Below are 113,659 nucleotides of genomic sequence, written 5' to 3'. Positions count from 1 at the left end.
GCACCCGAATCCGAAGCAAACGGCGGCGGAGTTTCGGATGGCACCGACTCCTGGGGTGTCGGCGGTGTGGTCGGAGACGGCCGTTACCGCATGACGTACCGGCTGGGCCGCGGCGGCATGGCCGAGGTCTACGCCGCGGAGGACGTCCGTCTGGGACGTACGGTGGCAGTGAAGCTGCTCCGCTCCGACCTCGCGGAGGACCCGGTCTCCAAGGCCCGGTTCACACGTGAGGCACAGTCGGTCGCGGGGCTCAACCACCACGCGATCGTCGCCGTGTACGACTCCGGTGAGGACGTCGTGGGCGGGGCGACCGTGCCCTACATCGTCATGGAGCTCGTCGAGGGCAACACCATCCGTGACCTGCTGCTCGAAGCCGAGGCCCCGCCTCCCGAGCAGGCCCTGATCATCGTCTCCGGTGTGCTGGAGGCTCTGGCGTACTCCCACCAGCACGGCATCGTGCACCGCGACATCAAGCCGGCGAACGTGATCATCACGCACTCCGGCGCGGTCAAGGTGATGGACTTCGGCATCGCCCGTGCGCTGCACGGCGCCCAGTCGACGATGACCCAGACCGGCATGGTCATGGGCACGCCGCAGTACCTCTCCCCCGAGCAGGCGCTCGGCAAGGCGGTCGACCACCGCTCCGACCTGTACGCCACCGGCTGTCTGCTCTACGAACTGCTCGCCCTGCGGCCGCCGTTCACGGGTGAGACTCCGCTCTCCGTCGTCTACCAGCACGTCCAGGACATGCCGGTCCCGCCCTCCCAGACCTTCGAGGCCGTTCCGCCGGAGCTGGACGGACTCGTCATGCGTTCCCTGGCGAAGGACCCGGACGACCGGTTCCAGAGTGCCGAGGAGATGCGCGGCCTCGTCCAGTACAGCCTGCAGATGCTGCAGGTCCAGGGCGGGCACACGGGCACGTGGAACACCGGTCCGGTGAACGCGCACGACGGCGGTCACACGGCGGCGATGAACATCGGCGGCGGCACGGCCGCCATGGGCCACCCCATGCACGGGGACACCTCGCAGGGCCCGATCCTGCCGCCCATGAACCCCGACGACGGGGCGTACGCGGGCGGTCGTCACAACGGCGGTGGCCGCAGCAAGATGTGGCTCTTCGTGCTGCTCGCGCTGATCGCGATCGGTGCGGGCGTGGCGTTCGCCGTCAACGCGGCGAGTGGCGGCGACGGCAACAAGGAGACGCCGGTCGCGCCCTCCACGTCGACTTCCCCCTCGCCGTCCAAGTCCGAGGCGAAGCCCACGGAGGAGGAGACGGAGGAGGAGAGCGAGCAGCCGTCCGGTTCCACGGGGGGTCAGCAGTGGCCCACCGAGGACCCGCCCTGGACCCCGACGGAGGAGGCGCCGACCGAGCCCTCGGAGGAGCCGACGGACAGCACCCCGACATCGCCGGACCCGGGCACGAGCGAGGGCACCAGCACCTCGCCGGACGGCGGAACCGGTGATGACGGTGGTGCCGGCGGTGATGACGGCGGTGATGACGGCGGCACGGGCGATGACGCGGGAGCGACGACGGAGGGGACCTCGGTCGGGACCTCGACGGGCACCGATGCGGGAGCCGACGCGGGAATCGCAGGGGCCGCCGGCCCGTGAGCGGGCGGGCCCTCACCCCGTGAAGGCCTCGCCGACCGCCTCGTACTCACGCGTCCACCACACCGCCAGGGCCGACACCGCAGGGAACTGCGGGTCGGCCCTGCGGTCGTGCAGGCGGTAGCGCCAGCGCAGTATCCAGAAGTCGTTGAGCCGTTCCCACCACACCCGGTGCACCGCGGCCGCCAGCTCGGCCGCCCCGGCGCCCGCCGCCCGGCGGTAGGCGCTGGCGTACGCCCGCACCTTCTCCAGCTCCAGCTTGCCGTCAGGACGTACGAAGAAGATCGCCGCCGCCCGTACGGCCTCCTCCGCACGCGGCTGGACGCCGAGCCGGTCCCAGTCCACGATCGCGACGGGGTCGGCGCCCCGGTAGAGCAGGTTCAGCGGGTGGAAGTCGCCGTGCACCCAGCCCCTGGCGGAGCCGCCGGGGGTGGGCGGTCGGCGGTGCGCGTGCTGTTCCAGCAGGGCGCGGCGCTCGACCAGGCGGTGCACGGCGAGCTCGTCGAACGCGTCCCGTGGCCCCAGGTGCCGCGCGGCGGTCAGTAACTCGTCGATCAGCGTGAAGGTATCGGCGGGATCGGGGCTCTGCCCCCGTTCCGGAGGCGGCGGATCAGCCTCCATGACCTGTTCCAGACCCATGTGCACGGCTCCGAGGAGGGCTCCGAGACGGCGGGACTGGGCGGTCGTCAGCTGGGCGCCGTTGCGGTGGAGCCCGTCGACCCATCGGTGCAACGCATAGCGCTGCCCGTCGATCACGGTGACGGTGTCACCCTGCGTATCGGCGAGGGGCGGGGCCACCGGCACTCCGAGGGAGTGCAGCTGCTGGGTCGCCCGGTGCTGCCGGACGATCGTGGCGTGATCGCCGCTCGCGTCGTCCAGGTGGTGCTTGTCGAGATGGTGCTTGAGGAAGTAGGAACCACGCGTCGTGGACACGCGGTATCCATGGTTGAGCAGGCCCTTACCGATGGGTTTGCAGGTGAGGGCCTCGCCGGCGCCGGGGTAGCGGTGCAGGACCTCGGCGACCGGAGGGACAGGTGGGAGGGTCACAGATGAGCGCGGCACTCGCCACATGTTAGGTGGCCCTGTGTGGCTGGTTTTACGGACTTGCGTCGAAGATCAAAGTGTGCATGTGGGCAAGCTGTGGGTCGAGCCGGAGATAGACGGGGTCGAAGTCCTCGCCGTTCACCTCGGTCGGACCGGCGCCGAAGAGTCCACGCTGGTGGGGGGCCGGACGCACGATCTCGACGGGACCCGTGAACTGCACCGACCAGAGATCGCCGGACGCGTCCCCGGCCGCGGAGGAGTTGAAGTTGTCCGCCCCGTAGGCGATGACGCTTCCGTCGCAGGACTCGTGGAAACCGAGCCCCCGGTGCATCCGCAGGATCACGCGGCCCTCGATCACCAGGTGCCTGGCCACCGCCAGGAAGGGCAGGGCGCGCATGCTCATGGCCAGCCGGCCGTACCGGACACTGCCGAGCAGCTCGATGGCCCGCAGCTTGTCGGCGAGGGGCGGGGCGGACGCGGCGGACCTGGAGGAGGCGGACGCGGTGGAGACGGGGGGCCCGGCAGGGCCGGAGGAGCAGATACCCGTCGCCGCACCGGTGCCGGAGGGGCGGGAGGAGAGCATGCCTCCACTCTCCGCCACGGGTAGGAGCCGTGTAAGGGTCCGCAGCCCCCGGCGGGAAGGGACCAAAGTCCCCGCGTGCGCTCAGCGCTTCTCGGCCTGCAGCCTCGCCACGTACGCCGCCGCCTGGGCGCGCCGCTCCATGCCCAGCTTGGACAGCAGGCTGGACACGTAGTTCTTGATGGTCTTCTCGGCCAGGTGCAGTCGCTCGCCGATCACCCGGTTCGTCAGCCCCTCGCCGATCAGGTCGAGGATCTTGCGCTCCTGGTCGGTCAGCCCGGCGATCCGGTCGTCCCCCTTGTTGTCCTTCCCCTCCCGCAGCCGTTCCAGCACGCGGGCGGTGGCCGCCGGGTCCAGCAGTGACTTTCCGGCCGCCACGTCGCGTACGGCGCTGAGCAGCTCGTTGCCGCGGATGGCCTTCAGCACGTATCCCGAGGCGCCCGCCATGATCGCGTCGAACAGGGCCTCGTCATCGGCGTACGAGGTGAGCATCAGGCACTTGATGTTCTCGTCCCCCGAGCGGACCTCGCGGCAGACCTCCACGCCGCTGCCGTCCGGGAGTCGTACGTCCAGGACGGCGACGTCGGGACGGGTCGCCGGGATGCGTGCGAGGGCGTCCGCCGCCGTGCCCGCCTCGCCGACGATCTCGATGTCGTCCTCGGCGGTCAGCAGCTCGTGGACCCCGCGTCGCACGACTTCGTGATCATCGAGCAGGAATACCGTGATTTTTCCTTCTTCGCGCACATTCGCAGTCTCACACACTCCCTTCCCCTCCGCCCTTCCCTGGGGCTGTCTGCCGGGATAACGTGCGCTTGTTCCGGCCGCCTGCCAGGCCGTTACCGATGCTGTGACCAGCGGGAGTTCGCGATTTTCGCGATTTACTTGGAAATCCAAGCAAAATCGCAGGTCACAAGGTGTTTCGCAGTTATGCGACGCACTGGGTAACGTGCTTATGACAGGACGCTCGCCGGGGCACCTGTCACGCCTGTTCCGGCCGAGTCGCACCCACCCCGTGCACCGGCCCGGGCACAGGCGAGCCGCACTGGTTCCCGGCCATCCCGGGGGCCGGACCGACGGAGGAGCACGCACGTGACCGTGGAGAGCACTGCCGCGCGCAAACCGCGACGCAGCAGCAAGCGGACCAGCGCCGCGAAGACGCCCGCGAAGAAGCCGGAAAGTTCCGAGCCCCAGCTGGTACAGCTGCTGACGCCCGAGGGCGAGCGCGTCGAGCACCCGGACTTCCAGATCGACCTGAGCGCGGACGAGCTCCGCGGTCTCCACCGCGACATGGTCCTGACCCGTCGCTTCGACGCCGAGGCCACCGCGCTGCAGCGCCAGGGCGAGCTGGGCCTGTGGGCCTCGCTGCTGGGCCAGGAGGCCGCGCAGATCGGCTCCGGCCGTGCGCTGCGCGACGACGACTACGTCTTCCCGACCTACCGGGAGCACGGCGTGGCCTGGTGCCGGGGCGTCGACCCGACCAACCTGCTCGGGATGTTCCGCGGTGTGAACCACGGCGGCTGGGACCCGAACACCAACAACTTCCACCTGTACACGATCGTCATCGGCTCGCAGACCCTGCACGCCACCGGCTACGCCATGGGCGTCGCCAAGGACGGCGCGGACTCGGCCGTGATCGCGTACTTCGGTGACGGTGCCTCCAGCCAGGGTGACGTCGCGGAGTCCTTCACCTTCTCCGCGGTCTACAACGCCCCCGTCGTGTTCTTCTGCCAGAACAACCAGTGGGCGATCTCCGAGCCGACCGAGAAGCAGATGCGAGTGCCGCTCTACCAGCGCGCGCAGGGCTACGGCTTCCCCGGCATCCGGGTCGACGGCAACGACGTACTGGCGTGCCTGGCCGTCACCAAGTCCGCGCTGGAGCGTGCCCGCCGGGGCGAGGGGCCGACCCTCGTCGAGGCGTTCACCTACCGGATGGGTGCCCACACCACCTCCGACGACCCGACCAAGTACCGCGCGGACGAGGAGACGGCGGCCTGGGAGGCCAAGGACCCGATCCTGCGGCTGCGCACGTACCTGGAGAAGCAGGAGCTCGCCGACGCGGCGTACTTCACCGCGCTGGACGAGGAGAGCGAGGCCCTCGGCAAGCGGGTCCGCGAAGCGGTACGGGCCATGCCCGACCCGGACCGGCTGGCGATCTTCGACAACGTCTACGCCGACGGCAGCCCGCTCGTCGACGAGGAGCGCGCCCAGTTCGCCGCCTATCAGGCATCGTTCGCCGAGGAGGGCAACTAGCCATGGCCGCTGAGAAGATGTCCCTCGCGAAGGCGCTCAACGAGTCGCTGCGCAAGGCTCTCGAAACCGACCCCAAGGTCCTCATCATGGGTGAGGACGTCGGCAAGCTCGGCGGGGTCTTCCGCATCACGGACGGCCTTCAGAAGGACTTCGGCGAGGACCGGGTCATCGACACCCCGCTCGCCGAGTCCGGCATCGTCGGTACGGCGATCGGCCTGGCCCTGCGCGGCTACCGCCCGATCGTCGAGATCCAGTTCGACGGCTTCGTCTTCCCCGCGTACGACCAGATCGTCACGCAGCTCGCGAAGATGCACGCCCGCAGCCTCGGCAAGATCAAGCTGCCCGTGGTCATCCGCATCCCGTACGGCGGCGGCATCGGTGCCGTCGAGCACCACAGCGAGTCGCCCGAGGCGCTGTTCGCGCATGTGGCGGGCCTGAAGGTCGTCTCGCCGTCCAACGCGAGCGACGCCTACTGGATGATGCAGCAGGCCGTCCAGAGTGATGACCCGATCATCTTCTTCGAGCCCAAGCGGCGTTACTGGGACAAGGGGGAGCTCGACACCGAGTCCATCCCCGGCCCGCTCCACAAGGCCGCCGTGGCCCGTGAGGGCTCCGACCTCACGCTCGTCGCGTACGGCCCGATGGTGAAGGTCTGCCTGGAGGCCGCAGCCGCGGCACAGGAGGAGGGCAAGTCGATCGAGGTCCTCGACCTGCGGTCGATGTCCCCGATCGACTTCGACGCCGTGCAGACCTCGGTCGAGAAGACCGGCCGGCTGGTGGTGGTCCACGAGGCACCGGTCTTCTACGGGTCCGGGGCCGAGATCGCGGCCCGGATCACCGAGCGCTGCTTCTACCATCTCGAAGCGCCGGTGCTGCGGGTCGGCGGCTACCACGCGCCCTACCCGCCGGCCCGGCTCGAGGACGAGTACCTGCCGGGTCTCGACCGGGTGCTCGACGCCGTCGACCGCTCGCTGGCGTTCTGAGGAGAGGGTTCGTGACGACGATGACCGAAACGTCTGCTCGTTTCCGTGAGTTCAAGATGCCCGACGTGGGCGAGGGACTGACCGAGGCCGAGATCCTCAAGTGGTTCGTCCAGCCCGGTGACACCGTCACCGACGGCCAGGTCGTGTGCGAGGTCGAGACCGCCAAGGCCGCGGTGGAGCTGCCGATCCCGTTCGACGGGGTGGTGCACGAGCTGCGCTTCCCCGAGGGCACCACCGTCGACGTCGGTGAAGTGATCATCGCGGTGGACGTGGCGCCCGGCAGCGGTGACGCCCCGGCGGCTCCCGAAGCCGCGCGCGAGCCCGTCCGGCAGCCCGAGCCGGAAGCCCCCAAGGCCCGGCAGCCGGTGCTCGTCGGTTACGGCGTGTCCGAGGCATCCACCAAGCGCCGCGCCCGCAAGGCTGTCGAGGTCCCCGGCCCGGCCGCTGCCGCGATCCAGGCCGAGATGAACGGACACGGCGCCGTCGTCCCGGAGAGCCGGCCGCTCGCCAAGCCGCCGGTGCGCAAGCTCGCGAAGGACCTGGGCATCGACCTCGCGACGGTCACCCCGACCGGCGACGGCGGCGTCATCACCCGTGAGGACGTCCACGCGGCGGCCGCACCGGTGGCTGCCCCCGCCGAGGCTCCCGCGCGGACCGAGGCGGCCCCCTCCGCACCCGTGGCCGTACCGGTGGCTCAGCCGACGGCGGGCGCCCGGGAGACGCGTGTCCCGGTCAAGGGCGTGCGCAAGGCCATCGCGCAGGCCATGGTCGGCAGCGCCTTCACCGCGCCGCACGTCACCGAGTTCGTGACCCTCGACGTGACCCGCACGATGAAGCTCGTCGCGGAGCTCAAGGAGGACAAAGACATGGCGGGGGTCCGGGTCAACCCGCTCCTGATCATCGCCAAGGCCCTCCTGGTCGCGATCAAGCGCCACCCCGAGATCAACGCCGCCTGGGACGAGGCCAACCAGGAGATCGTCCAGAAGCACTACGTCAACCTGGGTATCGCCGCCGCCACCCCGCGCGGTCTGATCGTGCCGAACATCAAGGACGCGCACGACAAGACCCTGCCCCAGCTCGGCGAGGCACTGGGCGAGCTGGTCTCCACGGCACGGGAGGGCAGGACGTCCCCCGCCGCCATGGCGGGCGGCACGGTGACCATCACGAACGTCGGCGTCTTCGGCGTCGACACCGGTACGCCGATCCTCAACCCGGGCGAGTCCGCGATCCTCGCGGTCGGGGCGATCAAGCTCCAGCCCTGGGTCCACAAGGGCAAGGTGAAGCCCCGCCAGGTGACCACCCTGGCGCTCTCCTTCGACCACCGCCTGGTCGACGGCGAGCTCGGCTCGAAGGTCCTCGCGGATGTCGCGGCGATCCTGGAGCAGCCGAAGCGGCTGATCACCTGGGCGTAGTCGCCCCTGCGGGTACGTGTACGAGATGGGCCCGCGCGGTGCGTGCGCGGGCCCATCGGCATACGCGCCCGCGACGACGGTGCGTGCGACTACGCTGCGAACATGCGGCGTCACCCGGCGCGTTCACCCGAGGAGGCTTCCTGTGTCATCGAGTTGCGACCCCCAGTACGCTCCCGCCGGCGATGTGGGCGCAGCGCTGATGATGATCGACTCGCGGCTCAAGTCCATTCGCGACGGCAGCACCGCGAGCGACCTCGAACAGCGGGCCCTGACGGAACAGGTCGTGGCCTCGCTGGGACCCGGGGGTGCCGAGGAGGTGCTGGACGGCACGTGCACGATCATCTACATGTTCATGACCTGGCTGCGGCAGGCTCATGAAGCGGAGGACAAGGACGTCATCGAGTACGTCGTGCCCACCCTCGTGGCCACGCTGCGCCGGATGCCCAGGAGTATCCGTCCCGAGGCCATCCCCACCATGGCCGGCCTGGTCGTCGCCGCGGGCACGGGCCTGAGTCCCAACCTGTGGCGCAGGCAGTACGGGGACTGGACCGAGGAGGAGATGAACCCCCTGGAAGCCACCGCGTTCCTGCTCGCGGAGCACATCAACCGCATCACGGACGACCCGGACTTCGCCACCCGCACGATCGCCTCGGCGCTGTCCCTCGCGGAGGAGGGTGCCTGAGCCGCCGTTCCGCGGTCATCGCACGGTGAGTTCGGCGAACACGGTCTTGCCGACGGTGCGAGGCTCGACGCCCCAGCGGTCGGCGAGCCGGGCGACGACGATCAGCCCGCGCCCGTAGCAGTCGTCGGCCCCCGGTGCACGCGGTCCGGGCAGCCGCTCCCCGCGCGGATCGCTGACCTCGACGCGGAGCACGGCCGGGGTGAGGGTGAGGCGCACCCGGAAGAGCCGGCCCCGCATGCACCCGTGCAGCAACGCGTTGGTCGCCAACTCGCTGACCAGCAGCGAGGCTTCATCGGCGAGATGAGGATGCCCCCACTCCGCGACGAGGCGCGCCGCTCGTCGGCGGCAGAGGGTGACGCTGCGGGCGGTGGGTGTGTAGTCGAGGCGGTCCTCGTGAAGTACGGGGTCGGGGCCGGTTTCCTCTTGGGCTGCGGTCATGCTCGCGTGCCTCCGGTGAGAGCGGGCGGTGGCAATGCCGTCACCTGCGCAGGGCAGGGCGGTGCGCTTCCGCCGCGGGGGTACCGCTGTGTGAGCGGCTCGGTGCTGAACGTAGTCACTGCCAATGCCCTGACACAATCTCTCAGAGATATTTATCCCCGACCGAGTGATTGTGTGCCGGAGGATCGGCGATTGCACACTGTCCTCGACAACAGGAGGTGTGAACGGTGCCGAAGTCGCGCGTCGACCTGGGGAACCGTGTGTCTACAGTCCTGGCCCGCCAGTTGGGTAACCAATTACTGGAACTCCGGGAAGCGGCCGGCCTGAACCAGACGCAGGCTGCGATGGCCCTCAGCGCCCAGGCGGCCAAAGTGGCCAAGATGGAGCGTGGGTGGGTCCCGTTCCGGGACCCTGATGTCATCGCGCTCTGCCGCGTGTACGGGATCGACGACCCGCGTGTGGTTGAGGGCATGCTCCAGTTGGCCAAGCTGGACCGGGAGCGGCGCAAGGCCAAGGGCTGGTGGGTCACCGAGCTCACACCAGGAAGCTTGCGTGAGTACATCGCGATGGAGGACGTCGCTCTCCGGTTGCGGACATGGCAGCTTGCCCTGATTCCAGGGCTGTTCCAGACGCCCGAGTACATGAGGGCCCTCGCGGTGGCCGCTGTTTCACCCGACCGTATCGAGGAGATCGAGCACCTGGTCGATGTGCGCTTGCGGCGCCAGCGGCGCCTGCATGGTGACAGCCCTCTGCGCGTACACGCGGTGATCTGGGAGGCGGCGCTACGTCAGATGATCGGCGGCTCGGAGGTCATGCGCCAGCAGCTGCGCCACCTGTGCGAGCTGATGGGAGCGCCCAACATCGACGTGCAAGTGCTCCCATTCCGAGCGGGGGTGCACTCCTGCGGTGGTGGGCCCTTCAACATCCTCTCGTTCGCGGAGCAAGGTGCGGTGGACGTGGTGCACATGGACGGCCTGCGCTCGACCAACTGGGTCGAGGGCGCAGAGGAGAGCGCCGCCTACACTGAACTCTTCGCGCGCACTTGTGCGACGAGCCTGTCGCCGTACGACTCGTTGCGATTCATACAGAGCATCGCCAAGGGGATGGACGAGTGAGCGAGTTTCACTTCCGGAAGGCAAGCCGCAGCGAGCCGAATGGCGAGTGTGTGGAGGTCGGTCTCAACGTCCGCGATGCCGTCGCTGTCCGTGACTCCAAGCGGCCCGAGGGGCCTGTGCTGACTGTCGCTCCGGCGGCGTGGGTGGCCTTCACGGCCGACCTCCGCCGGCAGCCGTAGCAACGGCAGAGGGCCCCGCCCGCGCGTCGCGCGGGCAGGGCCCGTGTCCGTACCGCAGGGCTACTTCTTGAAGCCGTAGTCCAGCAGCTTCTTCGCGTCGGTCGTCCGGTTGGCCGCGGACGTCGAGGTGAGGACGGTACCGATGAGGGTCTTGCCGTTGCGGGTCGCGGCGAAGACCAGGCAGTACTTGGCCGACGGGCCCGAGCCGGTCTTCACGCCGATCGCGCCGCTGTAGCCGCCGAGCAGCGGGTTGGTGTTGGACCACGACATGTAGCGGTAGCCGCCGCTCTTCGTCGTGACCTTCTGCTTGGTCGACTTCGTCTTCACGATCGCGCGGAACGTCGAGTTCTTCATCGCGCTGGCGGCGATCTTCGTCAGGTCGCGCGGCGTGGAGTAGTTCGAGCCGCTGCCGATGCCGTCGAAGGAGTCGAAGCGGGTGTTCTTCAGGCCGAGGCTCTTCGCGGAGGCGTTCATCTTGCCGATGAAGGACTTCACCCGGGCCGCGCGTGTGGAGCCGGAGCCGAACTTGTCGGCGAGGGCGTATGCGGCGTCGCAGCCGGACGGCAGCATCAGGCCGTACAGGAGCTGACGGACCGTGACCTTGTCGCCGACGATCAACCGGGCCGACGAGGCGGTGTTCTTGACGATGTAGTCGCTGTACGCCTTCTGGATCGTGACCTTGGAATCAAGGTTCAGGTTCTTCTGGGCCAGCACCACCTTGGCGGTCATGATCTTCGTCGTGGAGCCGGTGGAGCGGCGGGTGTCCGCCGCCTTGCCGTACAGCGCCTTCGACGTACCGCTGTTCATCACGAAACCGCCCTTGGCGGTGATCGAGGGCGTCGGCGGTGCCGCCGCCTGAGCCGTGGAGGCCAGCGCGCTGCCCGCGAGGACGGCACTCGCGGTGAGGGCCACCGTGGCGGAAACGCTCGCCCGATTCATGCCCTTGAGACCAAGTTTCAAGTCGAACACTCCAAATGCACCTGAAATGCGGCTACATGGGGCGCCGCTCGGTGGTGAGACTCGTGAGATGACCGGATGGATGTGCTCACGTACGGGTGAATGTGTCGAAGAGGATAGTCGGTCAGCTGTACGACGTGAGCAGCTCGTCCAGTGTCCGGATCGTGGCCTGGACGTCGGAGGTGCGGGCTGTCCTGCGGAGGTGGAAGTCCAGGGCCTGTACGTACCCGCCCGGCCTGCGGGCGGGGCGGACACCGTCCGTGCCGGAGGCCCGTGGCGTTCCAGGATCCGGACGGGCGCCCGCATGGGTGCATGTTGTATCTATGCTGTGTGCATGCCTGCCGCACCCCCTGCCGCCCGTAAGGCGGATCCCAAGCCTCCGCCCGCCGCCGAGCGCGTCTACACCCACATCAAGGAGGCGGTCCTCGACCGCCGCTACGAGGGTGGGACCTTCCTCACCGAAGGAGACCTGGCCGAGGCCGTCGGCGTATCACGGACCCCGGTGCGGGAGGCGCTGCTGCGCCTCGAGGTCGAAGGGCTGATCAAGCTCTACCCGAAGAAGGGCGCGCTGGTGCTCGCGGTCTCCGCGCAGGAGATCTCCGACGTGGTGGAGACCCGGCTGCTGGTGGAGGAGTTCGCCGCACGCAAGGCCGTGCCCGCGCCGGCGCAGCTGATCGCCCGGCTCGAACAGCTCCTGGAGGAGCAGCGGGAGCTCGCCGAGGCGGGCGATCTGGCAGCGGTGTCCGTCAAGGACCGCTGCTTCCACGCCGAGATCGTGAAGAACGCGGGCAACGAGATCCTGTCCCGGCTCTACGACCAGCTCCGCGACCGGCAGCTGCGGATGGGCGTGGCCGTGATGGAGGCGCACCCCGGCAGGATCGCCGCCAACATCACCGAGCACGGTGAGCTGCTGGACGCGATCAGGTCAGGTGACGCCGAAGGCGCCGCGCAGGTCGTGCGGCGCCACGTCAGCCGGGTCAAGGTGCTGGTCCGGGGTGATGACCGATGAGCTCGGCCGCCCCCACCCTGTCGCTGCCCGGTGACCCGCCCGGCGGCCGGCGTGCCCTGTGGATCTGGGGCATCGGTGTCGCCGTCTACTTCGTCGCGATCATCTTCCGTACGAGCCTGGGTGTCGCCGGACTCGACGCCGCCGACCGGTTCGAGGTCAACGCCTCCGCCCTGTCGACGTTCTCCATCCTCCAGCTGCTCGTCTACGCCGGGATGCAGATACCCGTCGGCCTCATGGTCGACCGCCTGGGCACGAAGAAGGTCCTCACCATCGGGGTGGTGCTCTTCACCCTGGGGCAGCTGGGCTTCGCGCTCTCCCCGTCGTACGGCATGGCGCTCGCGTCCCGCGCGCTGCTCGGCTGCGGTGACGCGATGACGTTCATCAGCGTGCTGCGGCTCGGCGCCAGGTGGTTCCCCGCCCGGCGCGGACCGCTGATCGGACAGGTGACCGGGCTCTTCGGGATGGCGGGCAACCTCGTCTCGACCCTCTTCATCGCCCGCGCGCTGCACGGGTTCGGCTGGACCACGACCTTCGTCGGCAGCTCGCTGGCGGGTGTGGTGGTGCTGGTACCGCTGCTGCTCTTCCTCAAGGACCACCCCGAGGGGCACGAGCCCCCGCCCGCGGAGCGAGCCGGAGCGGCGTACGTGCGGAAGCAGATCGCCGCCTCCTGGCGGGAGCCGGGGACCCGCCTGGGCATGTGGGTGCACTTCACCACACAGTTCCCCGCGATGGTCTTCCTGCTGCTGTGGGGCATGCCGTTCCTGGTCGAGGCGCAGGGGCTGAGCAGGGGCACGGCAGGCGAGCTGCTGACGCTGGTGGTGCTCTCCAACATGGTGGTGGGGCTCGTCTACGGCCAGATCATCGCCCGTCACCACGCGGCACGTGCCCCGCTGGCCCTGGGCACGATCGCGATGACCGCGCTGCTCTGGGCGTCCACGATCTTCTACCCGGGCGACCACGCGCCGATGTGGCTGCTGATCACCCTGTGCGTGGTGCTCGGCTCCTGCGGCCCGGCCTCGATGATCGGCTTCGACTTCGGCCGCCCGGCGAATCCGCCGGAACGCCAGGGCACCGCTTCGGGCATCGTCAACATGGGCGGCTTCGTCGCCTCGATGACGACGCTCTTCGCGGTCGGTGTCCTGCTGGACGCGACGGGGGACGACTACCGCATCGCGTTCGCCTCGGTCTTCGTCCTGGAGGTGCTCGGCGTCGTGCAGATCCTGCGGCTGCACGCCGGTGCCACGCACCGCGAGCGGGACCACCACGTCGTGAGCCGGGTCGAAGCCGTGCACGTGCCCGTCTGACGGCGCCCCCGGCGGCGCGCCCGTCCCGGTCCGTACACGGGCGGGCGCCGCCGGTCGCAGCGCTGTGGGGCCGGGGTCCTACGGGGTCACGGCGAAGTTGCGCAGGATCTCGGCCGCCAGGGCCTGGTCGCCCTCGACCTTGACCAGGTCCTCCACGGCCTGTGCCCGGACCCGGCCGCAGGCCAGCCGGTAGTACGTCTCCCAGTCCATCGCCAGGGTCGCCGCGGGCCCCAACGACGGGGAGCCGTCGACCGAGCCGTGGCCCTCGCCGTCGACCCTGACCGTGCGCAGGAACTCCAGCGGGCCGTGCACATCGAAGACGACGGCCGAATGGGGCGGCGCGCCCGCGTCCTTGGCGACCACCTTCGCCAGCCCGACCAGCAGCGTGTCCCGGACGATCAGTGCACCGGGGGAGTCCAGGTTGCCGGGCTGCCCCAGCGTCGTACGCAGGTCCTGTTCGTGCACCCAGACGTCGAAGGCCCGCATGCGCAGTGCCAGTTCCAGCGTCTGCTCGGCGCCCAGCGGCGCCCGCACCATGGTCTCGGGTGCCCGTGACTCGTTGCGCAGCTGACGCATGCGCCGGATGAGCGTGTACTCCAGCTCCGAGGTCATCTCCGGCGCCGTGTGGTGGCGCCGTACGTCGACCTGCATCTCCATGTAGCGCTGGTGGTCGTTCTGCACGTGGTAGAGGTCGCGCGGCAGGGTGTGGATCGGGCGGGGGTCGCCGAGCTGCTCGCACTCCATGCCGATGACGTGCGAGACGATGTCGCGCACCGACCAGCCCGGGCAGGGCGTCCGGCGGTTCCACTCCCCCTCGGCGAGCGGCTTGACCAGCTCGGATATCGACTCGATGGAGTGGGTCCAGGCATCGGCATAGGTCTGGAGGCTGGGATGGACGGTCACGGGACCCCTCGTGCGGTTCTGCGGTGCATGGGCTGGAGAGCAGGGAGTGCCGGACGGGACGGCCGGCACCGGAGGTGCGGTCTGCGGTCTGCGGTCTGCGATCTGCGTGGGGAGTTCGTTCGCTAAGTTACGCTGCGAGCAGGCACCCCGGCAGTGCTTTCGTGTGACGATCGTAGGCCCGCGTTGACGGCTTCCATGCCAGGACGGTGGTAGTGTGCACGCCTCCCTCATCCAGATCGCAGTAAACCCGGATGAATCGGTCAATTCCCGTAGAGAGCGCGCGGCTTCACTCGTCGCGGCCCAGCGGGGTGCGGACCTGGTCGCACTTCCCGAGCTCTGGCCGGTCGGTGCCTTCGAGTACACCGCGTTCGCCGACGAGGCCGAGCCGCTGCGGGGGCCCACGCACGACGTCATGGCGAAGGCGGCGGCCGACGCCGGGGTCTGGTTGCACGCCGGGTCCTTCGTCGAGCGCGCCGAGGACGGCACCCTCTACAACACCTCGCTGGTGTTCTCGCCCGAGGGCGATCTCGCCGCCGCCTACCGCAAGATCCACCGCTTCGGCTTCGACAAGGGCGAGGCCGTGCTGATGGGGGCCGGTGAGGAGCTCGTCACCGTCGCCCTCCCGGAGACCACGGTCGGCCTTGCCACCTGCTACGACTTGCGCTTCCCCGAGCAGTTCCGAGGGCTCGTCGACGCGGGGGCCGAAACCCTCATCGTCGCGGCCGGCTGGCCCGAGCGGCGCCGCTCGCACTGGACGCTGCTGGCGCAGGCCCGCGCCGTCGAGAACCAGGCGTACGTCCTGGCGGTCGGCTCGGCGGGCACCCACGCGGGGGTCGAGCAGGCGGGTCACAGCATCGTCGTCGACCCCTGGGGCGAGGTGCTGGCCGAGGCCGGGGCGGCCGAGGAAGTGCTGACCGTGGAGTTCGACCCGACGAGGGTCGCCACCATCAGGGAGCAGTTCCCGGCCCTGAAGGACCGCCGTCTGGGCCTGGCCCGGCGCCGCCTGGCCTGACCCGCGCACCGACCGCCGACGGCCCGGTCACGTTTCACGTGAAACCGGGCCGTCGTTCCGTGGCCGTGTCGTCTCACATCGGCTCGCGTCCTTCAGTCCTCGCCGCGCTCCTTGTCCGCGAGGACGATCACGCACACGGCCACCGCGACGAGCAGGGCCACATCCGCGTCCTCCCGCACGATGTCGATGCCGTACGTGTCGCGGACGGTCAGCCAGCGCCGGGAGATCTGGGCGAGCAGCTCCCCGTCGTAGTCGATGGCGAATTCGCGGTCCAGGACCTTGCCGCTGACGTCCAGCTCCGTGCCCTCCACCAGGTCCACCCGGTAGTGGTTGCGCAGGAGGGAGAGCCGCTTCCGCTTGACCTTGGCGAGCTCCTCGCCGTCGCGCTCGATGATCATGGTGTCGCGCAGGCTGACCAGCTTCTGACGGATCTCCACCAGCACCCGGCCGTCCGCGTCCTTCAGCTCGAAGGTGTCCCGGAGGCGCATGGCCTTGCCGTCGACGAGGAAGAGCTTCCGCCCGTCCGCGTCCTCGATCCAGTAGTCCTCACCGACGCCGAACAGCCGCTCACGTACGAGAAGTCTCATGGATCACAGGTTCCCCGACGCCTCACCGGAATGCGCGCAGGCCACGGTGCTGTTGACTGGTGTCATGACAGCACGTGCACGTGTCCGCGCCCCCGAACTGATCGGCAAGGGCGGCTGGCTCAATACAGGCGACCGGCAGTACACCCTTGCTGACCTGCGGGGACGCATCGTCATCCTGGATTTCTGGACCTTCTGCTGTGTGAACTGTCTGCATGTGCTCGACGAGCTGCGTGAGCTGGAGGAGAAGCACCGCGACACGGTGGTGATCATCGGTGTCCACTCCCCGAAGTTTGTGCACGAGGCGGAGCACCAGGCCGTCGTCGACGCCGTCGAGCGGTACGAGGTGCACCACCCCGTCCTCGACGACCCCGAGCTCGCCACCTGGAAGCAGTACGCCGTCCGGGCCTGGCCCACGCTCGTCGTCGTCGACCCCGAGGGCTATGTCGTGGCCCAGCACGCCGGTGAGGGACACGCCCACGCCATCGAGAAGCTGGTCGAGGAGCTGGAGACCGAGCACGCGGCGAAGGGCACGCTGCGCCGAGGTGACGGTCCGTACATCGCTCCCGAGCCGGTCGCCACGCACCTGCGGTTCCCGGGCAAGGCGCTCGCGCTCCCCGACGGCGGCCTCCTGGTCTCCGACACCACCCGCCACCGTCTGGTCGAGCTCGACGCCGACGGGGAGACCGTGCGGGGCCACTACGGCAGTGGCGAGCGTGGGTTCGTGGACGGCGGCAGGGACGGGGCGCGGTTCAGCGAACCGCAGGGCCTCGCCTTCCTGCCGGACGGCCGGATCGCGGTCGCGGACACGGTCAACCACGCGATCAGGGCCCTCGACCTCGCGACGGGCGTGACGACCACGCTCGCCGGCACGGGCCGTCAGTGGTGGCAGGGCTCCGCCACCAGTGGCCCCGCCACGGAGGTGGACCTGTCCTCACCGTGGGACATCGCCTGGTTCGGCGACCGCCTGTGGATCGCCATGGCCGGAGTGCACCAGCTGTGGACCTACGACCCCGAGCAGGGCACGGTGCGGGTCGCCGCCGGCACGACGAACGAGGGTCTCGTCGACGGGCCGGGCGCCGAGGCGTGGTTCGCGCAGCCGTCCGGTCTCGCCGCGGCCGGGGACCGGCTCTGGGTCGCCGACTCCGAGACATCCGCGCTGCGGTACGTGGACGTGGAGGGCGCCGTCCACACGGCCGTCGGCACCGGCCTCTTCGACTTCGGCCACCGGGACGGACCCGCAGGACAGGCGCTGTTCCAGCACCCGCTGGGTGTCACGGCGCTGCCTGACGGTTCGGTCGCCGTCAGCGACACCTACAACCATGCGCTGCGCCGCTTCGACCCGGAGACCGGCGAGGTCACGACGCTCGCCACGGACCTGAGGGAGCCGAGCGACGCGGTGCTCCTGGACGGCGACCTGGTCGTCGTCGAATCCGCGCGGCACCGGCTGACCCGGCTGAGGCTCCCCGAGGAAGCCGTGCGCGTCGCCGACCGCGCCCACCGCACCCAGCGGGCGGCCACCGAGGTCGCCCCCGGCACACTGCGGCTGGACGTGGTCTTCCAGGCACCCGCCGGGCAGAAACTGGACACCCGGTACGGTCCCTCCACCCGGCTGCTGGTCTCCTCGACCCCGCCGGAACTGCTGGCCGAGGGGTCGGGTGCCGGTACGGATCTGAGCCGTGACCTGGTCCTGGCGGACGGGGTCACCGAGGGTGTCCTGCACGTCTCCGCGATGGCGGCGTCCTGCGACGACGACCCGGCGAACGAGTACCCGGCCTGCCATGTGCACCAGCAGGACTGGGGTGTCCCCGTGAAGGTCACCGCCGCAGGAGCCTCCAGGCTCCCGCTGGTGCTGGCCGGGATGGACGAGCAGGGCTGACGGCTTCGGGTGTGCCGTCAGGTCACCGGTAGTGGCGCTCGTCCTCCGAGACGACCGTGGTGGTGGTGGGCGGCACGACCATGCGGCGGCGGCGCGCGATGCTCACATAGACGAAGACCCCGATGAGGCCGACGAGCATCATGATCCAGCCGACCAGGTCGACGTTGACGGTGTCCATCTCCCAGTCCGTGGCGAACGCCAGAATCGCCCCGCCACCTATCAGGAGAATGCATCCTCCGAGTCCCATGACTTCCGCCTCCTCGACGGCCCGGTGATTCCGGGCCGGTGTACCGACCGAGTACCCGGCCCGGCAACCATCATGTCCCGGTGGGGTGTCGAGAAGCGGAGGGCCGGTCAGCCGGCCAGGAACGCCGCGAGGGCGTTCGCCAGCAGATAGGGGTCGTCGGCGCCGCACAGTTCGCGGGCACTGTGCATGGACAGGATCGCGACGCCGATGTCGACGGTCTGGATGCCGTGGCGGGCGGCGGTGATCGGACCGATCGTCGTGCCGCAGGGCATCGCGTTGTTGGAGACGAACGTCTGCCACGGCACGCCCGCCTTCTCGCAGGCGGCCGTGAACACGGCACGGCCGCTGCCGTCCGTCGCGTACCGCATGTTGACGTTGACCTTGAGGATCGGCCCGCCGTTGGCCACCGGGTGGTGCGTCGGGTCGTGGCGCTCGGCGTAGTTGGGGTGGATCGCGTGACCGGTGTCGGAGGAGAGACAGATGGTCCCCGCGAAGGCCCGGGCCCGGTCCTCGTACGAGCCGCCCCGGGCGAACACGGAGCGCTCCAGGACCGTGCCGAGCAGCGGGCCGTCCGCACCGGTGTCGGACTGGGAACCGTTCTCCTCGTGGTCGAAGGCGGCGAGCACGGGGATGTAGGGGATCTCCGCGTCCGGCTGCGCGGCCACGGCGGCGAGCGCGGCGGTCGCGGCGTGCACGGAGAGCAGGTTGTCCATGCGCGGGCCGGCGAGCAGCTCACGGTCCCGGCCGAGATAGGCGGGCGGCTCGACGGGGTGCGGCATCAGGTCCCACCCGGTGACGTCGTCGGCGTCGACGCCCGCCTCCTCGGCGACGAAGCGGATGAGGTCGCCCTCCTCGACCTCGCCGAGCCCCCAGATCGGCTGCATGTGCTTCTGCCGGTCGAGCTTGAGCCCGTCGGTGTTGGCGGACCGGTCCAGGTGCACGGCCAGCTGCGGCACGCGCAGCAGGGGTCGGTCGATGTCGACCAGGCGGTGGGTCCCGTCCCGCAGCGAGATCCGGCCGGCCAGGCCCAGGTCACGGTCGAGCCAGGTGTTGAGGAGTGTTCCGCCGTAGATCTCGACGGCGATCTGGCGCCAGCCGTACGCCCCCGAGTCCGGCAGCGGCTTGACCCGCAGGTTGGGGGAGTCGGTGTGGGCCCCCGCGATCCGGAACGGGGTGTGGGGGGTGGCCCCCTCCGGCACGTACCAGGCCACGATCGCTCCACCGCGCAGGACGTACTTCCCACCCGTGGTGGCGTCCCATGCCGCGGTCTCCTCGACCTCCTGGAAACCGGCCCGAGCCAGCCGGGCCGCGGCGGAGGCCACGGCGTGGTACGGCGAGGGGGAGTCCATCAGGAAGGTCATCAGGTCGTCGGTGTGACCGCGGTCGAAGCGGGCGGGAGATGTGCTCATGCGCCTCACCCTACGACCTGTCCCCGCCGCCCGGACGCGGGACGGCACAAGGGCCCGCGTCTCCCGAAACGCGGAGACGCGGGCCCTCGTGGAACTCCGGCCGATCTGAACGGAAGACCCTAGAACGCGGCCTCGTCCAGCTCCATCAGCGAGTTGTCGACGGCCTCGGCCAGCGCGCGCTCGCCGGAGACGCCCGGCAGGACGTTCGCGGCGAAGAACTTCGCAGCGGCGATCTTGCCCTGGTAGAAGGCGACGTCCTTGGGGGACGCGGTACGCAGCTTCTCGGCGGCCACGACGGCGCCCTTGAGCAGCAGGTAGCCGACGACGACGTCACCGGAGGCCATCAGGAGGCGGGTGGTGTTGAGGCCGACCTTGTAGATGTTCTTGACGTCCTCGCCGGTCGCGGTGAGGTCGGTGATCATCGTGCCGACGATCGCCTCCAGGTCCACCGCGGCCTTGGCGAGGTTGTCCAGCGAGCCGGAGAGCTCCTCGGTGCCGTGGGCGTCCGCGAGGAACTTCTTGATCTCCTCGGAGAGGGCGTTGAGGGAGGCACCCTGGTCGCGGACGATCTTCCGGAAGAAGAAGTCCTGGCCCTGGATCGCCGTCGTGCCCTCGTAGAGGGTGTCGATCTTGGCGTCACGGATGTACTGCTCGACCGGGTACTCCTGGAGGTAACCGGAGCCGCCGAAGGTCTGGAGCGACTGCGCGAGCTGCTCGTAGGACTTCTCGGAGCCGTAGCCCTTCACGATCGGGAGCAGCAGGTCGTTGAGGCCGTTGAGGGCCTTGGCGTCCTCGCCCGCGGCCTCCTGGGCCTGGATCGCGTCCTGGACGGAGGCGGTGTAGAGCACGAGGGAGCGCATGCCCTCGGCGTACGCCTTCTGCGTCATGAGGGAGCGGCGCACGTCGGGGTGGTGCGTGATGGTGACCTTGGGGGCCGTCTTGTCCATGAACTGCGACAGGTCGGTGCCCTGGACGCGCTCCTTGGCGTACTCCAGCGCGTTGAGGTAACCGGCCGACAGGGCGGCGATGGCCTTCGTGCCGACCATCATGCGGGCGAACTCGATGATGCGGAACATCTGGCGGATGCCGTCGTGCTTGTCGCCGATCAGCCAGCCCTTGGCGGGGTGCTGGTCGCCGAAGGTCATCTCGCAGGTGTTGGACGCCTTGAGGCCCATCTTGTGCTCGACGTTCGTCGCGTAGACGCCGTTGCGCTCGCCGAGCTCGCCGGTGGTCCAGTCGAAGTGGTACTTCGGGACCAGGAAGAGGGAGAGCCCCTTGGTGCCCGGGCCCGCGCCCTCGGGGCGTGCCAGCACGTAGTGGAGGATGTTCTCGGACATGTCGTGCTCGCCCGAGGTGATGAAGCGCTTCACACCCTCGATGTGCCAGGAGCCGTCCTCCTGCTCGACCGCCTTCGTGCGGCCGGCGCCGACGTCCGAGCCGGCGTCCGGCTCGGTCAGCACCATCGTCGAGCCCCACTGCTTCTCGACGGCGATCTCGGCGACCTTCTTCTGCGCCTCGTTGCCTTCGTCGAAGAGGATGCCGGCGAAGGCGGGGCCGGAGGAGTACATCCAGACCGCCGGGTTGGAGCCGAGCAGCAGCTCCGCGTAACCCCAGATCAGGGAGCGGGGGGAGGTGGTGCCGCCGATCTCCTCGGGCAGGCCCAGGCGCCAGTACTCGGAGTCCATGAAGGCCTGGTAGGACTTCTTGAAGGAGGCCGGGACGGGCGCGGTGTTCGTCTCGGGATCGAAGACCGGCGGGTTGCGGTCGGCGTCGGCGTACGAGTCGGCGAGCTCGTTCTCGGCGAGGCGGGTGACCTCGTCCAGGATGCTCTTCGCGGTGTCGACGTCCATCTCCGCGAACGGACCGGTGCCGTAGACCTTGTCGCGCCCGAGGACCTCGAAGAGGTTGAACTCGATGTCGCGGAGATTCGACTTGTAGTGCCCCATGGGAAGGCTCCGTAATCAATAGCAGTGGCGCGCAGCGCCCCGTGGAGGAGTGAGGTTCGGGCGACGGACGGCCTGGCGTGGGTGTGACACCTGACCCTTACGATGATGCTACCCGCCAGTAATAAGACGCAACCCCTCAAGGCACAGATGTGTCCGATTACTCTTTGCCGCATGTATGGCTACGACCAGAACCAGGGCGCACAGCAGCAGATGGGCGGCGGCTACGGCGAGCAGCCGTTGTACCCCGAGCCCTCGCCGCCGTCCCTGGCCGACGCGGTACGGGCCTTCACGACCGGTTCGCTCTCCGCGGAGGACTTCCAGCAGATCTTCGCCTCGGCGAAGGTCTACTGCCCGCGTGGCGACAACCCCGGCTTCCTGGCCCTTCACAACACCCAGCAGCCGGTGATCCCCATGTTCACCACGCTCAAGGAGCTCCGGAGGTACGCGGGCAAGGAGTCCAAGTACTTCGTGATCACCGGCGCCGAGGTGATCGACCTGCTGCCGACCGGCTACGGCTTCGTGCTGGACATGGAGGGCGACCACCGCATGGTGTTCGACGCCAAGGCGGTGGAGCAGATGGTGGACTTCGCGATGAGGCGTATGTACGGCTGAGGCCACCCCGGAACCGAGTGACCGGAGGGTCCGCACCCGTGTGGTGCGGGCCCTCGATGCTGTCCGGAGGGGGGTGGGAATGAACGCGGCCTTGCAAGATGTTCACCGTTCAACTAAATTGGGATCAGAAGACTCCCGGAGGTGGCTCCCATGCCCGCAGTGACCGTCGAAAACCCGCTGACCCTGCCGAAGGTCGCGGCCCAGGCCGAGGCCACGGCCCGTCCCGTGCTGACCGTCACCACCGCGCCGAGCGGTTTCGAGGGCGAGGGGTTCCCGGTGCGGCGCGCCTTCGCCGGGATCAACTACCGGCACCTCGACCCGTTCATCATGATGGACCAGATGGGTGAGGTGGAGTACGCCGCCGGTGAGCCCAAGGGCACCCCCTGGCACCCGCACCGCGGCTTCGAGACCGTCACCTACATCATCGACGGCAGCTTCATCCACAAGGACAGCCACGGTGGCGGCGGCGCCATCGAGAACGGTGACACCCAGTGGATGACGGCCGGCAGCGGCCTCCTGCACATCGAGACCCCGCCGGAGGCCCTCGTCATGTCGGGCGGCCTGTTCCACGGCCTCCAGCTCTGGGTGAACCTGCCCAAGGCCGACAAGATGATGGCGCCGCGCTACCAGGACATCCGCGGTGGCCAGGTCCAGCTCCTCGCCTCCCCGGACGGCGGCGCGCTGCTCCGCGTCATCGCCGGTGACCTGGACGGTCACGAGGGCCCGGGCATCACGCACACCCCGATCACCATGGTGCACGCGACGATCAGGCCGGGTGCCGAGGTGACGCTGCCCTGGCGCGAGGAGTTCAACGGCCTCGCGTACGTCCTCGCCGGGCGCGGGAGCGTCGGTGCGGAGCGCCGCCCCGTCCACACCGGCCAGACCGCGGTCTTCGGCAAGGGGTCCTCGCTGACCGTCCGCGCCGACGAGACGCAGGACGGCAACACGCCGGACCTGGAGGTCGTGCTGCTCGGCGGGCGTCCGATCCGTGAGCCCATGGCGCACTACGGGCCGTTCGTGATGAACACCCAGGACGAGCTCCAGCAGGCCTTCGACGACTTCCAGGCCGGCCGCCTGGGCAAGGTCCCCGCCGTCCACGGCATGTGACCGGCCCTGAGGGCGTACGGGTGACGACCCGTCACCCGTACGCCCCGACGGAAGGGACACCGCTCCCGGTCCGTGATCGGGTGGGACGGTGCCTACCCGCAAGCCCCTCCTGCCCGACGCCGCGCGGCGAACGGCCGCCTGGTGCGGTGTCCTGCTCCTCGTCGTCGGCGTCGTGGCGGTGGCCGTCTGGGTGTGTGTCGCGCTCAAGACCGCGGTCACCCCGGTCCTGCTGGCCCTGCTCGGCACCGCGCTCCTCGGCCCCGTCCACCGGTGGCTGACCGCGCACAAGGTGAACCGGTCGGTGGCGGCCGGACTCACCTGCGCCGTGCTCGTGGCAGTGGTCGGCGGCGCCGGATACATCGTCGTCACCGCCCTCGTCGACACCGGCGACCAGATCGTGGCCTCGCTGAAGGACGCCGCCCAGTGGGTCATCGACCATTTCGACATCGCGGGCGTCGCCGACGTGGACGACCTGGCTGACAACGCGAAGAGCCTCGTCGAGAAGTTCGGCGCGAGCGCGGCGGGCGGACTGCTCACCGGCATCAGCCTCATCGGGTCGCTCGTGACCACCGCCGTCCTGGCCCTGCTGCTGACGTTCTTCTTCCTGCGGGACTCCGACCGCGCCGTCCACCTCGCCCACACGGTCGCCCCGCGTGGGACGGGTGACCTCGTAGAGGCCATGGGGCGCAGGGCCTTCGAGGCCGTCGAGGGGTTCATGCGCGGCACCACCTTCATCGCCCTGATCGACGCGCTGTGCATCACGGTCGGCCTGCTGGTCCTGGGTGTGCCGGGCGCGGTGGGGTTGGGCGCGCTGGTCTTCGTCGGTGCCTACATCCCGTACCTCGGGGCCTTCATCTCCGGCGCCGTCGCCGTGCTGGTCGCGCTCGCCGACCGGGGACTCGTGATCGCGCTCTGGGCGCTCGGTGTGGTGCTCGCCGTGCAGGTGCTGGAGGGGCACGTGCTCCAGCCCGTCATCCAGAGCCGGACGGTCCAGATGCACCCCGCCATGATCATGGTCGCGCTGACCGCGGGTGCGAGCGTCGCGGGACTGCTGGGCATGCTCCTGGCGGTGCCGCTGTGCGCCGCGGTGTCCGGGGTGATCGGCGAGCTGCGCAAGGGGTACGGGGCGTCCGACGGCACGGGACGCGCGGTTCCGGAGAGCTCATGAACCGGTGGCCAGTTCCACGGGCTCCGCCGACTCGTACAGCTCGAACCAGATCGATTTCCCCTCGCCCCTCGGATCCACCCCCCAGGCGTCGGCGAGCATCTCCATCAGCACCAGCCCGCGGCCGCTGGACGCCATCTCCCCCGGCCGCCGCTTGTGCGGCAGTTCGTCGCTGGTGTCGGCCACCTCGACCCGCAGCCGCCGAACCCCCTGTTCACCCGTCACCTCCGCGAGGAGCAGCGCGTCCCCGTCGGTGTGGACGAGCACGTTCGTGGACATCTCGGAGACCATCAGCTCCGCGGAGTCGATCTGTTCCGAGTCCGCCCAGTCGTGCAGCAGTTCCCGTAGCTGATGCCGGGCGGCCGCGATGCGCTCGGGCTCCGCCTGGGCGATGGTCATGGCCGAGCGCCGCCCCGGGGTCCTGCGCGTCCGCGTGGCCTCGCGGCGCAGGACCAGGACCGCGATGTCGTCCTCACGACGGTCCGCCAGCGGCCCGGTCGTGTAGTGCGAACCCGGGCCGTGCACGATCCGCACGAGGGCGTCCGCGAGTTCCTCCAGGTCCTCGACGGGCTTCTCCAGGACCGGCCTGAGCCTGGTCCAGCCGGTGGCCATGTCGTGTCCCCCGGTCTCGATGAGTCCGTCCGTGCACAGCATGATCGTCTCGCCGGGCCCCAGGACGACACGGGTCGTCGGGTAGTCGGCGTCCCTCTCGACGCCCAGCGGCAGCCCACCCGCGGTCTGCCGGATCACCGCGGTGCCGTCGACGCTGATCACCACCGGGTCCGGGTGGCCCGCCCTCGCGACGTCGAGGACCCCGGTCTCGGGGTCGACCTCCGCGTACAGGCAGGTCGCGAAGCGCGTCGCCTCGGACGGGCGCTCGCCGTCGTTGAGGCCGTACGTCTCCGCCAGGCCGGCCAGGAAGCGCGAGGCCCGGGAGAGCACCGCGTCGGGGCGGTGGCCCTCGGAGGCGTACGCGTGCAGTGCGATCCGCAACTGGCCCATCAGGCCGGCCGCCCGCACGTCGTGGCCCTGGACGTCACCGATGACGACGGCGATGCGGCCGTTGGGCAGCGGGATCATGTCGTACCAGTCGCCCCCGATCTCCAGGCCGCCTCCCGTCGGGACGTAGCGGGCCGCCACCGCCAGGCCGGGAACGCCGGGGCCCAGGGACGGCCGCATCGCCCTCTGGAGGCCCGTCGACAGCTCGCGCTCGTTGTCGGCGGCCCCCGCCCGGGTCAGCGCCTGTGCCAGCATCCTGGCCACCGTCGCCAGCACGGAGCGCTCGTCCGGCGAGAATTTCACGTTGTGCCGGAATCCGGCCATCCAGGCGCCCATGGTGTGCCCGGACGCGATCAGCGGCAGGAAGGCCCAGGAGCGGCGTCCGAACTCCATGGCGAGCGGCCAGGTGGTCGGGAAGCGCCGCCGGTACTCCTCGGGCGACTCGAGGTAGATCGCCTGGCCGGTCCGTACGACCTCGGCGGCCGGGTAGTCGGTCTCCAGGGACATCTCGGTGAACGGCTTCTCGTCGCCGACGTTGTGCCCGTGGTGCCCGATCACCGTCAGCCGCTCGCCCGAGATGCCGAAGACCGCGAGCCCGTCCGGCGAGAAACCCGGCATGGAGAGCGAGGCGGCGACCCGCATGACCTCCTCGGTGGACCCGGCCTCGGCGAGCGCGCGCCCCGCGTCCAGCAGGAACGCCTCGCGCGACCGCCGCCAGTCGCCGGTGAGCGGGGTCTGCGCCGCATTGGCCTCCGGGGGCTGGGCGACCTCCTGGAGGGTGCCCATCAGTACGTACGTGTGGCGGCCCGGGGTGTCCAGCGGGACCGGCTTGGACCGGGTGCGCACCGTGCGTACGACCGCGCCGTCCTCGTCCATGATCCGCATCCGGGCCTCGGCCACCGTGTCCTCGGCGATCGCGAAGTTCACGACGCCGTCGACCTCGTTCCAGTCGGCGGGGTGGATGCGACGGCGCACCTCGTCGCCGGGGCGGACCGTGGCCTCGGCGGGCAGGCCCACCAGCCGCGCCGCCTCGGCGTCGAACGTGACCATGCCCGATGAGCTGTCCCAGCTCCACAGACCGGTCCCGATCGCAGCCAGGATCTCCTCGGTGCGCATTGCCCTACTTTAGGAAGATTTCCCGCCCTGCCGCCACCGGCGGGCACCGCACGCACGCTGTCCGGCGGAGGCCTTCGGAGACCGTCGCGGGCCGGGCGGGCGGCTCTCGGACAGCCGTACGGCGACAATGCCTATGAAGCGGTACCGCCACGGGCGGTAGCCTGGGGTGTCAATCCACCCCGAACCGCGAAGACTGGATGAACGACGATGCATCGGTACAGGTCCCACACCTGCGGCGAGCTCCGCGCCTCTGACGTCGGCACCGACGTCCGGCTGAGCGGCTGGCTGCACAATCGCCGAGACCTGGGTGGCATCCTCTTCATCGATCTGCGTGACCACTACGGTCTGGTGCAGCTCGTCGCCCGCCCGGGTACGCCCGGCAACGAGGCCCTGGCGAAGCTGACCAAGGAGACCGTCGTCCGGATCGACGGCAAGGTCTCCGCGCGCGGCGCCGACAACGTCAACCCCGAGCTCCCGACCGGTGACATCGAGATCGAGGTCACCGAGGTCGAGGTGCTGGGCGAAGCCGCCCCGCTGCCCTTCACGATCAACACGGAGGACGGGGTCAACGAGGAGCGGCGCCTGGAGTACCGCTTCCTCGACCTGCGCCGCGAGCGCATGCACCGCAACATCATGCTGCGCTCGTCCGTCATCGCCTCCATCCGCTCCAAGATGGTGGCCCTCGGCTTCAACGAGATGGCGACCCCGATCCTCGCCGCGACCTCCCCCGAGGGCGCCCGTGACTTCGTGGTCCCCTCCCGCCTGAACCCGGGCAAGTTCTACGCCCTCCCGCAGGCGCCGCAGCAGTTCAAGCAGCTGCTGATGATCTCCGGCTTCGACCGCTACTTCCAGATCGCGCCCTGTTTCCGCGACGAGGACGCCCGCGCCGACCGTTCGCCCGGCGAGTTCTACCAGCTCGACGTCGAGATGTCGTTCGTCGAGCAGGAGGACGTCTTCCAGCCGATCGAGAAGCTCATGACCGAGCTCTTCGAGGAGTTCGGCAACGGCCGTCACGTGACCTCGCCGTTCCCGCGCATCCCGTTCCGCGAGTCGATGCTGAAGTACGGCAACGACAAGCCGGACCTGCGCGCCCAGCTGGAGCTCGTCGACATCTCCGACATCTTCGCGGACTCGGAGTTCAAGGCCTTCGCCGGCAAGCACGTCCGCGCCCTTCCGGTGCCGGACACCGCGGGCCAGTCCCGGAAGTTCTTCGACGGCCTCGGTGCGTACGCGGTCGAGCACGGCGCCAAGGGCCTCGCCTGGGTCCGCGTCGCCGAGGACGGCACGCTGGCGGGCCCGATCGCCAAGTTCCTCACCGAGTCGGACGTCAAGACCCTCACCGAGCGTCTGTCCCTCGTGCCCGGCCACGCCGTCTTCTTCGGCGCGGGCGAGTTCGACGAGGTCTCCAAGATCATGTCCGTCGTCCGCGTCGAGGCCGCCAAGCGCGCCGGCCACTTCGAGGAGGGCGTCTTCCGCTTCTGCTGGATCGTCGACTTCCCGATGTACGAGAAGGACGAGGACACCGGCAAGATCGACTTCTCGCACAACCCGTTCTCCATGCCCCAGGGCGGCATGAAGGACCTGGAGGAGAAGGACCCGCTCGACATCCTGGCGTGGCAGTACGACATCGTCTGCAACGGCATCGAGCTGTCCTCCGGCGCCATCCGTAACCACGAGCCCGAGGTCATGCTGAAGGCCTTCGCGATCGCCGGTTACGAGGCGGAGACCGTGGAGCGGGAGTTCGCGGGCATGCTGCGCGCGTTCCGCCTCGGCGCCCCGCCGCACGGTGGCATCGCCCCGGGCGTCGACCGCATCGTGATGCTGCTGGCCGACGAGCCGAACATCCGCGAGACGATCGCCTTCCCGCTCAACGGCAACGCCCAGGACCTGATGATGGGCGCCCCGAGCGAGCTGGACGAGACCCGCCTGCGCGAGCTGAACATCCAGCTCCGCAAGCCTGTCGCGGCGGCGAAGGAGAAGGCGGAGGCCAAGGACTCGGTCGCGCGGGACACCGGCGCCAAGTAGGCACCCTCGTTCCGCTTCGGTTCCACGTGAAACAGTCCCCGGCCGCCCGGCCGGGGACTGTTTTCTCTGCGTACGGGTGGACAGAGGGAATTTCCGCACCTTCGTACCCGCCGGGCCGGGTACATCCGGATGGCCCCGGTTCCGGTTCGGCGCAGTCGGGCGCGGAAAAGACTGGCACGGGAAGTGCTCGTCCGCCCCCCACCGAGGAGTTCCGCCCGTGTCCGTCGCGCGTCGCCCGTACGTCCTGCTCGTCCTCCTGCTCCTGCTGGTCATCGGCTGTTCCTCCGGAGCGGTGCAGACCGCCGACCCGGCGGCGCCCCGGGGCGCCGACGGCCCCGGGGCCTCCGCCGTGCAGTCCCGCACGGCGGAACCCCTCCGCCGCCCCTCCGAGATCCCGGGGCTGGGTCCGCAGACCCGGGCGCAGATCCCCGCCACGGCTCGGCAGGCCGTCGTGGTGACCGGGGAGGGCCCCGACTCCAACCGCTCCACGGTCGTGCTCCACAGCTTCGACGACCCCGCTCTCGGCTGGAGACCAGGGGCAGGCCCCTGGCCCGCCCACAACGGCATGCGGGGCTGGACGGACCACCATCTCGCGGACGACCTCAGGTCCCCCGTCGGGGTCTTCGGCCTCACCGACGCGGGCGGCCGGCTGCCCGACCCTGGGGCTCTGCTCCCGTACGACGAAGAGCACCGCTTCTCGGTGACCGGCGAGGGCTTCCTGGGGGAGCCCCTCGAAGGCTCCTTCGACTACGTCGTCGCCATCAACTACAACCGGACCCCGGGCACGAGCCCCCTGGACCGCACCCGGCCGCTCGGCGAGGAGAGGGGCGGCGGCATCTGGATCCACGTGGACCACGGGGGGCCCACCCAGGGCTGCGTCTCGCTCACCGAGGACCGGATGCGGGAGCTGCTGCTCACGCTGGACCCCGCGAAACACCCCGTGATCGTGATGGGGGACGCCGCGTCGCTGGCCCGGTGAAACGCGGACCGGGCGTGGACACATGCCCATAGGCACCCCGGTCCATCTGCTGATCGACCGGGACTCCTGCGAGGTGAAGGCCCACTCACAGCCCCACGGCGTGCGGTACGAGCAGGTGGCCACCGTGCCGTACGGCAAGACCGGACGCTCCCCGACCCGGTGGGGATCGATCTCGACACCGAGCCGCTCAAGATCTGGACGCGCTGACCCGTCACGCGAGGGAGCCCGGGGCCCGATGTGTTCGGGTCCCGGGCTCCTCGACGCGTATGTCGCTTACGCGGGCTTCTCCTCCAGACGCGGGAACAGCACCGCGCCCTTCGTCACCGTCGCGCCCACGGGCAGCTGGCCCCAGCGGCCCGCGTCCTGCACCGGCTGGTCGGCCAGGGCGCCCAGGGACGCCTCGGCCCCCAGGGACTCCCACAGCTTCTGCGAGGTGTCCGGCATCACGGCGTTCAGCAGGACCGCGACACCGCGCAGCGAGTCGGCCGCCGTGTACAGGATGGTCGCGAGGCGGGCCTGGCCCTCCGGCGACGTGTCCTTGGCGACCTTCCAGGGCTCCTGCTCCGTGATGTAGCCGTTGACCTGCTTCACGAAGTCGAAGATCGCCAGGATGCCGCCCTGGAAGTCCAGGTCCTCGCCGATCTTCCGGTCGGCGGCGGCGACAGCCTTGGCCAGGCCCTCCTGGACCGCCTGCTCGGCGTCACCGGGGGCCGTGGCCTCCGGGAGCGCGCCGCCGAAGTACTTGCCGACCATGGCTGCCACGCGCGAGGCGAGGTTGCCGTAGTCGTTGGCGAGCTCCGAGGTGTAGCGGGCGCTGAAGTCCTCCCAGGAGAACGAGCCGTCGCTGCCGTAGGCGATGGCACGCAGGAAGTACCAGCGGTACGCGTCGACACCGAAGTGTGAGGTCAGGTCCTGCGGCTTGATGCCCGTCAGGTTCGACTTGGACATCTTCTCGCCGCCGACCATCAGCCAGCCGTTGGCGACGACCTTGCCGGGCAGCGGCAGGCCCTGCGCCATCAGCATGGCCGGCCAGATGACCGAGTGGAAGCGCAGGATGTCCTTGCCGATCAGGTGCACGTCCGCCGGGAAGGTGCCGTCGAACTTCTCCTGGTTGGCGCCGTAGCCGACCGCCGTCGCGTAGTTGAGCAGCGCGTCGATCCACACGTAGATGACGTGCTTCGGGTCCCACGGGACCGGGACGCCCCAGTCGAAGGTGGAGCGCGAGATCGACAGGTCCTGCAGACCCTGCTTGACGAAGTTCACGATCTCGTTGCGGGCGGACTCGGGCTGGATGAAGCCCGGGTTGGCCGCGTAGAACTCCATGAGCTTCGGGCCGTACTCACTCAGCTTGAAGAAGTAGTTCTCCTCCTTGAGGAGCTCCACCGGCTTCTTGTGGATCGGGCACAGCTTCGTGCCGTCCTCGGCCTCGATGAGGTCACCGGGGAGCTTGTACTCCTCGCAGCCCACGCAGTACGGGCCTTCGTACCCGCCCTTGTAGATCTGGTCCTTGTCGTACAGGTCCTGCACGAACTCCTGCACACGGTCCGTGTGCCGCTTCTCCGTCGTACGGATGAAGTCGTCGTTCGCGATGTTCAGGTGCTCCCAGAGGGGCTTCCAGGCCTCCTCGACGAGCTTGTCGCACCAGGCCTGCGGCGTGACGTCGTTCGCCTCGGCCGTGCGCATGATTTTCTGACCGTGCTCGTCCGTGCCCGTGAGGTACCACACCTTCTCGCCCCGCTGGCGGTGCCAGCGGGTGAGCACGTCGCCTGCGACGGTCGTATAGGCGTGCCCCAGGTGAGGAGCGTCGTTGACGTAGTAAATGGGGGTCGACACGTAGAAACTCTTCACGCCGTCGCCCCCCTGCTTCTCGGATCCGGTGGCCGCCATGGTCGAAATCCTAACGGTCCGTGGGAGATCCACTCACATCGATAACGGGGGCCCCGGCCGCGGAGAGCTTTGCGAAACATCCTTTCCCGTACCAAAGACGCATCCTGGGAGGAGTGGGCACGCGTGCACGAGGCAGGGGACAACACGATGCGGGTACTGGTCGCCGAGGACGAGGAGATCCTGGCGGAGTTGGTGGCGACCGGGCTGCGGAGGGCCGGATTCGCCGTCGACACCGTGTACAGCGGGGACGCGGCGCTCGCCTATCTGGGGCTGCACGACTACGACGTGGTCGTCCTGGACCGTGATCTGCCCCGGGTGCACGGTGACGACGTGGCCCGTCGGCTCGTGTCCGCCGGTTCGCGGACCAGGATCCTGATGCTCACCGCCTCCGGGACCATGGAGGACCGGGTGGAGGGCCTCGACCTCGGCGCCGACGACTACGTGAGCAAGCCCTTCGAATTCCCCGAGCTGGTGTCCCGGGTGCGCGCCCTGCGGCGGCGCAGCGCAAGGCCCGTGCCGCCGCAGCTGGAGCGGCACGGCATCCGGCTGGACAGCGTGCGCCGGGCCGCCACCCGGGACGGGCGGGAGCTGGACCTGTCGCCCAAGGAGTTCACCGTGCTGCAACTGCTGCTGGAGGCCGACGGCGGCACGGTCAGCGCCGAGGAGCTGCTGGAGCGGGCCTGGGACGCCAACGCCGATCCCTTCACCGGCGCCGTCCGCGTCTGCATGAGCAAGCTCCGCGCCAAGCTGGGGGAACCGGCGCTGATCCGCACCGTGCAGGGCGTCGGGTACGCCCTGTGAGCCGGCTGCTGAAGCCGCTGCGGGCGACCGGTGCGGCGCAAGGCCGGCACTCGACGATCCGGATGCGGATCGCCCTCGTGTACGGCGGGGTCTTCCTGATCCTCGGTACGGCGCTGCTCGCCACGGTCAATCTGGCGTCGCGCGCCGGCACGGACTCGCAGGCACGGGCCATCGCCACCTCCGCCGCTGTCGCCCAGCCGGGTTTCGCGGTCAACGGTCCGCTGCACACCCGGGGCCGTCTCGGCCCGCCCACGGTCTACGACGTCACCGACGACGTCAGCGACGCCGCCGGCAGGGAACTCCTGTACTGGTCGGCCACCGCGCTGCTCGTCATGACGGGGTGCGCGGTCGGCGTGGGCTGGTGGACCGCGGGGCGGGTGCTGCGGCCGGTCCACGCGATGACGGCCCAGGCACGACGGCTCTCCGAGCACACCCTGCACGAGCGGATCGCGTCCAGTGGCCCGGACGACGAGCTGAAGGAGCTGGGCGAGACGCTCGACGCGCTGCTGGCGCGGCTGGAGAAGGCCTTCGACAGTCAGCGGCGGTTCATCGCCAACGCCTCGCACGAGCTGCGGACCCCGCTGGCCACCCAGCGGGCCGCGATCCAGGTGGGGCTCGACGATCCCTCGCCGGAGGACCTCGTACGGACCCGTCAGACGTTGCTGGACAACAACCGGCGCAGCGAGCGGCTCATCGAAGGGCTGCTGGTGCTGGCGCGCAGCGAACAGGGGCTGGCGAGGAGCGAGCGCACGGAGGTCGACCTGGAGCGGGTGGTGGCGGAGGAGGCCGCCCGGCCCGTGGCGGCGACGGACCGGGCGCTGGTGTCCCGGCCGGAGGTCACGGTCGAGGCCGAGCCCTGCGTCGTCCGGGGGAACCGTCAGCTGCTCGCGCAACTGGTCGCGAATCTGCTGTCCAACGCGGTGCGGTACAACGTGCCCGGCGGCCTGGTGCGGGTGTCCCTGTCGGCCGACGGGACCCTGGTCGTCCGCAACACGGGCCCGGTGGTGGCCGAGGGGGACATCGCCGGGTTCTTCCAGCCGTTCCGGCGCGGAGAAGGGCGGGACCGGATGGGGCAAGGCTCGGGGCTCGGACTGTCGATCGTGCGGTCCATCGCGGTGGCCCACGGCGGTACGGCCACGGCGGTACCCGGCCCGGAGGGCGGGCTCGCCGTGACCGTACGGCTGCCGGTGGATCAGTCCTCCGCGACGACTCCGTGGGCCTTGGCCCAGGCGGGCAGTCCGGCGAGGATCTCCCGGTAGAACGTCGCGTCGGGCACCTCGCGCGGGGCGGGGCCCGCGTGGAAGAACCCGGCGTTCCCGGCGTCCAGCCTGCGCAGGAAGTCGAAGGCCTTCGCGTCCTCGTCGCCGAACGCGACGAACTGGAAGAAGAGCGGCAGCCGTGCCGCGTCCGCGAGGGCCTGCTTGGCCGCCACCTTGGCGTCCGGGGCGCCGTCGGTCTGGAAGATCACCAGTGCCGGGCCGGTGGCCCCGGACTTCTCGTGATGCGAGACGACCTCCTCGACGGCGCGGTGGTAGTTCGTACGTCCCAGGCGTCCGAGGCCCGCGTGCAGTTCGTCGACCCGGCCCTCGTGGGCCGTGAGGTCGATCGTCCCGGTGCCGTCGATGTCGGTCGAGAAGAAGACGACGGGCACGGTGGCGTCCGCGTCCAGGTGCGCGGCCAGCGCGAGGGCGCGGTCGCCGAGGTGCTGGGCGCTGCCGTCCTTGTAGAACGGCCGCATGGACCCGGACCGGTCGAGCACCAGATACACGGTGGCCCGCAGCCCGGTCAGCCCGTGCGCCTTGAGCCCGGCCTGTGCGGCCTTGTACGGGGCCACGAGGGCGGGCGCGGCGGTCTTGACCCGGGCGAGGGTGACGGCGGGCTTGCCGGTGGGGGCGGCTGCCGGCTCGGGCACTGCGACAGCGACCGGCTCGGCGGCGGGCTCGGGCACGGCGACCGGCTCAACGGCGGGCTCGGCTTCGGCGACCGGCTCGGGCGTGGCTTCGGCGACCGGTTCCGCCTTCGGCGCCTCGGACGCAGCTGCCGGCTCGGGCTCGACGACGGGCTCCGGCTCGGCGGCGGGCTCGGGCTCGACGACGGGCTCGGCCGTCGTCTCGGTGGCGGGCGTCCCGACCGGGGGCTCCTCGGCGGCGACCGGCTCCGGTGCTGCCTCCCCCTTGGCCTCGGTGGCGGGCTCCTCGTCGGCAGGCACCTCCGTGGCGGGCTTCTCAGCAGCCGCGGGCTCCACGGCAGCCGCGGGTTCCTCGGCAGCCGTGGGCTCCGCTTCCGTCTTCGCCACCGTCTCCGGTTCGGGCTCCGGCTCCGGCTCCGGGTCGATGTCGATCGTGATCGGCGCTGCGGAGACCGGCTCGGCCTTCGGCTCGGCCTTCGGCTCGGTCTCCGTGGCCGACTTCGCCTCAGGGTCCGACCCCTGGGCCGGAACCCTCGGTGTCGGCGCGGGTGCGGCGGCCGGCGTGTCCGTCGTCGTCGCGGCCGCCTTGTCGAAGGCCGCCGCCACCAGATCCGACGCCTGTCCACTGTCGTGCTCGTGCTCGGCACCGGCGGACCGGTCCGAGGAGGAGGCCGGGGCCGGTACCGACGCCTTTGCGGGCTCGGCCGCCGAAGTGGTGGTCTCCGGCTCCGGCTCCGTGGGCTGGGTGCGCTCGGCCTGGGGCGGGACGGTGGCCGTGGTCGGCCCGTCCTGCTCCGTGCGGCCGAACACCTTGCGCAGCAAGCTCCGAATGCCCATGGGCGAGGCCTTTCGCATGAGTTGATGAGGTGGGTGCGATGTGGACCGACCCGGTCCATGGAGGGCGGCCCTACATGTACGCCGGTCGGCCTTATGTCCGTACTGCGGGAGTTGGTCCCTGGCCAGGGCGGATACGTAAGGTTAGCGGCCGGATCCGGCCGTTCGGCGGTGCGGCCCGCTCAGGCGCCAACCGATCTCCAACCGAGTCGTCATCGAGTCCCGTCCGGGTCCCCAACGGGCCGGAGACGCAGGGGTGTCCCGGACTTCACCCTCTGTTCACCGGCAGTCCCACGTACGGCGTGGATACGCACCTACCGTCACGCGTGACACACAGACGGAGGGACGAAAACGTGCGCAACCTGCTGCCGCTCATCGGCTCGCACCCGGGCGGGCGCTCTGCGTTGACCTGCCGCTACCGCTGCGGTGACGCCTGCTTCCAGGAAATCCCGAACACCAGCGACAACGAGTACGCCGGTGACATCATCGCCGGTGCCCTGTCCCGCCGGTCGATGATGCGCGCAGCCGCCGTGGTGACCGTGGCCGCCGCCGCGGGAACCGCCGCACTCGCCGGCCCGGCGGCCACGACCGCCGAGGCCGCACCGCTCGCGGGACGTCCGGGAGGCAGGCCGAAGCCCACTCCTTCGGGTGCCCGGGGTCTGCGGTTCGCGGCGGTCGCGCCCAACAAGGACGACAAGGTCTCGGTCCCCGAGGGCTACGGCCAGAACGTTGTGATCCGCTGGGGCGAACCGATCCTGCGCGGAGCGCCCGCCTTCGACCCGGACAAGCAGTCCGCGAAGGCGCAGGCGGGCCAGTTCGGTTACAACAACGACTTTCTCTCCCTTCTCCCGCTCCGCGGCGAACGCGGCCGTCAGGTGATGGTCGCCAACCACGAGTACACGGACGAGATCCTGATGTTCCGTGGATACGATCCGGCCGCCCCGACCCGTGAGCAGGTCGAGATCGCCTGGGCGGCGCACGGACTCTCCGTGGTCGTCGTCCAGGAGGAGAGCCGCACCGGCAAGCTCGCCCCGGTCAACCGCCACCCGCTGAACCGCCGTCTCACCGCGACCAGTGAATTCCGGGTCACCGGACCGGCCGCGGGCAGTCCACTGCTCCGCACCTCCGCCGACCGCACCGGGCGCAAGGTGCTCGGCACGCTCAACAACTGCGCGGGCGGCACCACCCCGTGGGGCACCACCCTGCACGGCGAGGAGAACTTCAACCAGTACTTCGCCAACGGTTCCAGCGCCACCGACAAGCGCTACGGCATCGGCACGGCCGCGACGGAACGCAAGTGGGAGCTGTTCGACAAGCGCTTCGACCTGGCGCAGGAGCCCAACGAGTCGCACCGCTTCGGCTGGGTCGTCGAACTCGACCCGTACGACCCGGATTCCACGCCCCGCAAGCGGACCGCGCTGGGCCGGTTCAAGCACGAGGCGGCAGCGCCCCGGCTGACCTCCGACGGCCGCCCCGTGGTCTACATGGGGGACGACGAACGCTTCGACTACTTCTACAAGTTCGTCTCCAGCAAGCGGATGAAGAAGGGCAACTCGCGGGCCGCCCGGGAGCACAACCTCACGCTGCTCGACGAGGGCACGCTGTACGTCGCCAAGCTGACCGGGGACTCCCCGGCAGCCGAGTTCGACGGCACGGGCAAGCTCCCCTCCGACGGGGAGTTCGACGGCAGCGGCGTCTGGATCCCGCTCGCCACGGGCACCACCTCGCACGTCCCCGGCATGACCGCCGACGAGGTGTACGTCTTCACCCGCCTGGCCGGTGACAAGGTCGGCGCCACCAAGATGGACCGGCCCGAGGACGTCGAGCCCTCGCCGCGCACCGGCCGGGTCTATGTGGCGCTCACCAACAACACCGACCGCGGCAAGGCGGGCAAGGCGGGTGCCGACGAGGCCAACCCGCGCAACGCCAACAAGCACGGTCAGATCCTTGAGCTCGCGGAGCACTGGGACGACCCGGCGGGTGACGGGTTCGCCTGGCGGCTGTTCCTCGTCGCGGGTGACCCGGAGGATCCGGCGACGTACTTCGCCGGGTTCCCGAAGGACAAGGTCAGCCCCATCTCCTGCCCGGACAACGTGGCCTTCGACGACCACGGCAACCTGTGGATCTCCACCGACGGCGCCCAGCTCGGCTCGCACGACGGCCTGTTCGGTGTCGCGACGCAGGGCGAACGGCGGGGTGAGCTGAAGCAGTTCCTGACGGTGCCGACCGGCGCGGAGACCTGCGGTCCGGTGATCCAGGACCGCCGTGTCCTCGTGGCCGTGCAGCACCCGGGCGAGGTCGACGGTGCGTCCGTCGAGAAGCCCGCGAGCGCCTGGCCGGACGGGCCGGGCCGGATCGTCCGCCCGTCGGTCGTAGCCGTCTGGCGCAAGGACGGCAGCGACATCGGCGTCTGACCGCCCACCCGGCTCGGACCAACGGGGTCGTCGGGAAGTCACGGACGGGGAACGCGGGCATATCGCCCGGATTCCTGTCCGTAGCTTCCCGACGACCCATGGACGGGGTTCGCCGGATTAGAGTCGTCGCATGGTTTCCGGTGAGGCGCCGCAGGCGGAGGGGAGCGCTCGGGTCGATGCCTGGATCTGGGCGGTCCGGCTGACGAAGACCCGGTCGCAGGCGGCTGCCGCCTGCCGCGCGGGACACGTGCGGGTCAACGGCGAGCGCGCGAAGCCCGCCCAGGTCCTGCGTACGGGTGACGAGGTGCGGCTGCGGCACGCGGGCCGGGACCGGGTCGTGGTCGTCTCCAGGATCGTGAAGAAGCGGGTGGGCCCGCCGGTGGCGGCCGAGTGCTTCGTCGACAACAGCCCGCCCCCGCCGCCGCGCGAGACCGCGATCCAGGTCCCGGTCCGCGACCGGGGCACGGGCCGCCCGACCAAGCGGGACCGCCGCGAGATGGAACGCCTCCAGGGCCTTCACGGCAGGGGCCCGACGCCCTCCTAGGGCGTGATCGCCGGACGCTGCGGGCGGGTTCCAGGTAGCGCCTTTCCCAGGACTGCCCGGACGTGATCCGGGTCGGCACCGTGGTCGTCGAGGAGGATCGCCGCGCACAGCCCGTCGCACAGTGCCACGACTGCTTCCACGGCATCAGGATCGTCCGTCTGCGTCCGGGCGAGCTCCGCGACGCTGTCGCGCCAGCCCCGCGCCGCGGGGCGCAGGGCCGGGCGGCGGGCCGCCAGCGTCGACAACTCACGTTCGGCGAGTGCGCGCTCACGGCCCGGGCCCGCGGATTCGGCGATGAGCTGCGCGAGCCCGTCGAGGGGGTCGTCCGCGGTGTCGATGAGCCGGCGGATGCGGCGGGTGTACGTGTCGGCGACCTCGGTCAGGGCGGCGACCAGCAGGTCGTCGAGCGTGGCGAAGTAGTAGAGCGTCAGGCTGGTGGTGATACCGGCTTCTTTGGCGACGGTCCGATGGGTCACGCCGACGGCACCGTCGCGGCGGACGATCGCCAGCGTTGCCTCGATGATCTGGGCTCGGCGGCGTTGACCGCGTAGCTTGCGCCCGTCGACCGTGTCCTTCTCGTCCGCCATTGCCCCTACCGATCGTCGCCGCGCACGTGGGTCGAGGCTATCGGCTCGGTCTCGGGGGTGGTCCGGCCGATCGGGCCGATGTGACGGAGCGTCCTGAAGCACACGACCGATGCTCCGGCGATCGCGATACCCGCGGCGATCGCGGCGGTGTTGAGTCCCCCGGCGAAGGCCTCCCGCGCGCTCCGGAGCGCCCCGGCCGGTAACTGGTCCGCCACGGATGCCGCGCCCGACAGGCTGTCGCCGAAGGGCTCGGCCACAGCACGAGGCAGTCCGGGCCGGGCCTCGACCGCCGTCCGGTAGATCGCCGTGGTGAGGCTTCCCAGGAGCGCGACCCCGGCCGCGATCCCGAGCTCCTGCACGGTCTCCGACAGCGCGGAGGCCGACCCGGACCTCTCCGGCGGTGCCGCGCCGACGACGAGGTCGGTCCCCAGTGCGGCGATGACCCCGATGCCGAGGTAGAGGAAGCCGAGCCCGGTGACCACGCTCAGCCTGCTGTCGGTACCGGCGGCGGCGAGGAGGGCGTATCCGATGAGGGACAGTGCGAGGGAAGAGGCCATGACGGCTCCCGGTGGGACGCGAGTGGCGATCAGAGGCGCACCGATGCCCCCGGCCAGCATGGCCAGGGCCGGTGGTCCCATCCACAGGCCGGCCGCGACGGGCGAGAGGCCCTCGACGGAACTGCAGGTGCTGCGTGATCAGGAACATCATCCCGCCGAAGCCGACCAGACCGATGAGCAGGACCGCCAGGGCGGCGGAGAAGGCCCGATCGGTGAAGAGCCTGACGTCCAGCAGCGGCTCCTTCAGGCGAAGTTGACGACGGACGAACGCGACCGCCGAGCCGCCGCCGAGCAGGACGGCGGCTGAGGCCTGGACGTCGAGGCCATGTGCGGCGACGTGCTTGACCGCATAGACGGCCGGAAGCATCGCCGTCAGCGACAGGCCGACGCTCAACAGGTCGAGCCGACCGGCGTCGGTCCGGAACTCCGGCAGCAGCACCGGTGCGGCGGCCAGAACGAACACGCTGACGGGTACGGCGATCAGGAAGGCCGCACCCCACCAGAAGCCCGCGGTCAGGGCCCCACCCACGATCGGCCCGGCCGCCATTCCGAGCGCGAACACCGTGGCCCATGCGCCGAAGGCCATCGCCCTCTGCCGGGCGTCGGTGAACATGTTGCTGATCAGGGACAGGGTGGACGGCATGAGCGTCGCTCCGGCCACTCCCAGCAGTGCTCTCGCCATGATCAGCCAGAGGGCGTCGGGAGCGAACGCGGCCAGGACCGAGGCGGCGCCGAAGGCGGCCATGCCGATCATCAGCAGGCGTCGGCGCCCGATCCTGTCGCCCAGAGTTCCCATGACGATCAGGAGACCCGCGATGAGGAATCCGTAGGTGTCCATGATCCACAACGTCTCCGTCGCGGTGGGACGCAGGTCCGCTGCCAGGCTTGGAACGACGAGGTACAGCGCCGTCACATCGAGCCCCAGCAGCATGGTCGGTAACGCCAGCACCGCGAAGCCGGCCCACTCCCGCCGCCCGGCGCGTAACGATCTCTCCGTTCCCACTGTCACTCCCCAATCCAGTTGAACGAACGTACTAGTTGTACCATCGTTCAACGTCAGGGTGGGGAGCGCTCGTCAGCTCCGGTGGCCCACTCCCCGCCGGGCCGCCACGACCCGTCCCGCCGCGCCGGCGATCACCAGGACCGCCCCCGCGATCAGCACGCCCCACACCGTCGTCAGCAGCGAGGCGGTCACCGCGTCGTACACCGCGGCGGCCCCGCCCCGGTCGGTACCCGGCACCTCGTCGAGCACCCGGTCGCGGCCCACGGCGACGGCGATCCGCAGCAGGACCGCGCCGAGCACCAGCCCGCCGCCGGCTACGGCGGCGGCCGTCAGACCTGCCCGGGGACCGCCGCGTACGAGCGCGAGGCCCAGCACCAGGACGAGCAGCACCACCGTCGCGACGGCCGGCCAGACGCTGCAGTACCGCAGCCACCGGAAGGAGGACCGCAGGTCGTCGGCGCGGTCGGCGGAGAGCACGGTGATCGCGGTCTTCCGGACCGGGATCCGGTCGGCGAACGGCACCCCGCTGCCGGCCAGCTCCCTCTTGACCTCTTCGAGCACCGGCGCCAGATCGACGGTGACCGCCTGCCCGTCCTCCCCGCGCAGCGACGCGGTCACGGCCTGGTGCGCCGCCCGGTTCGCGCCGTCCCAGGCCCGCTGGAACGCCTCGGTCGTGGTGAACGACAGCGCCGTTCCGTGCAGGAACTGCGCGGCTGTCTCCTGGAGCGGCCCGAGGTCGATGTTCTTCATCGTCTCGTCCGTGACCTGGGTGGCCACCGTGTCCTGGACGTCCGGGTCGGAGGCGAGCGGGGAGACCGCGGCGAGATAGCGGTCGGTGTCGTCCAGCTCCAGATCGACCCAGGCGGAGAGCGCGCTCAGCGGGACCAGGACGGCGAGCAGGACGAGCAGTACCGCCGACAGGGCCGCTGAGATGTAGGTCCGCACGGGCACCAGCCAATCGTGCGCGGCGGCGTGGCGCTCCGGGCCGTACGCCATCCGAGTTGCCGGGCGGCCCGGCCGGGTGTGCGCTGGAGGGAGACAGGGACGGGGGCGACGGAAGGAGCTGTGCGCCATGGCCACACACGCGACGATGCCGATGCGCCGCCGTACGCACGCACGCACCCCTGCCCGGCGGGGACACAGCGCGCTCGCCTGGGCGGTGCCCCTGGCACTGGGCGTGATCCTCGGCTTCTGGGCCTTCTTCATCGCGCGGGACGGCGGGGCGACCACCGGGGGGCAGATCTGGCTCGGAGTCGTGTCCGGGGCCGTCTTCGCCGCGCTCTGCTACGCCCTGGTGCGGGTCCGGTGGGCCCTGCCGCGCGAGCTGCGGGCCGCCGCGTTCGGCGTGCTGGCCGGGGGCGCGGTCGGCTTCCTGTCCAGCCTGAACGGCCGGAGCGTGCTGGCGGCGAGCCTCATCGGGCTCGCGGTCGGCGCGGGGATGTTCTGCACGATGTTCTACGCCTACTACACCCGCGAGGAGTGAACCCGGCCGTTCTCCCGGACGTAAGGGCTGGACGAAGGGCTGGACGTGAGGGGGTGCGGTCGCCGGGATGTCGAACGGCGACGGGGCCGGCCGGCCTCGCGCGGGTCCGCACCCGGGCCCAGACTTGGAAGGGGGCACGGGAAACGGACCTGGAGGAGCCATGACGGCGACCACACGGAACGAGACGCCCGTTGCCATCGAGACCGACGGCGCGGAGCTGCGCATGAAGGAGATCGGCGGTGGCCTGACGGTCGCGTTCGCCCGGTTCTCCAAGGGGACGGACATGGGCCCGGCCCTCAAGGGGCTGCCCGACGACCTGTGCCCCTGCCCCCACTGGGGCTACCTCCTCAAGGGACGGCTCAGGATGCGGACCGGGGAGGGCCCGGAGGCGTACGAGGTCTACGAGGCCGGCCAGGCGTTCTACTGGGGTCCCGGTCACGCGCCTGAGGCGCTCGACGACTGCGAGTACGTCGACTTCTCGCCCACGGAGGAGTTCGCCCGGGTCGTCGGACACCTCACGTCCCCGGGCTGACCCTCCCGGGGTCCGTTCGGTCAGTCGTGGACGACGGTGACCGGGCAGGTGGCGTGCTGGGTGACGTGGAGGCTGACCGAGCCGAGCAGGGTCGCCTTGAAGCCGCTGTAGCCACGCGCTCCGACGACCAGCAGGTTCGCTCCCCGGGAGCGCTCCAGCAGGGTCTGGGCGGGGTTGCCGATCACGACGATCTTGTCGACCGCTGCCGCCCCGTCGGCGCCGAGCGCCTCTTCCAGCGCCTCGTTGAGGGCCACGGTCGCCGCCGCCTGCGGGTCGAAGTCCTCCGGCATGCCTGGCATCATGGACGCCCAGCTGGTCGCTGGGTACTCCCAGCTGTTCACCGCCTCGACGGTGTCCCCGGTCAGCTCGGCCTGGCGTACGGCCCAGCGCAGTGCCTTGATCGACGCGTCCGATCCGTCGACGCCGACGACGATCCTGCCCATGTCTGCCTCCGGTGTTGGAACATGTACGGCATACAGGAAGCAACTGTAGTCAAACCGGGCATCGGGGGCCGGGCGGCCCCCGATGGGGTGGTCAGCTGATCCGCAGATCCGCCAGTTGCTGGGCGAACGGGACGACCGCGTCCTCACCGTCGTCGAGGGTGAGGGCCCGGGAGGCGCCGGAGACGGTCCGCCCGGTGACGGCGGAGGCGAGCTCGCCTCCCGCACGCCGGATCCGGGCGGGCAGCCCCTCCGTGTACTCGTCCCCCGGCGAGCCCCAGTCCTCCGACGCCGCGTACACGGAGGTCGGCAGGACGACGGCCCTCAGATAGGCGAAGAGCGGGCGCATGGCGTGCTCCAGGACCAGCGAGTGCCGGGGTGTTCCGCCGGTCGCCGCGATGACGACGGGCTTGCCGGTCAGCGCGGTGTTGTCGATCAGGTCGAAGAACGACTTGAACAGTCCGCTGTAGGAGGCGGTGAACACCGGCGTCACGGCGATCAGCCCGTCCGCCCCGGACACCGCGTCGACGGCCTTCCCGAGGCCGGCCGGCGGGAAGCCGGTGACCAGGTGGTTGGCGATGTCGACGGCCAGGTCGCGCAGCTCGACGACCTCGACCTCGACGCGGCGGTCCTGCTCGGCCGCCAGCCTCTCGCGGGTGGCCTCGGCGAGCCGGTCGGCCAGCAGCCGGGTGGACGAGGGGCTGCTGAGCCCGGCCGCGACGGCGACGATCCTCAGGGGGGTGGTGGCGGACACGGTCGTCAGAGCTCCTTCGTGTCGGCGGTGGCGGCGGCGCGGGCGGCGGTGACCGCGGGGTGGACGGGGGCGTCCGGCACTCCGGCCGGGCGCAGCCGGTCGAACTCCTTGCGCAGGACGGGCACGACCTCCTCGCCCAGGAGGTCGAGCTGCTCCAGGACCGTCTTCAGCGGCAGGCCCGCGTGGTCCATGAGGAAGAGCTGGCGCTGGTAGTGGCCGATGTCCTCACGGAAGGACAGGGTCCGCTCGATGACCTCCTGCGGGGAGCCGACGGTCAGCGGGGTCTGCTGGGTGAAGTCCTCCAGGGAGGGCCCGTGCCCGTAGACCGGCGCGTTGTCGAAGTACGGGCGGAACTCGCGGACCGCGTCCTGCGAGTTCTTCCGCATGAAGACCTGGCCGCCGAGGCCCACGATGGCCTGCTCGGCGGTGCCGTGGCCGTAGTGGGCGTAGCGCTTGCGGTAGAGGTCGACCATCTTCTTGGTGTGCTCGACCGGCCAGAAGATGTGGTTGTGGAAGAAACCGTCGCCGTAGTAGGCGGCCTGCTCGGCGATCTCCGGGGAGCGGATGGAGCCGTGCCAGACGAACGGCGGGACGCCGTCCAGCGGGCGCGGGGTCGCGGTGAAGGACTGCAGTGGGGTGCGGAACTTCCCCTCCCAGTCGACGACGTCCTCACGCCACAGCTTGTGCAGCAGCGCGTAGTTCTCGATCGCGAGCGGGATGCCCTGGCGGATGTCCTTGCCGAACCACGGGTAGACCGGCCCGGTGTTGCCTCGGCCCATCATCAGGTCGACGCGGCCGTCGGCCAGGTGCTGGAGCGTGGCGTAGTCCTCGGCGATCTTCACCGGGTCGTTGGTGGTGATCAGCGTGGTCGACGTGGAGAGGATCAGCTTCTCGGTGCGGGCGGCGATGTAGCCGAGCGTGGTGGTCGGCGAGGACGGGACGAACGGCGGGTTGTGGTGCTCGCCGGTCGCGAAGACGTCCAGGCCCACTTCCTCGGCCTTCTGCGCGATCGCGAGGGTCGCCTTGATCCGCTCGTTCTCGCTCGGTGTCGTACCGGTCGTGGGGTCGGTGGTGACGTCCCCGACGGTGAAGATCCCGAACTGCATGGCGCCCGCCTCCAGAGGTGTTGCGCGTCGTTTTGGTTGAACGTTGAACTATGCGAACACACCCTACAACGGAGCACCCCCCTTCCCTATTCCACCCGCTCCGGAGCGGGCGGGAGCCAGGTCTGCGTACCCTGGAGACGGCGCCGAGCAGGCCGCCGGACGAAGGGGCCCCGATGAGTGAGAGCGAGCGCTGGAAAGAGCGCAACGTCGCCCTGCGCGTCTTCGTCTACGTCTTCGCGACCCACCTCTTCGCCGGGTTCGTCATGCTGCTGTTCTACGTCGGCGGTCACGCCGACCGGTAGCCGGTGCGCGATACACTCGCCGCATGACCTCCGTACCGTGCCTGAACCGGTGGCGCTCCTCCTAGGAGCGGCCACCTTCTCTGCGCGGAACCAGGGCCGTTCGATCTTCGGACGGCCCTCATCTGTGCCCCGGTGCCCACGGCGGGCCGTCCTCCACGCGTACACCACCAGCGAGGAGAACCCCGTGACCACGACCACCGACGAACAGCCCGTCGGCCCCGCCGCACGCCGCAGCGCCGAACTGGAACAGCTGCTCGCCCAGGACCCCGGCCGCTTCCGCGTCCTCACCGGCGACCGGCCCACCGGGGCCCTGCACCTCGGCCACTACTTCGGCACCCTCCACAACCGGGTCCGCCTCCAGGACCTCGGCGTCGACGTATTCGTGCTCATCGCCGACTACCAGGTCCTCACCGACCGGGACGTCGCCGAGCGGCTCACCGAGCATGTGGAGGGGCTGCTCCTGGACTACCTCGCCATCGGGATCGACCCCGAGCGGTCGACGGTCTTCAACCACAGCGCCGTCCCCGCCCTGAACCAGCTGCTCCTGCCGTTCCTGTCGCTCGTCTCCGTCGCCGAGCTGGGCCGCAACCCCACGGTGAAGGACGAGATCGCCCACTCACGGCAGTCCGCCGTCAGCGGCCTCATGTACACCTACCCGGTGCACCAGGCCGCCGACATCCTCTTCTGCAAGGGCAACCTCGTCCCCGTCGGCCAGGACCAGCTGCCCCACCTGGAGATCACCCGCACCGTCGCCCGGCGCTTCAACGAACGCTACGGACCGGTCTTCCCCGAGCCCGACGCGCTGCTCTCCGCCGCGCCCCTGCTGCTCGGCACCGACGCCACCAAGATGAGCAAGAGCCGGGGCAACTCCATCGCGCTGGGCGCCGACGCCGACGAGACCGCCCGGCTGATCAAGGGCGCCACCACGGACGCCGACCGGCACATCACGTACGACCCCGAGCTGCGGCCCGGGGTGTCGAGCCTGGTCCTGCTGGCAGCGCTCTGCCTGGGCCGAGACCCGCACGAGGTCGCCGAGGAGATCGGGAACAGCGGCGCGGCCGGACTCAAGCGCACCGTGACGGAGGCCGTCAACGCGGCGATGGCCCCGATCCGCGCCCGGCGGGCGGAGTACGCCCAGGACATGGGGTACGTGCGCGACGTGCTGCGCGCCGGGAACGAGCGGGCGAACGCCGTGGCCGAAGCGACCCTGACGGAGGTGCGGGACGCGATGGGGATGTTCCGTTAGCCCCTCTCGTCTCAGCGGCGGCTCGCCGAGCGCTGCCCGCGCAGCAGCTCGGCCAGTCCGCGCCGGGTCGCGGCGATCACCACCCGGTCCTCCGCCTGCAGCACATAGCCAGGGTGCAGATCCCAGACCAGGCCGGACGGCCGGTCCTGGGTCCCCGGCCCCGACGGATCGAGGGGGTCGAACGGGGGCACGGCGGCCAGGTCCGGCAGACGGTCGGCCGGTGGGGTCGCGTCGAGGGCCAGGACACGCCAGGCGCCCGCCCGGAACGCCTGGTCGACGGTCCGGCCCTCCAGATGCGGGTGGCCGGCCACCTCCAGCGCCGCGAAGAGCATCACCTTGCGCTCCACCGGGACCGCGCCCAGGATCTGCCGGCCCATCATGGCGACCGCGAACGACGGCGCGGCCAGATGGGACACGGAGCGGGAGCGGGTCAGCGCCCCCGGGTGGGCCGTGCGCAGGGTCCGGTAGACGGCGGTGGCGAACTCGTCGTCGTACAGACGCAGTGCCACCCGCAGGTCGGGCTTCACGGAGCGGGCGTACAGCGCGGCTTCGAGGTTCGTCACGTCGACGCTGGTCAGGGCGAGCAGCGCGCGGGCCCGGCGGATCTTGGCCGCCTCCAGGACGCCCTCCTGCGTCACGTCGCCCAGGACCGTCGGGACGTGCAGGCTGCGCGCCAGCGGGATGCCCCGCGCCTCAGGGTCCTCCTCCACGACCACCACGGGGATGTCCAGCTCGCGGAGGCGCACCAGGACCCTCGTGCCGATCTTGCCGAGCCCCAGCAGGACCACGTGGCCGGACAGGCCGCGCGGTGGGCGGCGCAGCGAGGAGCCGGTGCGCAGCGTGCCGAACGCCTCCAGGACGGCGGCGATCAGCAGTGGCAGCAGCAGGAGTCCGGCCATGCCGGAGAGCAGCTGTATGACCTGGCGGGACGCCGAGTCGTCCGTCTCCAGCGCGGGGTCGCCCATCGCCAGCAGGTCGAGCATGGTCAGGTAGGCGGCGTGCAGCGGGCTGTCGCCCGTGGTGATCACCGAGGCGACGGCCAGGGCGACGACGGCCGCCGCGACACCCAGCGCCGACCAGCGCAGCCGACGCGAGAAGACCTGACCGAGCGGCGCCCCCCTGCCCCCCATGCGGCTGGGCGCCCGGTCGGGCCCCACCTGGCTGATGGCCTCCAGGACGATCGTGCCCCGCCCGGTGGCGGCGTTCACCGTCGCCAGGTCGGGCAGGAGCTGGGGGCCCTCGGCGCCGCTGCTGTCGGAACCCTCCGTACCGGCCGGGTCCTGGCTGGTCGAGGAGAGCAGCGCCAGCGTGCACAGCCCGGGGTCGGCGAGCTCCCCCGGCCGGGGCGGGGTGCGTTCGACGGCGCGCAGGAGCAGGCCCTCGGCCTGGACGACCTTGCTGCTGCCGGTCAGCGCGGTGGCGGCCAGGGCCGGTGCGGCGGTGTCGGCGTCGGACAGGACGGTGGTGGAGGCGTCCAGCGCGGCCGGGTCGAGCCCGGGCATGGAGACGGCGGCAGCCTGGTCGAGCAGCGTCTCCAGGTGCTGGCCCAGCTTGCGGTTGTAGAGCCGGATGACCAGGCGCAGGCGTGGATTGAGCCGACGGGCCGTCAGGGCGGCGCGGATGTTGAGCTCGTCGTCGTCGTAGACGAGCGCGAGGGCGGCGGCCCGGTCGACGCCCGCCTCCTCCAGCACGTCGTCGGAGGGTTCGTGGGCCTCCATGATGCGGACGGCCTCGACCCCGGCGTTCGTGTCGCCGTCCCCGCCGCCCGCCATGTTGCGGTTCATCGCCGCCGACATCCGCCCGAACAGGGCCCCGGCGCGGGCCCGCTGGGTCAGCGGCTGCTCCGGCCTGCTGGGTTCGCGGCCCGGCGGGACCAGGAGCGTGACCCGCTCCCCGTACACGTAGCGCAGTTCCACGGCGAGCCGGCGGGCGAGCGTGTCGTCGCCGCAGACCACCATGTGTCCGCTGATCGTGGGGCGTTGGGGCTGTTGCGGAAGTGTGGCCACGTGACCCAGCATGCCTCAGGACCCTCCCGTCCGGTCGGGCGAGTCGGTGATCATCGCGTGACGGGGGCGTGCACCCGAGGACCGGCCGGCGGCCCGCTCGATGGCCGCCTCGACCGCCGCGAGCCGGTCCGCGAGCAGCCCCAGCGCCCCCACCGCGCGGGAGGCCGGATCGCCGTCCGGGCCGCCGAGCGCCTGCGCGCGTACGTAGGAGGAGGTGACCGCCGCCCACCGCTCCGCCTGCGCGGGGGTGATCGTGCCCCGCAGCGCGGCCAGCTTCAGCAGGTTCGACTCGGCGCCCGTGGTGAGCGTCTGGGCCTCGCCCGCGTAGTGGTCGTCGATCACGGCGGCGAGCTCGGCGTCGTTCATGACGGGCACGATCCGCTCCGCGATCTTGTTCATGTCCCGGTACGACCCCTGCAGCCGGAACGGCGGTTCCGTGCGCGAGGCGTCCGCCTGCGCCGCCGAGGCGATGTACGCAGCGTTCACCGCGAGGACCGTGTCCCGCGCCGTGAGCAGATGGCGCAGGACGGAGAGGATCCGGTCCAGTTCGGCCGGGCCGTACGGGTGCTCCAGGCGGTCGGCGGACCCCGGGAGGTCCGCGCCGGAGGCGAGGCGCACGAGCAGGGTCAGGTCGCTCCGGGAGCGGGCGGCGAGCGGCGCCAGCACCGGGTTGGCGGTCAGCGCATTCTCCACGAAGCTCAAGGCGAAGACCTCGTCCCGGCCGCTCAGGACCTCTCCGAGATTCCATACGTCGGCCCGGTTCGCGAGCATGTCCGGAATCCGGAACCGGGCCCCTGACTCGGTGTACGGATTGCCCGCCATCACGACGGCGAACCGCTTGCCCCGCAGGTCGTAGCTGCGCGACCGCCCCTCGTGCACCCCCTCGACGCGGCGGGTGGCGTCGCAGAGCGGAATGAACTTCTGGAGCAGCTCGGGCGAGGTGTGCTGGATGTCGTCCAGGTACAGCAGCGTGTTGCTGCCCGCCGCCAGCGCGAAGTTGATCTTCTCGACCTCCTGGCGGGCGGTCGCCCCGGGCGCCTGCGCCGGGTCGAGGGAGGTCACCTCGTGGCCGAGATTCGGTCCGCTGATCTTGACGAGGACCATCCCGAGCCGCTCCGCGACGTACTCCACGAGCGTCGTCTTGCCGTAGCCCGGCGGGGACACCAGCAGCAGCAGGCCCTGCGAGTCGGTGCGCCGCTCCCCGTCGGCGGTGCCGATCTGCTTGGCCAGGCTGTCGCCGACGAGCGGGAGGTACACCTCGTCCAGCAGTCCGCTGCGGACGAACGACGGCATGGCACGCGGCCGGTGGTCCTCCAGCCGAAGCCGCGAGCGTTCGGCCGCGACCAGGGTGGTGCGCAGCCGCTGGTACGCGCGGAAACCCGGCACGGTGCGGGCGCGGAACTCCGCCGTACGGGCCAGGAGTTCGTCCAGCCGGACCGTCAGCCGGCCCCGCACGACGCGCGGGTGGTCGCCGAGGAGCCCGTCGACCGTCGCGTCGAGCGGCGCGCCGGAGTCGTAGCGCTCCAGCCCCGGGCAGAGCTCCACGGCGACGGCCTCGGCGAGGTCCCCCTCGGCCGGGTCACCGCCGTCCTCGCCGCTCGCGGCGGCGTAGGAGGTGAGCCAGCCCTCCACCAGCCGGCGCCGGGCCGGGAGGTCGCCGGCCAGGGCGGCCAGGTCCTCGTCGTACGCGGAGGTCCCCAGGGCGCGGCGGAACTTGTCCAGGAGCGTGCGGACCGGCGCACTCGTGACGAAGCCGGCAGGGCCGCGGGCCAGCTCCTCGAAGAGGTACTCGGCCACGGCCGGTTCCGCCCCCATCGCCGCCGCCCACTCCTCCTGGAGCGTCGCGACGGCGGGCGCGAGCCCGAAGGTGTCACGGGCCCGCGCCAGCGAACGGGCCTGCCGCGTCCAGGACGTGCGCAGGGCCTCGTCGGTCTCGTGCGCCCAGAAGAGCTGCGCCGCCGCGCGCACCGCGGGGGTGAAGCGCAGCAGGCCGGCCCCCGCGCGCAGCCGGAGCAGCACCGTCAGGACGGCGAGGGCGTCCTCGTCGTGGACACCGCGGCGGTACCCCTCGTCGTACGCCGCCGCTGCCGTCTCCCGCACGAGTGACGGGAGGTCCGCGCCTGCCAGGGCCTCCGCGCCGTGCTCGTCCAGCAGCCGGGCGGCCAGGTGCTCGGCGCGGTAGACGTCCGGCGTCTCGGAGGGCAGGAGCTGGTCCCGGTAGGCGCGGGCCTCCGCGAACTCCGGGTCGGTGACCGGCGCCCGGTAGTCCGTGCCGGTGAGTGCGAAGGCGGCCCCGTCCTCCGAGGGGACCAGGGTCAGATCGAAGGGCCGGGTGTTCACCGCGAAGCGGTGGCGGCCCAGCCTGATCACCGAGCCGCCGTCCGCGTACAGCTCGCCCCGGTCGCGCAGTGCACGCCCCGCCTCCTGCCGGGCCGCCTTCAGCCGGCCGTCCAGCTCCTCGGCGCGGACCGGGTCGCCGAGTGCGCGGAGCTCGTCGGCGGTGCGGCGGACCTTGGCGACCATCGGGTCGGAGGCGAAGTACGTGTGGACGGCGTCCAGGTCCTCCAGCGAGGCCAACCTCCGCGAGACCGTCTCCAGGACCCGGGACGCGGACTCCGAGAGGCGTTCCGCGCGGCGGGCACGGGTGTCCTGCAGCGTCTGCTTCCGGCCCGAGAACGCCTCGTACACCTCCGTACGACGCTCGCCGATCCTGTCCAGGAAGTCGTCGGACCCGGCGAAGCGGGACTCCAGGTTCTCCAGCTGGAGCAGCATCCGGGCCAGCTGTTCGTCGCAGGCCTCGGGGGAGTCCGCAGTGGCGAGCGCCCCCGTGACGGCCTGCCCGAGCAGGGCGAACTCGGCGGCGAACTCGGCCTGCCCCTCCCGGGACACCAGCTCCCCGCGCCGGGCGTCGAGCGTCGCGCGGGCCCGGTTGGCGCCGCCCAGCACCTCGGCGATCCGCTCCAGGACCGACGTACGGACGGTGGCGTCGCCCATGTCCAGGCCGGCGACCACGTCCGTGACCGTGGCCAGGCCGTCCGTGATCTCCGTCAGCCGGTCCCCGGCCGAGGAGGCGTCGGCGACGCTGTCGAGCCCCTCGGCGCTCGCGGTGATCTCCGCGAGGTCCTCGTGGTACCCGGTGAACGCGTCCTCGCGGGCGAGGAAGGCGACGGCCCGCCGGGCGGCCGATTCCAGATCCCGTCCCGTCTCCTCGCGGAGCGCGGCGATGCGCTCCGTGTCGGCGTACCGCATCTCGGCGAGGGTGGCCAGGCGGCCGTGCGCACGGCGCAGTTCGGTGAGCCCTTCGACCCAGGCGGCGGCCGAGCGCGGCGCCTCGCCCCGGATGCGGCGGACCAGGGCGGTGAGCGCGGTGGACGCCTCGTCGAGCGCGGCGGTGGCCTGCCCCGTCAGCTCCTGGACCGTGTCGAACTCGGCCAGGACCTGACGGGCGGTGGCCCGCAGCTCCTCCAGCGGCTCGGCGAGCGAGCCCAGCGCGGGGTCGGCGAGCCAGTGGTAGCGGTCGCCCGCCCGGCCGCAGTCGTCGACGAGCCTGCTGTACACGGCTGCGGTCGGCGTCATGTCCCGTACGCCGTGCGCCAGGGCCAGGCAGTCGGAGATCCCGCGCACCAGATCGGCGTTGCCGGTCCGGGCGAGCGGGCCCGTGCCGGAGGGACGGGAGGCGGCGTAGGTGTCGGAGACGTACGGGGTCTCCCAGCGCTGCAGCGGGTGGACCCGGCCCGGTCCGTCCGCACCGTCCTTCAGGAGGACCAGGGTGCCGTCGTCGAGGAGGGCGTGCCCACGGCCGAGCAGCGGGATGGCGACCTCCTGACGGATCAGGTTGTAGGGCAGGAGCAGGGTGCGGCTGCCGTCCCTGGACCGGAAGACGTACAGCACGTCCTCGCCGTTGGGCGAGGGGACCGCGCCCTCGAAGACGGGGTCGTGGAGCTCCCCGGCGGTGTCGAAGGTCCTGGCCTTGCCGGTGGTGAGGTAGTAACCGCCGGGGAAGATGATCCCCTGGTCCTCGGGGAGCAGCCGGCACGACGGGCCGATCGCGTCGAGGCGCGTCACGGTGGACAGCAGCGTGTTGAAGACCAGATGGCGCCAGGTCTCCTCCTTGTACGGGCGCACCCGCAGCAGGATCAGCGGCCCGGCCACGGCGTGTTCGACGGCCGCGTCCGCCAGCGACTGCAGCGGCTCGTCGACCGGCTCCTCGTAGATCCCGTCGGGGCTCTCGGTGTCGTCGACCGTCCTGACGGTGAGCGTGCCGCCCAGCGTGTCCACGAAGACCTTGCCCAGCACGGAGATGTGCGGATGCCGCCCCGGCACGTGGGAGTCCCGTCCCGCAGGGGTCCAGGCGACGTCGTGCGACGGCGGGAAGACGTGGTCGCGGTCGCCCCGGGCGTCCAGGAACGCCCCGGGAGCACCGTCGGGGCCGAGCGCCCAGCGCAGGACGCGGATGTCCTCGGCCGTCTCGCCGGTACGGAACACCGCGAGCAGCCGGCCGTTGACGCGCCGCAGCCGGAGCAGCCGGGCGTCACGGTAGTAACGGTGCAGGCCCGCGAACTCCCGTACGAAGGCCTCGTCGTCCAGCAGCCCCGCGCCCGCCTCCTCCAGATCCGGCTCGCGCAGGACCAGTACGTCACCGACCCCGGCGTCCCCGCGCGCGCCCGGGCCCCGCTCGAAGCCGAACAGCAGGCGCCCGCCCACCGCGACGAGGTCGCGTGCCACCGAGGGGAGCTCCGTGCGCACCTGCTCGGTGGCGAGCAGACGCAGCCCGGCGGAGCCGAACTCCTCGGTCCGCCGCGCGTTGAGCGACTCGGCCCGCCGGACCAGCTCGTCGGCCTGCGCCCCGAGCCGCCGCCGGAGCACCTCGTAGGCGTCGGCGTCGGTGGGTGTGGCGTCACGGTCCATGCGTACGGCTCCCTACGGAATATCACTCACGACAACGCCCCGGAGGGCCTGCGCTTGCGGTGCTGGGTGTCGAAATCGGGCTCGACCGGCGGTTGTCCCTGTCGGAAGACCGGGCTTTTCTGGTGCCGGGCGCCGGGCGCCGGGTGCCGGGTGCCGAAATCAAGCCCGTCCGGCGATCGAGGACGGAACCCTCACGCCGCCGGGGCGGAACGGAACCCTTGGCCCGCCGAGGACCAGCCGCCCCGGGGCCGGGGCAGCACCCGGCCCCGAGGGCGGCACGGCTACGCCACCCCCGCCCCGTTCCGCGACGGCTCCGCAGGAGCCCCCGCACCGCCACCGGCCCCGGCCACGCTCCCCGCCGCGAGCGACGACACCGTCACCCCCGCCAGACCCAGCTCCTCCGCCGCGGCGAGCAGCTGCCGCACCTGCCCCGAGGCCGCCCCCGGCGCCCGCATCAGCTGCGTCAGCAGGGCCGACACCGTCAGATTCCGTACGTCCCCGGTGGACACCGACCCCAGGACCTTGGTCAGGTCGTCCGTGAACGACCCCCGGCCGTCGAGCCACGGCCCGGCCAGCGCCTGCGCGGTCTTCGAGTTCTCCACGAACCCGTCGACACTCCGGCCCATCGAGATCGACGACACCAGCCGGTCGAAGAAGACGGAGTCGCCGCCGACGATGTCGATGTCCGCGTTCTCCAGCCCCGTCGCCAGCACCGTCGCCTGCGCCTCGGCGACCTGCCGCTGCACGTCGAACTCCGCGAGCCTGATCTCCTTCTCGGCGTCCAGCCGCAGCCGGTACTCCTCGTGACCCCGCGACGCGTCGTCGAGCGCCGCCATCGCCGCGGCCTTCTGGGTGAGCCCCTCCGCCTCGGCCTTCAGCTTCTCGCCGATCACCGCCGCGTCCGCGGTGGCCTGCGCCTGCGTACCCTCCGCGACCGCCAGGGCCTTGAGGCGCGCCCCCTCCGCCTCGGCCCTGAGCCGGGCCTCCGTGGCCTGCGCCTCCGCGCGGCCGGCCTTCTCCGTGACCTCGGCCTCCGCCTCCCGGACCTGGACGTCCGCGAGCCCCGCCGCGGCACTCTCCGCCTGGACGCCCTCGGCGAGCCGCAGCTTCGCCTGCGCGTCGAGGTCGGCGGTCTTCAGCCGCGCGTCCGCGAGCGTCAGCTGCTCGGCCGCGCGGTGGACGGCCGCGGCCTCCGCGGCCTCCGCCGCCTTGATGTCCTTGACCAGCTTCTCCTGCGCCTCCGCCTCCGCCGCGATGATCACGGACCTGCGGGTGCGCTCGGACTCCTCGACGGACCGGAGGGTCAGGATCGACTCCTCCTGCTCGGCGACCGTGCGGTCCACCGCGATCCGCTCCCGGATCACGTCCGCGACCTCACGGCGCTCGGCCTCGACCTCCTTCGTCGCGGCGATCCGGTTCAGCTCGGTCTCGCGCTCGCGCCCGATGACCTCCAGCAGCCGGTCCTTCTCGATGCGCTCGTTCTCCACCGCGATGACCCGCTCACGGTTCTTCTGCGCCACGGCGACCTCACGCGCCTGGTTCTCCCGCTGGATGCCGAGCTGCTCCTCGGTGCGGATGAACGCGCTCTGCGCACCGAGCCGCTCCTCCTCCTGCACCCGGGCGGTGACGGCCTCCTCACGGGCCCGCAGCGTGTCGACCTCACGACGCTGCTTGATCTCCGCCTCGGCCTGCCGGCGCTCCAGCTCCAGAATGGTCTCGCGGGCGTCGACGTCCTGCCGGGTGATCTCCTTCTGCTCGGTGCGCTGGAACTCGTTGGTCCGCACGTGCTCGATCGCCGTCAGTTCGGTGATCTTCCGGATGCCCTGGGCGTCCAGGATGTTGGCGCCGTCGAGCTGCGCCATCGGCGTCTGCTCCAGGAAGTCGATCGCGGCGTCGTCGAGGTGATAGCCGTTCAGATCGGTCCCGATGACGCGGATGATCCGGTCCCGGAACTCCTCCCGCTTGGTGTAGAGGTCGACGAAGTCGAGCTGCTTGCCGACGGTCTTGAGCGCCTCGGAGAACTTCGCTGCGAAGAACTCCTGGATGGCGACCTTGTCGCTGGCCCGCTCCGTGCCGATCGCCTGCGCGACCTTGATGACGTCCTCGACGGTCTTGTTGACCCGGACGAAGAACGTGATGTGGATGTCGGCGCGGATGTTGTCCTGGCAGATCAGGCCCTCGCGGCCGGTGCGGCGGATCTCGATGGTCTTCACCGAGATGTCCATGGTCTCGGCCTTGTGCAGCACCGGGAGGACCACCGCACCGGTGAAGGTGACATCGACCTTCTTGGTCTTGGAGATGATCAGCGCCTTGCCCTGCTCGACCTTGCGGAAGAGCCGGGTGATGACGAAGACCAGAGCGATGGTGATGAGCAGGACAACGGCGATCATCACGCCGATGCCCCAGGAGATGGCATCCATGTCAGTCCCAGACGTACGAAGAGGAGGGGAGCGCCCCGGCATCCGGGCGCGCGGAACCACGGGCCTGGGGCCCGTGTGGAGAAGAGGCGGGTCAGCCGGCCTCGCGCGGCAGCGGTCGCGGGGCGAGCGCGGCGTCGTAGGGCGAGACCCAGAAGAATTCGCCGTCGGCGTCGTAGGCGTAGAGGAGCCCCGTACTGCCGGAGCTGAACACCTCACCCGGCGCCGACGGCTTCAGTGGTTGTCTGACCTGCACGATCGCGGTCGATCCGTCGGCGGACGTGACCTCGGCCTGCCCGAAGTCGGCGCTGACGGAGCCGGTGCGGATGACGCAGAACTGGCCCACGAAGTCCTCCCGGGACGGTGGAGGTTCCGCGGGGAAGAACCGGCGGAATCGGCGTACGAGCAAGCGGACCACCCCCCAGGCGATCAGTAGCGCCCCCGCCAGCACGGCGAGGTGGAACACGGCCCGCAGGGTGCCGGTGGCACCGCTGCGGAGCACCAGGACCGAGCCGGTCAGGGCGGCGAACCAGGCGATGACGATGAACAGCGACACCGACACGGAGACGGGCACCCCGCCGAAGCCTGCGGCTTCGGTGTCGAGGTCGCCGTCGAAGGAGTCGTGCCCGGCCGCTCCGGTCAGCACCAGCAGCCAGAAGCAGACGACGACCACCAGCGCGGCGCCGAAGACGACGGCCGGGAAAGCGGCTGCTGCGGAGAGGAAATCGGTCATCGGGTCCTGCCCCCGTCCCACCGTGCGCTGTGCGGCCCCGGAGGCCGGGCGGCGGTGGGCGGACGAGGAGCCGGCGCCGCGAGACCGCGAACGGCCCGCAGCAACCGGTTCCTTTCCCCCGTGACCCCCGTGCTTCCCCCGTGTGTTGCTGGACCGATCGTGCCACCGCGGGCCACCCGGACGCACTGCCGGAATCCGGCAGCCTTGGCGGACCGGGGCTGCCGGGCACCGGCACCCGCCCCCGTGCGTTGGTGAGGTGACAGTGCTGTTGAGTACGGAGGAGTGTGCCGTGGCGGAGCCCGAAATCCCGGAGAGACTGCTGGAGGGCTATGCCCGGATCCTGGCCGAGGTCGCGGTCACCGGCCGCAGGCTCACCCGGGAGGAGCTGGAGACGCGCCGTCAGCTCGGCCGTGAGGCTGCGGAGGCCGGGCACCAGCTGCGCGCCCTGGTGCGGCGCCACCTCGCGGAGACGCGTGCGGACTGGCCGGGCGCGGCGGGCGCCTCGTCCACCGACGCCGTGCTGGGCGCCGTGGAACAGGCGGTGGACGCCTTCGCGGACGGCTTCGAGCGGGCACAGCGCCTCACCGTGCGGCGTGAGGAGGCGGCGCGGCGTGAGTTCATCGACGACCTGCTGTACGGGCGCAGCGACCTGGGCAGACTCGCGGAGCGGGCCACCCGCTTCGGGCTGCGGCTCTCCCGGGCCCATGCCGTCGCGGTGGCGACGGGCCCCGAGGCGTACACCGAGTCCGATGCCGTGCCCCGCAGCGTGGAGGCGGCGCTGCTCGCGCGCTTCAGCGGCCGGAAGATCCTGCTCACGACGAAGGACGGACGCCTGGTCTGCATAGCCCCGGGCAGCCAGCCGGACGTCCTGCGGTACTTCGCCAAGCAGGCGCACGCCGCGACGGACGGCGGCCAGGTCGCGGTCGGCCGCCCGCACCGAGGCCCCGGTGGGGTGGTCCACTCGTACGACGAGGCGCTCGAAGCCCTGGACCTCGCCCGGCGGATGACGCTCGACGAGCCGGTGCTGTACGCCGCCGACCTGCTGGTCTATCCGGTCCTGACCCGGGACCGGCAGGCCATGGCGGAACTGGTGCGCAGTGAGCTCGGCCCGCTCAAGGAGGCGAGGGGCGGTGCGGAGCCCCTGCTGCGGACCCTGTCGGTGTACTTCGACGCGGGCTGTGTGGCCGCCGAGACGGCCCGCCGGCTTTCGCTGAGCGTGCGCGCCCTGACGTACCGGCTGGAGCGGATACACCAGCTGACCGGCTCCGACCCGTCCGACCCGATGCACCGGTACACGCTGCAGACAGCGGTGATCGGAGCCCGGCTGCTGGACTGGCCGGAGAAGGACCTCTGACGGTCCCCGGAGCGGCCGGCCCGGTGCGCGTACGGCCCGAGGGCCCGGGCCGTACGCGGCGGGCTGCGGGTGACCTACAGGTCGAACTCGTGCGGCGGCAGGTCGAGCGCGAAGCACGCCTCGCGCACGACGGCCTGCTCCGACTTGTCGAAGTCGCCGTCGGCGCCGCCGATCACGATGCCGATCTGGATCACGGCACGCGCCTCGGCGGGCTTCTTCTTCGCCTTGGCGATCTCCTGGAGCACGCTGACCTTGCCGAACGCGAAGTCCGCCGTCAGCTTGTCGACGTAAGCGTTGAAACGTCGCTGCAGGTCGTCCGCCGGGAAGTTCTGCAGGACGTCGTTGGTGGCGATGAGGGAGGCCACGCGCTGCCGCTCGGACGGGTCGATGGAACCGTCCGCCGCGGAGACCAGGGCACACATGGCCATGCTCGCGTCCCGGAACGCCCCGCTCTTCAGGTCGTTCTTCTTCGCCTCCAGCTGCGTCTGCATCGTCGACGCGGATTCCTTGATCCGATCCCAAAGGGCCATGACGTCTCCATACGTTGCGTTGCCTGTGGTGCGGGAACCAGGCAAACTCTACAACCGTGTAGAAGAACAGTGGGTGGCCGCCGTCCGCACGGCGCCCGGCAGGCCCGTAGGCGCTCCACTCAGTAGGATGCGGCGGATGAACAGGCCCATAGGTACGGACGACGGCGGCACCCAGGACGGCCCCCGGCTCCCCAGGCGCGGCCAGGGCCAGCTGGAGTCCCAGGTCCTGACCGTGCTGCGCTCGGCAGGCGGACCCGCGACGGCCGGCTGGGTGCAGGAGCACCTCGACGGTGACCTCGCCTACACCACGGTCATCACGATCCTCTCCCGCCTCTACGCGAAGAAGGCCGTGACCCGCACCCGGCAGGGCCGCTCCTACGCCTGGACCCCGGCCTCCGACGAGGCGGGCCTCGCCGCCCTCCGGATGCGACGGGTCCTGGACGGCGAACACGACAGGGAAGCGGTGCTCGCCCGGTTCGTCTCCGCGCTGTCCCCGGGCGACGAGGCCCGGCTCCGCGCGCTGCTCTCCCGCGCGGCCGGGTCCCCCGACGAGCCCGACGACGAACCCGCAGCTCCGGAAGGCTGAGAGCCACCACGATGGGCGTCTTCGTCTACCTGCCACTCGTCCTGCCGCTGACCGCACTGCCCATGGCACGCCTCGCCGAACAGCACCTGCACCCCAGGAGCGCCACCCGCCTCCTCGCCGCCGTGGGATCGACACTGGCCCTGTGCAGCACCCTGTGCCTGGCCCTCCTCATGGTGGTGGGCACGGCACAGCTCCCCGGGAACCCGCTGCCCGACGGCTGGTCCGACCCCGAGGTGCGCGCCGCCGTGCCGTACGAGGAGAAGGCGGGCCTGATCGCGATCGGCGTGCTCGGAGCGGTGCTGGTGGCCTGCGGGGGCACCCTGCTGCGGCACGTCAGGACCCGGATCGGCGCCGCCCGAGCCCTGCCGGCTTCGACCGGCGGCGAGAGCGACCTCGCGGTGGTCCCGTCCCCCGACCCGTACGCGTACGCGCTGCCGGGAGGACGCCGCCGCGGCGGCCTGGTCGTCGTCTCCACCGGGATGCTGGACGTCCTGGACGCCCGCGAACGCCGCGCGCTCGTCGCCCACGAACGAGCACACCTCGCCGGCCGCCACCACCGCTACCTGCTGGTGACACAACTGGCAGCGCGCGCCAACCCGTTCCTGCTGCCCCTGCGCACGGCGGTCGCGTACAGCACCGAACGCTGGGCGGACGAGGAGGCGGCGTACGCGGTCGGCAGCCGCCGGGCCGTCGCCACGGCGGTCGGCAAGGCGGCCCTGCTCTCGCACCGCCCGCCGGGACCCGCCGTGCTCCCCGCCTTCGCGGCTTCCACGCCGACGGGTCCCGTGCCGCGCCGGGTGGCGGCGCTGCTCGACCCCGAACCCTCGGCCCGGCTCTGGCCACCGCCCTCCGCGCACCTGGTGCTGGCGGCGGTGACCGCGACGGTGGGGACGGCGGCCTCGGCGCTGTCGTCGCTCAGTGCGACGGTGACGCTCGTCGGCATCCTCCACGCGGCCACCCCGCTCTGACCCGCTCCGGCCGCTGTGGACTCCGTCAGTCGGAGTCGCGCCCGGCGTGCTCCGGGGTGAGGTCGTCGTGCGACGGCATCGGCTCCTCGGCCGCGACGGCGGGCTTCGGCCGGTCGGCGGGCTCCGGCCGGTCCGCCGCGACGGCCGACTTCTTCCGCTTGCCGGCGAGCGCCGCCTGGAGCTTCGAGGCGACCGGCTCAGTCCACCGTGCGGTGAGCGGCCCGACGATCACCAGGATCAGCACGTACGCGGTGGCGATGGGCCCGATCCGGGGCTCCGTCGCCACGGCCAGACCGGCGATGACGATCGAGAACTCCCCACGCGCGACCAATGTGCCGCCTGCGCGCCACCGGCCCCGCGGACCGATCCCGGCCCGCCGGGACGCGTACCAACCGGTGCCGATCTTCGTGAAGACCGTGACGATCGCCAGCAGCGCCGCCGGAAGCAGCACCGGCGGAATCTCCGCCGGATCGGTGGACAACCCGAAGAACACGAAGAACACGGCGGCGAACAGATCCCGAAGCGGCGTCAGCAGCTTGCGCGCACCCTCGGCGACCTCGCCGGAGAGCGCGATGCCCACGAGGAACGCGCCGACGGCGGCGGACACCTGGAGCTGCTGCGCGACCCCGGCCACCAGGACGGTGAGCCCGAGGACGACGAGCAGCAGCATCTCCGGATTGTCGGAGGACACCGCACGGCTGATGAGCCGGCCGTGGCGCAGCGCCAGGTACAGCACGAACCCGACCGTGCCGAGCGCGATCAGCAGCGCGATGCTGCCGCCGGCCAGACCGACACCGGCGAGCATCGCGGTGAGCAGCGGCAGATAGATGGCCATGGCGAGGTCCTCGATGACGAGGACCCCGAGGATGACGGGCGTCTCACGGTTACCGAGGCGCCCCATGTCGGTCATCACCTTGGCGATCACGCCCGACGACGAGATCCAGGTGACCCCGGCCAGCGCGACGGCCCCCACGGGCCCCCACCCGAGCATCAGACCGGCTGCCGCGCCGGGTGTCGCGTTGAGCACGAAGTCGACGGCCCCGGACGGATACTGCGTCTTGAGGCTGGTGACGAGCTCCGACGCGCTGTACTCGAGACCGAGCAGGAGCAGGAGCAGGATGACGCCGATCTCCGCCCCGATGGCGGTGAACTCCTCGCTGGCACCGAGCGGCAGCAGCCCGCCCTCACCGAACGCGAGCCCGGCCAGCAGGTACAGGGGGATCGGGGAGAGCCCTATCCGCCCGGCGAATCGTCCGATGATGCCGAGCCCAAGAATGACGGAGCCCAGCTCCACCAGCAGTGCGGTCGTGTCGTGCACGGTCAGCCCTCCGCAATGATCTCGGAGAGCGTGTCGACGCCCTCACGCGTTCCTACAACAACCAGCGTGTCCCCGATGGCCAACCGGAAGTCCGGCCCCGGCGACGGATGCGCACTGTGCGTACGCAGCACGGCCACGATCGACGCCCCCGTCCGGGTCCGCGCCCGGGTGTCCCCGAGCAGCCGCCCGCCGTAAGGGGAACGGGTCCCGAGCGGAATGTGCTCGGTCACCAGATCGATCCCCTCGGTCCGCACGGCATCGATCGGCGCCGCGTCGATGAGATGCGCGAGCGCGGTGGCCTCGGTGGTGGTCAGGGGCACGGAGAGCATGCACGAATCAGGGTCGTCCTTCTCGTAGAACCCCAGGAACCGCCGCCCGTCGTGATGCACGACGACGGAGATGTGCTGCTCCGACTCGGTGATGTAGTCGTACTGGACACCGACTCCTGGCAGCGATGTGCGGTGGGTTCCCATGGCTTCCTCCTGCGGAGCACGGCGGCGTCAGCGTGACGCTTTTTGATCGTCTCTTTATCCGCCCATTACCCTAACCGGAGCCCATGTCCGGCAGTCGGGGCGGCGGAGGCGGGATGAATCCCCTGGAACGCCGGGCCGACCGGCGCGGGGCCGTGATGGGATGGGGCCTAAGCCTCTGAGAGTTGACCAAGGGGAGGGTTTGCCGCGTATGCCGCTTTCTGTGGAAGTGCTTCAAAACCGGGAGATGGCGCGGTAACACCCCAGGTCACGCAGTCTGCTCCCCGCGCATGCGGGGATGAACCCTACACCGACTGGCTGCGCTGGGGCCCCAGCGGCTGCTCCCCGCGCATGCGGGGATGAACCCTGCCGCCAGCGCCGCGGTCCTTCGAGCGCCTCCTGCTCCCCGCGCATGCGGGGATGAACCCCGGATCGTCGTTCATACCGTCACTTCGTCACTCCTGCTCCCCGCGCATGCGGGGATGAACCCGGCCCACCCACGCTGGGTTTCTTCTCCCGCTTCTGCTCCCCGCGCACGCGGGGTTACCCCTGCCCTTGCCCAAGGCGCTATGACGATTGCGGCTGAAATTACCTGACGTGCTGGCTGTCGGATGCTTCCCCGCTTCGAATGTCAGATGCCTTGCCGTGCAATGAGCGCCGGGATCGCGGCGATTTTTTCCGCTGTAAGGACCGACCAGTCGACTCCTGCAGGCCGGTGAGGGTTCGGGCAGAGGATGGCCTCGTCGGGCGTGACGATCAGATCGACGCTGACGTCGAGTTCGGTGGTGGGGATCGGAGTGTCGGTGACTTGGAGGGCGTGGACGGTGGTGACGATGACAGTCTCCGGGCTCACCAGGCCGGCCTCGGTGAGCAGGGCGAACTCAAGGTCGGAGTAGCCAGCGCCCTTGCCGATGCGGGCCCCGGCGCGGTTGACGGCCACGCTGCCTAGGATGATCAGGTCCAAGGGTAGGAGGGCCTCAACCTCGACCATCGGGGCGATCGCAGCAGCGGCGCGGCTGGCTGCGGCCTCAGCGGGCGGGATGGTGAGGCTGGCCGGGTCCAGGAGGTAGAAGGGCTTGAGCGTGGCCAACTTCGGCACGGCCATGTAGACGGTTTTACCGTCTTCCAGGGCCTTCGCCCGAACCGGGAGTTGGGCCTTGTCCGGCACGGATTTGACGACACTCGCGCGCTTCCAAGCCGGGAGTGCCGAGAGTCGGGCCGCAGCTCGCTCGGCGCCTGCGAAGTTGGGGATGCGGCCATGAACGGAAGCGTCGTGAACGGCATCTGCGGCGGCCAGGGCATCCCAGACCTGCATACGTACCGCCTGCTTGACGCGGTCCAGCGAGCTGACTGCCATCAGTGTCTCCTTCGCTCTTCTACGCCGCTGACATCATGCGGAACAGTCTGTCGTGGACATCTGCGACGAGGGCTTCCTGGCGCCACTGGCGCAGTTCCCGGGCGGGCTTTGAAAACGAGGTTCAAGCCCCCGCCCCCGCGCGTGGTCTCCAGCTCGGCGATGGCTTCCGTGAGACTGGCTACCGCTGCTCCGACGTCACGTTGGCGGATACGCGCGAGCGTAAGGTTTCCCAGCACGATTGCGCGTGATTTCCGCCTGTCCCGGAGCTTTTCTGCCGTGTCGGTCAGCAGGATTTCCGCCCTGCGGTGGGCGCCCAGCGTGAGGTAGCAGGAGCCTGCGAGACGGCCGTACTGGGTTGGCGACACAAGGCTGGCGGCGGCGTCGTTGGAGTCGGCTTGGGCGAGTTGGCGTTCAGCGCGGGAGAGCGTCCGTTCGCAGTCTGAGGACGACCGCAGCATGGCGTGCGCCTCGGCAGCGTGCAGGAGCGCGAGGCCGGCCAAGGCGGGACTCGTACGCTCTGTAATCTCTGCGGCCCGCTCGGCGAGCGCCAGTCCGGCGCGCGCATCCCCCGATCCGTACAGCGCGACGTAGCAGGTGCGCAGCAAGGCATGGGCTTCGAGCGTGGGGTCTCGTAGGAGGCGAGCGATGTCGGCGCTTCGCTCGTAGTACGTCTTCGCTGTGGTGAGGTCACGGCGCTGGGAAGCATCCCAGACCAACTGGCCCATCAAAGTGCAGGCATCGGCCTGCAAGACGTGGAGTTCCCTCTGGACACGACCGCAGGCAGACCCGGCTGAATACTGGTCGATGCGGTTGAGTTGTGCTGCCGCCTCAGCGATGAGGCCAGCCGAAGGCACACGGTCGTAGCGAGCGGCGCAGTCGTCGAAGCGCGCGCGGAGCGTCGCGACAGCGGGCAGATCAACACGGTCCGGGTGAAGGGCTGCGTAGTCGAGGACTTCCTGCCCCAGCGCGCCGCCTGGGGGTGGCCGTGGGCGGGCCCCGCCACAACTTCCGAGCTGTGCAGTTCCCGGTCTCACTCGTTCAACTCGATGTAGTGGCAGACGCCCTCGAAGGACGCGGGGCACTGGCAGAAGCGAGAGGAGCTGGGCTCGACACCTTCGCGTCGGCCCCACTCGGAGGTGGCGAACTGCTTGGTGCGATGACGGAGGAACTGGTGCGCATCATTGACCCAGCCGCCTCCCCGGCGCAGGCCGCGCTACTGGTCGCTCTGTCGGCCCCTGGAGTGTCCCGCGTCCTGCTGTCGGCGACACACCAGCACACTGGGCTGAAGCCCTGGGCACGTCGGCCTACGAGCCCCTGTCGCCACCGCAACTGAGAAAGGTCATCGATGTCCTCGGTACCTGACGACGCTGAGGTCGCCACCCGTATGCGGAGGGCCCATGCCGTGGCGTGCGGCCTTCTTGGGGCAGTTCTCAAGGCTCCCGCCTCCGGCCGGGAACCGCGGGAGGCGTGGGGCTGGAGGGGACGCACGCTGGGCCGAGCTGTCACCGGCCCGAATGGGCTGGGGTGGCTACGTGTCGTCCACAGCCCGGTGGACAAGGCGAGCGGCAAGCTCTGGACCGGCCCTGAGGACGCTCAACGGCTGGTGCCTCAGCAGGTGCCGCGCCCACGCCTGCATCTCGTACGGCAGTGGGTGGAGAGGGAGGGCGCGTACCAGGCCGAGCTGTACGACTACGCCGTCGGCGTCTCTCTCTCGTCCTCCCCAGTGCTTGCAGTCGAGCCGGCCTTGACGGCGGCCTGGTGGAAGGGCCTGCGTACAGCCCTCGACTGCCTCTCACCCCTACGGACCGGCCGTACGGTCATGCGTCAGGCATATCTGGACCGGGCCATGCCGAAGTACCTCGCCTTCCTCGGAGACGAGGTCCCCACGGTTCCGCCCGCGTGGACCACCGCACACGGCGACCTGCACTGGGGCAACCTCACCGGTCCCGAACTCGCCATCCTCGACTGGGAAGGGTGGGGCAGCGCCCCCGCCGGCTATGACGCCGCCCTGTTGCACGCCTACAGCCTCGCAGTGCCGGAGACCGCAGAGCGTGTGCGCCGGGAGCTTGCCGCCATCCTTGACAGCCGGGCCGGGCGGTTCGCGGAGTTGGTGGTTATCACCGAGTTGCTCCAGAGCGCCGAACGTGGGGACAACCTCGAACTCCTTCCTGCGCTACGGCAACGAGCCGGAGAGGTCTGGTTCCATGGGCTGGGGCCTGTCTCGCCGCCTGGTGGGCTCTCGCCTGGCTGACCGCTGGGGCCGCTGAGCGGATAGGAGTGCTCTCCGGATCTGGAGCAGCAGCACGTGGCCAACCGCTTCCTGACGTGCCGTTTCGTTGAGCGTAAAATGACTGCTGAGCAGCACAGTTGACCGTTTCCGGTCGTGTCGCGGTGGCGGTTTCACCTGCGGTACGGTAAGCGCGTCATCACGCTCTGTGCCGGTACGTGCATGGGGCGGCGGTCCCCGGGGGTGTCATCAGCACCCACCGAGGACCTTCACCGCCAGTGGATACATGGAGGTCCACCAGGATGCTTTGGCATGCTATCGCGCCGTCGCGCGGCTATACGAAGGCCGCGAACGATCTGGTACGCAATCAGCGTCTGAGCAGCGACGCGAAGATTCTGCTCCTCTATGTGCAGGGGCTCCCCGACGACCGGCGGGGTGTGGCCCTCAGCGAGCACGCACGGGCGCTCGGGATCACCGGGCGGGCGTACCAGAAGGCCAAGAAACTGCTGGTCGTGCATGGGTTCCTGTACGAGTGGCGGCAGCAGGGTGGGCGGGGGTTCTGGACGACCGAGCAGCTCCTCGCGAATGTGTGCCTCAGCGCGGAAGAGGCCGGGGCGGTCCGGGGCGGGGGCTCGGTGCCGGTGGTCGTGTCTCCGGGTGTGCGGAATCCGACGGTCGGGCAGCCGGGGGCTCGCGTCGTCGGTGGCTCTACACCGGTAGACGAAGAACTGGGGAAGAACATGTCCCACCCACCCTCCGAACCGGAGCCGCAGCGGGTCGGGTTGCCGGAGGTGGACCCCGAAGAGGGCGAGGCCGAGCGGGTGTTGCTCTCCCTGCGGCATGTGCACCGTTCGCTGCATCTGGGTGTGGCGGAGGCCCGGAAGCTGGTGAAGCTCGCCGTGGCGTGGCTGCGGCGTGGGGTCACGGCGGATGACATGCGGCGGGTGCTGGTCAGCGATCTGCCGGTGGGAGGGGTGCGCTCGGCCGTGGGGTTCCTGCGGCACCGGCTCGTGCACAAGCTGCCCGAGGATCCGGCGCCCGTGCCGCCGCCCGCGCCAGTGCCGCCCGTGGCGCCGTTGGTGGTCTGCACCGGGCCCGGGGACGAGCACCTCTTCCGGCCGGGTCCCGGTGACGGTGACGGTGACGACACGCGGTGCGGGCCGTGCCGTCGGGAGGCCGCGTGGGCGGCGTGGGACGAGGCCCGGACGGCTCAGCTCGCCTCGGAGGGGCAGGAGGTCGATCCGTACGCCCATACGCCCTGGCGGGAGAGGGTGGCCGCTGTCCGGACGGTCGGGGCGGGCGCGGACGTGGATGTGCCCGGCCGGTAGCAGGCACCGGCCGGGCACAGGAGAACCGGGCACAGGAGAAGGGACCGGGTCAGTCCTTGATGTCGATCTTCTCGCCGTTTGCGGCGGGAGCGGGGACCGCCGGCACGGAGTCCGTGCCGCCGCCCGCCTTGCCCTGCAGGCTGCGGAGCAGGGCGGCCAGGTCGACGCCCGTGGTGGAGTTGAGGAGCTCCAGGCCCTGGGCCACGTTGTCGGTGACCGTGCGGGACAGCTGGCTCGCGCCGTCCGTGGAGATGACCGTCAGCTTGTCGATGGCGCTCAGCGGCTCGGACGCCTTGGCGACGACCTGGGGGAGCACCTCGACGAGCATCTGGAGGACGGCCGCGTCGCCGTAGCGGGCGAAGGCGTCGGCCTTCTTGTGCATGGCCTCGGCCTCGGCGGCGCCCTTCGCGGCGATGGCTGCGGCCTCGGACTCGCCTTCGATGCGTACGGCGTCGGCGAGGGCCGAGCGGTGGAGCTTCTCGCCCTCACCGGTGAGGCGGGAGCGCTCCGCGTCGGCCTCGGCCTCCTTGACCTGGGCGATGCGGCGGGCCTCGGCCTCCTGCTCCGCCTGGTAGCGGGCGGCGTCGGCGGGCTTGCGGACCTTGGTGTCGAGCTCGCGGTCGGTCAGGGCCGCCTGGCGCTCGGCGACCTTCTCCTGCTCGGCGAGGACCTCCTGCTGGCGGGCCGCCTCGGCGAGGGGCCCGGCGGCGTCGGCCTGGGCCGCCGCCGCCTCGGTCTCCGCCTTGATCTCGGCCTGCTTGAGGTAGAACGTCCGCTCGGCGATCGCGATTTCCTCGGCCGCCTTCAGCCGGGCCTGCTCGGAGGCGCGCCGGGCGATGGCCTCGGCGATGTCGGCCTCCTGCTTGGCGCGGGCGGCCTCGGGGCGGCCGAGGTCCTCCAGGTAGGAGCCCTCGGTGGTGATGTCCTGGATCTGGAAGGCGTCCAGGATGAGGCCCTGGCCGGAGAGGCTGGCCTCGGCCTCCTCGGCGACCTGGCCGGCGAACGCGGCACGGTCGCGGATGATGTCCTCGACGGACATGCGGCCGACGATGGCGCGGAGGGCTCCGGAGAGCACTTCCTGGGTGAAACCGACGATGCCGTTCTGCTGCTGGAGGAAGCGCTGGGCCGCGGCGCGGATCGCGTCCTCGCTGCCGCCGACCTTGACGATCGCGACGCCTTCGAGGTGGGACTTCACGCCGCGCAGGGTGACGGCGCCGCGTACGGCGACGGGGATGTGCCGGCTGGAGAGGTCCAGGGTGAACTTCTGCTGGACGAACGGCACGACGAAGACGCCGCCGCCGACGACGACCTTCTGGCCGCTGTTGTCGATGCTGGTGCGTCCGGTCACCGGGTCGGTGGACTTCTTGCCCCGGCGGCCGGTGATGATGAAGGCCTGGCTGGGGCCCGCGACCTTGTACCGGGTGATGACGGCGAGGGCCAGGAGTACGACGAGTACGACTACGCCGATGATGGCGATCAGGACTGGGCTCATGTGGGTGTCCCCCTTGCCCTCCCGACGGGACGGCAGTGTGTTCGGTTGTGCGGGTTTCGGACAGGCGTGGGGCTCGGTGGTGGTCGGTCAGCGCTCGACGGGGCGGACCGTGACCGAGGTGGTCGACAGGGTGGCCTCCACCCAGATCTCCGCGCCGCGTTCGACGGGCACGGCGCTCTTCGCGGAGAACTTCACGGTCTGGCCCGCGAGTCGCAGCAGCACCTCGCCGTAGCCGTCGGCCGGGATCGGTGTGACGACGGACCCCGAGGTGCCGACCAGGTCGTCACCCCGGGGTGTGGCCGTGGTCTGATCGCGCATCAGGGCCTGGCTGAACTTCCAGGTCAGCCAGGCCGCGACGAGCCCCGCTCCGGCGCCCGCCGCGACGGCCACCGGGGTGCCGACGTCCGTGGTGCCGAGGACGATCGCACCGCCGAAGCCGAGCATGGAGAGGAAGCCGGCGATGACGGGCAGCGAGAGGAGACCGTCGAAGAAGCCGTTCAGCAGCCCGCCGAGCGCGTCGCCGAGGAGCCCTTCGAGGATTCCGTCGAAGATCAGGGAGAGAACGAGAAGGACGATTCCGGCAATGCCGAGACCAAGAAATACGGTCACGCGATCACTCCCCCGTGTTCGCAATCCCCCGATATGTTTCCGTCGAACTGGCTGCATGGTCCCACACGGCGGGCGCCGGGGGTACTGCCGAAGTCCGGCAGTTATCAGGCCGTTTTGATGCCGGAAAGCTGCTCGGCGAGGGTGTCCAGCGACTGGAACGTGGCCCCGAGCAGGGCGACGTGCTTCCACCGCAGGACCCCGTCCGGCCCGATCAGGAAGACGGAGCGGCGTACGCCGATGCCGGGTGCGGCGACCCCGTAGGCCCGGGCGATCTCACGCCCGGTGTCGGCGAGGAGGGGCATGCGCAGGTCGTAGCCCCGCGCGAAGGACTCGTGGCTGTCCACATCCTGTGGACTGATTCCCCAGACCTCGGCGTCGAGGCCCTCGAAGGTCTCGAATCCGGAGGAGTACGAGCAGAGCTGCTTGGTGCAGACGGTCGTGTTGTCACCAGGGTAGAAGGCCAGCACGATGCTGCGGCCGCGTGCGGCGGTGAGGGTGTAGTCGCTCCGGGCGAAGGTGTCGTCGGCGAGGATGCCGCCGGGGAGGGTGAAGTCCGGTGCGGGCGAGCCGATTCGGGGTCCTGACGCCATGGTGGCGCCTCCTTGGGTCGCGTGGCGGGATGGGTTCGTGCTTCGCACAGTCAACGGCACGTTCACCGGCACATTCCACGCTTCGGCACGTTCGACCCATCCGCAGGGCCTCCGGCACCGAACATGTGGTGTGCGCGGGCACCGGCCCCGCACCTCGAACAGGAGGTACGCGTGGCCGAAGGACAGCCGTCGGCAGCGGTGCTCATCCTCCATGGCGGCTACGAGACGGGTCTGGCCGCCCCGGCACCGGGGGCCCTGAACCTGCCCGGTCTGCGGATGCTGCCCGTCTCGCGCGCGGTGACCCGCGCGGTGCGCGGTGACTCCGGTGTCCGTGTGCGGCGGGTCCGTTACACGCACCGCGGCTGGAACGGAGCCCGTCAGGACCCGCTGCACGACACCGTTCGGGTGCTGGACGCGCTCCGGCGGGAGGCGGGGGACATCCCCGTGGTCCTGCTCGGCCACTCCATGGGGGCCCGCGCCGCCCTCCACGCCGCCGGGCATCCGCTGGTCCGCGCGGTCGTGGGCCTCGCTCCGTGGTGCCCGCCCGGTGATCCGGTCACCCAGCTGGCGGGGCGCGACGTCGTCCTGCTGCACAGCACCCGGGACCGGGTGACGAGCCCCCTGGCATCCCGGTCGCTCACGGCCAGGGCGCGGCGTGCGGGCGCCCGCACCTGCCTGGTGACGATCCCGGGCAGCGACCACGCGATGATCCGCCGGGCCGCGGTCTGGCACCACCTGGCGGCCACCCTCGTCCAGGGCCTGCTGGGACAGGGGCCGGTCCCCGACCGCGTGGCCACCGCACTGGACCTGCCGGCCGACGCACCGACGGCGGACGGGACCGTGGACCTGGACCTGCTGTCACCGGGCCCGGGCGGTCAGCGGAGATGCGGCGCGGACCGGGGCGGCACAGGATGAGAGACCGGGTGCAGGGCAGCCGGTGAGGGCTGAGGCTCCGCATCCGCCGGACACGTCTCCCCTCTGGAGGTCCCCTTGCCGGCCGAAGAGCATGCCGATGCGCCGCCCCCCTACGCGGCTGCGGTGGCCGAGGTGCTCGGCGGCAGCCCGGCCGGGGTCGCGGTCTTCGACACGGAGCTGCGGTACGTCTACGTGAACGCCGCGCTCGAACGGCTCAACGGGGTGCCGGCCGCGGCACATCTGGGCAGGTCCGTCGCCGAGGTGCTGCCTCACATGGACGTACGGGTGGACGTCATGCGCCTGGTGCTGGCGGACGGGGAGCCCCGTGACCTCACCACCAGCGGGCAGACCTGGGTGGAGTCCGTCATCGAGCGGCGCTTCTGGCGGGTCGCCCTGCACCGGCTGGAGGAGAACGGGCGGGTGCGGGGGCTGGTCGCCGTCGCCCAGGAGGTCACCGCCACCCAGGGCCAGCGGGAGGAGTTGCGGCGGGCCAACAGTTATCTGACGCTCCTGGACAGCGCGGCCGCCCGAGTCGGTACGACGCTGGACGCGGAGACCACCTGCCAGGAACTCGCCGACTTCGTGGTTCCCGAGATGGCCGATGTGGCCGTCGTCGAGCTGATCCCCGAGGACAACGGGCGCGGCCGGCGCGAACCGCCGACCGGAACGCTGCGCCTGCGACGCAGTGGGCTCGCGGCGACCCCGGACCTCGCCGACGCGATGTCCCAGTTCGGCGGCCCCGGTACGGACATCGACTACCAGGAGAGCGCGGCGGTGACCCGCTGTCTGGCCACCGACGAGCCGGTGATCGTGAACCTCGCCGACGACGAGCAGTTCGGGCGCACGGCACCCTCCCCCGAGCGGACCGCCGCGTACCGTGCCATCGGGCTGCACTCCGCCTTCGTCGTGCCGCTCACCGCGCGGGGACACCCGCTGGGGGCGCTCAGCCTGCTGCGGTGCGGGGATTCGCCGCCCTTCACGGAGGGGCTGGATGTCGTCGTCGCCCGGACGCTCGCGGGCCGTGCCGCCGTCGACCTGGACCACGCCTACCGCTACACGCACGAGCACGGCATCGCCCGCGAGCTCCAGCGGTCGCTGCTCTCCGAGCCGCGCGTGCCGGAGTCGGGCATCGAGATCGCGTCCCTCTACCTCCCCGCGGGCGCCGGGGCGTTGGTGGGCGGCGACTGGTTCGACGCGATCCCCTTGCGGGGCGGACGACACCTCAAGGTGATGGGCGACGTGATGGGACACGGGGTGGAGGCCGCCGTCGCGATGAGCAACTACCGCTCGATGCTGCGGATCATGGCCGACGACGACCAGCCGCCGCACCGCATCCTGGAGCGGCTCGACCAGGCCGTCGAACGCTCCGGTCTCGACCGGGCGGCGACCTGCCTGGTCGCGGTCGTCGACCGGCGGGAGGGGGTCTGCGAGGTGGCCAGCGCGGGCCATCCGCCGCCGGTGTTCATCGACCCGGGGGCGAGCGGTGCGCGGGTGGCACGGATCCCGGTGGGGCCGCCGCTGGGCACGGGCTGGGGCGGTTACACGACGACGGTTCTGCCCTGCGCTCCGGGGACGGTGCTGTTCATGTACACCGACGGGCTCGTGGAGCGCCGGGGCGAGGACATCGACGAGTCGATCGGGCGTCTGGCGCGGCTCACGCTGCCGGCGAGCGGACGGCTCGACGATCTGCTGGAAGAGGTCGTCGAGCGGTTCGCGGACACGGCCGAGGACGACATCGCGGTACTGGTGTCACGCAGCCGGGGCTGCTGAACACACGGGTGGGCGCCCGGACCGGGGAGGTCTGAGCGCCCACGGCGGGGCCGGTTCAGCCCGCGTGCTGGTGGGAGCGTCCGCGCAGCCGGCGCAGGACGAGCAGGGCGGACGTGCCCAGGGGCAGCAGCCCCGCCACGGTGTTCGCGGCGGTCAGCTTGTCCTGGGTGCCTCGGGCCCTGCGCATCTGTTTCACGGTGCGGGCGACGGCGATCGCGCTGCTGCCCAGGCTCAGGAGCAGTCCGACCTTCGAGTTCGCGTGTTTCCTGGGCATCTGCGTGCCTCCCGGTGACATCGCTGCGCGGCCCCTCCGTCCACGTAACCGGCTCCTGGGCGGGTCCGCAATCGGGGGCCGACGTGGATATTTCCTGGCAGGCGTCTCAGGCGAACAGGAAACCGGCCGTCGTCGCCGCTCCCACGGCCGCCCCGGCGGCGGTCTGGGCCACCGAGTGGTAACCCAGGGCCACCCGTGACCAGCACACGGCGAGGGCCGGCACACCCGCGCACAGCCACCACGGGGAGTGGGTCACGCAGAGAAGGGCGACCACGGCCGATGCGACCGCCGAGTCGACCGAGATCTTCCAGAGGGTGTTGACCGCGAGGAGCACGGTGGTCATGACCCACAGGGAGATCATCGCGATCAGGATGCCGAGGGGCGCGCCGCCCAGGACCATGATCAGCGTGCCGGTGCCGATGGAACCCAGGATCACCAGGAAGATCGGCCCCCGCTGGGTCCGGTCCACGACGTGGCGGTCGCCCCAGGTCCCGCGCCCGCGCTCCCACTCGATGTAGCCGGCGGGGACGAGGCCGGCGCAGAGTGCGCCGAGGAGGCCCCAGGGGAGTCCGGTCCAGTCACCCGCGGAGGCCAGCCCGATGGCGAGCATGCCGACGAGCAGCACATTGCGGGGTTGCAGGACGTCCGTGACCGTGCGGGCCGCCGTGGTGGTCCTGTCGGTGCCGCTCATGCCGTGTCTGCTCCGGGTCGGGGTGGGCGCGGGGGCCTCGTGGGGCGGGAGGCACCGGTGGCCGGGCGTGAATGTAGCCCTTCACGACGGGGGATGCGTGAAGGGCTACCCGTGCAGTATGACCGTTCACAGGTCTGCCGACAACTGACCGGCCGGTCAGCGCTGTTGGGTGGTCCGGGCTGTTCCGGGCGGTGACTGCGGGCTCCGGCCGGTGCGGTTTCACCGCGCGTGCGCGCGCGGGCGGCGCCGAGGACGGCGGAAACCTCCTCCAGCCGCGATAGACATGACCTATCCGTACGCCTAGGGTTTCTTGTGCAGTCAGGCCATATCAGTGGTCCGATGCGCAGCAGAAGAGGTGCAGATGCCCCCGGAATCCCCGTCGCAGGCCACGGACCGTCTCGATGACGACGACTACCCCGCGTACACCATGGGGCGTGCCGCCGAGATGATCGGTGCGACGCCAGGTTTCCTCCGTGCCCTCGGTGAGGCCCGGCTGATCACTCCCCTGCGTTCCGAGGGGGGTCATCGCCGCTATTCGCGTTACCAGCTCCGCATCGCAGCCCGTGCCCGCGAGCTGGTGGACGGCGGCACGCCGGTCGAGGCGGCCTGCCGCATCGTCATCCTGGAGGACCAGCTGGAGGAGGCCCTGCGCCTCAACGAACAGCTGCGGAGGCCTGCGGCCGACCGGAGCGGCGCCGATTCCTGACCGGCGCCCGGGCCATATCTGTTTCGGCGGGCACAGAAATACGCGTAATGAGCGGTGAGAGTTTATGCAGTGTGCGGCGGAGTGACGCGGTAGTGATATGGCGTACAGCTCGCTTGTGCCCGAATCGTGCTACTGTTGATCTCAGTTGCAGTTGTGGTTCCCAAAACTTCAAGTGCACTCACCGTTTTCACTCCGGTGGGCGCGCTTTTGTATTTCCGGTTCATCCCGGTCGGGGCAATCATTTGCGGCGACGTAGGGCTCGCACAGTGTGAGCCCACGGGCAACGCCCCGAAGGAGATATGACATGGCTACTGGCACCGTGAAGTGGTTCAACGCGGAAAAGGGTTTCGGCTTCATCGAGCAGGAGGGTGGCGGCGCTGACGTCTTCGCCCACTACTCGAACATCGCCGCCCAGGGCTTCCGCGAGCTGCAGGAAGGCCAGAAGGTGAACTTCGACGTCACGCAGGGCCAGAAGGGCCCGCAGGCGGAGAACATCACCCCCGCCTGATCACTCAGGCGTATGGCGCAGCTGGGGCCCGCACCTTGGGGTGCGGGTCCCAGCTCGTTGTGTTTTCCCGGCGGTCGCCGGGGCTGACACGCCGATGGAGTAATTCCCGGCGTGTACAGGTCATGGCGCTGCGGTTATATGCAGTCATATGGAGTGCCGAATCCGGCTGGTTCATCCGCCGTACGGGCTTCGTTTTTCGTTATTTCATCGGCTCGTTCTTGCGATTCTTGGCGCCGTACATGGCTGCAGCCGCCCGGAAAGAATCCCTCGATACGTGCCATTCGAGGGAAAGGTTCTCCATTGAACCGCGATCGCACAGCTCGCACTAACGACCGATTTTCCCGGACGCGTTCCGGTGGATCTGCCGGAAGCCGTACCGCCAACGGATTCCGCTCGTCGGGGTCCGGACGGCAGGGCGCCCCGGGTTCGCAGGGCCGCTCCGGCGGTCCGAAGCGCTCCGGTGGCGGTGGCTACGGCCGCCGCTCCTCCTCCGTGTCGGGTGAGTTCGCCCTGCCGGTGACCATCACCCCCGCCCTGCCGGCCGCCGAGACCTTCGCGGACCTGGACATGCCGGCCCCGCTGCTGGCGGCGCTGGCCTCCGAGGGCGTCTCCGTGCCGTTCCCCATCCAGGCGGCCACCCTGCCGAACTCGCTCGCGGGCCGGGACGTCCTGGGCCGCGGCCGTACCGGTTCGGGCAAGACGCTCGCCTTCGGTCTGGCCCTGCTGGCCCGCACCGCGGGCAACCGCGCCGACGCGCGCCGTCCGCTGGCCCTGGTCCTGGTCCCCACCCGGGAACTGGCCCAGCAGGTCACCGACGCGCTCACCCCCTACGCCCGGTCCCTCAAGCTCCGGCTGGCCACGGTCGTCGGCGGCATGTCGATCGGCCGCCAGGCCAGCGCGCTGCGCGGCGGCGCCGAAGTCGTCGTCGCCACCCCGGGCCGGCTGAAGGACCTCATCGAGCGCGGGGACTGCAAGCTCGACCGGGTCGCCATCACCGTCCTCGACGAGGCCGACCAGATGGCCGACATGGGCTTCATGCCCCAGGTCACCGAGCTGCTGGACCAGGTCGGTCCCGAGGGTCAGCGGATGCTGTTCTCGGCCACGCTCGACCGCAACGTCGACCTGCTGGTCCGCCGCTACCTGCACGACCCGGTCGTCCACTCGGTGGACCCCGCGGCCGGTGCGGTGACGACGATGGAGCACCACGTGCTCTACGTCCAGGGCTCCGACAAGTACGCGACGACCACCGAGATCGCGGCACGCGAAGGCCGGGTGATCATGTTCCTGGACACCAAGCACGCGGTGGACAAGCTCACCGACCACCTGCTGCACAGCGGTGTGCGCGCGGCCGCGCTGCACGGCGGCAAGTCGCAGCCGCAGCGCACCCGCACCCTGGACCGGTTCAAGACCGGCCACGTCACGGTGCTGGTCGCCACGAACGTCGCCGCCCGAGGCATCCACGTCGACAACCTCGACCTGGTCGTCAACGTCGACCCGCCCAGCGACCACAAGGACTACCTGCACCGTGGCGGCCGTACCGCTCGTGCCGGTGAGTCCGGCAGCGTCGTCACGCTGGTGCTGCCCAACCAGCGCCGCGAGATGACCCGGCTGATGGCCGATGCCGGGATCACCCCGCAGGTCGCCCAGGTCCGCTCCGGCGAGGCCGAGCTCAGCCGTATCACCGGGGCCCAGGCCCCGTCGGGTGTGCCCGTCACGATCACCTCACCGGTATCGGAGCGCGGCAAGGGCAGCGGCTCCGGTCCGCGTGGCCGGCGCGGCGCGCGTCCCGGCCAGGGACGCCGCTCCAACGCCAACACGGCGACGCCGCAGGCGCGTGCCGCGGCTTCGCAGCGCCGGTCCAACAAGGCCGCGTAGCCATCCGGCCGGGAGCCCGGCCGACCCTGTCCGGCTTTCTCCACGACGATCTTGTTGAGGCACCATGCGCTGTGTGATCGCCCGCTTCCCCTTCGACTTCTTCAAGAACGAGGTCGAGGACCTGATGAAGGGCGTCAAGCCCGAGCCCGTCACCGGTGACGCGGTGGTCATCAGCCGCCGCGTCTACCCCGTCAAGCAGGTCGGTGAGATCATCACGCGGCAGGACCGCCGGGACTTCAGCGCCGGCGAGGTGACCAGGGCGCTGTCGCGTCTCGGCTTCACCTGCCGTCCGGCGGAGGTGCCCGCACCCGTGGCGCCGCTGACCCCGCTGGAGAACGCGTCCGCCATGCTCGGCACGCCTGACGCCTGAGCCGCGACCCGTACGTACACCCGCACCCCCGAGCCCTCCCGGCCCGGGGGTGCGGTGCGTCCGGGTGGCTGCCGTCAGGCCGCCGGGTCCGGCTTCCTGGCCCGGTCGAGCCGGGGCTCCACGGCGTACCGGAACATCCGTCGGACGGGCGGGGTGCAGAGGGCCGTGACCATGGCCGCGGCGGCGACGGACACCAGGATCCGGCCCAGCGGGGTGGAGACGACGTCCATGTCGTAGAGGTCGAGCTTGACCGCGCCCTTGATGACGAAGCCGTGCAGCAGGTAGCCGTAGAGCGTGCCGGCGCCGAGGGCGGTCATCCACAGCCTGCGGTTCGGTACCCAGGCGAGGAAGCAGGCGCTGAGCACCAGGGCGCAGGCGAACAGGAGCGGGGTGACCACGGCGCCCGTCCAGGCGGGTGAGCCGAGCTGTTCGGCGCCGTAGCGGCGGAAGAACCACGAGGTCGTCGTGCGCGGCACCGCCCAGTAGGCGACGGCCAGGGCCACCAGACAGACGGGTACGGACGCGAGGCGCACGGCGCGGCGGCGTACGAAGTCGAAGTGCGCGGGCCGCAGCTGGAGCCCCAGGACGTAGTACGGCAGGAACTGCAGGACGCGCTGGAGCTGCAGGTCCCCGCCGATGTTGCTCGACACCGCTCCCATGGCCGCGATGACCAGGGACACCGCCACGGGCCACCGGACCGTCTGCCAGAAGGGGGTGGTGAGGCGCCAGAGGAACAGGGCGGGCAGGAACCAGAGCAGCCAGTACGGCGTGAGCGGGCTCAGGGAGAAGTCCGGGGTGCCGGTCAGGCGCTCGAAGAGGGTGTAGGCGATCTCGAAGACGGCGTAGGGCACGACCAGGCCGGTGACCAGCTTCCAGACCCAGACCCGCCCGGACCGCAGTTCGAGTCCGCGCGAGAAGTATCCGGCGATGATGATGAAGACCGGCATGTGGAACGTGTAGACGAAGGTGTAGAGCGTCTCCACCAACCGTCCGCTGTCGGGCAGGGGCTCCCAGGAATGACCCACCGCGACGAGGACGATGGCCAGGTACTTCGCGTTGTCGAAGAACGGGTCACGGCCGGTGCGGGACGGCGCGGCGGCCGGTGCTCCGCCCCCGTCGGCGGCCGGTGCCGGGGTGCGTGAGGTCAGGGAGGGCATCGGGCCACCTTACGACTTCACCCCGGAGGGCTCACGGGGTCAGGATCAGCTTTCCGGTGGTCCGGCGGGCCAGCAGGTCCTCGTGGGCGCGCCGGGCGTCGGCGAGCGGGTAGCTGCCGCCCGCCACCGGTGTGAGGCGGCCGTCGGCGACCAGGGTGAGGAGCTCGGCCAGGGGTCCGTCGACCGCGCCCGGGGCGGCAAGGGTGGGCCGAAGCCAGAATCCGGTGACGGAGGCGTTGAGCCGGCCCAGCCGGCCCGGGTCGACCGGGGTGAAGCCGGAGCGGGCGGCGTTGCCGTAGGTCACCAGCCGGCCGAAGGAGGCCAGGGAGTCGAGGGCCTGGTCGAAGAGGTCCCCGCCGACGGCGTCCAGGACGATGTCCGCCTTCTCCGTGAGGGGGTAGGTGATCACCGCGTCCGCGCCGAGGTCCAGGACGAGCCGCTCCTTGGCCGGGGTCGAGACCTGGGCGAGCACCCGGCCCGCTCCGAACTCCCTGGCCAGCTGGACGGCGAGGCTGCCGACGCCGCCCGCCGCTGAGTGCACGACGACGGTCTCGCCGTCACGCAGCCGGGCCGCCGAGCGCAGCAGGTGCCAGGCGGTCAGCCCCTGCATCATCAGGGCGAGGGCCTGGGCGGCGCCGAGGTCCTCGGGGATCTCCAGGACGCCGGACTCCTTGGCGGTCACCTGCTCCGCGTAACCGTGCGAGACCCGGGCCAGCACCCGCCTCCCGTCCGGGGTGCGGCCCACGACCTCGCTGCCGGGGACGTACGGCAGGGCATCGGCGCCGAGGTAGGAGCCGTCCACCTGGTGGGTGTCCGCGAAGTTCACCCCGGCGGCCTCGACGGTGAGGAGCACCTCTCCGGGGCCTGGCACGGGGGCGGCCAGTTCCACGGGGCGGAGTACGTCGGGGCCACCGAATCGGTCGAACTGTATGGCGAGCATGCCGCACGGTACCGCGAGGCCCTCCGGCCCGACGGAGGCTCTGGTCCGCCCGTGGCGGGTACGCGTCGGCCCGCAGCGGTTACGCGGTCGGTCCCGTGGCGGAAGCAGGTCGAAAACAGGACGTACGGTCTGTTTTTGCCGTGACTGTGCGTCGAAGCATTGGGGTGTGCATGGCCGTGGTCGCAGGGCGGGCGCCCTGCCAGACTGCCCCCATGAGCGATCTTCTTCACGACAGAGTCGTCCTGATCACCGGGGCGAGCAGCGGTATCGGCGCGGCGGCGGCCCGGGTGTTCGCCGAGGAAGGCGCGACGGTCGTCCTGGCCGCGCGCAGGGAGGACCGACTCGCCTCCCTGGTCGGCGAACTGAGGGACAAGGGGGCGCAAGCCTCGTACGTCGTCTGCGACGTCACGGTGGCCGAGGACGCCGCCCGTGCTGTCGGCTTCACGGTCGACACCTACGGCCGACTGGACTCTGCCTTCAACAACGCCGGACTCGGCGGAGACCGAACTCCGCTGCACCTCATGGGTGATGACGTCTACGACGCCGTCATGAACGCCAACGTGAGGGGCGTCTGGAACTGCCTCCGGCCCGAGATCGCGGCCATGCTGGCGAACTCCGGCACCTGCTCCATCGTGAACAACAGCAGCGTGGGTGGCCTGGTGGCCATACCCTCGGCCGCGCCCTACATCGCGGCCAAGCACGCCGTCATCGGTCTCACCAGGGCCGCCGCGGACGAGTACGCCCAACAGGGCATCAGGGTCAACGCGGTGGCCCCGGGCACCACGCGCAGCGAGATCACCGCCGACTGGTTCGGGCGTAACCCCGGACTGGAGGAGATGGTCAACGGCATGACACCGCAGGGGCGTACGGCCGAACCGGAGGAGATCGCCCAGGCGGCGGCCTGGCTGCTCAGCGACCGGTGCCCCTTCCTCACGGGCACGGTCCTGCCGGTGGACGGCGGCTTCGTCAACCAGTGAGCCGTCAGCCGCGGATGCCGCTCAGCCGGCTCCGGAAGACCGCCGTGCCGTCCTGTGTGGCGGTGACCTCGACGGAGGTCTCTCCGGAGGCGGAGGCCAGGACCTCCGCCTCGATCCAGCAGGGGCGGTCGAGTTCGGTGTACCGCTCGAACGCGCTGGTGACGGTGGTGACTTCGAAGGGGTCGGGGTGCAGGGCGGCCCGCGCGGCCTGATCGGCCGCCTCCATCAGGGCGAGCCCCGGGACGTGGTCGACCGGGTGGTCGTACAGCACGGTGTTGGCCACGTCGTTGCGCAACTGCCAATGGAGGGTCCGGTCTCCGGCCGCCAGGACCACGTCCGACGGGTCGACCCGGTCCACGGTGCGGGGGTCGACCGGAGCGGGCAGCGGCCACGCGTTCCAGTCGACGGTGAAGTGATCGCCGCGAAGCCGGCGGTAGACGCGCGTGGACAGCCACCCGAACTCGGAGTCCGCGCGGACGGCCAGGCGGCCCTCCCGGTAGATGCGGAACTCCATGTCGAGTGAACTGACCTTCCTCCCGCGCTCCTTGGCGTCCTTGACCGTGACCTCGACCGTGAGGTCGCAGGGCGTCCCGCCGGGTACGTCGAACCCGGGAGCGACGGTGAAGTCGAAGTAGTTCAGCACCGTGTGGTCGGAGAGGGGGGCGCCGTAGGCCGCGTGCGCGATGACCAGGCCGCTCTGCCGCACGGTCTGCGTCAGCATGCGCGGGTCGTAGGAGAGGCCGGACCCGGGCGCCGGCCACCTCGCGGACAGCGAGAACTCGCCATGTTCCGTGCGCTGCCAGGACGTGAGGAGGAGCATGTCGGAACGTCGCAGGTGGACGTACTCCTCGAGGACGTCGTTCCGGTCCTCGACCGCGGGAAGCGGGGGGATCGGACCGGCGGATATGTCGGGCACGGCCCTCCTGGACATGGCGCAAAACGGACGTTACGACGCTGATATGGTACCGGTTCACCGGTACTTTTTGAAGCTTCATGCAACGTGCAAAGGGGAGCGCGAGTTGGCACGACAGCAACGGGCGATCCGCACGCGCCGCATCTTCCTGCAAGCGGCTGCCGAGGTCTTCGACGAGCACGGCTATGACGCCGCCACGATCGCAGCGATCCTCGACCGGGCCGGTCTCACGAGGGGCGCGCTCTACTTCCACTTCACGTCGAAGGAAGAGCTGGCCCGTGGCGTCCTCCAGGAGGCGGTGACGTCGGACGGGGTCACCCCGCAGACGTTCAAGCTGCAGGAATGGGTGGACACGGCGCTCCTCCTCGCCTACCGGCTGCCACGGGAACCCCTGCTCAGTGCCTCGATCCGGCTGTCCGTCGACCCGCGTGCGCGTGGGCTGTTCGGTACCCGCTGGCCGGACTGGATCGCTCTCAACACGGAGATGCTGACCGAGGCCAAGGAGCGCGGCGAGCTCCTTCCGCACGTCGATCCGGCGGCGACGTCCAGGCTGGTCGTCGGGGCGTGGACCGGGGTGCAGTTGGTGACCGAGGCCATGGCCGAGCCGCCGGACCTGGTCGCCGAGATATCCGCGCTCTTCGAGCTCATCCTCCCCAACAACGCGGTCCCCGGTGTGCTGGCCCGGCTCGACACGTCCCCGCACCGCGCGGCGCGGATCATGGAGCAGCAGCAGGCGGTCGCCCTTCCCTGACCGTCGGCCGCTGCCGCAGCCGCGCTGCCGCAGGTCACCCGATCGGGCGCCGGTTACCTGCGACGCCGCTGGTCAGCCCGCATGGTGGCCCTATGTGGCTTCGCCGAACAGCCGTGTGCGCCATGGCCGTGCCGCTGGCGTTCCTGGTGTTCCGGGACGCGCCGGTACGGCTCGTCGCGCCCGAGGGGGGCACCGCGAAGCCGGCCACGCCGGCCGGAGCCCCGCGGCCCGCGATCGTCACCCGGGCGCAGTGGCACGCCGACGAGAGCCTGGTGAGGGAGGACGCGGTGTACACGGGGACGGTGAGGGCCGTCTTCGTCCATCACACCGGGCACACCAACGCGTACGACTGCGCCGACGCCCCCGCGATGCTCCGCGCGATGGAGGAGGCGCACGTCCGGGGCGAGGGCTGGGACGACATCGGCTACAACTTCGTCGTCGACCGCTGCGGGACCGTGTACGAGGGCCGGGCGGGCGGTGTCGGGCGCTCCGTGCGCGGGGCCCACACCACCGGCTTCAACGCGCACAGTGTGGGGATCGCGGCCCTCGGCACCTTCGACCCCGGCACACAGGTGCCGAAGGCGCTCATCGAGGGGATCGCGAAGGTGGGCGCGTGGAAGCTGGACCGGGCCGTCGATCCACGGGGCATCGTGCGGATGGTCTCGACGAACGACGAGAGCCTGTACAGGCGCGGTGAGGTGGTCTACCTCCATGCCGTGGCCGGTCACCGCGACACCTTTCAGACCTACTGCCCGGGCGAGGCGCTCTACGCCCGACTCCCCACGATCCGCGCGGAGATGGCCCGTATCCGGGCGGCGGCCGCCGCTGCCGCCCGGAAGCCCTGACGCGCTCGTGCAGGGTCAGCGCGCGACGTACTGGGTGAGGACGGCCTGGACCTCGTAGATGTCGACGCCCTTGGTGAACGTCTTCTGGATGGGGGTCGCGGAGCCCGAGATCCAGATCTTCAGCTCGGCGTCCAGGTCGAAGGTCCCCGCCGTCTCCACCGCGAAGTGCGTGATGCTCCGGTAGGGGACGGAGTGGTACTCCACCTTCTTGCCGGTGATCCCCTGCTTGTCGATGAGGACGAGCCTGCGGTCGGTGAAAAGGATCGTGTCGCGGATCAGCAGATACGCGGCGTGCACCTGCTCGCCCGGTCCGAGAAGCCGTGCGTAGTCGCGCTGTGCCGCCGCCGGATCGACGGTGTGCGCGTTGCCGAACAGTGCCATGAAAGACCCCCACCCGAGTGAATGTGCGGACGTTGAACGCGTCAAAGCCCATTGAAAAGAATATCGGCGGCTTATCTGTTCGTGCCCTTGCACACCTTCCGGAGCACAGCGGAGGAATACCGTCATGCCGGCATCACCCCTCGCCAAGCGGCCCGTCGAATCGGTGCTCGCCCTTCTGCTCGTCCTCCTGAGCGTGCTCGGCCTCGCCGGCCGCAGCGTCGCGGACGCCCCTGCCAAGGCCCCCTCCCGGGCGGTACCCGCCCAGGCCGCTCCCGCCCGGGCCGTCATCGCCCCGACCGTCGTCGCCCCGGCCTTCACGGCGGGAACGGACTGGGACCGCATCGCCGAGTGCGAGAGCAGTGGCAACTGGAGCATCAACACCGGGAACGGCTACCACGGTGGCCTGCAGTTCGCCCCCTCCACCTGGCGGGCCTACGGCGGCGCCCAGTACGCACCCCGCGCCGACCTCGCCACCAAGGCCGAACAGATCGCCGTCGGTGAACGCGTCGCCCGCTCGCAGGGCATGGGCGCCTGGCCCACCTGCGGACGCCTGGGTGCGAACGGTACGTCGAGCTCGTCCTCCTCCGGCTCCTCCGAGTCCGGCAGCGCGGACCGGAACGACGCGGCACAGCCGGCCCCCGAGCGGCAGTCGACCGGCAGTTCGAGCAACGGTTCCACCGGTCACTCGTCCTCGGACAGCTCGACGGATGGCACGCACAGCAGCAGCGGCAGCGACGCGACCCGCCACTCCGAGGACCTCGCCGGCACGGAGACGTACGTCGTCGAGCCGGGCGACTGCCTTTCGGTGATCGCCGAGCGCGCGGACGTGTCCGGTGGCTGGCCCGCGCTGTACGAGCTGAACCGTGAGGTCCTGGACCGTGGGCCGCACCTCATCTTCCCCGGTCAGCGCCTCCAGCTGAAGCTCTGACTCACCGGCCGGGCAGTGCCGGGACATCCTCGGGGAGCAGTCGGCGCAGGGCGTCGAGACCAGGGGACTCCTCTGTGGAGAGCCTTCGGGCCTGGTGTGTGGTCATGACATCCAGGATCTGCCGCGAGGTGCGCGCGTTACGCGGTGTGGATCTACACCGTGACCGGGGACGGGCGGGTCCTCCTCGGCAGCGAGCAGCCGAGCGCCATCCTCACGCAGGAACAGTTCGACGCGCTGCTCGACGGCATGCGGCGGGAGACGCCGGACCTGACGGCGGATCAGCTCCGGAAGGACCTGGACGGCCTCGGGCACACGGGCATCGCGGCGCGGTTCGGGGAGTCGGGCCGGTCGGAGCCCGGGATGAGCCGGGTCTCCGGCGAGTTCCTGTGGAGCAAGGAGCTGAAGCGGTGGACGGTGAACGACAAGTCCGGCCGCTACATGAGCGAATCCGTCCGGCCCGGCCTCGATCCGGACGTCGCGGCGGGCTGGTTGCAGGAGGTGGCGAGGCTCTTCACGGACCGGCTGGGCGTGCGGGTCGTACCCGAACAGGTCAAGACCGCGTCCGCGGCCCCCGCGGATCCTCCGGCTCCGCCCGCGGTGGTGCCGTTGAAGGGGATGGTGTCCCTCGCCGAACTCGACGCGATCGGGGTGACGCTGTCACTGGCGCAGTCCACCCAGGCGGCGATGCTCGGTGACCGACTGCCCGTCGAAGAACTGGACCTGACACCGGAGCATCACCGGCTCGTCCGGGTGCAGCGGGGCGAGCCGGACACCTCGGCGCCCACCCAGCTGCTGCTCGATTCGCCGGAACCCTCGTCCCCGGAGGGCAGCGTCGACTCCCTCGACATGATCCTGGACTGGGAGGACGGTGACGGGGAGGACGCCGACGGGGAGGACGGCCCGCCCGCCGAGCCGGACCACCACCGGATCCTGGAGGACCTCTACGGCCCCGGGATCGACGCGGCCCCGCTCTACACGACGCTGCGCGAGACCCTGGTGCGGCTGGACACCCTGCGCCGGTCGGTGGCCGCGTCCCCGCTGCGTGACGGCCCGTTCGACCTGGACGCGGTGACCCGGTACGTCCTGGGACTCGACGAGCAGGCGCCCGTGACCAAGACGCAGCGCGGCGAGCTGTTCCGGGTGGCACTCGACGAGAACGTGGAAGGGGCCACGAGCCTCGCCGGCCTGGCCGCGTTCCGTCTCGTGCTGGACGGGGTGTTCTCCGTCGCCCGCACACTGCCCCGGACCGGCGGCAGCCGGGGGCGGAACTGGACGGGCGGCAGGATCAGGAACCTGGACACCTCACGGGCGGTCGGAACGGCGCAGCAGCCCTACGGGGAGCCCCCGCTCGGCGGCACCGACCCGGCGCCGTACGTCGTCCTGGCGGCCGAGGGCGGCCACGACCACGTCGTCGTGCTGGACGGGGACGGCACCCGCCACCGCGTGACCACGGAGGTGTTCGCCGAGCTGCTCGCCCTGGACCCGGTGCTGGCCGGGCTGCCGGACGACACCCCCGTGGTCCTGCTGGTCCCGGAGGCGGGTGCGCGGGGTCTGGATCTGCCGCGCGCGGTCGCCGACCGCACCGGCCACATGACCTGGGCCACCAGCGGTTCCCTGCGGTTCACCCCGCAGACCGCGGATGGCCCGGCCGTCGTCTCACCGGAGCACCGTCCCGGTGAGACGACGGGAACCTGGAGCGTCAGCGAACCGGGTGAGGTGCTCGGCCCGGACGACCTGGCGGACGCGCCCGCCTGGGAGAGCGAGGTCGTGTCGTACACCCAGGTCGCGGAGGGCCGGTCGATCGGACGCTTCGTCTTCCACCCCGCCGAGGCCGCCCGCTTCGAGGGGCTGATGCGGCAGATGCCGTCGGCGACGGAGCTCTGGCACCAGAATCCGGTCACCGGTGTCCTGACCAAGGACCCCGATCCGGTGCCCTGGGCGGGCCGGCCGGCGTACTTCTTCGCCGCGCACGGGTTCCCCGGCATGACGGACATGGCGCTGGAGGACGGCACGAGCCGCATGGTGCGGTCCACCGCGACCGGTGGTTTCCTCAGGCGGCGGCCGAGTGTGGCACGCCTCTCCGACGACCACGTGATCGTGATGGACGAGTGCTGGCACGCGACGGCCGGCGGACCGGACTTCGTCAACGGGGACTCCCCGCTGATGCCGTACGTCGCCGACCCCCTGGCGACCGTCAGCGACGCACAGCACACCGCCAACGAGACCGGCCGCACGGTGTTCGCCTCCACCAGGCCGAGCGGCATCCAGCGGCTGAGCGCGGAGCAGGGCGGCGGGTACGTCCGCATCCTGAGCACCGATCCACGGGGCGCGCGGGGGCGGTGGCTGGAGTTCCGGCCCGAGCCGTCCGGCGCCGCGCTCGACGAGGTGGCCCGTGCCGCCGGCCTCCACCAGGACGACGGGCCGGCCCCGCCCGCTGTCCGGGACGCGGCCCTGCGCCTGGTGCGTGCCCTGCGGACGGTCTTCGGGGCGGACGTGGACCAGGCCGCCGACCACCCCCGGCTGCTGGCCGGCATCGGCGCCCTGGAGGCGATGCGCGGCAGGGACCCCTGGCTGGCCGACGTCACACCGTTCACCCTGGACCTGTTGGACCAGGCCGTACGGGAGATCAGCGGGACCCTGCCCGACGGCCCGCCGGACGGTGCCGTCCTCGGCGCCGACGACTACCGCGCCGCCCTGCTGCACGCCGCCACGGCCCCCGGCACCGATGCCGCCCTCACCGCGTTCGTGCCGCTGCCCCTGCTCGTGGAGGCCGCCCGGCAGCTGGACGGTCTCGACGGGCCCGGCGCCCTCGACGCCGAAACCGCACGCGTGTTGCGACGGCCGGACGGCGCCGAGGTGGGGCCGGCCCAGCGGACCCGGTTGTTTTGGGCGACGGCGGCGGCGCTCGCCTGGGAGCGCCGGAGCCCCGACCCGGACAGCGAGGGCGCACGCATCCTCCACCTGGAGCGGGCCGACCCGGCGCGGCGCGGGGAGCTCGTCGACCTGGTGGCGATGGCGGCAGCGGTGGGACGGGACCTGGACGATCCGACGGCTCTGGCGGCGTTCCACCTTGAGGTGCTCGGTGCCCTCGCACCGGAGACCCGGCTGCTCGGCGCCGACGGCACCACGACGGGACGCACCTGGTTCCCCAGCCCCAGGACGCCGGGACCGCTGAACACGGACGTCCTCGTCACCGCGCTGCCCAAACCGGGCGGCGGACACCAGCCGGGCGGCGTGGAGCCCGCGCCGTGGAAGACCTCCGGCGGCCCGGCCCCGTACGTCATCTGGGCCCCCGGGAACTCCGGCCACCTCCTGATGTCCCTGCCCGGCCGGCCCGTCCTCCGGGTGCCGTACGACGAGGTCGGCGAGCTGCTGTCGCGTGACCGGGACCTCGTCGGCCGTCCCCTCCGGACCGATGTCGTCCTTGCCGTGCGGGAGGCCGGGGCGCCCACCGGGGCCGACCCGCGCGACATCATCGGCGCGCTGACCGGCAGGGGCGTGTGGACCACCACCGACAAGGTGTTCCTGACGGGCAACGCCGCGCCCGGATCTCCGTACGTCGTCGTGTCCCTCAGAGATCCGTCGGCCCCGGGCGCGCCGTCGGCGGCGGGATCCTGGTCCCGTCTCCGGCCCGAGGACTCCGCGCGGCAGGACCCCGCCACCACGGTGGTGCCCACCGAGGGGCCCGGCTTCATGCTGACGCTCGGTCCCGGCGCCTCCCTCGACGAACATGTCCCTTCATCCGAAGGGGAGTTCACCGCGCCCACACCCGCTTCCGCACCGGTGCCCGCACCTGCTGAGGACGGGCCGGCCCCGCAGTCGTCTCCCCCGCCCGGGACCCGGGTCGCCTTCGAGCATCGCCACCGGGACATCACCGACCCTGTCCAGCGCCGACACGTCGCCGAACTGGCGGAGCTGATCGTGGTGTCCGGCCTGCGGGATCTCAGGGCCGGTCTGCGGATTCCCCGCGTCACCGTCACCGGCTACAGCAACGGCCCGAGGTTCGCGCTGTCCGGCGGCGCCGTCGAGCACGCCGAGACGGTCGGCGGCCGGCGGGCGGAAGCCGTGCGGGGCCTTCTCCTCGACGAGATCCGGCATCAACTGGAGCTCAACGAGCGGGCCGTGCGGAACGTCCAGGACGTGCGGGGCATGAGGATCCGGGCCGAGGACTTCCCGATCGTCACGGAGAGCGGTGGCCGGGACATCGGCACAGTCGGTCCGCTCGACGGAGCCACCGGGCGGGCGGCACGGCGGCAGGCGGTGATCACGGTCGACCGTTCCCCCCTGTCGGCCGCCGTCACCCGGCTCGCGGAGCTGAGCCCGGCAGACTTCGGCGAGGAGGACTACTTCGCGGGCCCGAACAGGCTCGCCAGGAGCCTGCTGCACCTGGAGGAGAACCCCGGGGACGACCCCGATTCGGACAGTGATTCGGACAGCGGATCGGACTCCGACTCCGATACCGACGCAGGAGCCGATTCCGACTCCGATCCCGGCGAGGAGGCCCCCGGCAAGGATCCCGCGACCGACGCCCTGTCGAACCGGGTGCGCAGGCTGTACGAGCTGGTGGACGAGGCGATGGCGGCCGGGCGGGCGACCAGCCGGGCGTCGCTGAGCGCGTATCACCTGGGTAGGCAGGGCCTGTTGTCCGACGCCACCCGCCTGACCGCGCCGGACGGCACCCCGCTGGGGCGGAACTGGACGGGCAGGCCCGTCCAGGACGTGGACGTCTCCTCGTACGACGTGGTGGACGGCGGTGATCAGGACGCCCGGCAGCCGCTGTGGGCCCGGGAGCCCGGTGCGCCCGTCCCGTATGTGATCGGGACGAAGGGCGGTGACCACTCGAAGGTCGGACTGGCCCTGCCCGACGCCGGTAAGCGGTGGGAGCTGTCGTCGGAGGAGTTCGCCGAACTGCTTTCGCAGGACGCAGAATTGGCGAAGCGAGAGCTGAATGCCGAAGTGGTGCTCGTCTCGGAGAACGCCGGTGCCCTGGGGCTGGACCTGCCGCGCAGGGCCGCGGCCCGGGTGCGCAGGACGGTGTGGTCGCACAGCGGCGAGGTCGCACTGGGGCCGCGCCCCGACACCGGCCGACACCGTATCGAGGTGACCGACGACCGGGTCCTCGGCGGCGGACCGATGGGCGAGTGGATCGGCAGCGGCCCGGACGACCTGGGGCCGGACGAAGGCCGGACGGGACCGGGGGAAGGCGTCCTGCACACGAGCGACGGGAGGACCCTCAAGGACGGCGACGTCCTGTCCTACACCCTGACCGACGAGGGCCGCCCCGTCGGCCGTGCCGTGCTCCCTGGCGCCGACGTGCTGCAACGTGAGCCGTGGCTCCAGCAGTTGACCAGGTCGACGGAGTGGTACGTCTACGATCCGGTCACCGGCAAGCCGGCCGGAGGTCCCCGGCCGGTCCCGTGGAAGGGCCGCAAGCCCTACTTCTTCCTCATCCACGGCCTGCCGGGCCTGTCCCGCATGGTCGACAGGCCGTACCAGAACGACGTGTCGGTCCCGGGCTCGGAGACCGGCGGCTTCCTCCGGCGTCGCCCGAGCCTGGCGCGGATGGACCGGGACGCCCCCATCGTGTTCCTGTCCTGCTGGGGGAGCGGACCGGAAGGGCACACCGCCGCCGCCCTGAAGCGGAGCAGCCCGTTCGTCCCCGACCCGTTCGCGGTGCTGTCGGCGGCCCAGGACGTCTCCAACGTGACACGGCGCGATGTCTACGCCCCCACCAGGGAGCACCTGAGCCGCTACGCCGACGGGAAGCTCTACGACCACGGGATCGCCACGACACCGGCGGGGGACCCGGTGGACATGGAGAAGCTGCGACCCGAGCCCACCCCGGACGAACTCGACGCCCTGGCCGCGTCGGCCGGGCTGGAGACCTCCCCGGACCTCACCCCGGCGATGGCCCGGGACACGGCGCTGCGCCTGGTCCGCGCGCTCCGGATCACGTTCGGCTTCGACGTGGAACACGACAGGGACGACCCGGACGGCACGTACCACCGACTGCTGCGGGGCATCGGGGCCCTGGACGTCATGCGTCGTGGGGACGCGGACCTCCGGGACCACGGCGAGCTGACCCTCGATCTGCTCCACCGGGTCACCCGCGCGCACCACGGCCCGGCGTCCACCTCCGGAGCCCGGCCCGTGCCGCCGGACCCCGCCGACGTACGGGCGATGCTGGAGGCCGCGTCGGCGAGGGTGGCCACCGATCGGGGGACGGCCCTGTCCGCCTTCGTCTCCCTGCCCTCCGTGGACCGGGCCCGTGAACTGATCGCCCAGGCCGGCCCGGACCGGTGGGCCCGCGAGGTGCTGGGGCTGCGGGCACCGGTGCCGGTCACGACGGTCCACCGGCAGAACGCGCTGTGGGCCACGGTGCGGGCCGTGGAGAGCGTGGAGGACCGTCCGGACCCCGGCGCCCTGGTGACGAAGGTGCTCCATCTGGGTGCCGACGGGGATCCGCGGGACGAGGCCCTGCGGGCGGAACTGCTCCGGCTGGCCGCCGCGGCGGCGGCCCTCGGCCGCGACACCCACGATCCGACGGTGCTGGCCGCCTACCATCTCGAACGCAACGGCGCGCTGGACGCCCGCACCCTCCTCACCTCCCGGAACGGGACACCGGCCGGGCGCAGTTGGACGGGTAGGACCGCAGCGAGCCCTCTGTGGGCGGACCGCTATGTGATCTCGCCCGACGGGGACATGAGCCGTACGGGGGCGTTGGCGCCGTGGGCCGGGCGCGGGGCCGGAGCCGGAGGGAAGCAGCCCGGCGGGTACGTGCTGGACATGGAAGGCACCACCCCGGGGCGGGTGGACATGACCTGGCCGGACGGCGGCACCCGCTCGGTGCCCTACGAGGAGATCGCCGAACTGCTCCTGCACGACCCCGTACTGGCGGCGCTGGACCGGAGCGTCCCGGTCGTCCCGCTCGGGGCGGGCGCGGGGGATCCCCACCTGGCCGGGGTGGTCGCCGCGCGGACGGGGGCGGCCCGGACCGTGTGGCTTCCGAAGCGGCCCCTCCACCTCCTCGACCTGCGACCGAGGGCGAACGAGAGCTATCTCGTGATGGTTTCGCCCCAGGACACCGGGACGCCCGAGGCCAGGGCCGAGGACTGGACGGAGATACGCCCGCCCGATCTCGCCGCCTCGTCGGAGGGATCCGGCGGACGAGGCGAGTGAGGGAGGGGACGGGGCGAGTGCCGAAGGGAAACCATGTGTGTCAGGAGAGTGCGTGCGGGTGAACGAGGCGAGTGAGCGGCGTGCGGCGGGGATGCCCGTGCCTCCCGAGGACATCGTCGCGGCGGCGCGGCGTGCGCCGGAGCACTGGATCAGCATGATCGACCCCGGCTGGCACGGCGAGGGCACGCCGCCCGAGTGGGCCGTGGCGGGGCGGTGGCGCACGGGGGTGACGGGCGAGATCGAGGAGTGGGAGGACAACGTGGCGTACCGCCCCTCCCCGGAATCGCTCGGCTGGCCCGAGGCCACCGACGGAGTCGACGGGGCCCTGCAGCTCGCTGCCACCGGGTACGGACCGGCCGGGGACGTGTACCGCGCCCTCGCCACCGCCGACGTGGCGGTGCTGACCCTGCCGGACGGACGATTGGTGACCGCCTCCGTGGAGCACGGCAAGCCGGTGGTCCCGGTCTGCACCTCCTCGCCACACCTCAACTCCGTCGGCGGCTTCGACTTCGAAGTCGTCGCCGTCGGAGCCCTCCTGGACCGCTTGCCGCAGGGCCACGCGCTGTACGTCAACCCGTCCAGCCTCGCGGGCACCGTGCTGGAGCCGGGTCTGCTCGTCGGGACGGAGGTGAGCGGGACGGCGACGGCTGGTGCGGAGTGACCGGTGACTCCGTTACAGGGAGGGGGAGTTGTCGTATGTTCACTCAATCTTCATGACGTGACTGCCCTGCCTCTGCCACCAGTTGCGCCCGATTGGGTGATGTGGGACGCGTGTGGTTGCCGAGGTGTGGACACGTGAGGACCGAATGACTGAGCTCGGAGTCGGGCTGTGAGCCGATGGTCCCTGAAGCGCAAGAAGGAGACCGGGCACAGCCGCACCCCTGAGGCCGTCGGAACAGCGGTCTTCGCCGTCGAGGAGTACGACGGCATCGTGCTGCTCAGGTCGTCCACGGATGACTCGCTCACCACCGCCGACATCGCCGACCTGGCCCGCTCCCTGGCCTCGGACGACGGCACGGTGACCGTGGTGACCGGGGCCGTGGAGGCGGCGGCGGACGGCCTGTGGCCGCGCCTCGCCGCCCTGTTGGACTCCCTCCGCGACGAGGACGTCACCTCCGTCAGGCTGGTCATGTCCGGTGCCGGTGACGACAGGCCGGGCCGGGAGGCACCGGCCCGCCGCATAGCCGACGCCTGGGGACTGGAGGTGATCGCGCCCGACGCGGTCGTCCTCGTCGTACCCGGCGGTGGTCTCTTCGTGCCGGGAGTGCGCCCCGACTCCCGTACGGTGTGCGGCTGGTGGCGCTTCTCGCCGGGCGCGGAACCGGTCGCTCTGGGCCCTCGCCAGCCCGCTCCGGCCTGGCAGCCCGGGCCGCCCGACCGTGCGGAGAGCACCACGGGCGGCTGCGTCGTCGAGCAGATACCCGCCGGACTGCTCGTGCGGCCGAAGGACGCGCTCGCCCCGCGCCTCGGGGACCTCTGTTACGCGATACCCGTGGACCGGGGCGGCCCCCTGGTCCTCGTCGGCGTCCCGGACGGGGAGGACGTCCTGCCGGCCGACGTGGCCGAAGCCGTCGGCTCACTGCCCTCCTCGGCACGCTCCCGGGTCAGGCTCGCCCCTGGCGGGCGCAACGACGTACTGGAGGCGGGCCGTTCACTGGCCGGCTCCCTCGGGCACGACGTCGTCGTCCACACCGGGCTGCCGCTGCTGCCCGCGGGCGGCCTGACGGACCGGTACGCCGTACGGGCCACGATCGCCGACGCCGACGGGACCCCGCGTTGGCACCCGTACGTCGACGCGGTCGTGTGTGCACCCGGGGAGGAGCCCCGGCTACTGCGGTGGAGTTCACCGGTGCCGGGCCGAGGGCAGGGGGAGCAGGGCGTGCTGACGCTCTCCGACCGCTGGCAGGTCCGCGTGACACGGGCGGGGCTGTGGATCAGCGGGCCGGGCGGCGACCCTGTGCCGGTCGCCGGACGTCCGGTGGCGCCCGACGGCCCGGTGATCGAGCTGGGCCGGGCCCGGGAACCGCTCGACGCGTCGCTCTGGCCGGAGCTTTCCCGGCTGCTCGACTCCCTGGGCCCGGATGTCTGCGCCCGCGCGCGGCTCGTGGTCCACGGCACCTGCGTGGACGGCGGCCAGACCCTGCGACGCCTGGCCGGTCAGCATCAGCTGCGCAGCCTCCGCTTCGGGACCCTCCCCGTACCGGGACCGGGCTCCACGGCGGGACGCGGGCAGGCGCCGGTGCCGGCCCCGGCCCCGGTGCCTGCCGGGTCCTCGGTGCCGGCCCCGAAGGCGCCCGTCGGCGGCACGGCGACACGCTCGCGGCCCGTGCCGGCGGCTGCGCCCGCGCCTGTGCGGGCGAGTGCTCCCGCCTCGGTCTCCGCTTCCGCCCCGGTCTCCTCCGCTTCCGCTTCCGCTCCTGCTCCCGCTTCGTCGCGTGCCCAGGACCCTGTGCCCGCCCCGTCTCCCGTGCGCGCGCTCGCCCCGGCCTCGCGGCCCCGTGCGGCCGGCCCCCGGATCCCTCTGGCCCAGCTCCTGGAGCCGGACAGCCCCCCGGAGCCGGCCCGCCCGGCCCCCGTGCCCACCAAGGCACCCGCCGAGCCCGAGGCACCCGCCGAGCCCGAGGCGCCCGCCGAGCCCGAGACGCCCGCCGCCCCCGCGCCCACCGAGGTGCCCGTCGAGCCCGAGGCGCCCGCCGAGCCCGGGCCGCCCCCCGCTCCCGCCAGGATGATCGTGACCTCCTCGACCCCCGGCCCCGTGACGCCGCCCCCGCCGGTCGCGCCACGGCCGCAGGGTGCCGTCCGAGGGGCCGAGGCATTCGCCCCGGCGCCGTACCTCCCCGGTTACAGCAGCACGGAGGAGGAGCGAGCGGCGTTCCGCACGCTCGCCGAGGCCGAATGGGAGCGCTACGGCGCCGCGGTGGCCCGGATGCTCACGCGCATGCCCGCACTGCGCGGGCGGGAGCAGGAGGCGGCCCGGGCCGACCTGATCGCCCTGCGGCTCTATCTCCGGGGCTCGGACGGGCCGTTGAACCACGCCGCACTGCACCGTGCCTTCGAGACGGGCGACGGACGACTGCTGCCCTTCGCCGCCTGCGTGGCGTCCGGGCTGCGCCGGCTGCCCGCCTTCCGCGGAGCCGCCGTGCGGGGCGCGGGTCCGGAGGAGACCCCGGCACCGGGGAGCCTGCTGAGGGACGCGGGCCCGGTCAGCGCGCTGCCGCTCGACGGGGACGAGCCGATGCCCGGCGGCGCACGCCAGGTGATCTGGTCGGTCACCGGGCGTCGCGTGCGCCAGCTGTTCGAGGGGGCGGCGGACCACACCAGGACCGACGAGGTGGTCTTCCCGCCCGGCACGGTGTTCCGGGTCCTGGACATCCGCCAGGACAGCGCCTCGCCCGCCTCACCCCTGATCCTGCTGCGTGAACTCCCCGGAATCCCACCCGGGTCCGCCACCGGCGGAGCACCGCTCGACACCCAGGACCACGCCGCGCTCGCGCGGCTCGACGCCTCTCTCGACGGAGACCCCGCCGCCGTGGCCCCGGGCCCCTGGCCCGAGCGCTGCTCCGGCCCGTTCGGTCTCCCCCATGGCAACGGAAAGAGTGACTGATGGCCCGTGAAGAAGGCTCCGCACAACCGGCAGTACGCCGTGCCACCGCTCTGCCCCAGGTCTCCGGCACCGCCGCGGACCCCGCACTCACCCCGCGTACCCCCGTCGCCGGACGGGCCGCGGGTGCGCCGCCGGAGGGAGTGACAGCAGGACACACCGAGACCGTCGGCGGTGCGGTCGCCACCCCCGCACCGGACCCCGTCGCACAGCCGGCCGTCGCCACCACCGGTGCCACGGCATCCGCTTCCGCCGCCGACCGGGAGGGCGAGACCATCGCGGCGGCAGCGGCCGGTGGCATGACGGGGCCGCCCTCGGCCACGGCGGCGGCCGGTGAGCCCCCGTCCCCCCGGCCCAACAAGCCGCTGCTCGCGGCCGCCGCCATCGGAGGGAGCCTCCTCATCGCGGTGCCGCTCCTCTTCATGGGGACGAGCGACGACGAGACCCGGACCCGGCCCACCGCGGCGACGGTCTCCTCCGACGTACTGCCTCTCGACAAGGGGCAGAGCGGCCGCCCGCCGGGGAGGTACGTCCCCGCCTCGCCCTCCGCGACACCGTCGCCCGAGGCGACGACGAAGGCACCCGCCGCTCCGCCGCCGGCCGAGCGCGTCGCGGTGGACGCCGGAAGGGCCACGGCGAGCAGTACGCCCGAGCGGACCGAGGCCAAGACCGTGAAGAAGCCGTCGCCCTCCAAGGCGGCCCCCCGCAGCGCACCGGTGCGGGCCGGGGGCGCGCTGCCCACGTCGGCGCAGTTCTCGACGGCCACGGGCGTCCTGATCAAGAACCGGGTGACCGGGCTCTGTGTGGACGTACCCGACTACGGCAAGGGCAAGGTCAACGGCTCGGTCGAGCAGTTCACCTGCAACGGTACGAGCGGTGACAACCAGCTGTGGGACCTGGTGGTCAACCAGGAGGGCGCGGGCCCCGGTGGGGCCGACCTCTTCACGATCCGGAACAGCAAGGACAACTACTGCGCCGACCTGCCCGACTTCGGAGGCAAGCCCGTGCACACGCGGGTCTACGAGTACTACTGCCGACCGGGCTCGGGGGACAACCAGATGTGGTTCCTGGACAAGCGGGCGAACGGCACCTTCTGGATCCGCAACCACGCGAGCAAGGGCCTGTGCCTGGACGTCGCGGGCGAAAACGGTGCCGGTGGCCGGGGCGCCGGCCTGATGCTGTTCACCTGCTCGGACGGGGACGACCACCTGTGGTCGTTCGCCTGACCCGTACGGGCCCGTCGTCGTACCCATGTCTCACGGAGGTTTGATCCGATGCCCCTTCCCCGGGCTTCCGAAGGTCCCGAGCCCGCCGCCTCGGTGGCGGCCGGGGCGGCCCGGCCCCCCGCCGTCCGCCAGGCGGTCGCGCTTCCGGCCGGCACAGGTGTGCCCAGCGGCGCCCTGACCCCGACGGGCGCCCAGCGGCGGCCCGCCCCGGCCGCCGCCGTGCCGCCCGTGACCGCGTCGGCACCTCCCGAGGCGGAACGCTCGGCCCCCGAAGCCGCGGCGACCGCCCCGGCCGCGACGGCTGCCACCGGTGGGCGTACGACGACCGAGGGGCCGGCGACGGCGGCGGACGAGCCGTCGACCACGGCCACGGCCACGAGCACCGTCGGAGCCACGACCACGGCCGGAGTGGCCGCAGCGGCGGACCGGCCGGCCACGGCCACGGCTACAGCGACCGCACCCGGTGGATCCGGCACCGGCACCGGCACCGACGAGGCGCACGCGGGGCGCCCGAAGAAGCCGCTGCTGGCCGCCGCCGCCATCGTCGGATCCCTCCTGATCGCGCTGCCCTTCGCGCTCTCCCCGGACGGCGACCGGAAGGACTCGGCGGCCGGACTGGTCACCTCGGCCACGACCGGCACCGTCCTCCAGAGCGGCCCCTCGGGCCGGCCGGGCGCCTTCACCGCCGAGTCCCCCTCGGCCTCCCCCAGCGCCGACACCTCCCCCTCGGCGGAATCCGTCGAGAAGAAGCCGAAGGCGGCCCCGGAGTCCCCGGAGCCGGAGGTGACCAAGTCGTCCGCCGCACCGGCGGCCGCGGTGAAGAAGAAGCCCAGCGCCTCACCGAAGGCGACGGCCGGGACGGACACGAAGAAGGCCGCCACCGGGACGGCACCGAAGCCCGCCGGACGCGCCCTGGTCAGTGCCCAGACCGGCAAGTGCCTGAGCGCGGGCAGTGGCAAGGACGGCACCCAGCTCGTGCTGTGGACCTGCGACGGATCCGCCTCCCAGCGCTGGGACTTCAGGTCCGACGGCACCGTGCGCGCCCTGAACATGTGCATGGACGTCGCGTGGGCCTCGACGGAGAACCTCACGGCCATCCAGGTCGCCCACTGCAGCGGGAATCAGGCTCAGCAGTTCCGTCTCAACTCCACACAGGACCTGGTCGCGGGCATCGCGGGCAAGTGTGTGGACATCTACATGGGCAGGACGGCGAACGGCACCCCGGCGGTGCTCTTCCCCTGCTCCGGCGACCCGAACCAGACCTGGACCTGAAGGGCTCGGCCCCTCACCGCCTGCCGGCGGATCCCGGGCCCCGGGCGGAGTCGGACGTGTCGTTCCCCGGCTCCGCCTCGTGGCGGTGGCACGCGGGGTTGTGGCACGGTCCGGCTCCCCACTGGGGGACGAAGATGCCGAGGGTCTTGTGCCGGGCCAGGACGGTCTCGACGGGCTGCTTACAGGCCGGACACACGTACTCCGCCTGCCGATCGGTCTGACGCTCGGTTCTGGCCATGCTTTTACGGTAGCCCCGAAAGGGGCGCAGAGAAACTTTTCCGACATTTTGCCAAGGTCTGCCACGAGGGGCGGCCCGGCCCGGAACCTGGTGCCATGGGACGGGGGACGCCTCGACGAAGGGACCACCCGTTCATGGCACGCGCACCGTCACCGGCCGCAGTCCTGCTCTCCGTGCACGCCGTGGTCTTCGACACGGACGGTGTGATCACCGACTCCGCCCCGGCGCACGCCGCCGCCTGGAAGCTCGCCTTCGACGCCTGCCTGGCCTCCCACGAGGGGCAGCGCCCCTTCGACGAGGCGGACGACTACCGGCGCTACGTCGACGGCAGGTCGCGCAAGGACGGTGCCGCCGCCTTCCTCGGGGCCAGGGGGATCGGCCTCCCCGAGGGCAGCCCCGACGACCCGCCGGGCACCGGGACGGTGTGGGCCGTCGCCGCGCGCAAGGACGAGGCGTTCACCCGCAGCCTGCGTGCCCGTCCCGTGGCGGTGTGGCCGGGGACGGTCCGGCTCCTGCGCGTGCTGCACGAGGCACGTGTCCCGTTCGCCGCCGCGTCCGCCTCCCGGCACGCGACCGAGCTGCTGGCCGGTGCCGGACTCCTGGACCTGTTCACGGCGGTGGTCGACGGCAACGAGGCGCGCCGCCTGGAGCTGCCCGGCAAACCGGACCCCGCCCTGTTCGCCGAGGCGGCGCGGCGTCTGGGGGTCCCGGCCGGGGACACCGCGGTCGTGGAGGACGCGCTGGCCGGAGTGGAAGCCGGCCGGCGCGGCGGTTTCGGGCTGGTCATCGGGGTGGACCGGACGGACAGTCCCGAGAGCGCCAACGACCTGCGGCGGCACGGCGCGGACCTCGTGGTGGCCGACCCGGGCGACCTGCTGATCGACGGGGAGGACTGATGGCACGCGGCTGGACCTGGGCGTACGAGGGGTACGAACCGGAGAACGAACGTCTGCGCGAGGCGCTGTGCACCCTGGGCAACGGCTACTTCGCCACCCGGGGAGCCGCGCCCGAGACCCCGGCGGGTGACACGCACTACCCGGGTACGTACGTCGCGGGCTGCTACAACCGCCTGACGTCCTCCGTCCAGGGACGCCAGGTGGAGAACGAGGACATGGTCAACCTCCCCAACTGGCTGCCACTGCGCTACCGCGTCCACCCCGCCGGTGCCCGCCCCGGCCCGTGGCTGACACCGGACGACGACTCGCTGGTGGAGCACCGCCAGTCGCTCGACCTGCGTGGCGGGACGCTGACCCGCCACTCGGTCTACGAGGACGGGGAGGGCCGCCGGCTGACCGTCGGGCAGGAGCGCCTGGTGCACATGGGCGACCCCCATCTCGCCGCGCTGCACACGGTGTTCACCGCCGAGGGCTGGTCGGGGGAGCTGGAGGTGGAGTCCGCGATCGACGGGGACGTCCGCAACACCGGTGTCGCGCGGTACCGGGAGCTGGCCGACCGCCACCTCACGGGCTGGGAGACCGGCACGGAGCCGGAGTCCGCGGTGTGGCTGCGCTGTCGCACGGTGGAGTCGGACATCACCGTCGCCCTCGCCGCCCGCACCGTGGCCTCCTGCGGCCCGGAACGGAACGGTGACCACCGGGCCGAACCCCGTCAGGAGCCGCGCGCGGTCCACCAGACGATGCTGCTGCCGCTGGCCCCGGGCTCCGACGCCGTGGTCGACAAGACGGTCGCCCTCTTCACCTCCCGTGACCCGGCGATCGGCAGCCCGCTGCGGGCCGCGACGTCCGCGGTGGCCGCCGCTCCGGCGTATGACCCGCTGCGGACCGCGCACCGCCGTGCCTGGGCCGATCTGTGGCAGCAGGCCAGACTGGAGGTGCCCGGCGAGCCCGGACGCATCCTGCGGCTGCACCTCTTCCATGTGCTCCAGACCCTGTCCCCGCACACCGCGGAACTCGACGTCGGGGTGCCGGCCAGAGGGCTGCACGGAGAGGCGTACCGGGGGCACGTCTTCTGGGACGAACTGTTCGTCCTGCCCTTCCTGAACCTGCATCTCCCCGAGGTCTCCCGGGGGTTGCTCGACTACCGCCACCGGCGGCTCCCCGCGGCGTGCGCCGCCGCGCGCGCGGTGGGCAGGAGGGGTGCGATGTATCCGTGGCAGAGCGCCGACGAGGGGCGGGAGGAGACCCAGGAGGTCCACCTCAACCCGCGTTCGGGGCGCTGGCTGCCCGACCACTCACGGCTGCAGCACCACGTCGGCTCGGCCGTCGCGTACAACGTGTGGCAGTACTGCCAGGCCACCGGCGACACGGAGTACCTCTACTCCAAGGGCGCCGAGACGATCATGCAGATCGCCCGCTTCTGGGCGGACAGCGCCACCTGGGACGACGGCCTCGGGAGGTACCGCATCCGGGGGGTCGTCGGGCCGGACGAGTACCACGACGCCTATCCGGATTCCGGCACGGCGGGGCTCGACGACAACACGTACACGAACGTGACGGCGGCCTGGGTGCTGGCACGGGCCGGCGATCTCTGCCACTCCCTTCCCACGAGCCGCTGCCGGCAGCTCCTCGACCTGATCCGGCTCGACCCGGCGGAGCTGCACCGCTGGGACGACATCTCCCGGCGGCTGCACGTCCCCCACCACGCGGGCGTCATCAGCCAGTTCGACGGCTACGGCGAGCTGGAGGAGCTGGACTGGGCGGGCTACCGGGAGCGGTACGGGGACATCCGGCGGCTCGACCGCATCCTGGAGGCGGAGGGCGACACCGTCAACCGCTACCAGGCGTCCAAGCAGGCGGACGTGCTGATGCTCGGCTACCTCTTCTCCCCCAAGGAGCTCGCCGCGCAGTTCCGGAGGCTCGGACACGAACTCGACGACGAGACCTGGCGGGCCACCGTCGACCACTACGTGAAGCGCACGAGCCACGGCTCGACCTTGAGCTCCCTCGTCCACGCCTGGGTGCTTGCCCGGGTGAACCGCGACGACGCCTGGGCGTACTGCGAGGAGGCGCTGATCGGCGACATCGCGGACATCCAGGGCGGTACGACGGAGGAGGGCATCCACCTGGGCGCGATGGCCGGCACCCTCGACTTCGTCCAACGCGGCATGACCGGCCTGGAGACCCGCGACGACGCCCTGTGGCTGGCGCCGGCCACCCTGCCCCAGCTCTCGAAGTTCCGGATGCGGCTCCGCTTCCGCCGCCACTGGGACGTGGACCTGCGCATCCGCGCGGAGCGCGTCAGGATCGCCGTCCCGGACTCGGAACGCCCGGGGGTCAAGGTGCGGCTGGACGGCAGCGCGTACGTCGTCGAGCCGGGCACGGCGCGGTGGCTGGAGCTGCCGACCGACATGCCGGGCGGCTCATGACACCGCGTCGGGTGCGCCGAGCAGTTCCCGCACCTCCTCGGCGCTCAGCTCCGTGAGCTCCTCGCCCACGAGCAGCCAGCGGGTGATCCCGACCGAGTCGAGGAACGCCAGATCGTGCCCGGCGATCATGAGCGCGCCCTCGTAGGACTCCAGAGCGCCGGTCAGCTGCCGCACGCTCGCCAGGTCCAGATTGTTGGTCGGCTCGTCCAGCATCAGCAACTGCGGCGCCGGGGTGGCGAGCAGCGTCGCCGCGAGGGCGGCACGGAAACGCTCGCCGCCCGAGAGCGTGCCCGCCTGCTGCTCGGCGCGTGCTCCCTTGAACAGGAAGCGGGCCAGCTGGGAGCGGATCTCGTTGTCGGTGGTCCCCGGCGCCATGCGCGCCACGTTCGCGGCGACACTCAGTGCGTCGTCCAGCACATCGAGGCGCTGCGGCAGGAAGCGCAGCGGCACATGGGCCCTGGCCTCCCCGGCCTCCGGTGCGAGCTCCCCGGTGAGGGTGCGCAGCAGCGTCGTCTTCCCCGCCCCGTTACGTCCGATGAGCGCGATCCGTTCGGGCCCCTGGACGTGCAGTGCGCCGTCGCGCAGGGCGCCGAAGCGGGGTCGGAGCCCCTGTGCGCTCAGGACCGTACGGCCGGCCGGGACGGCGGTGCGGGGGAGCCGCACCCTGATCTCGGCGTCGGCACGGACGGCCTCCGACGCCGTGTCGAGCCGCTCCCGCGCCTCCTGGAGCCGGTCCTCGTGCAGCCCGCGGAGCTTGCCCGCCGCCTCCTGGGAGGACCTCTTGTGCTCGCCCGCGACGATCCTCGGGGCCCGCCGCTGGGCGTCCATCTTCTTGTTGTGCCGCTGGCGCCGGGCCACCTTGACCTGGGCCTCCTCCAGCTCGCGCTTCTGGCGGCGTACGTCGGACTCGGCGGCCCGCACCATGCGCCCGGCCGCCTCCTGCTGGGTGGTCAGCGCCTCCTCGTAGGCCGACCAGCCGCCGCCGTACCAACTCACCTCACCGGCACGGAGTTCGGCGATGCGGTCCACCCGTTCCAGCAGGTCACGGTCGTGGCTGACGACGACGAGCACCCCGGAGCGCCAGGAGTCGACGGCCTCGTAGAGCCGGCGCCGCGCGAACACGTCGAGGTTGTTGGTCGGCTCGTCGAGCAGCAGGACGTCGGGGCGCTCCAGCAGCAGCGCGGCCAGCCTCAGCAGCACGGTCTCACCGCCGGACAGCTGCCCCACGGTGCGGTCGAGGCCGATGTCGCCGAGGCCGAGCGACCCCAGGGTCGCCAGGGCCCGCTCCTCGACGTCCCAGTCGTCGCCGACCGTCTCGAAGTGCTCATCGGCGACGTCGCCCGCCTCGATGGCGCGCAGCGCCGTACGCCGCCCGGTGATCCCGAGGGCGTCCTCGACGCGGAGGCCGGTGTCCAGGGTGAGGTTCTGCGGGAGGTACGCGAGGTGCCCGCCGACGGTCACCGAACCGGCGGAGGGCTTCAGCCGGCCGGCCAGCAGCCGCAGCAGGGTCGACTTGCCGGAGCCGTTGGTCCCGACGAGCCCGGTGCGGCCACGGCCGACACCGAGGGAGAGCCCTTCGAAGAGCTCCGTGCCGTCCGGCCACCGGAAGGACAGGGCGGAGCAGCTCAGGGAGGTGGCGGGCGCGGTGGGGTGAGACATGTGATCCTCGCAGTCGCAAGCGTGTGAACAGGGGCTTCGTATGCGAGCACCACGCGGCGACCGGCCGGGAGAGGAAGGGGTGCGGTCCTCCGGGCGTACGGAGGACGGCTCATGCACCGAGGTCGCATCCACGCGGTGGGTCACGGGGCGGCAGGAAAGCCGACAGGGCGTGACGGGCTACGGCAGGGGCCGTACCGCGCGATGATCGCGGACCTCAGATGCGCAACGTCCACCTCTATCGGAGACGACAGGACTCAAAAACTGTACATCGGGCCGGGCCCGGACGGGCAGGAAAGTCCGCAGTACGCCGGATCGGCCGGCACAAGGCGTTCCGCGTCGTGCCGGCCGATCTGCCGCTCTGACGGAGCCGTGCCCCGCCCGCCCCCGTCAGCGCAGGGTCTTCAGCATCTCCGCGGCGAACGGCGTGATGTCCTCGGTGCTCCCGCGCAGGGTCTTGGCGGCCCACTCGGGGTCGGCTATCAGCGCACGGCCGACGGCCACCATGTCGAACTCGTCGCGCTCCAGCCGGTCGAGCAGCTGGTCGATGCCGGTGACCGAGGAGTTGTTGCCCTGGAAGGCACCGAAGAAGTCGCCGTCCAGGCCGACCGAACCGACGGTGAGCGTCGGCTTCCCGCTGATCTTCTTGACCCACCCGGCGAGGTTCAGGTCGGCGTCGTCGAACTCGGGCAGCCAGTAGCGGCGGGTGGACGCGTGGAAGACGTCGACACCGGCCTCGGCCAGCGGTGTCACGAGGGCGTCCAGCTCCTGGGGCGTCCGGGCGAGCTTCGCGTCGTACACGCCCATCTTCCACTGGGACATGCGGAAGAAGAGGGGGAAGGAGTCGGACACGGCGGCGCGGCACGCGGCCACGATCTCCGCCGCGAACCGGGTGCGCGCGACGAGGTCGCCGCCGTACGCGTCGGTGCGGCGGTTGCTGCCCTCCCAGAGGAACTGGTCGATCAGGTAGCCGTGCGCGCCGTGCAGTTCGGCGCCGTCGAAGCCGAGCCGCTCCGCGGCGGCGGCCGCGTCGGCGAACGCCGCGACGACGTCGTCGAGGTCCTTCTGCGTCATGGCGCGGCCCTTGGGCTCACCCGCCAGGGTGACGCCCGACGGGCCGACCGGCTCCGCCTCCGCCACCGGCGGTGCGTTCTCCTCGCGCGTGACACCCACGTGCCACAGCTGCGGGATGATCGTGCCGCCCTCGCGGTGCACGGCGTCCACGACGCCCGACCAGCCCGCGAACGAGTCCTCGCCGTAGAAGCGGGGAACGCGGCCGCTGGTGCCGGCGGAGTCGTGATCGACGTAGGTGCCCTCGGTGATGATGAGGCCCACCCCGCCGGCGGCCCGGCGGGCGTAGTAGTCCGCCACGTCCTGGCCGGGTACGCCGTTCGGGGAGAAGTCCCGGGTCATGGGTGCCATGGCGATCCGGTTGCGCGAGGTCAGTCCACGGACGGTGAAGGGGCGGGAGAGGGCGGCTGCTGCACGGCGGGCGTTCTCGTCTGTCACTGTTTTTCCTGTTCAGGATGGGGCAGGTCCATCCGTGGCCAACAGGTGACCGCCGCCCTCGCATCCCCGGACCGGGCCCGATGTGGCCAAGGTCTCCTCCTGGTCTTCCCCTCCTGGCATCCGGCGATCTCGGCACGCCGTCCGACTGCTCGTCGTCCCGGAGACGGTGGTCACCATGCCCGCTCCCTACACTGACGGCCATGGCATGCCGCATCAGTGAACTGGTCCTCGACGTCGCCGATCCCGACCGGCTCGCCGCCTTCTGGAGCGAGGTGCTCGGCTACGTCGAACTCGGCCGGGAGGACGACGGAAGCATCGAGATCGGGCCGCCCGACGCCGGCTTCGGCGGCCCGCAGCCCACCCTCGTCCTCAGCCCCAGCAGCGATCCGCGGGCCGGGAAGCTCCCCCTGCACATCGACGTCAACGCCACCGACCGCGACCAGGACGCCGAGCTGGAGCGGCTGCTCGCTCTCGGCGCCAGGCTCGCCGACGTCGGCCAGACCGGTTCCGAGAGCTGGCACGTCCTGGCCGACCCGGAGGGCAACGAATTCTGCCTCCTGCGCACCCGGCTCACGCCCCTCTGACCGGAGCGCGTGGCTCAGCCGTTGTACGGGGCCGCCACGTCCAGGACCCAGGTCACGCCGAAGCGGTCGGTGAGCATGCCGTACAGCGGTGCCCACCGCGACGGTTCCAGGGGCTGCACCACCGTCGAGCCGTCGGCCAGCTTCTGCCAGAGGGCGCTGATCTCGTCCGTGTCGTCACCGCGCACGGAGACGTAGAACGGCCTGCTGCCCGGGTCCCAGGGCAGCGAGGAGGGGACGTCGTACGCCATGACGTGGAAGCCGTTGTCGCCCACGACCTCGCCCCACACCAACCGGTCCGCCTCGTCCTCGTTCCGCACGTCGCCCATGTCCTTGTAGGTGACGGCGGTGACACGCCCGCCGAACACGGACCGGTAGTGGTCCAGGGCCGCCCGGGCGTCGCCCCGGAAGTTCAGATGGGTGGTGGTCGTGACGGACATGGTTCGCTCCTCGCTCGTGGCCGGGGGGCCGAAAGCCTCCCCGGTAAAACCTGAGCTCGACCATTCCACCGGTAGCGGACAGGATGTGTCCTGTACTGAGCCAGACTGGAGGGCATGCAGAAGACGTCTTCGCGGCTGCTCACACTGCTCTCGCTCCTCCAGACACATCGCGACTGGTCCGGTGGACAGCTGGCCGAGCGGCTCGGCACCACTCCCCGGACGGTGCGCCGCGACATCGACCGGCTGCGGGAGCTGGGCTACCCGATCCGCGCGTTCAAGGGCCCCGCCGGCGGCTACCGCCTGGACGCGGGAGCGCAACTTCCTCCGCTGCTGTTCGACGACGGCCAAGCCGTCGCACTGGCCCTCGCCCTGCAGTCCGCGGTCACCAGCGGCACGATCGGCGAGGACGCCGCCCGGGCCCTGTCCACCCTGGGCCAGGTCATGCCGCCCCGGCTGCGCCGCCGCATCGACCTGCTACAGGTCACGGCCGTTCCGTCGCCCGACACCGGTGACGCGTCCCCGGCCGGTACGCAGCAGCTCCTCCTGGAGCTGAGCCGCGTCATCCACGCCCGGGAGGAGCTGCGCTTCGACTACGGGCCCGTCGGCGACGGCCCCGCCGGGCGGTCCCGTCGGACACAGCCGCACCATCTCGTCACCTGGCGCGGTCACTGGTACCTCATCGCCTGGGACCTCGACCGCGACGACTGGCGTACCTTCCGCGTCGACCGCCTGCGCCCGCGCGTCCCCACCGGCCCGCGCTTCACCCCGCGTGAGCTCCCCGGGGACGACGTGGCCGCCTTCGTCATCGGCCGGTTCCGGGGGACCGACGGCTCCGTCACCGACTGGCCCTGCCGCGGGGAGGTCGTCCTCGACCTCCCCGCACAGGAGGTGGCCCCCTACCTGCGGGACGGCATCGTCGAGGAGCTGGGCCCCGACCGCTGTCGCCTCACCCTCGGCTCCTGGTCGTGGACCGGCCTCGCTTCCGCCCTCGGCCGCTTCGACGCCGGCATCCACGTCATCGGCCCACCCCAACTGGCCCGTGCGTTCGGTGAACTCGCCGCACGCTGTGCCGAGGCCGCGGGCGCCACGCGTACCGCCTCAGCGCCCTGACAGGGTCCGGACCGTCCGCCCCTGACGCCTCATTCGGACCGTGCGGCCTTCCCTCCGGCCGGCTGGGGAACGGTGACGCCGATGACGCCGGCGGGGCGCGTGGGGGCGGAAATATCCGGTGGCCCCAGGGCACCGAGGGCAGGGCCACGGCACGGAAGCCCTCGACGCCCTGGTGGACCTGGCGTTCGGCGAACTCCCCCTGTACCGCCTCACGGCGGAGACCCACACCGGCAACGTCCCGGCCCTCACCGTCCTCGCCGGATCCGGCTTCGTCCGCGAGGGCGTCAGCCGCGCCGCCTGTCTCCACCGTGGCCGCCGCCACGACCTCGCCGTGTTCTCCCTGCTCCGCCCCGAGTGGGAGGCGCTGACCCACCCCCGTGCCTGGGACGCCTGAGGGCCCCGCGGCGACCCGCACGCGCCTCGTTCAGGCAGGATGGGCCCATGCCGCATCGATCTGTCCTCGTCTACGACGGCGACTGCGCCTTCTGCACGACCTCGGTGAACCACCTCGTGCGGTGGTTGCGCCCGAACTGCACGGTCACGCCGTGGCAGTTCGCGAATCTGGAAGCCCTCGGCGTCACCCGGCAGCGAGCCGAACACGAGGTGCTGTACGTCGTGCCGTCCGGCACGGTGTACGGCGGCGCGCAGGCCGTCGCCAAGCTCATGCTGGGTGCCGGTGGTGTCTGGGCCTGGCCGGGCGGCCTGCTGACCCTGCCCCCGGTGAGCTGGATCGCCCACGGTGTCTACCGGCTCGTCGCCACCCACCGTGACCGTCTGCCCGGAGGCTCACCGGCCTGCGCGCTGCCCGCCGACCGCAGGCCCGGTGGGCGGTCCGCCGAATAGGGACGCCCGGTCTGTTCGCGCGGATCCGTGCGGCAATGCAGTTCTCAAGCCTTTTCCCATATCGCTCGCCGACGCCTCCAGAAATTCGAGGCATTTCTCTATGAGTGCCGCGTTTCGCCGGGGCGGGGGAGAAGGTCTGCTAACGGGAAGTCGTTGATCGTTTCCGTGGTAGAGTATTTATGAATTCACCGGACGCCACAATTAAAAGGGGAATGGCGTGAATACCGAGAAGGTCACGGCTCGACGTCTTGCGGCCGAGGACATTGCAGAGTTGGGCCTCCAGGACGGCATCTTCGTCTCGGCGGGGATGGACGGCCTTCCTCTCGACTGCTACGCCCCGGCTTTCCTCACGGAGCCGGGTAAGAATTTCGAGGGAGGGTCCTTCACCGCGAGGACGGTCTACGGCGAGGAAGTCCACGTCCTCCCGGGCAATGCCGACGAGGCCGGTATCTGGGTCGCCGACAAGGCGGGTGAAGAGATCGAGGTCCTCCAGAGCGCAGGCGTCCTGCTGAACCTCGCCCTCTTCGTTCCGAACGGGAACAGGGATTCCCTCGATGCGCTCTACACCTCCGCGCGGGACGCTTTCGGTGCGGGTGTCGTCCAGCGCTGGGGCGAGGAGGTCGCCGCGGTTCCGGACGTCAAGGTCGACCTGTACGAGGAGCCGGCTCGGGGGCGGAAGAACACGAACCCCCAGAACCGCGACCGCCGCGCCCTGGACATCTACCCGACCCGCGTGCGGTTCCTGGAGCCCAGCGAGGGCTGGAAGTTCGTCGTCGAGCCGCACAAGGAGATCGTCGACGACACACCGACGATCTGACCCGTCGGCAGCCTGAGCGTGGCTGTCCCTCAAGGTCGGTGAAGCCCGGGAACGCCCCCGGGACAACGAAAGCCTCGGGCCGACGGCCCGAGGCTTTTGCTGGAGCGGGGTGGCGAAGGACCGGCGAGCGGTACCTCTCAGCCGGCCCAGGCGACGGGGCTGTCGCTGTAGCCCCGGTCCTCCCGGGTGATGCGCTCCGCGTCTCCCAGGCGCTGCCGGAGCCGGTGGACGTAGGTCTGCACGTTCTTGGCGGCGCTCTTCGGCTGCTCCTCGCCCCAGAGCGCCTCGGCCAGCGCGTCCCCGGTGACCGAGCGGCCCGGCCGGCTCAACAGGACCGCCAGGAGCAACCGCCCTTTCGGCGTGCCCAGTTCCAGCGGTACTCCGGCGCGCCACACGGTCAGCGGGCCCAGTACTCCGAAGTCCACAGCCGTCCCCCCGCTCTACGGTGGCCACTGTAACGGCCGCCGGTCCGCCGACGTCCCGGCTGAGCGGTCCCGGCCGCATCGGCCGATGCCGGGGAACTGCCGTGATTGTCGCCGGCCCCCTCCGGATTCGTCCTTGATCGGTAACAGAGGCAGCCCGCGCGGACGTTCCGCTGTCTTGATGGGCGCACGGCATCGGCGGACACGACAAAGGGGCGCTCGGACATGGCGAAGCACAAAGGAAGGGGCTGGAACAGCCGGCTGCTCGCGGCTGCCCTCGGAGTGACGACGCTGGCCGCGGCCGCGTCGGTGTGGACCGCGCAGGCCGAGCCCGCGGGAGGGCAGCCCGAGGCCCGGCCCCAGGAGCGGGCCGTGACCAAGGTGGCGGCGGACATCGCGCACGCCTCGGACGCCGGCGCCCGGGGTGTCAACATCACCATCGACGACGGACCGGACCCGGTCTGGACACCGCAGGTGCTCCAACTGCTCAAGGACAGCGGTGTGAAGGCGACGTTCTGCATGGTGGGTCCGCAGGCCGAGGCGTACCCGGACCTGGTCAAGGCGGTCGTGGCGGACGGGCACCGGCTCTGCAACCACACGGTCTCGCACGACACCGCCATGGACACCAAGTCCGAGGCATACCAGTCCCAGCAGATCCTCGACGCCGAACGCATGATCATCAAGGCGTCCGGGGGCGTACGGTCGCAGTACTACCGGGCCCCCGGCGGCGCGTTCACCCCGTACAGCCGGCAGCTCGCCGCCTCCCACGGGATGCGTCCGCTGGGCTGGAACGTCGACACCAAGGACTTCGAGCACCCCGGCGTGGACGCCATGGTCGCCACCGTGAAGAGCGAGATCTCCAACGGGCCGACCGTCCTCTTCCACGACGCGGGAGGCGAGCGCTCCCAGACCGTGGCCGCCCTGCGTGAGCTGCTGCCCTGGCTGGAACAGCAGGGCTACACCTTCGGTTTCCCCGTGCGGTGAGCGCGGCCTGCGGCGGGCTCAGGCCCGTGGGCCGGCGCAGCCCCGGCCGCGGGCGCCGCGGCCGCGATGCTGCTCGTCGGCACCTCCGCGGCCGTCTCCGCGACGATCGCCGACTATCCGGTCCTCGGCGGACCGGCCCTGCGCTACGCGCTCGCCGCGGCGATCCTCCTGGCCGTCGTACGCCACCGCCGCTCACCCCGGGCCGGTCTGACGCCGCGTGACTTCCTGTTCCTCCTGGCGCCGGCCGCCACCGGCCTCGCGGGCTTCAACATCTTTCTGGTCGAAGCCACCCGGCACGCCGGCCCTGCCATGATCGGGACCGTGGTCGGGGCACTCCCCATCGTCCTCGCACTCGTCGGGCCCCTGACGGAACGCCGCCGACCGGCCGCGCGCACCGTCGGCGCCGGGGCTGTCGTCACCCTGGGCGCCGCCGTGGCCGCAGGGCTCGGCGGCGGCAGCCCGCACGGTGTGCTGCTGTCGCTGGGGGCGCTCGTCGGAGAGGTCGCCTTCTCGCTGCTGGCGCTTCCCCTGCTGCCCTTACTCGGGCCCCTGAGAGTCGCCGCCTATCCGGCGGCGCTGGCCGCCGGCATCCTCCTGGAAGGTACGGACTCGCTGCGCCTGCCGACCCTCAGCGAGGCGGCCGCCTTCGGCTACCTCGGCGTGCTCGTCACAGCCACTGCCTTCTTCCTCTGGTACGACGCGCTGCGCCGCCTAGGTGCCGCACGCGCCGGACTCTTCGCCGGGCTCGTCCCGGTGGGTGCACTGGTCACCACCGTGGCGCTCGGGCTCGGCGAGGAGGGCCTCGCAGATGTCGTCGGCGCCCTGCTCGTCGCCGCAGGTGTCGTGATCGGCCTGCGTCAGCCCGCGCCGGGCGACGTCACGGGGCGGGCCGGGCATCCTGTGCGGCGGGTCCCCCGGGCCTGACCAGCGCGGAGGCGACCGGTCGGCCGGTGGGCCTGCGGAGCGACCGGGAGGAAGACCGAGTTGTCGACGGTGCCGGTCAGGCCCGTCAGACGATGACGGGGACGGTCGCGTTGCGATCGGTGGTCCAGTTGGTGACGAGGGGCTTGTCGACGCTGGCGGTGTCGGGAAGCTTCAGCTCGGCGGGGTCGGGATCGTCTTCGGTGACGGCGATGATGACGTTCTCGAACTCCTTACCGGTGTCGCTGTTGGTGGACTTGGGGTTGATACCGGTGTAGGCGGCGGAGGACCCGGTGAGCTTGATGGGGTCTTCGCCGCCCTGTCCGACCGGGGAGGCGAGGCCGTCGGCGCCGGAGCCGAAGGACACGCTCGGGGTGTTGACGTCCAGGTAGCAGGTGATACCGGACTTGGCCTTGGCGGTGACGAGATAGTAGCCGCCGGCCTGGGACTCGGCGGCGACCGTGAAGTCCAGGTCGTTGGTGCCGCAGGACCGCCCGTAGCCGCTCTTCTCGCCGTCACCGGAGCCGGCGGCCTCGTCCTTGGAGCCGCTGGCGTCGGGGGCTTCACCGGCACCGGAGTCGCCGGAACCCGAGCCACCGGCGGCCGGGCTGTCGGTGGCGGAGGGGACCGAGGAACTGCTGACGTCCTCGACCTCCTCGGGGCCGCACGCGGTGGAGGTGGCGGCGATGGCCGTCACCGCCGCGATGGCGAGGACGAGACGGGTGGAACGGGCAGTGAGGCGCGAACGCATCGGAATCTCCAGCGGCTTCGTTTGCGGTGCTTGCTGCTTGCACCGATCACACTAGGGCCGGGTCGATCCTGGATTGATCCTGTGCATGTCCGGGTTCTGTCCCAGCGACAGCGGGTGTCCCCGATGGAGCCGTCCCGCACCGCCACCGGTTCGGACGATCGTGTCGCCTCGGGCGGTGGGAGCCGACAGGAGCGGCGACACGCGCCCGCGCCGGCCCCTCCGGCGCGGGGCGCCGTGGAAGTATCGCGGCGAGCCGGACGTCCGGCCGGACCGGACGGAGGGCTCGGCACGTGGGAGAAGAGATGTCCCTGCCGGAACCCGAGCGGGAGGCCGAAGCCGCCGCGGCCATCGGCTTCGACCTCAGCGAATGCGTCCGGGAGCCCATCCACCTGCTGGGCATGATCCAGTCCCACGGCACCCTGCTCGCGGTCGAGGCCGATACCGGCACCGTGGACACCGCGTCCCTGAACGCGCGGCACCTGCTGGGAATCGACGCCGAGGAACTGGTCGGGGGACCCGTCACGCGCTTGCTGTCCCCCGAGCACTGGGCCGAGGCGCTCGAGGTCGGCGCGCACCACGCTGCGGCGAGCCTGGTCCTTCCCGTCGCCATCGACGTGGCGGGTGTCCCCCGGATGTTCGACGTGACCGCGCACCGGCAGGGGCCCCTCCTGGTGCTGGAGTGTGAGCCGCGCGCCGTTGCCGCGCCGCACTTCGGGCACTTCTACCAGGGGGTCCGGCGAGCTCTGACGCGACTGCGGTCCTCGATGACGGCGGACGAGTGCTGCCAGGCGGCCGTCCGTGAGATCAGGGCGCTCACCGGGTTCGAGCGGGTGGTCGCCTACCGTTTCGACGGAGAGAACGGGCCGGGAGAAGTGGTCGCGGAGGAGATCGCCGCGGGCCGCGAACCCTGGCTGGGGCTCTGGTTCCCCGCCAGCGACATCCCGCCCCAGGCACGGCGGCTCTACCGCGACAACTGGATCCGGGAGATCGCCGACGTGGACGACGTCGGCGTCGGTCTGCACCCGCCGCTCCGAGCGGATTCGGGCCTGCCGCTGGACCTGTCGAACTCCGTGCTGCGCACGGTGTCCGGCTTCCACCTGGAGTACCTGCGGAACATCGGGGTGAAGTCGTCCATGTCGGTGAGCGTCCTCCGGGAGGGCGCGCTCTGGGGACTGATCGCCTGTCACGGCTACTCCGCTGTCACCGTCCCCCCGGAGATGCGGGCGGCATGCGAGTTCTTCGGCGTGGCCTTCTCCCTCCAACTCGCGGTCATCGAGGAACGGGAGCACGCCGAGGCGCTCACCGCATCGCGGCAACGCCTCGACCGGATCATCTCCCGGGTCACGTCCGACGTGGAGGACTCGCTCCTCGCCGGTGACGACGCCTTCAGAGCACTGCTGGACGCCGATGGCGCGGTGCTCTGCCGCGGCGGCCGCAGCACCGTCAGCGGGACGAGTGTCCCGCCCGCACTGCTCGAAGCCCTTCGAGCACGTGCGACAGGGCCGGCACCCGGCACGGTCTGGACCACGGACCGCCTCGCGGAGGAGCCGGGCCTTCCCGCCGACGGCACGGCAGACAGCCCCGCGGGGGTCCTGATGGTGACGCTGAGCCGCGCGGGTGACTTCCTCGCCTGGTTCCGCAAGGCCCGTCCGACCACCCGTCAGTGGGCCACCGACCCCTCCAGGCCCGTCCAGGTCGGGCCGCGGGGCGAACGGCTCACCCCCCGCGGCTCGGGCGCCGTGTTCCGCGCACTGGTACACGGACAGTGCCTGCCCTGGACACCGACCGACCGTGCCACCGCGCAGGAACTCTGGCGCACGCTGACCGGAGTCGTGCTCCGGCACGAGGCGGAACTCGCCGTGCTGAACGAACAACTGCGCATCACCAACTCCGACCTGGACTCCTTCGCCCACGTGGCAGCTCATGACCTCAAGGAACCGCTACGAGGCATCTCCAACGCCGCGGCCTTCGTCATCGAGGACGCCGCGGCGGAGCTCGACACCACTGCCGTCCGCCGGCTGCACACCATGCGGCGCCTGGCCGGCCGGATGGACGACCTGCTCGACTCGCTGCTCCACTTCGCCCGCCTCGGCCGAGGCGGGCTGCGCCGCACCCGCGTACCGATGGACCGGGTGCTGGACTCCGCACTCGACGTGGCCGGGGAACGTCTGGCCGAGGCCCACGTGCGGGTGATCAGACATGATCTGCCGGAGGTGTACGCCGACGAGAACCGGCTCTACGAAGTGCTGGTCAACCTCCTGGTGAACGCGGCCAAGTACGCCGCCGACCGCCCCGATCGCACGGTCGAGGTCCTGGTCGACAGGCTCCGCCCACCGGCGGGCGGGCCTCCGCGGCAGACCGTCGTGGTCCGGGACAACGGCATCGGGATCCCGCCCGGTCAGCAGCAGGAGGTCTTCGAGCTGTTCCGCAGACTGCACGGTCAGGACGAGCACGGAGGCGGCACCGGCGTCGGACTCGCGATCGTCAAGCGGATCGTGGAGCGCCACGGTGGCGAGCTGTGGCTCGACAGCGAACCAGGACGCGGGACCACCTTCTTCTTCACCCTGGGTCAGGAAGGAGGCTGAGCGGCAGGGCCCTCGTCCCCGCCCTTCGCCTTCCACTGCCAGTAGTCGACCGCACCTTTCAACACCGTACGGAAGAGCTCGAAGTTGACCGGCTTGTAGATGTAACTGTCGGCGCCCGCCGCATAGGTCGCGTCCACCTCGTCCGGGCCGGTGTACGAGGTGAAGGCGACAACGGCCACGTCATCGAGTTCGGGCAGGGAACGGATCGACCGCAGCACCTCGGCCCCGCCGGGACCGGGCAGCTTCAGGTCCAGAAGGACGAGCCCCGGCCGCCGGTCGGCCTCCAGCAACCGCTCGGCGAACCCCGTACCCCGGTCGGTGAACTCCAGCGTCAGATCCGGGTGGGTGCGACCGAGCGCCCGAGCGATGGCCTCGGCATCCTCCGCCGAGTCCTCGACCACCCAGACGAGGTCGTGATCGATCCGCCGCTCCCCGGCAGCCCCGCTCATCCGCCGGACTCCGCCCGTGCGACCAGTACGGCGATGTCGTCGGCACCGGACGCCCTGAACTCCACGACGTCCTCCGCCAGCCGCTCGGCGAACCCCTGGGCATCCCCGGCGCCCTGCCGCGCCACCGCGGCCGGGAGGCGGGACTCGAAGAACGTACCGTCGGCCGCTCTCGCCTCCGTCACCCCGTCGGTGAACATCACCAGCGCGTCCCCCGGCGCCAGGTGCACCGCCCCGGAGCCGTACTCGATGTCCTCCAGCACACCCAGGAGATCCCCGTGGGCCGGCAGCTCCTCCACGGTGCCCGCCTCACGCCGCACCAGAGGCGCCGGATGCCCGGCACTCCAATAGCGCACACCGAACCCCTCTCCCTCGCTCACCAGCACCACGACGAGCACCGTCACGAAACGTGACGTGCCCTCCCTGACCAAGGCCTGATTCAGCCGTTCCAGCGCGTGCTCGGGCGTGCTGCCGTCCTCGAGGAGGGTGCGCAGACTGTGGCGGGCCAGGCCTGTGAGAGCCGCCGCCTCCGCCCCACGACCGCAGACGTCACCGATGAAGAGGGTCACACCACCCCGCGCCCCCGGAACGGCGTCGTAGAAGTCACCGCCCACATCGAGCGAGACATCACCCACCTCGTACGCCGAACCCAGCGTCAGCCCAGGAATCCGCGGCAGTTCCCTCGGGAGCAGATGCCGCTGGAGGGAGACCACGTGGCGGCGGCGCTGCTCGTACAGGGTGCTGCTGTCGATCGCCAGCGCGGCCCTGTCGGCCAGACCGGCGAGGAACTGCGAGGCCCCCTCGGCCACGACCACCCGGTGGTAGAGGAAGGTCAGGGTGCCCAGGGTCCGGCCCCGGGCCTTGAGCGGGTTCACACTGATCGCGCGCACGCTACGCCCCGTCCCCGTCGAGGCGG

The 113,659-nt window shown here is 71.3% G+C and carries 98 protein-coding genes and 3 pseudogenes (2 of these 101 cut by a window edge); 55 read left to right on the top strand and 46 right to left on the bottom strand.

Translation table 11 applies throughout. From position 1 onward, the window contains the following. Window positions 1–1,611: the 3' portion of a protein kinase domain-containing protein gene (locus tag ABT001_RS10465; protein ID WP_351275107.1), read on the top strand. 3 nt of this gene lie to the left of the window's left edge; 1,611 of the gene's 1,614 nt are visible here — the last part of the coding sequence; its start codon lies beyond the left edge, outside the window; the stop codon is at window positions 1,609–1,611. 12 nt (window positions 1,612–1,623) lie between these two features. Here ABT001_RS10465 and ABT001_RS10460 read toward each other — a convergent pair whose 3' ends face one another. The 3 genes from ABT001_RS10460 to ABT001_RS10450 form a co-directional block, all read right to left on the bottom strand. Further along, window positions 1,624–2,679: a phosphotransferase gene (locus ABT001_RS10460; protein WP_351275105.1), complete on the bottom strand. Its 1,056-nt coding sequence runs from the start codon at window positions 2,677–2,679 to the stop codon at window positions 1,624–1,626. 25 nt (window positions 2,680–2,704) lie between these two features. Next, window positions 2,705–3,235, bottom strand: coding sequence for a pyridoxamine 5'-phosphate oxidase family protein (locus tag ABT001_RS10455; protein WP_351275103.1), 531 nt, complete (start codon window positions 3,233–3,235; stop codon window positions 2,705–2,707). An 81-nt stretch (window positions 3,236–3,316) separates the two neighbouring features. Continuing rightward, window positions 3,317–3,976, bottom strand: a complete 660-nt coding sequence (locus ABT001_RS10450; protein ID WP_351275101.1) for a response regulator — start codon at window positions 3,974–3,976, stop codon at window positions 3,317–3,319. Between the two features lie 345 nt (window positions 3,977–4,321). On the opposite strand from ABT001_RS10450, the gene pdhA reads away from it, so the two are divergent. From pdhA to ABT001_RS10430, 4 genes are all read left to right on the top strand, one after another. Beyond that, a complete protein-coding gene (gene pdhA / locus ABT001_RS10445) occupies window positions 4,322–5,482 on the top strand; it encodes a pyruvate dehydrogenase (acetyl-transferring) E1 component subunit alpha (protein WP_351275099.1) in 1,161 nt (386 codons plus the stop codon). 2 nt (window positions 5,483–5,484) lie between these two features. Next, window positions 5,485–6,465 (top strand): alpha-ketoacid dehydrogenase subunit beta, encoded by a 981-nt coding sequence (locus ABT001_RS10440; protein WP_351275097.1) that lies wholly within the window; start codon window positions 5,485–5,487, stop codon window positions 6,463–6,465. A gap of 11 nt (window positions 6,466–6,476) precedes the next feature. Further along, complete coding sequence (locus tag ABT001_RS10435) at window positions 6,477–7,877, top strand: dihydrolipoamide acetyltransferase family protein (RefSeq protein WP_351275095.1); 1,401 nt, start codon at window positions 6,477–6,479, stop codon at window positions 7,875–7,877. Between the two features lie 142 nt (window positions 7,878–8,019). Beyond that, window positions 8,020–8,559, top strand: coding sequence for a hypothetical protein (locus tag ABT001_RS10430; protein WP_351275093.1), 540 nt, complete (start codon window positions 8,020–8,022; stop codon window positions 8,557–8,559). Between the two features lie 15 nt (window positions 8,560–8,574). On the opposite strand, the gene ABT001_RS10425 is transcribed toward ABT001_RS10430, so the two are convergent. Further along, on the bottom strand, window positions 8,575–8,997 hold the full coding sequence (locus ABT001_RS10425; protein ID WP_351275091.1) for an ATP-binding protein: 423 nt from the start codon (window positions 8,995–8,997) through the stop codon (window positions 8,575–8,577). A gap of 227 nt (window positions 8,998–9,224) precedes the next feature. On the opposite strand from ABT001_RS10425, the gene ABT001_RS10420 reads away from it, so the two are divergent. Further along, window positions 9,225–10,112 carry a helix-turn-helix domain-containing protein gene (locus ABT001_RS10420; RefSeq protein WP_351275089.1) on the top strand — a complete coding sequence of 296 codons (888 nt, stop codon included), beginning with the start codon at window positions 9,225–9,227 and terminating at the stop codon, window positions 10,110–10,112. Then, window positions 10,109–10,291 (top strand): DUF397 domain-containing protein, encoded by a 183-nt coding sequence (locus ABT001_RS10415; protein WP_351275088.1) that lies wholly within the window; start codon window positions 10,109–10,111, stop codon window positions 10,289–10,291. The genes ABT001_RS10420 and ABT001_RS10415 overlap by 4 nt, the downstream gene beginning before the upstream one ends. Window positions 10,292–10,351: 60 nt before the next feature. On the opposite strand, the gene ABT001_RS10410 is transcribed toward ABT001_RS10415, so the two are convergent. After that, entirely contained in the window at window positions 10,352–11,251 is a 900-nt protein-coding gene (locus ABT001_RS10410) for a D-alanyl-D-alanine carboxypeptidase family protein (protein ID WP_351275086.1), read from the bottom strand. Window positions 11,252–11,582: 331 nt separating this feature from the next. On the opposite strand from ABT001_RS10410, the gene ABT001_RS10405 reads away from it, so the two are divergent. Both ABT001_RS10405 and ABT001_RS10400 read left to right on the top strand, forming a co-directional pair. Then, on the top strand, window positions 11,583–12,257 hold the full coding sequence (locus ABT001_RS10405; protein ID WP_351275084.1) for a GntR family transcriptional regulator: 675 nt from the start codon (window positions 11,583–11,585) through the stop codon (window positions 12,255–12,257). Further along, window positions 12,254–13,561 (top strand): MFS transporter, encoded by a 1,308-nt coding sequence (locus tag ABT001_RS10400; RefSeq protein WP_351275082.1) that lies wholly within the window; start codon window positions 12,254–12,256, stop codon window positions 13,559–13,561. The genes ABT001_RS10405 and ABT001_RS10400 overlap by 4 nt, the downstream gene beginning before the upstream one ends. Before the next feature lie 78 nt (window positions 13,562–13,639). On the opposite strand, the gene ABT001_RS10395 is transcribed toward ABT001_RS10400, so the two are convergent. Next, the gene (locus tag ABT001_RS10395; protein ID WP_351275080.1) at window positions 13,640–14,464 is read right to left on the bottom strand and encodes a maleylpyruvate isomerase family mycothiol-dependent enzyme; all 825 of its coding nucleotides are present in this window, start codon (window positions 14,462–14,464) and stop codon (window positions 13,640–13,642) included. A gap of 214 nt (window positions 14,465–14,678) precedes the next feature. Here ABT001_RS10395 and ABT001_RS10390 point away from each other — a divergent pair, with 214 nt between their 5' ends. Continuing rightward, complete coding sequence (locus ABT001_RS10390) at window positions 14,679–15,476, top strand: carbon-nitrogen family hydrolase (RefSeq protein WP_351275078.1); 798 nt, start codon at window positions 14,679–14,681, stop codon at window positions 15,474–15,476. 92 nt (window positions 15,477–15,568) lie between these two features. Here the strand turns inward: ABT001_RS10390 and ABT001_RS10385 are convergent, their stop codons facing one another. Further along, window positions 15,569–16,063 carry an LURP-one-related/scramblase family protein gene (locus tag ABT001_RS10385; RefSeq protein ID WP_351275076.1) on the bottom strand — a complete coding sequence of 165 codons (495 nt, stop codon included), beginning with the start codon at window positions 16,061–16,063 and terminating at the stop codon, window positions 15,569–15,571. Between the two features lie 64 nt (window positions 16,064–16,127). On the opposite strand from ABT001_RS10385, the gene ABT001_RS10380 reads away from it, so the two are divergent. Further along, window positions 16,128–17,939, top strand: a complete 1,812-nt coding sequence (locus ABT001_RS10380; protein WP_351275074.1) for an NHL domain-containing thioredoxin family protein — start codon at window positions 16,128–16,130, stop codon at window positions 17,937–17,939. 22 nt (window positions 17,940–17,961) lie between these two features. Here the strand turns inward: ABT001_RS10380 and ABT001_RS10375 are convergent, their stop codons facing one another. The 3 genes from ABT001_RS10375 to ABT001_RS10365 all read right to left on the bottom strand — a co-directional run bounded on the left by ABT001_RS10375 (window position 17,962) and on the right by ABT001_RS10365 (window position 21,541). Continuing rightward, window positions 17,962–18,186: a DUF6458 family protein gene (locus ABT001_RS10375; RefSeq protein WP_351275072.1), complete on the bottom strand. Its 225-nt coding sequence runs from the start codon at window positions 18,184–18,186 to the stop codon at window positions 17,962–17,964. 107 nt (window positions 18,187–18,293) lie between these two features. Then, on the bottom strand, window positions 18,294–19,595 hold the full coding sequence (locus ABT001_RS10370; RefSeq protein ID WP_351275070.1) for a M18 family aminopeptidase: 1,302 nt from the start codon (window positions 19,593–19,595) through the stop codon (window positions 18,294–18,296). Window positions 19,596–19,714: 119 nt separating this feature from the next. Next, the gene (locus ABT001_RS10365; RefSeq protein ID WP_351275068.1) at window positions 19,715–21,541 is read right to left on the bottom strand and encodes an acyl-CoA dehydrogenase; all 1,827 of its coding nucleotides are present in this window, start codon (window positions 21,539–21,541) and stop codon (window positions 19,715–19,717) included. Between the two features lie 171 nt (window positions 21,542–21,712). On the opposite strand from ABT001_RS10365, the gene ABT001_RS10360 reads away from it, so the two are divergent. The 3 genes from ABT001_RS10360 to ABT001_RS10350 all read left to right on the top strand — a co-directional run bounded on the left by ABT001_RS10360 (window position 21,713) and on the right by ABT001_RS10350 (window position 24,428). After that, window positions 21,713–22,153, top strand: a complete 441-nt coding sequence (locus tag ABT001_RS10360) for an SseB family protein (protein ID WP_351275066.1) — start codon at window positions 21,713–21,715, stop codon at window positions 22,151–22,153. 150 nt (window positions 22,154–22,303) lie between these two features. Continuing rightward, entirely contained in the window at window positions 22,304–23,260 is a 957-nt protein-coding gene (locus ABT001_RS10355) for a pirin family protein (RefSeq protein WP_351275064.1), read from the top strand. 88 nt (window positions 23,261–23,348) lie between these two features. Then, the gene (locus ABT001_RS10350) at window positions 23,349–24,428 is read left to right on the top strand and encodes an AI-2E family transporter (RefSeq protein ID WP_351275063.1); all 1,080 of its coding nucleotides are present in this window, start codon (window positions 23,349–23,351) and stop codon (window positions 24,426–24,428) included. On the opposite strand, the gene ABT001_RS10345 is transcribed toward ABT001_RS10350, so the two are convergent. After that, window positions 24,423–26,540: a SpoIIE family protein phosphatase gene (locus ABT001_RS10345; protein ID WP_351275061.1), complete on the bottom strand. Its 2,118-nt coding sequence runs from the start codon at window positions 26,538–26,540 to the stop codon at window positions 24,423–24,425. The genes ABT001_RS10350 and ABT001_RS10345 overlap by 6 nt on opposite strands. Before the next feature lie 207 nt (window positions 26,541–26,747). Between ABT001_RS10345 and aspS the strand changes: the two genes are divergently transcribed. The 3 genes and pseudogenes from aspS to ABT001_RS10330 form a co-directional block, all read left to right on the top strand. Continuing rightward, entirely contained in the window at window positions 26,748–28,565 is a 1,818-nt protein-coding gene (gene aspS / locus ABT001_RS10340; RefSeq protein WP_351275059.1) for an aspartate--tRNA ligase, read from the top strand. A gap of 217 nt (window positions 28,566–28,782) precedes the next feature. Continuing rightward, the gene (locus ABT001_RS10335; RefSeq protein ID WP_351275057.1) at window positions 28,783–29,544 is read left to right on the top strand and encodes a hypothetical protein; all 762 of its coding nucleotides are present in this window, start codon (window positions 28,783–28,785) and stop codon (window positions 29,542–29,544) included. A gap of 31 nt (window positions 29,545–29,575) precedes the next feature. Then, window positions 29,576–29,751: pseudogene (locus ABT001_RS10330) on the top strand (Uma2 family endonuclease); the annotation flags it as partial. A gap of 66 nt (window positions 29,752–29,817) precedes the next feature. On the opposite strand, the gene metG reads toward ABT001_RS10330, so the two are convergent. After that, the gene (gene metG / locus ABT001_RS10325) at window positions 29,818–31,431 is read right to left on the bottom strand and encodes a methionine--tRNA ligase (protein ID WP_351275055.1); all 1,614 of its coding nucleotides are present in this window, start codon (window positions 31,429–31,431) and stop codon (window positions 29,818–29,820) included. Between the two features lie 147 nt (window positions 31,432–31,578). On the opposite strand from metG, the gene ABT001_RS10320 reads away from it, so the two are divergent. Next, entirely contained in the window at window positions 31,579–32,232 is a 654-nt protein-coding gene (locus ABT001_RS10320) for a response regulator transcription factor (RefSeq protein ID WP_351275230.1), read from the top strand. Between the two features lie 62 nt (window positions 32,233–32,294). Continuing rightward, entirely contained in the window at window positions 32,295–33,491 is a 1,197-nt protein-coding gene (locus ABT001_RS10315) for a sensor histidine kinase (protein WP_351275228.1), read from the top strand. Here ABT001_RS10315 and ABT001_RS10310 read toward each other — a convergent pair. Then, the gene (locus ABT001_RS10310; protein WP_351275053.1) at window positions 33,425–34,978 is read right to left on the bottom strand and encodes a VWA domain-containing protein; all 1,554 of its coding nucleotides are present in this window, start codon (window positions 34,976–34,978) and stop codon (window positions 33,425–33,427) included. The genes ABT001_RS10315 and ABT001_RS10310 overlap by 67 nt on opposite strands. A 350-nt stretch (window positions 34,979–35,328) precedes the next feature. On the opposite strand from ABT001_RS10310, the gene ABT001_RS10305 reads away from it, so the two are divergent. Then, window positions 35,329–37,389, top strand: coding sequence for a PhoX family protein (locus ABT001_RS10305; protein WP_351275051.1), 2,061 nt, complete (start codon window positions 35,329–35,331; stop codon window positions 37,387–37,389). Window positions 37,390–37,519: 130 nt separating this feature from the next. Further along, on the top strand, window positions 37,520–37,933 hold the full coding sequence (locus ABT001_RS10300; RefSeq protein ID WP_351275049.1) for an RNA-binding S4 domain-containing protein: 414 nt from the start codon (window positions 37,520–37,522) through the stop codon (window positions 37,931–37,933). Here the strand turns inward: ABT001_RS10300 and ABT001_RS10295 are convergent. From ABT001_RS10295 to ABT001_RS10275, 3 genes and pseudogenes are all read right to left on the bottom strand, one after another. After that, complete coding sequence (locus ABT001_RS10295) at window positions 37,930–38,520, bottom strand: TetR/AcrR family transcriptional regulator (protein ID WP_351275226.1); 591 nt, start codon at window positions 38,518–38,520, stop codon at window positions 37,930–37,932. The genes ABT001_RS10300 and ABT001_RS10295 overlap by 4 nt on opposite strands. A 5-nt stretch (window positions 38,521–38,525) precedes the next feature. Beyond that, window positions 38,526–40,080, bottom strand: a pseudogene (locus ABT001_RS36050) (MFS transporter). Window positions 40,081–40,152: 72 nt separating this feature from the next. Then, window positions 40,153–41,025, bottom strand: coding sequence for a hypothetical protein (locus ABT001_RS10275; protein ID WP_351275224.1), 873 nt, complete (start codon window positions 41,023–41,025; stop codon window positions 40,153–40,155). Between the two features lie 127 nt (window positions 41,026–41,152). Between ABT001_RS10275 and ABT001_RS10270 the strand changes: the two genes are divergently transcribed. Both ABT001_RS10270 and ABT001_RS10265 read left to right on the top strand, forming a co-directional pair. Beyond that, entirely contained in the window at window positions 41,153–41,563 is a 411-nt protein-coding gene (locus tag ABT001_RS10270; RefSeq protein ID WP_351275048.1) for a hypothetical protein, read from the top strand. A 160-nt stretch (window positions 41,564–41,723) separates the two neighbouring features. Beyond that, entirely contained in the window at window positions 41,724–42,095 is a 372-nt protein-coding gene (locus tag ABT001_RS10265) for a cupin domain-containing protein (protein ID WP_351275046.1), read from the top strand. Window positions 42,096–42,115: 20 nt separating this feature from the next. Here the strand turns inward: ABT001_RS10265 and ABT001_RS10260 are convergent, their stop codons facing one another. The 3 genes from ABT001_RS10260 to ABT001_RS10250 all read right to left on the bottom strand — a co-directional run bounded on the left by ABT001_RS10260 (window position 42,116) and on the right by ABT001_RS10250 (window position 44,395). Next, window positions 42,116–42,538: a universal stress protein gene (locus ABT001_RS10260; protein WP_351275044.1), complete on the bottom strand. Its 423-nt coding sequence runs from the start codon at window positions 42,536–42,538 to the stop codon at window positions 42,116–42,118. 91 nt (window positions 42,539–42,629) lie between these two features. Then, window positions 42,630–43,289 (bottom strand): FMN reductase, encoded by a 660-nt coding sequence (locus ABT001_RS10255; protein WP_351275042.1) that lies wholly within the window; start codon window positions 43,287–43,289, stop codon window positions 42,630–42,632. Window positions 43,290–43,294: 5 nt separating this feature from the next. Continuing rightward, window positions 43,295–44,395, bottom strand: a complete 1,101-nt coding sequence (locus ABT001_RS10250; RefSeq protein ID WP_351275040.1) for an LLM class flavin-dependent oxidoreductase — start codon at window positions 44,393–44,395, stop codon at window positions 43,295–43,297. Window positions 44,396–44,568: 173 nt separating this feature from the next. Between ABT001_RS10250 and ABT001_RS10245 the strand changes: the two genes are divergently transcribed. Both ABT001_RS10245 and trpS read left to right on the top strand, forming a co-directional pair. Continuing rightward, window positions 44,569–44,697, top strand: a complete 129-nt coding sequence (locus ABT001_RS10245; protein ID WP_351275038.1) for a DUF6126 family protein — start codon at window positions 44,569–44,571, stop codon at window positions 44,695–44,697. Window positions 44,698–44,881: 184 nt separating this feature from the next. After that, window positions 44,882–45,943 carry a tryptophan--tRNA ligase gene (trpS, locus tag ABT001_RS10240; protein ID WP_351275036.1) on the top strand — a complete coding sequence of 354 codons (1,062 nt, stop codon included), beginning with the start codon at window positions 44,882–44,884 and terminating at the stop codon, window positions 45,941–45,943. Between the two features lie 11 nt (window positions 45,944–45,954). Here trpS and ABT001_RS10235 read toward each other — a convergent pair whose 3' ends face one another. From ABT001_RS10235 to ABT001_RS10220, 4 genes are all read right to left on the bottom strand, one after another. Further along, complete coding sequence (locus tag ABT001_RS10235) at window positions 45,955–47,961, bottom strand: NAD-binding protein (RefSeq protein ID WP_351275035.1); 2,007 nt, start codon at window positions 47,959–47,961, stop codon at window positions 45,955–45,957. Window positions 47,962–47,964: 3 nt separating this feature from the next. Beyond that, window positions 47,965–52,857, bottom strand: coding sequence for a DNA repair ATPase (locus ABT001_RS10230; protein WP_351275033.1), 4,893 nt, complete (start codon window positions 52,855–52,857; stop codon window positions 47,965–47,967). Between the two features lie 281 nt (window positions 52,858–53,138). Beyond that, the gene (locus ABT001_RS10225; RefSeq protein WP_351275031.1) at window positions 53,139–55,277 is read right to left on the bottom strand and encodes a flotillin family protein; all 2,139 of its coding nucleotides are present in this window, start codon (window positions 55,275–55,277) and stop codon (window positions 53,139–53,141) included. A gap of 91 nt (window positions 55,278–55,368) precedes the next feature. Then, window positions 55,369–56,007, bottom strand: a complete 639-nt coding sequence (locus ABT001_RS10220; RefSeq protein ID WP_351275029.1) for a hypothetical protein — start codon at window positions 56,005–56,007, stop codon at window positions 55,369–55,371. A gap of 289 nt (window positions 56,008–56,296) precedes the next feature. Here ABT001_RS10220 and ABT001_RS10215 point away from each other — a divergent pair, with 289 nt between their 5' ends. Continuing rightward, entirely contained in the window at window positions 56,297–57,361 is a 1,065-nt protein-coding gene (locus ABT001_RS10215) for a PucR family transcriptional regulator (protein WP_351275027.1), read from the top strand. A 74-nt stretch (window positions 57,362–57,435) separates the two neighbouring features. Here ABT001_RS10215 and ABT001_RS10210 read toward each other — a convergent pair whose 3' ends face one another. Then, window positions 57,436–57,891, bottom strand: a complete 456-nt coding sequence (locus ABT001_RS10210) for a tellurite resistance TerB family protein (RefSeq protein WP_351275025.1) — start codon at window positions 57,889–57,891, stop codon at window positions 57,436–57,438. 136 nt (window positions 57,892–58,027) lie between these two features. Here ABT001_RS10210 and ABT001_RS10205 point away from each other — a divergent pair, with 136 nt between their 5' ends. Further along, window positions 58,028–58,477 (top strand): BlaI/MecI/CopY family transcriptional regulator, encoded by a 450-nt coding sequence (locus ABT001_RS10205; RefSeq protein ID WP_351275023.1) that lies wholly within the window; start codon window positions 58,028–58,030, stop codon window positions 58,475–58,477. An 11-nt stretch (window positions 58,478–58,488) separates the two neighbouring features. Further along, window positions 58,489–59,445, top strand: coding sequence for a M56 family metallopeptidase (locus ABT001_RS10200; protein WP_351275021.1), 957 nt, complete (start codon window positions 58,489–58,491; stop codon window positions 59,443–59,445). A 25-nt stretch (window positions 59,446–59,470) separates the two neighbouring features. Here the strand turns inward: ABT001_RS10200 and ABT001_RS10195 are convergent, their stop codons facing one another. The 4 genes from ABT001_RS10195 to ABT001_RS10180 all read right to left on the bottom strand — a co-directional run bounded on the left by ABT001_RS10195 (window position 59,471) and on the right by ABT001_RS10180 (window position 63,624). Next, entirely contained in the window at window positions 59,471–60,763 is a 1,293-nt protein-coding gene (locus ABT001_RS10195) for a cation:proton antiporter (RefSeq protein WP_351275019.1), read from the bottom strand. 2 nt (window positions 60,764–60,765) lie between these two features. Continuing rightward, window positions 60,766–61,236, bottom strand: coding sequence for a cation:proton antiporter regulatory subunit (locus ABT001_RS10190; RefSeq protein ID WP_351275017.1), 471 nt, complete (start codon window positions 61,234–61,236; stop codon window positions 60,766–60,768). Between the two features lie 628 nt (window positions 61,237–61,864). After that, window positions 61,865–62,590, bottom strand: coding sequence for a 5-formyltetrahydrofolate cyclo-ligase (locus ABT001_RS10185; RefSeq protein WP_351275015.1), 726 nt, complete (start codon window positions 62,588–62,590; stop codon window positions 61,865–61,867). Beyond that, window positions 62,590–63,624, bottom strand: a complete 1,035-nt coding sequence (locus ABT001_RS10180; RefSeq protein WP_502967453.1) for an NsdA family TPR-like regulatory protein — start codon at window positions 63,622–63,624, stop codon at window positions 62,590–62,592. The genes ABT001_RS10185 and ABT001_RS10180 overlap by 1 nt, the downstream gene beginning before the upstream one ends. A 515-nt stretch (window positions 63,625–64,139) precedes the next feature. Here ABT001_RS10180 and ABT001_RS10175 point away from each other — a divergent pair. Next, entirely contained in the window at window positions 64,140–64,841 is a 702-nt protein-coding gene (locus ABT001_RS10175; protein ID WP_351275011.1) for a phosphotransferase, read from the top strand. A gap of 278 nt (window positions 64,842–65,119) precedes the next feature. Beyond that, complete coding sequence (locus tag ABT001_RS10170) at window positions 65,120–66,145, top strand: hypothetical protein (protein ID WP_351275009.1); 1,026 nt, start codon at window positions 65,120–65,122, stop codon at window positions 66,143–66,145. Between the two features lie 49 nt (window positions 66,146–66,194). Here ABT001_RS10170 and ABT001_RS10165 read toward each other — a convergent pair whose 3' ends face one another. The 3 genes from ABT001_RS10165 to ABT001_RS10155 form a co-directional block, all read right to left on the bottom strand. Continuing rightward, window positions 66,195–67,637, bottom strand: coding sequence for a flotillin family protein (locus ABT001_RS10165; protein ID WP_351275007.1), 1,443 nt, complete (start codon window positions 67,635–67,637; stop codon window positions 66,195–66,197). 87 nt (window positions 67,638–67,724) lie between these two features. Continuing rightward, window positions 67,725–68,246, bottom strand: coding sequence for an NfeD C-terminal domain-containing protein (locus tag ABT001_RS10160; RefSeq protein WP_351275005.1), 522 nt, complete (start codon window positions 68,244–68,246; stop codon window positions 67,725–67,727). 104 nt (window positions 68,247–68,350) lie between these two features. Then, window positions 68,351–68,836: a peroxiredoxin gene (locus tag ABT001_RS10155; RefSeq protein WP_351275003.1), complete on the bottom strand. Its 486-nt coding sequence runs from the start codon at window positions 68,834–68,836 to the stop codon at window positions 68,351–68,353. Between the two features lie 171 nt (window positions 68,837–69,007). Between ABT001_RS10155 and ABT001_RS10150 the strand changes: the two genes are divergently transcribed. Together ABT001_RS10150 and ABT001_RS10145 are read left to right on the top strand one after the other, a co-directional pair. Beyond that, window positions 69,008–69,751: an alpha/beta hydrolase gene (locus ABT001_RS10150; RefSeq protein ID WP_351275001.1), complete on the top strand. Its 744-nt coding sequence runs from the start codon at window positions 69,008–69,010 to the stop codon at window positions 69,749–69,751. Between the two features lie 75 nt (window positions 69,752–69,826). Then, complete coding sequence (locus ABT001_RS10145) at window positions 69,827–71,521, top strand: SpoIIE family protein phosphatase (protein WP_351274999.1); 1,695 nt, start codon at window positions 69,827–69,829, stop codon at window positions 71,519–71,521. A 55-nt stretch (window positions 71,522–71,576) separates the two neighbouring features. On the opposite strand, the gene ABT001_RS10140 is transcribed toward ABT001_RS10145, so the two are convergent. After that, window positions 71,577–71,795: a hypothetical protein gene (locus tag ABT001_RS10140; protein ID WP_351274997.1), complete on the bottom strand. Its 219-nt coding sequence runs from the start codon at window positions 71,793–71,795 to the stop codon at window positions 71,577–71,579. Between the two features lie 106 nt (window positions 71,796–71,901). Further along, window positions 71,902–72,486 (bottom strand): hypothetical protein, encoded by a 585-nt coding sequence (locus ABT001_RS10135; RefSeq protein WP_351274995.1) that lies wholly within the window; start codon window positions 72,484–72,486, stop codon window positions 71,902–71,904. A gap of 361 nt (window positions 72,487–72,847) precedes the next feature. On the opposite strand from ABT001_RS10135, the gene ABT001_RS10130 reads away from it, so the two are divergent. From ABT001_RS10130 to ABT001_RS10115, 4 genes are all read left to right on the top strand, one after another. After that, window positions 72,848–73,192: a MerR family transcriptional regulator gene (locus tag ABT001_RS10130; RefSeq protein ID WP_351274993.1), complete on the top strand. Its 345-nt coding sequence runs from the start codon at window positions 72,848–72,850 to the stop codon at window positions 73,190–73,192. A 304-nt stretch (window positions 73,193–73,496) separates the two neighbouring features. Continuing rightward, the gene (locus ABT001_RS10125) at window positions 73,497–73,700 is read left to right on the top strand and encodes a cold-shock protein (protein WP_031090619.1); all 204 of its coding nucleotides are present in this window, start codon (window positions 73,497–73,499) and stop codon (window positions 73,698–73,700) included. 300 nt (window positions 73,701–74,000) lie between these two features. After that, window positions 74,001–75,575 (top strand): DEAD/DEAH box helicase, encoded by a 1,575-nt coding sequence (locus ABT001_RS10120; protein ID WP_351274991.1) that lies wholly within the window; start codon window positions 74,001–74,003, stop codon window positions 75,573–75,575. Window positions 75,576–75,639: 64 nt separating this feature from the next. Beyond that, window positions 75,640–75,945, top strand: coding sequence for an SCO5918 family protein (locus ABT001_RS10115; RefSeq protein WP_351274989.1), 306 nt, complete (start codon window positions 75,640–75,642; stop codon window positions 75,943–75,945). Window positions 75,946–76,019: 74 nt separating this feature from the next. Here ABT001_RS10115 and ABT001_RS10110 read toward each other — a convergent pair whose 3' ends face one another. Then, window positions 76,020–77,102 (bottom strand): acyltransferase family protein, encoded by a 1,083-nt coding sequence (locus tag ABT001_RS10110; RefSeq protein WP_351274987.1) that lies wholly within the window; start codon window positions 77,100–77,102, stop codon window positions 76,020–76,022. A gap of 31 nt (window positions 77,103–77,133) precedes the next feature. Further along, a complete protein-coding gene (locus ABT001_RS10105; RefSeq protein WP_351274986.1) occupies window positions 77,134–78,042 on the bottom strand; it encodes a quinone oxidoreductase family protein in 909 nt (302 codons plus the stop codon). 212 nt (window positions 78,043–78,254) lie between these two features. Between ABT001_RS10105 and ABT001_RS10100 the strand changes: the two genes are divergently transcribed. Next, complete coding sequence (locus ABT001_RS10100; protein ID WP_351274984.1) at window positions 78,255–79,019, top strand: SDR family oxidoreductase; 765 nt, start codon at window positions 78,255–78,257, stop codon at window positions 79,017–79,019. A gap of 4 nt (window positions 79,020–79,023) precedes the next feature. Here ABT001_RS10100 and ABT001_RS10095 read toward each other — a convergent pair whose 3' ends face one another. Further along, window positions 79,024–79,935 (bottom strand): ScbA/BarX family gamma-butyrolactone biosynthesis protein, encoded by a 912-nt coding sequence (locus ABT001_RS10095; RefSeq protein WP_351274982.1) that lies wholly within the window; start codon window positions 79,933–79,935, stop codon window positions 79,024–79,026. 103 nt (window positions 79,936–80,038) lie between these two features. Between ABT001_RS10095 and ABT001_RS10090 the strand changes: the two genes are divergently transcribed. Both ABT001_RS10090 and ABT001_RS10085 read left to right on the top strand, forming a co-directional pair. Continuing rightward, window positions 80,039–80,683, top strand: a complete 645-nt coding sequence (locus ABT001_RS10090) for a ScbR family autoregulator-binding transcription factor (RefSeq protein WP_351274980.1) — start codon at window positions 80,039–80,041, stop codon at window positions 80,681–80,683. Window positions 80,684–80,775: 92 nt separating this feature from the next. After that, window positions 80,776–81,528: a peptidoglycan recognition protein family protein gene (locus ABT001_RS10085; protein ID WP_351274978.1), complete on the top strand. Its 753-nt coding sequence runs from the start codon at window positions 80,776–80,778 to the stop codon at window positions 81,526–81,528. A gap of 15 nt (window positions 81,529–81,543) precedes the next feature. On the opposite strand, the gene ABT001_RS10080 is transcribed toward ABT001_RS10085, so the two are convergent. After that, a complete protein-coding gene (locus tag ABT001_RS10080; RefSeq protein ID WP_031090635.1) occupies window positions 81,544–81,909 on the bottom strand; it encodes a PH domain-containing protein in 366 nt (121 codons plus the stop codon). A 124-nt stretch (window positions 81,910–82,033) separates the two neighbouring features. Between ABT001_RS10080 and ABT001_RS10075 the strand changes: the two genes are divergently transcribed. Then, window positions 82,034–82,837, top strand: a complete 804-nt coding sequence (locus ABT001_RS10075) for a transglycosylase family protein (protein ID WP_351274976.1) — start codon at window positions 82,034–82,036, stop codon at window positions 82,835–82,837. Window position 82,838: 1 nt separating this feature from the next. Here the strand turns inward: ABT001_RS10075 and ABT001_RS10070 are convergent. Then, a pseudogene (locus ABT001_RS10070) lies at window positions 82,839–82,973 on the bottom strand (hypothetical protein); the annotation flags it as partial. A 23-nt stretch (window positions 82,974–82,996) separates the two neighbouring features. On the opposite strand from ABT001_RS10070, the gene ABT001_RS10065 reads away from it, so the two are divergent. The 5 genes from ABT001_RS10065 to ABT001_RS10045 all read left to right on the top strand — a co-directional run bounded on the left by ABT001_RS10065 (window position 82,997) and on the right by ABT001_RS10045 (window position 96,115). Further along, window positions 82,997–90,016: a lonely Cys domain-containing protein gene (locus ABT001_RS10065; RefSeq protein WP_351274974.1), complete on the top strand. Its 7,020-nt coding sequence runs from the start codon at window positions 82,997–82,999 to the stop codon at window positions 90,014–90,016. A 58-nt stretch (window positions 90,017–90,074) separates the two neighbouring features. Next, the gene (locus ABT001_RS10060) at window positions 90,075–90,677 is read left to right on the top strand and encodes a type VII secretion system-associated protein (RefSeq protein WP_351274972.1); all 603 of its coding nucleotides are present in this window, start codon (window positions 90,075–90,077) and stop codon (window positions 90,675–90,677) included. Between the two features lie 168 nt (window positions 90,678–90,845). Beyond that, entirely contained in the window at window positions 90,846–93,620 is a 2,775-nt protein-coding gene (locus ABT001_RS10055; protein WP_351274970.1) for a hypothetical protein, read from the top strand. Beyond that, entirely contained in the window at window positions 93,620–94,843 is a 1,224-nt protein-coding gene (locus ABT001_RS10050; RefSeq protein WP_351274968.1) for an RICIN domain-containing protein, read from the top strand. The genes ABT001_RS10055 and ABT001_RS10050 overlap by 1 nt, the downstream gene beginning before the upstream one ends. A gap of 48 nt (window positions 94,844–94,891) precedes the next feature. Then, complete coding sequence (locus tag ABT001_RS10045; protein ID WP_351274966.1) at window positions 94,892–96,115, top strand: RICIN domain-containing protein; 1,224 nt, start codon at window positions 94,892–94,894, stop codon at window positions 96,113–96,115. 13 nt (window positions 96,116–96,128) lie between these two features. On the opposite strand, the gene ABT001_RS10040 is transcribed toward ABT001_RS10045, so the two are convergent. After that, entirely contained in the window at window positions 96,129–96,353 is a 225-nt protein-coding gene (locus ABT001_RS10040) for a hypothetical protein (protein ID WP_351274964.1), read from the bottom strand. Between the two features lie 134 nt (window positions 96,354–96,487). On the opposite strand from ABT001_RS10040, the gene ABT001_RS10035 reads away from it, so the two are divergent. Together ABT001_RS10035 and ABT001_RS10030 are read left to right on the top strand one after the other, a co-directional pair. Then, a complete protein-coding gene (locus ABT001_RS10035) occupies window positions 96,488–97,249 on the top strand; it encodes an HAD family hydrolase (RefSeq protein WP_351274962.1) in 762 nt (253 codons plus the stop codon). Continuing rightward, window positions 97,249–99,678, top strand: coding sequence for a glycoside hydrolase family 65 protein (locus ABT001_RS10030; RefSeq protein WP_351274960.1), 2,430 nt, complete (start codon window positions 97,249–97,251; stop codon window positions 99,676–99,678). Before ABT001_RS10035 ends, ABT001_RS10030 begins: the two co-directional genes overlap by 1 nt. Here ABT001_RS10030 and ABT001_RS10025 read toward each other — a convergent pair. Next, the gene (locus ABT001_RS10025; RefSeq protein ID WP_351274958.1) at window positions 99,673–101,337 is read right to left on the bottom strand and encodes an ABC-F family ATP-binding cassette domain-containing protein; all 1,665 of its coding nucleotides are present in this window, start codon (window positions 101,335–101,337) and stop codon (window positions 99,673–99,675) included. The two genes, ABT001_RS10030 and ABT001_RS10025, sit on opposite strands and share 6 nt — an antisense overlap. Window positions 101,338–101,724: 387 nt before the next feature. After that, window positions 101,725–102,843 carry an NADH:flavin oxidoreductase gene (locus tag ABT001_RS10020; RefSeq protein WP_351274956.1) on the bottom strand — a complete coding sequence of 373 codons (1,119 nt, stop codon included), beginning with the start codon at window positions 102,841–102,843 and terminating at the stop codon, window positions 101,725–101,727. Window positions 102,844–103,043: 200 nt separating this feature from the next. Between ABT001_RS10020 and ABT001_RS10015 the strand changes: the two genes are divergently transcribed. Further along, window positions 103,044–103,427, top strand: coding sequence for a VOC family protein (locus ABT001_RS10015; protein ID WP_351274954.1), 384 nt, complete (start codon window positions 103,044–103,046; stop codon window positions 103,425–103,427). 14 nt (window positions 103,428–103,441) lie between these two features. Here ABT001_RS10015 and ABT001_RS10010 read toward each other — a convergent pair whose 3' ends face one another. Beyond that, window positions 103,442–103,864 (bottom strand): VOC family protein, encoded by a 423-nt coding sequence (locus ABT001_RS10010; protein WP_351274952.1) that lies wholly within the window; start codon window positions 103,862–103,864, stop codon window positions 103,442–103,444. A 114-nt stretch (window positions 103,865–103,978) separates the two neighbouring features. Here ABT001_RS10010 and ABT001_RS10005 point away from each other — a divergent pair, with 114 nt between their 5' ends. The 4 genes from ABT001_RS10005 to ABT001_RS09990 all read left to right on the top strand — a co-directional run bounded on the left by ABT001_RS10005 (window position 103,979) and on the right by ABT001_RS09990 (window position 106,634). Beyond that, the gene (locus ABT001_RS10005) at window positions 103,979–104,974 is read left to right on the top strand and encodes a helix-turn-helix transcriptional regulator (protein WP_351274950.1); all 996 of its coding nucleotides are present in this window, start codon (window positions 103,979–103,981) and stop codon (window positions 104,972–104,974) included. Window positions 104,975–105,092: 118 nt separating this feature from the next. Beyond that, window positions 105,093–105,368 (top strand): GNAT family N-acetyltransferase, encoded by a 276-nt coding sequence (locus tag ABT001_RS10000; protein ID WP_351274948.1) that lies wholly within the window; start codon window positions 105,093–105,095, stop codon window positions 105,366–105,368. Window positions 105,369–105,415: 47 nt separating this feature from the next. Beyond that, window positions 105,416–105,817 (top strand): thiol-disulfide oxidoreductase DCC family protein, encoded by a 402-nt coding sequence (locus ABT001_RS09995; protein ID WP_351274946.1) that lies wholly within the window; start codon window positions 105,416–105,418, stop codon window positions 105,815–105,817. Window positions 105,818–106,034: 217 nt separating this feature from the next. After that, the gene (locus tag ABT001_RS09990; protein WP_351274944.1) at window positions 106,035–106,634 is read left to right on the top strand and encodes a hypothetical protein; all 600 of its coding nucleotides are present in this window, start codon (window positions 106,035–106,037) and stop codon (window positions 106,632–106,634) included. Between the two features lie 137 nt (window positions 106,635–106,771). On the opposite strand, the gene ABT001_RS09985 is transcribed toward ABT001_RS09990, so the two are convergent. Next, complete coding sequence (locus ABT001_RS09985; RefSeq protein ID WP_351274942.1) at window positions 106,772–107,059, bottom strand: AfsR/SARP family transcriptional regulator; 288 nt, start codon at window positions 107,057–107,059, stop codon at window positions 106,772–106,774. Window positions 107,060–107,281: 222 nt separating this feature from the next. Here ABT001_RS09985 and ABT001_RS09980 point away from each other — a divergent pair, with 222 nt between their 5' ends. Further along, on the top strand, window positions 107,282–108,040 hold the full coding sequence (locus ABT001_RS09980) for a polysaccharide deacetylase family protein (RefSeq protein WP_351274940.1): 759 nt from the start codon (window positions 107,282–107,284) through the stop codon (window positions 108,038–108,040). A gap of 66 nt (window positions 108,041–108,106) precedes the next feature. Next, window positions 108,107–108,964, top strand: a complete 858-nt coding sequence (locus ABT001_RS09975; RefSeq protein ID WP_351274938.1) for an EamA family transporter — start codon at window positions 108,107–108,109, stop codon at window positions 108,962–108,964. Between the two features lie 85 nt (window positions 108,965–109,049). On the opposite strand, the gene ABT001_RS09970 is transcribed toward ABT001_RS09975, so the two are convergent. Beyond that, window positions 109,050–109,712, bottom strand: a complete 663-nt coding sequence (locus ABT001_RS09970; RefSeq protein ID WP_351274936.1) for a DUF4232 domain-containing protein — start codon at window positions 109,710–109,712, stop codon at window positions 109,050–109,052. 302 nt (window positions 109,713–110,014) lie between these two features. On the opposite strand from ABT001_RS09970, the gene ABT001_RS09965 reads away from it, so the two are divergent. Continuing rightward, entirely contained in the window at window positions 110,015–112,297 is a 2,283-nt protein-coding gene (locus ABT001_RS09965; protein ID WP_351274934.1) for an ATP-binding protein, read from the top strand. Here ABT001_RS09965 and ABT001_RS09960 read toward each other — a convergent pair. Further along, window positions 112,282–112,746: a response regulator gene (locus ABT001_RS09960; protein WP_351274932.1), complete on the bottom strand. Its 465-nt coding sequence runs from the start codon at window positions 112,744–112,746 to the stop codon at window positions 112,282–112,284. The genes ABT001_RS09965 and ABT001_RS09960 overlap by 16 nt on opposite strands. Beyond that, window positions 112,743–113,659, bottom strand: partial view of a PP2C family protein-serine/threonine phosphatase gene (locus tag ABT001_RS09955; protein ID WP_351274930.1) — the 3' portion only. It continues 823 nt past the right edge of the window; 917 of the gene's 1,740 nt are visible here — the last part of the coding sequence; the start codon falls outside the window, past its right edge — the gene reads right to left on this strand; it ends in the stop codon at window positions 112,743–112,745. Before ABT001_RS09955 ends, ABT001_RS09960 begins: the two co-directional genes overlap by 4 nt.

The sequence above is a fragment of the Streptomyces sp. NPDC002793 genome (genome assembly GCF_040295485.1).
Taxonomy (GTDB): domain Bacteria; phylum Actinomycetota; class Actinomycetes; order Streptomycetales; family Streptomycetaceae; genus Streptomyces.
Note: the sequence above shows the minus strand (reverse complement) of the source record. Positions and strands in the feature narration are given on the sequence as shown.

Bases quoted from the DNA above. Each gene is read 5' to 3' on its own strand.
- ABT001_RS10185 (WP_351275015.1), bottom strand. From the start codon at position 62,590: ATGGCAGTCAGCTCGCTGGACCGCGTCAAGCAGGCGGTACGTATGCAG.
- ABT001_RS10165 (WP_351275007.1), bottom strand. From the start codon at position 67,637: ATGAGCCCAGTCCTGATCGCCATCATCGGCGTAGTCGTACTCGTCGTA.
- ABT001_RS10355 (WP_351275064.1), top strand. From the start codon at position 22,304: ATGCCCGCAGTGACCGTCGAAAACCCGCTGACCCTGCCGAAGGTCGCG.
- ABT001_RS10030 (WP_351274960.1), top strand. From the start codon at position 97,249: ATGGCACGCGGCTGGACCTGGGCGTACGAGGGGTACGAACCGGAGAAC.
- ABT001_RS10295 (WP_351275226.1), bottom strand. From the start codon at position 38,520: ATGGCGGACGAGAAGGACACGGTCGACGGGCGCAAGCTACGCGGTCAA.
- ABT001_RS10210 (WP_351275025.1), bottom strand. From the start codon at position 57,891: ATGGCCCTTTGGGATCGGATCAAGGAATCCGCGTCGACGATGCAGACG.
- ABT001_RS10080 (WP_031090635.1), bottom strand. From the start codon at position 81,909: ATGGCACTGTTCGGCAACGCGCACACCGTCGATCCGGCGGCGGCACAG.
- ABT001_RS10440 (WP_351275097.1), top strand. From the start codon at position 5,485: ATGGCCGCTGAGAAGATGTCCCTCGCGAAGGCGCTCAACGAGTCGCTG.
- ABT001_RS10460 (WP_351275105.1), bottom strand. From the start codon at position 2,679: ATGTGGCGAGTGCCGCGCTCATCTGTGACCCTCCCACCTGTCCCTCCG.
- ABT001_RS10425 (WP_351275091.1), bottom strand. From the start codon at position 8,997: ATGACCGCAGCCCAAGAGGAAACCGGCCCCGACCCCGTACTTCACGAG.
- ABT001_RS09975 (WP_351274938.1), top strand. From the start codon at position 108,107: ATGCTGCTCGTCGGCACCTCCGCGGCCGTCTCCGCGACGATCGCCGAC.
- ABT001_RS10050 (WP_351274968.1), top strand. From the start codon at position 93,620: ATGGCCCGTGAAGAAGGCTCCGCACAACCGGCAGTACGCCGTGCCACC.
- ABT001_RS10025 (WP_351274958.1), bottom strand. From the start codon at position 101,337: ATGTCTCACCCCACCGCGCCCGCCACCTCCCTGAGCTGCTCCGCCCTG.
- ABT001_RS10455 (WP_351275103.1), bottom strand. From the start codon at position 3,235: ATGCTCTCCTCCCGCCCCTCCGGCACCGGTGCGGCGACGGGTATCTGC.
- ABT001_RS10015 (WP_351274954.1), top strand. From the start codon at position 103,044: ATGGCATGCCGCATCAGTGAACTGGTCCTCGACGTCGCCGATCCCGAC.
- ABT001_RS10140 (WP_351274997.1), bottom strand. From the start codon at position 71,795: ATGCCCAGGAAACACGCGAACTCGAAGGTCGGACTGCTCCTGAGCCTG.
- aspS (WP_351275059.1), top strand. From the start codon at position 26,748: ATGCATCGGTACAGGTCCCACACCTGCGGCGAGCTCCGCGCCTCTGAC.
- ABT001_RS10135 (WP_351274995.1), bottom strand. From the start codon at position 72,486: ATGAGCGGCACCGACAGGACCACCACGGCGGCCCGCACGGTCACGGAC.
- ABT001_RS10040 (WP_351274964.1), bottom strand. From the start codon at position 96,353: ATGGCCAGAACCGAGCGTCAGACCGATCGGCAGGCGGAGTACGTGTGT.
- ABT001_RS10400 (WP_351275082.1), top strand. From the start codon at position 12,254: ATGAGCTCGGCCGCCCCCACCCTGTCGCTGCCCGGTGACCCGCCCGGC.
- ABT001_RS10075 (WP_351274976.1), top strand. From the start codon at position 82,034: ATGCCGGCATCACCCCTCGCCAAGCGGCCCGTCGAATCGGTGCTCGCC.
- ABT001_RS10245 (WP_351275038.1), top strand. From the start codon at position 44,569: ATGAGTGAGAGCGAGCGCTGGAAAGAGCGCAACGTCGCCCTGCGCGTC.
- ABT001_RS10365 (WP_351275068.1), bottom strand. From the start codon at position 21,541: ATGGGGCACTACAAGTCGAATCTCCGCGACATCGAGTTCAACCTCTTC.
- ABT001_RS10250 (WP_351275040.1), bottom strand. From the start codon at position 44,395: ATGCAGTTCGGGATCTTCACCGTCGGGGACGTCACCACCGACCCCACG.
- ABT001_RS10110 (WP_351274987.1), bottom strand. From the start codon at position 77,102: ATGCCCTCCCTGACCTCACGCACCCCGGCACCGGCCGCCGACGGGGGC.
- ABT001_RS10230 (WP_351275033.1), bottom strand. From the start codon at position 52,857: ATGGACCGTGACGCCACACCCACCGACGCCGACGCCTACGAGGTGCTC.
- ABT001_RS09995 (WP_351274946.1), top strand. From the start codon at position 105,416: ATGCCGCATCGATCTGTCCTCGTCTACGACGGCGACTGCGCCTTCTGC.
- ABT001_RS10310 (WP_351275053.1), bottom strand. From the start codon at position 34,978: ATGGGCATTCGGAGCTTGCTGCGCAAGGTGTTCGGCCGCACGGAGCAG.
- ABT001_RS10085 (WP_351274978.1), top strand. From the start codon at position 80,776: ATGTGGCTTCGCCGAACAGCCGTGTGCGCCATGGCCGTGCCGCTGGCG.
- ABT001_RS10260 (WP_351275044.1), bottom strand. From the start codon at position 42,538: ATGGGCAGGATCGTCGTCGGCGTCGACGGATCGGACGCGTCGATCAAG.
- ABT001_RS10270 (WP_351275048.1), top strand. From the start codon at position 41,153: ATGGCCACACACGCGACGATGCCGATGCGCCGCCGTACGCACGCACGC.
- ABT001_RS10205 (WP_351275023.1), top strand. From the start codon at position 58,028: ATGAACAGGCCCATAGGTACGGACGACGGCGGCACCCAGGACGGCCCC.
- ABT001_RS10315 (WP_351275228.1), top strand. From the start codon at position 32,295: ATGCGGATCGCCCTCGTGTACGGCGGGGTCTTCCTGATCCTCGGTACG.
- ABT001_RS09980 (WP_351274940.1), top strand. From the start codon at position 107,282: ATGGCGAAGCACAAAGGAAGGGGCTGGAACAGCCGGCTGCTCGCGGCT.
- ABT001_RS10115 (WP_351274989.1), top strand. From the start codon at position 75,640: ATGCGCTGTGTGATCGCCCGCTTCCCCTTCGACTTCTTCAAGAACGAG.
- ABT001_RS10035 (WP_351274962.1), top strand. From the start codon at position 96,488: ATGGCACGCGCACCGTCACCGGCCGCAGTCCTGCTCTCCGTGCACGCC.
- metG (WP_351275055.1), bottom strand. From the start codon at position 31,431: ATGGCGGCCACCGGATCCGAGAAGCAGGGGGGCGACGGCGTGAAGAGT.
- ABT001_RS10155 (WP_351275003.1), bottom strand. From the start codon at position 68,836: ATGGCGTCAGGACCCCGAATCGGCTCGCCCGCACCGGACTTCACCCTC.
- ABT001_RS10320 (WP_351275230.1), top strand. From the start codon at position 31,579: ATGCGGGTACTGGTCGCCGAGGACGAGGAGATCCTGGCGGAGTTGGTG.
- ABT001_RS10125 (WP_031090619.1), top strand. From the start codon at position 73,497: ATGGCTACTGGCACCGTGAAGTGGTTCAACGCGGAAAAGGGTTTCGGC.
- ABT001_RS10380 (WP_351275074.1), top strand. From the start codon at position 16,128: ATGACAGCACGTGCACGTGTCCGCGCCCCCGAACTGATCGGCAAGGGC.
- ABT001_RS10105 (WP_351274986.1), bottom strand. From the start codon at position 78,042: ATGCTCGCCATACAGTTCGACCGATTCGGTGGCCCCGACGTACTCCGC.
- ABT001_RS10405 (WP_351275084.1), top strand. From the start codon at position 11,583: ATGCCTGCCGCACCCCCTGCCGCCCGTAAGGCGGATCCCAAGCCTCCG.
- ABT001_RS10235 (WP_351275035.1), bottom strand. From the start codon at position 47,961: ATGCTGGGTCACGTGGCCACACTTCCGCAACAGCCCCAACGCCCCACG.
- ABT001_RS10130 (WP_351274993.1), top strand. From the start codon at position 72,848: ATGCCCCCGGAATCCCCGTCGCAGGCCACGGACCGTCTCGATGACGAC.
- ABT001_RS10005 (WP_351274950.1), top strand. From the start codon at position 103,979: ATGCAGAAGACGTCTTCGCGGCTGCTCACACTGCTCTCGCTCCTCCAG.
- ABT001_RS10225 (WP_351275031.1), bottom strand. From the start codon at position 55,277: ATGGATGCCATCTCCTGGGGCATCGGCGTGATGATCGCCGTTGTCCTG.
- ABT001_RS10045 (WP_351274966.1), top strand. From the start codon at position 94,892: ATGCCCCTTCCCCGGGCTTCCGAAGGTCCCGAGCCCGCCGCCTCGGTG.
- ABT001_RS10370 (WP_351275070.1), bottom strand. From the start codon at position 19,595: ATGAGCACATCTCCCGCCCGCTTCGACCGCGGTCACACCGACGACCTG.
- ABT001_RS10385 (WP_351275076.1), bottom strand. From the start codon at position 16,063: ATGAGACTTCTCGTACGTGAGCGGCTGTTCGGCGTCGGTGAGGACTAC.
- ABT001_RS10190 (WP_351275017.1), bottom strand. From the start codon at position 61,236: ATGGGAACCCACCGCACATCGCTGCCAGGAGTCGGTGTCCAGTACGAC.
- ABT001_RS10265 (WP_351275046.1), top strand. From the start codon at position 41,724: ATGACGGCGACCACACGGAACGAGACGCCCGTTGCCATCGAGACCGAC.
- ABT001_RS10375 (WP_351275072.1), bottom strand. From the start codon at position 18,186: ATGGGACTCGGAGGATGCATTCTCCTGATAGGTGGCGGGGCGATTCTG.
- ABT001_RS10200 (WP_351275021.1), top strand. From the start codon at position 58,489: ATGGGCGTCTTCGTCTACCTGCCACTCGTCCTGCCGCTGACCGCACTG.
- ABT001_RS10100 (WP_351274984.1), top strand. From the start codon at position 78,255: ATGAGCGATCTTCTTCACGACAGAGTCGTCCTGATCACCGGGGCGAGC.
- ABT001_RS09965 (WP_351274934.1), top strand. From the start codon at position 110,015: ATGTCCCTGCCGGAACCCGAGCGGGAGGCCGAAGCCGCCGCGGCCATC.
- ABT001_RS10345 (WP_351275061.1), bottom strand. From the start codon at position 26,540: ATGCGCACCGAGGAGATCCTGGCTGCGATCGGGACCGGTCTGTGGAGC.
- ABT001_RS10220 (WP_351275029.1), bottom strand. From the start codon at position 56,007: ATGACCGATTTCCTCTCCGCAGCAGCCGCTTTCCCGGCCGTCGTCTTC.
- ABT001_RS09970 (WP_351274936.1), bottom strand. From the start codon at position 109,712: ATGCGTTCGCGCCTCACTGCCCGTTCCACCCGTCTCGTCCTCGCCATC.
- ABT001_RS09960 (WP_351274932.1), bottom strand. From the start codon at position 112,746: ATGAGCGGGGCTGCCGGGGAGCGGCGGATCGATCACGACCTCGTCTGG.
- ABT001_RS10170 (WP_351275009.1), top strand. From the start codon at position 65,120: ATGCTTTGGCATGCTATCGCGCCGTCGCGCGGCTATACGAAGGCCGCG.
- ABT001_RS10010 (WP_351274952.1), bottom strand. From the start codon at position 103,864: ATGTCCGTCACGACCACCACCCATCTGAACTTCCGGGGCGACGCCCGG.
- ABT001_RS10300 (WP_351275049.1), top strand. From the start codon at position 37,520: ATGGTTTCCGGTGAGGCGCCGCAGGCGGAGGGGAGCGCTCGGGTCGAT.
- ABT001_RS10360 (WP_351275066.1), top strand. From the start codon at position 21,713: ATGTATGGCTACGACCAGAACCAGGGCGCACAGCAGCAGATGGGCGGC.